The organism is Micromonospora sp. LOL_021 (genome assembly GCF_048060215.1).
In the GTDB taxonomy this organism is placed as follows: domain Bacteria; phylum Actinomycetota; class Actinomycetes; order Mycobacteriales; family Micromonosporaceae; genus Micromonospora_E.
The window spans coordinates 1-108,106 of record NZ_JBHMIN010000019.1; the positions used below are offsets into that span (position 1 = coordinate 1).

General features: G+C 69.7%; 95 protein-coding genes, 1 tRNA gene and 2 pseudogenes. 42 read left to right on the forward strand and 56 right to left on the reverse strand.

The window, feature by feature from the left end; all coding sequences use genetic code 11:
• Positions 1 to 136 precede the first annotated feature (136 nt).
• From ACFHWT_RS14600 to ACFHWT_RS14620, 5 genes are all read right to left on the reverse strand, one after another.
• Positions 137 to 1,666, reverse strand: coding sequence for an ABC transporter ATP-binding protein (locus ACFHWT_RS14600; RefSeq protein WP_416595223.1), 1,530 nt, complete (start codon positions 1,664 to 1,666; stop codon positions 137 to 139).
• Positions 1,667 to 1,821: 155 nt separating this feature from the next.
• Positions 1,822 to 2,898, reverse strand: a complete 1,077-nt coding sequence (locus ACFHWT_RS14605) for a BMP family lipoprotein (RefSeq protein ID WP_416595224.1) — start codon at positions 2,896 to 2,898, stop codon at positions 1,822 to 1,824.
• A gap of 320 nt (positions 2,899 to 3,218) precedes the next feature.
• Entirely contained in the window at positions 3,219 to 3,560 is a 342-nt protein-coding gene (locus ACFHWT_RS14610) for a hypothetical protein (RefSeq protein ID WP_416595141.1), read from the reverse strand.
• Complete coding sequence (locus tag ACFHWT_RS14615; RefSeq protein WP_416595142.1) at positions 3,521 to 4,783, reverse strand: phosphatase PAP2 family protein; 1,263 nt, start codon at positions 4,781 to 4,783, stop codon at positions 3,521 to 3,523. Before ACFHWT_RS14615 ends, ACFHWT_RS14610 begins: the two co-directional genes overlap by 40 nt.
• A gap of 62 nt (positions 4,784 to 4,845) precedes the next feature.
• On the reverse strand, positions 4,846 to 6,435 hold the full coding sequence (locus ACFHWT_RS14620; RefSeq protein WP_416595143.1) for a phospholipase D family protein: 1,590 nt from the start codon (positions 6,433 to 6,435) through the stop codon (positions 4,846 to 4,848).
• Between the two features lie 158 nt (positions 6,436 to 6,593).
• Here ACFHWT_RS14620 and ACFHWT_RS14625 point away from each other — a divergent pair, with 158 nt between their 5' ends.
• Positions 6,594 to 7,580: an NAD(P)-dependent alcohol dehydrogenase gene (locus tag ACFHWT_RS14625; RefSeq protein WP_416595144.1), complete on the forward strand. Its 987-nt coding sequence runs from the start codon at positions 6,594 to 6,596 to the stop codon at positions 7,578 to 7,580.
• 106 nt (positions 7,581 to 7,686) lie between these two features.
• On the opposite strand, the gene ACFHWT_RS14630 is transcribed toward ACFHWT_RS14625, so the two are convergent.
• The 4 genes from ACFHWT_RS14630 to ACFHWT_RS14645 form a co-directional block, all read right to left on the reverse strand.
• Positions 7,687 to 9,861, reverse strand: coding sequence for a hypothetical protein (locus tag ACFHWT_RS14630; RefSeq protein ID WP_416595145.1), 2,175 nt, complete (start codon positions 9,859 to 9,861; stop codon positions 7,687 to 7,689).
• A gap of 5 nt (positions 9,862 to 9,866) precedes the next feature.
• Positions 9,867 to 10,223, reverse strand: a complete 357-nt coding sequence (locus ACFHWT_RS14635; protein ID WP_416595146.1) for a PadR family transcriptional regulator — start codon at positions 10,221 to 10,223, stop codon at positions 9,867 to 9,869.
• An 84-nt stretch (positions 10,224 to 10,307) separates the two neighbouring features.
• Positions 10,308 to 11,615 (reverse strand): CehA/McbA family metallohydrolase, encoded by a 1,308-nt coding sequence (locus ACFHWT_RS14640; RefSeq protein WP_416595147.1) that lies wholly within the window; start codon positions 11,613 to 11,615, stop codon positions 10,308 to 10,310.
• Positions 11,616 to 11,857: 242 nt separating this feature from the next.
• The gene (locus ACFHWT_RS14645; protein ID WP_416595148.1) at positions 11,858 to 12,535 is read right to left on the reverse strand and encodes a class I SAM-dependent methyltransferase; all 678 of its coding nucleotides are present in this window, start codon (positions 12,533 to 12,535) and stop codon (positions 11,858 to 11,860) included.
• Between the two features lie 87 nt (positions 12,536 to 12,622).
• Here ACFHWT_RS14645 and ACFHWT_RS14650 point away from each other — a divergent pair, with 87 nt between their 5' ends.
• Positions 12,623 to 13,645 (forward strand): AraC family transcriptional regulator, encoded by a 1,023-nt coding sequence (locus ACFHWT_RS14650; RefSeq protein ID WP_416595149.1) that lies wholly within the window; start codon positions 12,623 to 12,625, stop codon positions 13,643 to 13,645.
• Here ACFHWT_RS14650 and ACFHWT_RS14655 read toward each other — a convergent pair.
• Positions 13,590 to 14,678 (reverse strand): CU044_5270 family protein, encoded by a 1,089-nt coding sequence (locus ACFHWT_RS14655; RefSeq protein ID WP_416595150.1) that lies wholly within the window; start codon positions 14,676 to 14,678, stop codon positions 13,590 to 13,592. The two genes, ACFHWT_RS14650 and ACFHWT_RS14655, sit on opposite strands and share 56 nt — an antisense overlap.
• A complete protein-coding gene (locus ACFHWT_RS14660; protein ID WP_416595151.1) occupies positions 14,675 to 15,334 on the reverse strand; it encodes an RNA polymerase sigma factor in 660 nt (219 codons plus the stop codon). Before ACFHWT_RS14660 ends, ACFHWT_RS14655 begins: the two co-directional genes overlap by 4 nt.
• 128 nt (positions 15,335 to 15,462) lie before the next feature.
• Between ACFHWT_RS14660 and ACFHWT_RS14665 the strand changes: the two genes are divergently transcribed.
• Both ACFHWT_RS14665 and ACFHWT_RS14670 read left to right on the forward strand, forming a co-directional pair.
• The gene (locus tag ACFHWT_RS14665) at positions 15,463 to 16,077 is read left to right on the forward strand and encodes an SIMPL domain-containing protein (RefSeq protein ID WP_416595152.1); all 615 of its coding nucleotides are present in this window, start codon (positions 15,463 to 15,465) and stop codon (positions 16,075 to 16,077) included.
• 43 nt (positions 16,078 to 16,120) lie between these two features.
• On the forward strand, positions 16,121 to 16,627 hold the full coding sequence (locus ACFHWT_RS14670; protein ID WP_416595153.1) for an O-acetyl-ADP-ribose deacetylase: 507 nt from the start codon (positions 16,121 to 16,123) through the stop codon (positions 16,625 to 16,627).
• A 56-nt stretch (positions 16,628 to 16,683) separates the two neighbouring features.
• On the opposite strand, the gene ACFHWT_RS14675 is transcribed toward ACFHWT_RS14670, so the two are convergent.
• Both ACFHWT_RS14675 and ACFHWT_RS14680 read right to left on the reverse strand, forming a co-directional pair.
• Complete coding sequence (locus tag ACFHWT_RS14675; RefSeq protein ID WP_416595155.1) at positions 16,684 to 17,133, reverse strand: GyrI-like domain-containing protein; 450 nt, start codon at positions 17,131 to 17,133, stop codon at positions 16,684 to 16,686.
• Positions 17,134 to 17,202: 69 nt separating this feature from the next.
• On the reverse strand, positions 17,203 to 17,844 hold the full coding sequence (locus ACFHWT_RS14680) for a hypothetical protein (RefSeq protein WP_416595156.1): 642 nt from the start codon (positions 17,842 to 17,844) through the stop codon (positions 17,203 to 17,205).
• A 228-nt stretch (positions 17,845 to 18,072) separates the two neighbouring features.
• Here ACFHWT_RS14680 and ACFHWT_RS14685 point away from each other — a divergent pair, with 228 nt between their 5' ends.
• A complete protein-coding gene (locus ACFHWT_RS14685) occupies positions 18,073 to 18,507 on the forward strand; it encodes a VOC family protein (RefSeq protein WP_416595157.1) in 435 nt (144 codons plus the stop codon).
• Positions 18,508 to 18,597: 90 nt separating this feature from the next.
• Positions 18,598 to 19,197, forward strand: coding sequence for an NADAR family protein (locus ACFHWT_RS14690; RefSeq protein WP_416595158.1), 600 nt, complete (start codon positions 18,598 to 18,600; stop codon positions 19,195 to 19,197).
• Here ACFHWT_RS14690 and ACFHWT_RS14695 read toward each other — a convergent pair.
• Both ACFHWT_RS14695 and ACFHWT_RS14700 read right to left on the reverse strand, forming a co-directional pair.
• A complete protein-coding gene (locus ACFHWT_RS14695) occupies positions 19,178 to 19,456 on the reverse strand; it encodes a hypothetical protein (RefSeq protein ID WP_416595159.1) in 279 nt (92 codons plus the stop codon). The two genes, ACFHWT_RS14690 and ACFHWT_RS14695, sit on opposite strands and share 20 nt — an antisense overlap.
• A gap of 98 nt (positions 19,457 to 19,554) precedes the next feature.
• A pseudogene (locus ACFHWT_RS14700) lies at positions 19,555 to 19,671 on the reverse strand (TetR family transcriptional regulator); the annotation flags it as partial.
• 8 nt (positions 19,672 to 19,679) lie between these two features.
• Between ACFHWT_RS14700 and ACFHWT_RS14705 the strand changes: the two are divergent.
• Both ACFHWT_RS14705 and ACFHWT_RS14710 read left to right on the forward strand, forming a co-directional pair.
• On the forward strand, positions 19,680 to 19,892 hold the full coding sequence (locus ACFHWT_RS14705) for an NmrA family NAD(P)-binding protein (protein WP_416595160.1): 213 nt from the start codon (positions 19,680 to 19,682) through the stop codon (positions 19,890 to 19,892).
• Between the two features lie 49 nt (positions 19,893 to 19,941).
• Positions 19,942 to 20,439, forward strand: a complete 498-nt coding sequence (locus ACFHWT_RS14710) for a YcxB family protein (RefSeq protein ID WP_416595161.1) — start codon at positions 19,942 to 19,944, stop codon at positions 20,437 to 20,439.
• On the opposite strand, the gene ACFHWT_RS14715 is transcribed toward ACFHWT_RS14710, so the two are convergent.
• Complete coding sequence (locus ACFHWT_RS14715) at positions 20,411 to 21,394, reverse strand: helix-turn-helix transcriptional regulator (protein WP_416595162.1); 984 nt, start codon at positions 21,392 to 21,394, stop codon at positions 20,411 to 20,413. The genes ACFHWT_RS14710 and ACFHWT_RS14715 overlap by 29 nt on opposite strands.
• 63 nt (positions 21,395 to 21,457) lie before the next feature.
• Between ACFHWT_RS14715 and ACFHWT_RS14720 the strand changes: the two genes are divergently transcribed.
• Both ACFHWT_RS14720 and ACFHWT_RS14725 read left to right on the forward strand, forming a co-directional pair.
• Complete coding sequence (locus ACFHWT_RS14720) at positions 21,458 to 22,417, forward strand: alpha/beta fold hydrolase (protein WP_416595163.1); 960 nt, start codon at positions 21,458 to 21,460, stop codon at positions 22,415 to 22,417.
• Between the two features lie 47 nt (positions 22,418 to 22,464).
• Positions 22,465 to 23,616: a hypothetical protein gene (locus ACFHWT_RS14725; RefSeq protein ID WP_416595164.1), complete on the forward strand. Its 1,152-nt coding sequence runs from the start codon at positions 22,465 to 22,467 to the stop codon at positions 23,614 to 23,616.
• A gap of 66 nt (positions 23,617 to 23,682) precedes the next feature.
• On the opposite strand, the gene ACFHWT_RS14730 is transcribed toward ACFHWT_RS14725, so the two are convergent.
• Positions 23,683 to 24,684, reverse strand: coding sequence for an NAD-dependent epimerase/dehydratase family protein (locus ACFHWT_RS14730; RefSeq protein WP_416595225.1), 1,002 nt, complete (start codon positions 24,682 to 24,684; stop codon positions 23,683 to 23,685).
• A 3-nt stretch (positions 24,685 to 24,687) separates the two neighbouring features.
• On the opposite strand from ACFHWT_RS14730, the gene ACFHWT_RS14735 reads away from it, so the two are divergent.
• Positions 24,688 to 25,134 (forward strand): MarR family winged helix-turn-helix transcriptional regulator, encoded by a 447-nt coding sequence (locus tag ACFHWT_RS14735; protein WP_416595165.1) that lies wholly within the window; start codon positions 24,688 to 24,690, stop codon positions 25,132 to 25,134.
• Here ACFHWT_RS14735 and coaD read toward each other — a convergent pair.
• The 3 genes from coaD to ACFHWT_RS14750 form a co-directional block, all read right to left on the reverse strand.
• Positions 25,076 to 25,585, reverse strand: a complete 510-nt coding sequence (coaD, locus tag ACFHWT_RS14740) for a pantetheine-phosphate adenylyltransferase (RefSeq protein WP_416595166.1) — start codon at positions 25,583 to 25,585, stop codon at positions 25,076 to 25,078. The genes ACFHWT_RS14735 and coaD overlap by 59 nt on opposite strands.
• 5 nt (positions 25,586 to 25,590) lie before the next feature.
• Positions 25,591 to 26,175 (reverse strand): phosphohydrolase, encoded by a 585-nt coding sequence (locus ACFHWT_RS14745; protein ID WP_416595167.1) that lies wholly within the window; start codon positions 26,173 to 26,175, stop codon positions 25,591 to 25,593.
• Between the two features lie 93 nt (positions 26,176 to 26,268).
• Positions 26,269 to 26,793, reverse strand: coding sequence for a hypothetical protein (locus ACFHWT_RS14750; protein WP_416595168.1), 525 nt, complete (start codon positions 26,791 to 26,793; stop codon positions 26,269 to 26,271).
• An 84-nt stretch (positions 26,794 to 26,877) separates the two neighbouring features.
• On the opposite strand from ACFHWT_RS14750, the gene ACFHWT_RS14755 reads away from it, so the two are divergent.
• Positions 26,878 to 27,675, forward strand: a complete 798-nt coding sequence (locus ACFHWT_RS14755; RefSeq protein ID WP_416595169.1) for a hypothetical protein — start codon at positions 26,878 to 26,880, stop codon at positions 27,673 to 27,675.
• A 323-nt stretch (positions 27,676 to 27,998) separates the two neighbouring features.
• Here the strand turns inward: ACFHWT_RS14755 and ACFHWT_RS14760 are convergent, their stop codons facing one another.
• A complete protein-coding gene (locus tag ACFHWT_RS14760) occupies positions 27,999 to 28,397 on the reverse strand; it encodes a squamosa promoter-binding protein 15 (protein WP_416595170.1) in 399 nt (132 codons plus the stop codon).
• On the reverse strand, positions 28,372 to 28,641 hold the full coding sequence (locus ACFHWT_RS14765) for a hypothetical protein (RefSeq protein ID WP_416595171.1): 270 nt from the start codon (positions 28,639 to 28,641) through the stop codon (positions 28,372 to 28,374). Before ACFHWT_RS14765 ends, ACFHWT_RS14760 begins: the two co-directional genes overlap by 26 nt.
• Positions 28,642 to 28,740: 99 nt before the next feature.
• Between ACFHWT_RS14765 and ACFHWT_RS14770 the strand changes: the two genes are divergently transcribed.
• Positions 28,741 to 29,175: an NUDIX domain-containing protein gene (locus tag ACFHWT_RS14770; protein ID WP_416595226.1), complete on the forward strand. Its 435-nt coding sequence runs from the start codon at positions 28,741 to 28,743 to the stop codon at positions 29,173 to 29,175.
• Positions 29,176 to 29,300: 125 nt separating this feature from the next.
• On the opposite strand, the gene ACFHWT_RS14775 is transcribed toward ACFHWT_RS14770, so the two are convergent.
• From ACFHWT_RS14775 to ACFHWT_RS14795, 5 genes are all read right to left on the reverse strand, one after another.
• The gene (locus ACFHWT_RS14775; RefSeq protein WP_416595172.1) at positions 29,301 to 29,921 is read right to left on the reverse strand and encodes a DUF4352 domain-containing protein; all 621 of its coding nucleotides are present in this window, start codon (positions 29,919 to 29,921) and stop codon (positions 29,301 to 29,303) included.
• Between the two features lie 461 nt (positions 29,922 to 30,382).
• The gene (locus ACFHWT_RS14780) at positions 30,383 to 31,111 is read right to left on the reverse strand and encodes a GOLPH3/VPS74 family protein (RefSeq protein ID WP_416595173.1); all 729 of its coding nucleotides are present in this window, start codon (positions 31,109 to 31,111) and stop codon (positions 30,383 to 30,385) included.
• On the reverse strand, positions 31,108 to 31,398 hold the full coding sequence (locus tag ACFHWT_RS14785) for a flavin reductase (protein WP_416595174.1): 291 nt from the start codon (positions 31,396 to 31,398) through the stop codon (positions 31,108 to 31,110). The genes ACFHWT_RS14780 and ACFHWT_RS14785 overlap by 4 nt, the downstream gene beginning before the upstream one ends.
• Positions 31,362 to 31,619: a hypothetical protein gene (locus tag ACFHWT_RS14790; RefSeq protein ID WP_416595175.1), complete on the reverse strand. Its 258-nt coding sequence runs from the start codon at positions 31,617 to 31,619 to the stop codon at positions 31,362 to 31,364. Before ACFHWT_RS14790 ends, ACFHWT_RS14785 begins: the two co-directional genes overlap by 37 nt.
• A gap of 64 nt (positions 31,620 to 31,683) precedes the next feature.
• Positions 31,684 to 32,097, reverse strand: a complete 414-nt coding sequence (locus ACFHWT_RS14795) for a DivIVA domain-containing protein (RefSeq protein ID WP_416595176.1) — start codon at positions 32,095 to 32,097, stop codon at positions 31,684 to 31,686.
• A 938-nt stretch (positions 32,098 to 33,035) separates the two neighbouring features.
• Between ACFHWT_RS14795 and ACFHWT_RS14800 the strand changes: the two genes are divergently transcribed.
• The 6 genes from ACFHWT_RS14800 to ACFHWT_RS14825 all read left to right on the forward strand — a co-directional run bounded on the left by ACFHWT_RS14800 (position 33,036) and on the right by ACFHWT_RS14825 (position 42,997).
• Positions 33,036 to 34,358, forward strand: a complete 1,323-nt coding sequence (locus ACFHWT_RS14800) for a hypothetical protein (RefSeq protein ID WP_416595177.1) — start codon at positions 33,036 to 33,038, stop codon at positions 34,356 to 34,358.
• Complete coding sequence (locus tag ACFHWT_RS14805; protein WP_416595178.1) at positions 34,355 to 35,230, forward strand: phosphotransferase family protein; 876 nt, start codon at positions 34,355 to 34,357, stop codon at positions 35,228 to 35,230. The genes ACFHWT_RS14800 and ACFHWT_RS14805 overlap by 4 nt, the downstream gene beginning before the upstream one ends.
• A gap of 1,123 nt (positions 35,231 to 36,353) precedes the next feature.
• Complete coding sequence (locus ACFHWT_RS14810) at positions 36,354 to 37,430, forward strand: ATP-dependent nuclease (RefSeq protein WP_416595179.1); 1,077 nt, start codon at positions 36,354 to 36,356, stop codon at positions 37,428 to 37,430.
• A gap of 525 nt (positions 37,431 to 37,955) precedes the next feature.
• Positions 37,956 to 40,208 (forward strand): restriction endonuclease, encoded by a 2,253-nt coding sequence (locus tag ACFHWT_RS14815; RefSeq protein ID WP_416595180.1) that lies wholly within the window; start codon positions 37,956 to 37,958, stop codon positions 40,206 to 40,208.
• Positions 40,209 to 40,724: 516 nt separating this feature from the next.
• A complete protein-coding gene (locus tag ACFHWT_RS14820; protein ID WP_416595227.1) occupies positions 40,725 to 42,080 on the forward strand; it encodes a hypothetical protein in 1,356 nt (451 codons plus the stop codon).
• Complete coding sequence (locus tag ACFHWT_RS14825; protein WP_416595181.1) at positions 42,080 to 42,997, forward strand: phosphotransferase family protein; 918 nt, start codon at positions 42,080 to 42,082, stop codon at positions 42,995 to 42,997. The genes ACFHWT_RS14820 and ACFHWT_RS14825 overlap by 1 nt, the downstream gene beginning before the upstream one ends.
• A gap of 255 nt (positions 42,998 to 43,252) precedes the next feature.
• Here ACFHWT_RS14825 and ACFHWT_RS14830 read toward each other — a convergent pair whose 3' ends face one another.
• The 6 genes from ACFHWT_RS14830 to ACFHWT_RS14855 form a co-directional block, all read right to left on the reverse strand.
• Positions 43,253 to 46,627: an NB-ARC domain-containing protein gene (locus ACFHWT_RS14830; RefSeq protein WP_416595182.1), complete on the reverse strand. Its 3,375-nt coding sequence runs from the start codon at positions 46,625 to 46,627 to the stop codon at positions 43,253 to 43,255.
• On the reverse strand, positions 46,624 to 47,061 hold the full coding sequence (locus ACFHWT_RS14835; protein ID WP_416595183.1) for a hypothetical protein: 438 nt from the start codon (positions 47,059 to 47,061) through the stop codon (positions 46,624 to 46,626). The genes ACFHWT_RS14830 and ACFHWT_RS14835 overlap by 4 nt, the downstream gene beginning before the upstream one ends.
• Before the next feature lie 255 nt (positions 47,062 to 47,316).
• On the reverse strand, positions 47,317 to 49,242 hold the full coding sequence (locus ACFHWT_RS14840) for a glycoside hydrolase family 13 protein (RefSeq protein WP_416595184.1): 1,926 nt from the start codon (positions 49,240 to 49,242) through the stop codon (positions 47,317 to 47,319).
• A 4-nt stretch (positions 49,243 to 49,246) separates the two neighbouring features.
• On the reverse strand, positions 49,247 to 50,107 hold the full coding sequence (locus ACFHWT_RS14845) for a sugar ABC transporter permease (RefSeq protein ID WP_282225489.1): 861 nt from the start codon (positions 50,105 to 50,107) through the stop codon (positions 49,247 to 49,249).
• Positions 50,104 to 51,645 (reverse strand): ABC transporter permease subunit, encoded by a 1,542-nt coding sequence (locus tag ACFHWT_RS14850; RefSeq protein WP_416595185.1) that lies wholly within the window; start codon positions 51,643 to 51,645, stop codon positions 50,104 to 50,106. The genes ACFHWT_RS14845 and ACFHWT_RS14850 overlap by 4 nt, the downstream gene beginning before the upstream one ends.
• Positions 51,645 to 52,901, reverse strand: a complete 1,257-nt coding sequence (locus ACFHWT_RS14855; protein ID WP_416595186.1) for a sugar ABC transporter substrate-binding protein — start codon at positions 52,899 to 52,901, stop codon at positions 51,645 to 51,647. Before ACFHWT_RS14855 ends, ACFHWT_RS14850 begins: the two co-directional genes overlap by 1 nt.
• A gap of 154 nt (positions 52,902 to 53,055) precedes the next feature.
• Here ACFHWT_RS14855 and ACFHWT_RS14860 point away from each other — a divergent pair, with 154 nt between their 5' ends.
• From ACFHWT_RS14860 to ACFHWT_RS14870, 3 genes are all read left to right on the forward strand, one after another.
• Positions 53,056 to 54,111 carry a LacI family DNA-binding transcriptional regulator gene (locus ACFHWT_RS14860; protein ID WP_416595187.1) on the forward strand — a complete coding sequence of 352 codons (1,056 nt, stop codon included), beginning with the start codon at positions 53,056 to 53,058 and terminating at the stop codon, positions 54,109 to 54,111.
• Positions 54,112 to 54,206: 95 nt separating this feature from the next.
• Positions 54,207 to 55,850: a glycoside hydrolase family 13 protein gene (locus ACFHWT_RS14865; RefSeq protein WP_416595228.1), complete on the forward strand. Its 1,644-nt coding sequence runs from the start codon at positions 54,207 to 54,209 to the stop codon at positions 55,848 to 55,850.
• A gap of 375 nt (positions 55,851 to 56,225) precedes the next feature.
• Positions 56,226 to 58,469, forward strand: a complete 2,244-nt coding sequence (locus ACFHWT_RS14870; protein ID WP_416595188.1) for a S8 family serine peptidase — start codon at positions 56,226 to 56,228, stop codon at positions 58,467 to 58,469.
• 29 nt (positions 58,470 to 58,498) lie between these two features.
• Here ACFHWT_RS14870 and ACFHWT_RS14875 read toward each other — a convergent pair whose 3' ends face one another.
• The 4 genes and pseudogenes from ACFHWT_RS14875 to trpS all read right to left on the reverse strand — a co-directional run bounded on the left by ACFHWT_RS14875 (position 58,499) and on the right by trpS (position 61,534).
• The gene (locus ACFHWT_RS14875) at positions 58,499 to 58,918 is read right to left on the reverse strand and encodes a hypothetical protein (protein ID WP_416595229.1); all 420 of its coding nucleotides are present in this window, start codon (positions 58,916 to 58,918) and stop codon (positions 58,499 to 58,501) included.
• A 114-nt stretch (positions 58,919 to 59,032) separates the two neighbouring features.
• A pseudogene (locus ACFHWT_RS14880) lies at positions 59,033 to 59,887 on the reverse strand (YihY/virulence factor BrkB family protein); the annotation flags it as partial.
• A gap of 70 nt (positions 59,888 to 59,957) precedes the next feature.
• Positions 59,958 to 60,506, reverse strand: coding sequence for a 2'-5' RNA ligase family protein (locus ACFHWT_RS14885; protein WP_282232257.1), 549 nt, complete (start codon positions 60,504 to 60,506; stop codon positions 59,958 to 59,960).
• Between the two features lie 2 nt (positions 60,507 to 60,508).
• A complete protein-coding gene (trpS, locus tag ACFHWT_RS14890; protein ID WP_416595189.1) occupies positions 60,509 to 61,534 on the reverse strand; it encodes a tryptophan--tRNA ligase in 1,026 nt (341 codons plus the stop codon).
• A 169-nt stretch (positions 61,535 to 61,703) separates the two neighbouring features.
• On the opposite strand from trpS, the gene galK reads away from it, so the two are divergent.
• Positions 61,704 to 62,936: a galactokinase gene (galK, locus tag ACFHWT_RS14895; RefSeq protein ID WP_416595190.1), complete on the forward strand. Its 1,233-nt coding sequence runs from the start codon at positions 61,704 to 61,706 to the stop codon at positions 62,934 to 62,936.
• Between the two features lie 23 nt (positions 62,937 to 62,959).
• Positions 62,960 to 63,529, forward strand: a complete 570-nt coding sequence (locus ACFHWT_RS14900) for a hypothetical protein (RefSeq protein WP_416595191.1) — start codon at positions 62,960 to 62,962, stop codon at positions 63,527 to 63,529.
• A 56-nt stretch (positions 63,530 to 63,585) separates the two neighbouring features.
• On the opposite strand, the gene ACFHWT_RS14905 is transcribed toward ACFHWT_RS14900, so the two are convergent.
• The 8 genes from ACFHWT_RS14905 to ACFHWT_RS14940 all read right to left on the reverse strand — a co-directional run bounded on the left by ACFHWT_RS14905 (position 63,586) and on the right by ACFHWT_RS14940 (position 71,195).
• The gene (locus ACFHWT_RS14905; protein WP_416595192.1) at positions 63,586 to 64,875 is read right to left on the reverse strand and encodes a sulfate adenylyltransferase subunit 1; all 1,290 of its coding nucleotides are present in this window, start codon (positions 64,873 to 64,875) and stop codon (positions 63,586 to 63,588) included.
• On the reverse strand, positions 64,875 to 65,786 hold the full coding sequence (cysD, locus tag ACFHWT_RS14910; RefSeq protein ID WP_416595193.1) for a sulfate adenylyltransferase subunit CysD: 912 nt from the start codon (positions 65,784 to 65,786) through the stop codon (positions 64,875 to 64,877). The genes ACFHWT_RS14905 and cysD overlap by 1 nt, the downstream gene beginning before the upstream one ends.
• A gap of 84 nt (positions 65,787 to 65,870) precedes the next feature.
• Positions 65,871 to 66,713: a 3'(2'),5'-bisphosphate nucleotidase CysQ gene (locus tag ACFHWT_RS14915; protein ID WP_416595194.1), complete on the reverse strand. Its 843-nt coding sequence runs from the start codon at positions 66,711 to 66,713 to the stop codon at positions 65,871 to 65,873.
• Between the two features lie 113 nt (positions 66,714 to 66,826).
• Positions 66,827 to 67,414 carry an aminoacyl-tRNA hydrolase gene (gene pth, locus ACFHWT_RS14920; protein ID WP_416595195.1) on the reverse strand — a complete coding sequence of 196 codons (588 nt, stop codon included), beginning with the start codon at positions 67,412 to 67,414 and terminating at the stop codon, positions 66,827 to 66,829.
• A 75-nt stretch (positions 67,415 to 67,489) separates the two neighbouring features.
• Positions 67,490 to 68,116, reverse strand: a complete 627-nt coding sequence (locus tag ACFHWT_RS14925) for a 50S ribosomal protein L25/general stress protein Ctc (RefSeq protein WP_416595196.1) — start codon at positions 68,114 to 68,116, stop codon at positions 67,490 to 67,492.
• Between the two features lie 325 nt (positions 68,117 to 68,441).
• The gene (locus ACFHWT_RS14930; protein ID WP_282232264.1) at positions 68,442 to 69,422 is read right to left on the reverse strand and encodes a ribose-phosphate diphosphokinase; all 981 of its coding nucleotides are present in this window, start codon (positions 69,420 to 69,422) and stop codon (positions 68,442 to 68,444) included.
• Positions 69,423 to 69,486: 64 nt separating this feature from the next.
• A complete protein-coding gene (gene glmU / locus ACFHWT_RS14935; RefSeq protein ID WP_416595230.1) occupies positions 69,487 to 70,977 on the reverse strand; it encodes a bifunctional UDP-N-acetylglucosamine diphosphorylase/glucosamine-1-phosphate N-acetyltransferase GlmU in 1,491 nt (496 codons plus the stop codon).
• Positions 70,978 to 71,123: 146 nt separating this feature from the next.
• A tRNA-Gln gene (locus ACFHWT_RS14940) sits at positions 71,124 to 71,195 on the reverse strand.
• 228 nt (positions 71,196 to 71,423) lie between these two features.
• Between ACFHWT_RS14940 and ACFHWT_RS14945 the strand changes: the two genes are divergently transcribed.
• Positions 71,424 to 72,389: an acyl-CoA desaturase gene (locus ACFHWT_RS14945; RefSeq protein ID WP_416595197.1), complete on the forward strand. Its 966-nt coding sequence runs from the start codon at positions 71,424 to 71,426 to the stop codon at positions 72,387 to 72,389.
• A gap of 183 nt (positions 72,390 to 72,572) precedes the next feature.
• A complete protein-coding gene (locus ACFHWT_RS14950) occupies positions 72,573 to 73,178 on the forward strand; it encodes a TetR/AcrR family transcriptional regulator (RefSeq protein WP_278174632.1) in 606 nt (201 codons plus the stop codon).
• A 50-nt stretch (positions 73,179 to 73,228) separates the two neighbouring features.
• On the opposite strand, the gene ACFHWT_RS14955 is transcribed toward ACFHWT_RS14950, so the two are convergent.
• The 6 genes from ACFHWT_RS14955 to ACFHWT_RS14980 all read right to left on the reverse strand — a co-directional run bounded on the left by ACFHWT_RS14955 (position 73,229) and on the right by ACFHWT_RS14980 (position 79,110).
• Positions 73,229 to 73,711 carry a DUF4383 domain-containing protein gene (locus ACFHWT_RS14955; RefSeq protein WP_416595198.1) on the reverse strand — a complete coding sequence of 161 codons (483 nt, stop codon included), beginning with the start codon at positions 73,709 to 73,711 and terminating at the stop codon, positions 73,229 to 73,231.
• Between the two features lie 175 nt (positions 73,712 to 73,886).
• The gene (locus ACFHWT_RS14960; protein WP_416595199.1) at positions 73,887 to 74,339 is read right to left on the reverse strand and encodes a DUF4383 domain-containing protein; all 453 of its coding nucleotides are present in this window, start codon (positions 74,337 to 74,339) and stop codon (positions 73,887 to 73,889) included.
• Between the two features lie 127 nt (positions 74,340 to 74,466).
• The gene (locus ACFHWT_RS14965) at positions 74,467 to 76,317 is read right to left on the reverse strand and encodes an ABC-F family ATP-binding cassette domain-containing protein (RefSeq protein WP_416595200.1); all 1,851 of its coding nucleotides are present in this window, start codon (positions 76,315 to 76,317) and stop codon (positions 74,467 to 74,469) included.
• Positions 76,317 to 77,273 (reverse strand): 4-(cytidine 5'-diphospho)-2-C-methyl-D-erythritol kinase, encoded by a 957-nt coding sequence (locus tag ACFHWT_RS14970; RefSeq protein ID WP_416595201.1) that lies wholly within the window; start codon positions 77,271 to 77,273, stop codon positions 76,317 to 76,319. Before ACFHWT_RS14970 ends, ACFHWT_RS14965 begins: the two co-directional genes overlap by 1 nt.
• 63 nt (positions 77,274 to 77,336) lie before the next feature.
• Positions 77,337 to 78,221: a 16S rRNA (adenine(1518)-N(6)/adenine(1519)-N(6))-dimethyltransferase RsmA gene (gene rsmA, locus ACFHWT_RS14975; protein WP_416595202.1), complete on the reverse strand. Its 885-nt coding sequence runs from the start codon at positions 78,219 to 78,221 to the stop codon at positions 77,337 to 77,339.
• 4 nt (positions 78,222 to 78,225) lie between these two features.
• A complete protein-coding gene (locus ACFHWT_RS14980; RefSeq protein ID WP_416595203.1) occupies positions 78,226 to 79,110 on the reverse strand; it encodes a TatD family hydrolase in 885 nt (294 codons plus the stop codon).
• Positions 79,111 to 79,237: 127 nt separating this feature from the next.
• Here ACFHWT_RS14980 and ACFHWT_RS14985 point away from each other — a divergent pair, with 127 nt between their 5' ends.
• Positions 79,238 to 80,503: a hypothetical protein gene (locus tag ACFHWT_RS14985; protein ID WP_416595204.1), complete on the forward strand. Its 1,266-nt coding sequence runs from the start codon at positions 79,238 to 79,240 to the stop codon at positions 80,501 to 80,503.
• 21 nt (positions 80,504 to 80,524) lie between these two features.
• Here the strand turns inward: ACFHWT_RS14985 and metG are convergent, their stop codons facing one another.
• Positions 80,525 to 82,327 (reverse strand): methionine--tRNA ligase, encoded by a 1,803-nt coding sequence (gene metG / locus ACFHWT_RS14990; RefSeq protein WP_416595205.1) that lies wholly within the window; start codon positions 82,325 to 82,327, stop codon positions 80,525 to 80,527.
• A 120-nt stretch (positions 82,328 to 82,447) separates the two neighbouring features.
• Between metG and ACFHWT_RS14995 the strand changes: the two genes are divergently transcribed.
• On the forward strand, positions 82,448 to 83,353 hold the full coding sequence (locus ACFHWT_RS14995; protein ID WP_416595206.1) for a hypothetical protein: 906 nt from the start codon (positions 82,448 to 82,450) through the stop codon (positions 83,351 to 83,353).
• A gap of 41 nt (positions 83,354 to 83,394) precedes the next feature.
• Complete coding sequence (locus tag ACFHWT_RS15000; protein WP_416595207.1) at positions 83,395 to 85,134, forward strand: dolichyl-phosphate-mannose--protein mannosyltransferase; 1,740 nt, start codon at positions 83,395 to 83,397, stop codon at positions 85,132 to 85,134.
• 330 nt (positions 85,135 to 85,464) lie between these two features.
• Here ACFHWT_RS15000 and ACFHWT_RS15005 read toward each other — a convergent pair whose 3' ends face one another.
• From ACFHWT_RS15005 to ACFHWT_RS15015, 3 genes are read right to left on the reverse strand one after another with little or no spacing between them, the layout of a single operon-like run.
• Complete coding sequence (locus ACFHWT_RS15005; protein ID WP_416595208.1) at positions 85,465 to 87,375, reverse strand: hypothetical protein; 1,911 nt, start codon at positions 87,373 to 87,375, stop codon at positions 85,465 to 85,467.
• Positions 87,376 to 87,432: 57 nt separating this feature from the next.
• On the reverse strand, positions 87,433 to 89,004 hold the full coding sequence (locus ACFHWT_RS15010) for a sensor histidine kinase (RefSeq protein WP_416595231.1): 1,572 nt from the start codon (positions 89,002 to 89,004) through the stop codon (positions 87,433 to 87,435).
• Positions 89,005 to 89,012: 8 nt separating this feature from the next.
• Positions 89,013 to 89,768 (reverse strand): response regulator transcription factor, encoded by a 756-nt coding sequence (locus ACFHWT_RS15015; RefSeq protein WP_416595209.1) that lies wholly within the window; start codon positions 89,766 to 89,768, stop codon positions 89,013 to 89,015.
• Between the two features lie 223 nt (positions 89,769 to 89,991).
• Between ACFHWT_RS15015 and ACFHWT_RS15020 the strand changes: the two genes are divergently transcribed.
• The 10 genes from ACFHWT_RS15020 (at position 89,992) to ACFHWT_RS15065 (ending at position 105,922) form a co-directional block, all read left to right on the forward strand.
• Positions 89,992 to 90,891 (forward strand): polyphosphate polymerase domain-containing protein, encoded by a 900-nt coding sequence (locus ACFHWT_RS15020; RefSeq protein WP_416595210.1) that lies wholly within the window; start codon positions 89,992 to 89,994, stop codon positions 90,889 to 90,891.
• Between the two features lie 6 nt (positions 90,892 to 90,897).
• Positions 90,898 to 91,575, forward strand: a complete 678-nt coding sequence (locus ACFHWT_RS15025) for a DUF4956 domain-containing protein (RefSeq protein ID WP_416595211.1) — start codon at positions 90,898 to 90,900, stop codon at positions 91,573 to 91,575.
• Positions 91,575 to 93,122, forward strand: a complete 1,548-nt coding sequence (locus ACFHWT_RS15030; RefSeq protein ID WP_416595212.1) for a CotH kinase family protein — start codon at positions 91,575 to 91,577, stop codon at positions 93,120 to 93,122. The genes ACFHWT_RS15025 and ACFHWT_RS15030 overlap by 1 nt, the downstream gene beginning before the upstream one ends.
• Positions 93,123 to 93,189: 67 nt before the next feature.
• Positions 93,190 to 93,588, forward strand: coding sequence for a TIGR03618 family F420-dependent PPOX class oxidoreductase (locus tag ACFHWT_RS15035; protein ID WP_416595213.1), 399 nt, complete (start codon positions 93,190 to 93,192; stop codon positions 93,586 to 93,588).
• Between the two features lie 181 nt (positions 93,589 to 93,769).
• Positions 93,770 to 96,748 (forward strand): glycine--tRNA ligase, encoded by a 2,979-nt coding sequence (locus ACFHWT_RS15040; protein ID WP_416595232.1) that lies wholly within the window; start codon positions 93,770 to 93,772, stop codon positions 96,746 to 96,748.
• A gap of 147 nt (positions 96,749 to 96,895) precedes the next feature.
• Positions 96,896 to 97,492 carry a CDP-alcohol phosphatidyltransferase family protein gene (locus ACFHWT_RS15045; protein ID WP_416595214.1) on the forward strand — a complete coding sequence of 199 codons (597 nt, stop codon included), beginning with the start codon at positions 96,896 to 96,898 and terminating at the stop codon, positions 97,490 to 97,492.
• Positions 97,489 to 98,121, forward strand: coding sequence for a hypothetical protein (locus ACFHWT_RS15050; RefSeq protein WP_416595215.1), 633 nt, complete (start codon positions 97,489 to 97,491; stop codon positions 98,119 to 98,121). Before ACFHWT_RS15045 ends, ACFHWT_RS15050 begins: the two co-directional genes overlap by 4 nt.
• Positions 98,122 to 98,368: 247 nt before the next feature.
• Positions 98,369 to 104,197 (forward strand): ThuA domain-containing protein, encoded by a 5,829-nt coding sequence (locus tag ACFHWT_RS15055; RefSeq protein ID WP_416595216.1) that lies wholly within the window; start codon positions 98,369 to 98,371, stop codon positions 104,195 to 104,197.
• A gap of 96 nt (positions 104,198 to 104,293) precedes the next feature.
• Entirely contained in the window at positions 104,294 to 104,827 is a 534-nt protein-coding gene (locus ACFHWT_RS15060) for a hypothetical protein (RefSeq protein ID WP_416595217.1), read from the forward strand.
• A gap of 198 nt (positions 104,828 to 105,025) precedes the next feature.
• The gene (locus ACFHWT_RS15065; RefSeq protein ID WP_416595218.1) at positions 105,026 to 105,922 is read left to right on the forward strand and encodes a sulfotransferase domain-containing protein; all 897 of its coding nucleotides are present in this window, start codon (positions 105,026 to 105,028) and stop codon (positions 105,920 to 105,922) included.
• On the opposite strand, the gene ACFHWT_RS15070 is transcribed toward ACFHWT_RS15065, so the two are convergent.
• A complete protein-coding gene (locus ACFHWT_RS15070; protein WP_416595219.1) occupies positions 105,894 to 106,544 on the reverse strand; it encodes a hypothetical protein in 651 nt (216 codons plus the stop codon). The genes ACFHWT_RS15065 and ACFHWT_RS15070 overlap by 29 nt on opposite strands.
• 351 nt (positions 106,545 to 106,895) lie before the next feature.
• Between ACFHWT_RS15070 and ACFHWT_RS15075 the strand changes: the two genes are divergently transcribed.
• The 3 genes from ACFHWT_RS15075 to ACFHWT_RS15085 all read left to right on the forward strand — a co-directional run.
• Entirely contained in the window at positions 106,896 to 107,360 is a 465-nt protein-coding gene (locus ACFHWT_RS15075) for a hypothetical protein (protein WP_416595220.1), read from the forward strand.
• Positions 107,350 to 107,514 (forward strand): LuxR C-terminal-related transcriptional regulator, encoded by a 165-nt coding sequence (locus ACFHWT_RS15080; RefSeq protein ID WP_416595221.1) that lies wholly within the window; start codon positions 107,350 to 107,352, stop codon positions 107,512 to 107,514. The genes ACFHWT_RS15075 and ACFHWT_RS15080 overlap by 11 nt, the downstream gene beginning before the upstream one ends.
• Positions 107,515 to 107,775: 261 nt before the next feature.
• Positions 107,776 to 108,106, forward strand: a 331-nt coding sequence (locus ACFHWT_RS15085) for an RICIN domain-containing protein (RefSeq protein ID WP_416595222.1), incomplete at its 3' end; no start/stop codon positions are given.

Consider the following 108,106-nt stretch of genomic DNA (forward strand, 5'->3'; position numbering starts at 1 on the left):
GGGAACTCCAGCACCCCGGCCGGATCGAACAGCTCCACCCACTCCCGGATGCGTCCTGCGGCCTGCGCGGCGGCCGCCGGCTCGGCTTCGGCGGGCGGCTTGTCCGGCGAACCGGCCGACGAGCCGTTGTCGCTGCTCATTGCGTCCCTTCTTGCTCGGCACTGCCGGTGACCCCGGCCATCAGCAGGCCGATCTGTTCCCGTGGGGTGTCCGGTCCGACCACGGCGATGATCCGGCCGCTGTACATCACCGCGATCCGGTCGGCCAGCCCGATCACCTCGTCCAGCTCGCTGGAGACGACCAGGACGCCGGTGCCGGCGTCGCGTTCGTCGATGATCCGGCCGTGGATGAACTCGATGGAGCCGACGTCGACGCCCCGGGTCGGCTGGGCGGCGATGAACAGCTTCAGCGGCCGGCTCAGCTCCCGGGCCACGATCACCTTCTGCTGGTTGCCGCCGGACAGGGTGCCGACCGCCGCCTGCCCCGACGACGTACGGATGTCGAACTGGGCGATCCGCTCGATCGCGGAGGCGGCGATGGCCGCCGGCCGCAGCGCCAGACCTGAGCCGAACGGCGGCTGGTCGTACAGGTCGAGCACCAGGTTCTCGGCGACGGTGAACTCCTTGACCACGCCGTCGACGCTGCGGTCCTCCGGCACGTAGCCGACCCCGGCGCGGAGCACCCGTTTGGTGCTCCAGCCGTCGATGCGCTCGCCGTTGAGGGTGACCGATCCGGCCGCCGCCGGCAGCAGACCCATGATCGCCTCGACCAGTTCGGTCTGGCCGTTGCCCTGCACTCCGGCGATGCCGAGCACCTCGCCGGCCCGTACGGTCAGATCGACCCCGTCGACCACCCGTACGCCGCGCTCGTCGTCGACAACCAGGCCGGCCACCTCGATCACCGGCTCCCCCGGCTGTGCCGGGGTCTTGTCCACGGTGAGGCTGACGCTGCGACCGACCATCAGCGCGGCCAGTTCGTCGCGGCTCGCGGTCGGCTCGGCGGTGGCGACCGTACGGCCCCGCCGGATCACCGTGATCCGGTCGGCGATCGCCTTCACCTCGCCGAGCTTGTGGGTGATGAAGACGATCGACTTGCCGGCCGCCTTCAGCGACCGCATGACGGTGAGCAGTTCCTCGGTCTCCTGTGGGGTGAGCACGGCGGTCGGCTCGTCGAGGATCAGCAGGTCGACGTCGCGGGTCAGCGCCTTGACGATCTCCACCCGCTGCTGGATGCCGACCGGCAGGTCCTCGATCACCGCGTCCGGCTCGACCGCCAGGCCGTACCGGTTGGAGACGTCGACCACCTCGGCGCGGGCCCGGCGCTGGTCGAGGAAGCCGAGCAGCCCGCCCCGGGTGCGTTCGGCCCCGAGCATGACGTTCTCCGCCACGGTGAGCACCGGCACCAGCATGAAATGCTGGTGCACCATGCCGATGCCGGCGGTGATGGCGTCCCGTGGATTGCGGATCTTGATCGGGGTGCCGTCCACCAGGATCTCACCCTCGTCCGGCTGCAGCAGCCCGTAGAGGACGTTCATCAGGGTCGACTTGCCGGCGCCGTTCTCGCCCAGCAGGGCGTGGATCTCGCCGGGTTCGACGGTCAGGTCGATGTGGTCGTTGGCGACGAGGTCGCCGAAGCGTTTGGTGATGCCGCGCAGTTCGAGTCTCAGCGGAGCCTCCCGGGGAGACTCCGGGCCACCGGCGGGTGCCCGGAGGAGTCGATGGCTGAGGCCGCCCCTGTCACCGGGGTCTACGGACCCCGGTGACAGGGGCGGGGTGTCGCTCGCGAGGCGCGCCGGGGCAGCCCCGGCGCGCCAGCCGCCGGTTACTCCGGCTGCGCGGCGGAGGTGACCTCGATGGTGCCGGCGATGATGTCCGCCTTGAGCTGCTCGACCTCGGCCTTCAGCTCGTCGGAGACGCGGTCGTCGAACTCGTTGTACGGGGCCAGCGAGACGCCGTTGTTCTCCAGGTTCCCCAGGTAGCCCGGGTCGGCGGCGAGCTCGTCGCCGTTCGCGCCGGCCAGCACGGCCTGCTTCACCGCGTCCGGGATGTTCTTGACCACGGTGGTCAGGAAGGTGTCGCAGTACTGCTCGGCGCTCTCGCAGCCGTCGACGTCGACCCAGATGACGCTGTACGCGCCACCGGCGGCCTGCGCGGCGGCGGCGGTGCCGAGCCCGGCGCCACCGGCGACCGGCATGATCACGTCGGCGCCCTGGGCGACCAGGCTGTCGCCGACCTTCTTGCCCTCGTCCTGCTTGACGAAGTCGTTGGTGAACGAGCCGTTCTGGGTCGCCTTGTCCCAGCCGAGCACCTGCACGTCGGCGCTCTTGACCTCGTTGTAGTGGGCGACGCCGTCGACGAAGCCGTCCATGAAGATGGTCACCGGCGGGATCGGCAGGCCGCCGTAGGTGCCGACGATGCCGCTCTCGGAGAAGCCGGCCGCCAGGTAGCCGGCGAGGAACGCGGCCTGGGCGGTGTCGAACTGCATCGGGTAGACGTTGGGCTGGCCGGTCGTGGCGTCGACGATGCCGAACTGCTGGTCCGGGTTGGCCTCGGCGACGGCGGTGGTGGCGTCGCCCATCAGGCCGCCGACGGCGAGGATGAAGTCGCAGTCCCCGTTGACGTAGCCGGTCAGGTTCGGCTCGTAGTCGGCCTCGGCGCTGGAGGCGACGTAGTCGCCGTCGACCGCGTCGTTCTCGCTCTGCGCCGCCTCGATCCCGGCCCAGGCCGAGGCGTTGAAGGACCGGTCGTCGATGCCGCCGACGTCGGTCACCATGCACGCCTTGTACGCCTCGGTGGGCTCGCCACCGGTGCCGTCCGTACCTTCGTTATCGGGTGCCTCGCCACACGCGGCAGCGGTGAGCGCCAGCCCACCCGCCGCGAACATCGAGACGATCCGCATCCCACGCGTAGAGCGCAAGACGGTCTCCTTCCATTGCACACCGCAGCCTGTCGCGGCATCGCGTCCCCACCCGGCCGGTCGGACCGGACGTACTTTGGACGGGAGCGTACGCGCGGTCCCGTCCACCGGCCGACAATCGTGCACGACTGTTGAGCCGCCGTTACCCTCGCGTAACTCTCCCGTGCGGGAGGTCACCGCGGATCCGCAGGGTCGCTCCCGCCGCCGACCCTATAAGGGACGGCAGCGGGTCGTCGGCGGTTCACCCGGTCGTGACCTGGGCAGGTGACGGCAACGGTCGGTCGCCGTACGGTGGCGTGATGTCAGCGCCAGAAGACGGCGACGGCGGCGTTGACCAACGTCAGCACGATGATCGCCAGGAAATGCCCCTTGTTGACCGATTCGCGCTTACGGGAGAAGAAGACCATCGCCAGGATGGCGAGCCCGAGCACCAGTTTGGTAACGAGTTTCGCCGGGGCCGGCTCGGCGCCGTCGCGCAGCGGCGCGGACAGCCCGATGCCGGTGACGACCTGGATCACCGCGCCCCAGAGCATGGCCGGGTTGACCCGGATGTGACCGCTGGACCACTGGACGGCGGCACCACCGAGCAGCAGCGCGAACCCGATCAGGTGGGCGTAGAGCAGTACGAGTCTGAGAGCTTCCACGACCTGCATCCTCCCGTACCGTGGCCGACCGGACCGCCCCCGGGGTCCGGCGGGGCCGGGCCGGGCCGGACCGTCCACCAGCAGGCACCCACCCAGCACCCGGCGAGCAGCAGACTGCCGGCCAGATCGAGCGGATGATGCACTCCCCAGTAGAGCCGGGACAGCCCGACGCCGGTCGGCGCGAGCACGGCGGCCACGACCGCCGCCCAGCGTGGCCAGCCTCGGGACCAGTGCCAGGCCAGCAGGGCGACGGCGAGGTACAGGCACGCCGGCGCGGCCAGGTGCCCGGACGGAAAACTCGCCGTCGGCGGGATCTCCTCCCCGAGCCGTGGCACAGCGGGCCGGTCGCGGGCGACCACGCCGGACGAGGCAAGGAACAGCGTGATCTCACCGACCATCACCGCCGCGAGGAAGATCACGGGTCGCAGCCGCCGACGTGACGCGACGATCACGACCCCGGCGCCGAGAGCCCCGGCCGTGGACCAGTTGGTGTCGCCGAACCGGTTGCCGGCCGCCGCGACCGGATCGAACGTGCTGTCGCGGTGCGCGACGAACCACTCCACCGCCGCCCGGTCGGCGGCGACCAGCGCGGAGCCGGCCAACGGTCCGGTGACAAGCAGGCCGGCACCGACCAGCAGGCCGAAGGTGAACGCCCAGGCCGCCGCCAGGCAGGCGGCGGTACGCCAGGGCCGGGGCAGGACGGTCTGCTCGTTCGACGCGGCCCGCAGACCCTGATCGACCCGGCTCCGACCCTCCGGCGTGGTCCCGACGGCCAACAGGTCTTCGCCGGTCAGCCGGCGGTAGCCGGCCACGGTCGCCGCCAGCCAGCCCAGGCCCAGCAGCCAGCCGACGGCGACGGCACCGAGCGGCGGCCCACCGAGCAGCCAACGGAGCACCTCCAACCCGATGGCCAGCGATGCGGCGGTGACGACAGCCGGTATCCGCCACCGAGGTGCCAACGCCGGGAGAAACACCAGCAACAGTACGCCGTACGCGACGACCGAGGCGACCGCCGGTCCGCTAGGGAAGCCCAGGTCGAGCCAGTGGTAGGTGACAGCGCCGCCGGCGGTGGCCACGACGTAGCCGGCGAGCCGGGGCCGCCGACGGATCAACAGGTACGCGGTAGCCAGCAGCAGTACCCGTACCGCCATGATGTAGCCGCCGAAGTCGGTGAACCCTCGGGCAACCTCGACCCCGACGGACCCTTCAGCAGCAAACGTCATGACCGGCTGCGCTACCCGCTGAGACGGTCACGCCAAACGGTCCGGTCGTCAGCGGCCCACGCTCACCAGGTCGCAATGCGGCGCAGCCGTCGCGGTCGACCGTCGGGGTCGTAGAACAGGCGGTACGGCGGGGTGGCCCACGCCCGGGTGAACGTGGACAGCTTTGCCGGGTCGTGCCGGCGCAGCCGTCCGGCCGGACGCGGCCCCCGGCGGCCGGCGCGGTACCAGGCGTCCAGCGTCTCTGCCGCCGCGCCGACGGCCCGGACCGTGTCGGCCGGGTCGAGCAGGTCGTGGTCCCGGCTGCCGTCCGGATCCCGGTCCAGATGCTCACGCAGCAGGGTGAGCCGCAGGTCCCGGGCGAAGGTACGGGCGTGGTCGCCCAGCCCGGCCGGGTCGTACGGGGCACGGGAGTCCCGGGTGTCGTCGAGGACCGCACAGGACAGCTCGCTGTCGTGGGTCCAGGACCGGCGGTTGAAGTTGTCGCTGCCGACACTGGCCCAGACGTCGTCGACGACGCACACCTTCGCGTGCACGTACACCGGGGTCCCGGCGTGGTTCTCCACGTCGAACACGTGCACCCGGCCCGGGTCGGCCCGGCGACAGACGTCGATGGCATGTTCCCGGCCGACCACGTTCGGTGGCAGCGCCAACCGGCCGTCCACGTCGGGGTGGCGGGGCACCACGACGATCAGGTGCAGGTCGGGGTTGGTCCGCAGGGCGTCGGCGAACAACTGCGCGACCTGCGACGACCACATGTACTGGTCCTCCAGGTAGATCAGCCGGCGGGCCCGGCGGATCGCCTTGGCGTAGCCGAGGGCCACCGTACGCTCGCCGTGCGGCGCGTACGGGTACGGTCGTGACTTCGCCGGATAGGTGCGCAGCACCTGCACGGCGTGCGGGCCGCAGGCCGCCGGCGGGTCCGGCGGTGCCGGCAGCGGCCCGCCGCCGGCAGGGCGGCCGGAGAGCCGGTCCCGCAGCATCGCGAGCGGGTTGCCCCGCCGCAGGGCGGTCGGGTCGGTCCACCGTTCCCGGAAGGTCAGGTCGAGCGCGGCGACGACCGGGCCGCGCAGTTCCAGCTGGACGTCGTGCCAGGGCGGCCGGTCGCCGTACCGCGGGGACATGCTCACCGGTTGCGGGTCGCCCAGGTGGGCGGCGTCGTCGCGCCGGCTGTGACACAGGTCGATCCCGCCGGCGAAGGCGACGTCCCGTTCCGGCCGGCCGGGGTGACGGGCCACCACCAGCTTCTGGTGATGCGAGCCGAACCGCCGTACCCGCTGGTCGAGCAGCACCTGGCCACCGTCGTCGTTGACCTCCTCGGCCAGGTTGCGGTTCTGCTCCGCGCTGTAGATCAGCACGTCGAGGTGGGACCGCCAGACCAGGCCACGGACCGCCACGCCCCGGCCAGCGGCGGCGGACAGCAGGTCGGCCACGGTCGGCCCGTCCGGGCGTAGCCGCTGGTCGGGGTCGCCCCGCCAGTCGGTGAAGAACAGCTGGTCGCCGTCGCCCATCGCGGCGACGACCTCGACCAGCCGGTCGAAGTACGCGGACCCGTGCACGTGTACGCGTACCTGGTTGCCCTCGGACCACACCGGCAGCCCGGAGGCCGGGTTACCGCGCTGCTCCCCGGTCAGGAACCAGTCGTCGATCGGCATCCGTACCCCCTTTCTCATCGTCGGCCGCGCGCAACGGTCGGCTGACAGCTACCCCACGACGCGGCCGGCGACACCTGGCCCGGCGATCCGGTTCTGTGTCGCAGCCGAGGTGCCCGTCCTCAGCGTGCTCACAGCGCGTCTGCAGCATCATCGCCCGCATGCGAGCGGTGATGTTCGACGCGTACGGCCCGCCCGACGTGCTCACCCAGGTCGATCTGCCGACACCCGTACCCTGCGGCGACCAGGTGCTGATCCGGGTGCACGCCACCACGGTGACCTCCGCCGAGTGCGGAATGCGCCGGGGTGAGCCCCGGTGGGGCCGGGCGATCATCGGTCTGCGTCGCCCGCGTAAGGGGATCCGGGTGCTCGGGCTGGAGTTCGCCGGCGAGATCACCGCGACCGGGCCGGCAGCCAGCCGGTTCCGGGTCGGCGACCGGGTCTTCGGCTTCACCGGCTTCGGCGTCGGGGCGAACGCCGAGTACAAGTGCCTGTCGGAGCGGGCGTCGATGACAACGATGCCGGCGAACGTGACGTACCCGCAGGCGGCTGCGGCCGTGGACGGCTTCACCACCGCCTGGCACTTCCTGCACGACCTGGCCGACCTGCGACCCGGCCACAAGGTGCTGGTCATCGGCGCCTCCGGCAGCATCGGCACGTACGCCGTCCAGCTCGCCAGGCAGCTCGGCGCCGAGGTGCACGGGGTGTGCAGCGGCCGCAACGCCGAACTGGTCGGCTCGCTCGGCGCACACCGGGTGTTCGACTACACCGCCGAGGATTTCACCGCCAGCGGCGAGCGCTACGACGTGGTCTTCGACACCGTCGGTCGCAGCTCGTTCGCCCGGTGCCGGCCGGTGCTCACCCGGCGCGGCTGCTACCTGCCGACGACCGGGCTGATGACGAACAACCTGCTGGCGGCCGGCACGGCCGTCGGCGGCGGCCGCCGGGTCCGCACCGGGATGTCGGTACGCAAGCACACCGCCCTGGCCGCGCTGCGGGACCTGCTCGGCGACGGCCGGCTCCGGGTCGTCATCGACCGCAGCTACCCGTTGGCCGAGATCGTCGAGGCCCACCGGTACGTCGACAGCGGACACAAGGTCGGCAACGTCGTGATCACCGTCACGGACGGCGACACGTCTACAACCTAGCGTGCGTCAACTACCCGGTGCACGTCGGCTGTCTCGTTACGGAGACCGGCGATGACGACCGGCGCGCGGAGCAGCAGCGGAATCGTCCGAACAGGACGGCTGCGGCTCAGCCCGACGGAAGGTGGGTAGGTGTCGGGGTGTCGTGCGTGGCTGGTGACGGCGCTGGCGCGACGCGGTCGAGGCGGGTTGCGGCAACGTAGCCGAGCAGCAGACCGGCAGCGATCGCACCCGGCAGGTAGGGCACACCGTCGTAGGTTTGCCCGTACTCCATCGGGAAGAGAACAAGCAGGGACAGGACCTTACCGACGATCGCGGTGCCGGGCGTGGCGAGGATCCCGACGATGAACAGCGGCAGGGCGAGGAGCAGCCGTTGCCAGCGGCGGCGCGGCAAGGCAGGTCGGCCGCGGATCGCGACGATCGTCCAGGCCGCTACGGGGACAGCCAGTCCCGGTGCCGCCGTCACGGACAGGAAGTCGACCATCAGCCATTCTGCAGAGATGGTGGGCTCGGGAGAGTACTGGTAGTAGAGGACACCACCGACGGCGATCAGTAGTGCGAAGGTGGCGGGTGGTCGCCAGAACGGCCCGCTCAACTGGCGACTGGACGTGGCCAGGACACCCATGGCGGCGACAATGGCGAGTACGGTCGGCAGGCCGACTGCGACCAGCAGCAGGACGGGCGGCGCCTGCCTGTCCCCCAGGTACAACCGGGCGAGGAAGCCGCCCGGGACGAGGAACGCGGCCAGCACGGTGATGGTGATGACGAGCCGGCGTGGTCGCCGGGGTGGCCGCCGGGTCACGGCCGGGTTGGTCGAGGCCGTCCAGACGGCGATGCCGAGGATGGTCCCGCCCGCGGCGAGCCAGGGCAGCAACCGGGGCGTCGTCCAGCCACCGCGCACCACCGCCATGTTCACCCCCAGCAGTACGGCCGAACCGGCCAACGTCGGCAGCAGGGGTCGGCCACGGTAGGCGGCGGCGAGGAGCATGCACAGGGCGGCACAGACGATGCCGGAGAGCTGAAGCTCATGCATCCACACCCGCTCCTCCTCACCCGACCACCCGGGCCAGCCGGCGGGCTGCGGGGGCAGCAGCGAGCCGTCCGGCATTATCCGGCTGGGCCAGGAGTTCTGCACCCCGATGTTGGGAGTCAGGTAGGTCAGCGTCACCGCCCAGGCCAGGACCGAGTAGATCGCGCCTGCCAATGCGACGCGGTGCCACCATGGGCCACGCGCAGCGGCCGGGACCTGGCTGGCCCTGACCTGATCGGGCTCGATCGCGGACAGCGGGGTAATCGCTGGAGTCACAGTCGCGGACGGCGCTGCGGACGCGGTCGGCACTGCGGACGCGGCAGAGCGGAGCGGTCTGGCCAGCCGTACCGTGTGGGCCAGCGCGAGCACCACCGCGATGAACACGAGCCCGGGCAGGACCGGCAGAACGGTCTCGATCGGCAGCGAGTCGCCCTGGTCGTGGTAGGAAAACAACAGTAAGGGCCCTCGGCCGAGGTATGCCAGCCACCACCAGGGCCGCCCTGCCGCCACGGCCGGTGTCTGAGGTGCCAGCAGCACCATGGCGTAGGCGGTAGCCAGCGTCAGGGCAGGAGCGGCGAGCCCGGCCAGGATGGTGGCCGACACCCGACGCGCCCCGCGGGACAGCGCGGCGACACCCGCCGCCACCGGCGGGAGCAGCACCGACAGGCACAGGGCTGCGACGACGGCGAACAAGGCGCCGTCCCAGACCTGGTTCACGGCACGCGCGAGCACATCGACGGCGAGCAGGCCGGCGATCACCGGTAGCGTCGCCCACCCGCAGCCCGCCACGCCGCGCGCCCGGCCGGCACGCCGCCGGAGCAGCCGCCGGGCCAGCAGCGTGCCGACCGTTGCCGCGAGGGCCACATGAACCACGTGGTTCAGGGCCAACAGGGAGATCGCCGTGGCAGGCGTGTACCGCAGCCAACTGGTCAACGGCCCCAGGGAGACCGTCGCCGCCATTGCCAGCACCAGGCTGAACAGGGGCGCGAGGAACAACCATCCCGCGTGTGCCCGTACCTGCGACGGTCCGCGCAGCCAGGGCACCGGCGCCGGGTCGGCACCTGGTGGGCGGGCGAGCGCGAGACTGGCCGCGAAGCGAAGCTGCCGCCACTTCCGTAGCGCAGCGACAACGCTTTCCTCATGGCCGAGTGCGTGTAGCTCGCCGGCCCACTCCCGGCTCATCTCCTCGCGCAGGTGTGCCGGCCAACGCCGTGCCGCCACGGCCAGCAGCCACTCGGCGATTCGCTGCGTCAAGGTGCTCACCACCCCGGCGCCGATGTGAAGGTGGCGGCGTCGGCGGCCCGAGTGCCACCGGCTGCGCGCGGGCGGAGTTTCGCCCGCAGGGCCGCTAGCTCTGCGCGGGCCGCCGCCACCCCCTCCGGCGTCAGGCGGTGGTAACGCCGGGCCGGCCGCCCCGTCGCACTGGGGTCGACGTCCTCCCAGTCGGCCCGTAGCCAGCCCGCCTCCTGCAGCCGGGCCAGAATCGGATACAAGGTGCCGCTGGGCTGGCCGGTGGCCTGCATGAGCTCCAAGCCGTACCGGCCAGCCTGCGGATCGTCGAGCAGCACCGCCAACACCTGAGCCACGCTGGCGGTGACCCGGACACGTTCGGTCATGGGTGGACCATACTTGGTTCGCTACATAGGGTCCATCCCCGATTCGGTCCGGCCGCGAACCGACGTGGCCCCGGCAGTCGCTGTTCAGGGTTGCAGCCACCATGGACTGCTGTACGCCACCCCGAAGTCGTTGCACGGGTGCCCGGCCGGGCCGGGCGTCGGGTTGGCCAGCTCCGGGTCGGAGACCCGCAGCACCACCCAGTCGCCGTCGGCGACGTCGAGCGGCACGGTGAACTCGGCGACCGACCCGGCGACGGTGTCGACGACGTCGACGACGGTCGGCACCGAGGTCCCGGGGCGCAGCACCTGGATGCGCAGCGGCTTGCCGTCCCAGACCGCACCCCGGTCCAGGTCCACCTGGAATCGGACGTCACCGGTGGCCAGGCCAAGGACCCCACCCATCCGTACGCCGTTGGCGGCCGCATCCAGCCGCAGGCCGGAGACCCGGGTGGCGAAACAGCGGCGGGCCGCCATCGCCTCGAACACCGCCGCGCGGGTGTTCTCGGCGACCCACAGACCGCTGCGGCCCTTGCCCTCGTGGAAGCCCCAGTTGGTGCCGTGCTCGTCGGTGACTCCGGTCAGACCGGGCCGCCAGCCGGCGTTGAGGCAGGCCACCAGCGGCGAGGTCGTCCGGGACGACCAGCCTTCGAACAGGTAGTCGTCGGTGCGGTTGAACATTTCCAGGCCGACGAGCTGCGGGCGGGCCGAGGCGTCGTACGAGAAGTTGTCGAACCGGCCGATCTCCCGGCCCGGGTGGTTGAAGCTGGCCAGGCCGCCCGGCCGACCGGCCAGCCACCGGTAGAGGCTGCCGGGGCTGCCGGCCCGCAGCAGGTCGGCGAAGTCCGAGGTGTTCCACACGTTGATGTGGCCCTGCAACGGGTGCGACCACTCGAAGCCGCGGATTGCGGTGAACTGGCCGGGGTCGTCGGCCGCGTTGGCGAGGTCTCCGGTGGCCCGCCACTCGGACTGGCTGAGCCCGCTGATGGCGAACATCGTCGCGTGGTCGGTGAGCGCGGCGACGTCGAGCCCGGCCTCGCGCATCGAGGCGAACGCGTCGTCGGCGCTGCCGTCCCCGTCGGACATGACGGTGTGGTTGTGCAGGTCAGCGTGGACCAGGGTGGTCCCCTGGCTGATCCGCGACGCCCGGGACGCGCCGGGCGCGGCCACGGCCGACGCACCGGCCGACGTCGCACCGGCTGTCATCGCGGTGGCGGCCCGCGCGGTGCCGGGGACGGCGGCGAGCATCAGCATGCCGCCGGCGGCGGCCAGCATTGATCTGCGTCCGAGGCCGCCGGCCGGGTGCGAGGCGGGGTCGATCTGGCCGTACGGCAGCTGGCCCGTCTGGTGGTCGTCGGGTGTGTGATGGCAATGGTGGGGGTGTGATCCACTCATGCCAATCATTAGATCGATATAAGTCTTTCCAGCACGCTGCACCGAGTTGTCCGGCAGACGAACACCACACGTCTCACCCGACGGGGCCCACCCGCCGACTGTGGTTCGGCATGATCACTTAACCTGCAGCTGGGAGAGCGTCGGCGTGTCGCCCAGCAAAACGTCAAGTGATCATGGGGGCAAGGTGTCTGACTGGCGCGACCCACTTGGCGCCAGAGCAGGGTGCTACCGCGCCGCCGACCCTATTCGCCGTGCTCTGCGGGGCCGGTGGCGCGGTAGAAGACGAAGCTGGCGATTCGACCGAGCCGACCACGACTGCGGCCGTTCTCCGTACCGCCGATCAGGCCGGCCTCGGCGAGCGCGGCCAGCACCCGCTCGGGCCGGCTGGCCACCACCCGGGGGTCGTTGTGCAGACGTCCCGACCCGTGGCCCGGGGCCGTACCGTCGATGTCGACGACGTGGAACTGGCCACCGGGGCGCAGCACCCGGCGGACCTCCCGCAGCGCGCGGCCCCGTTCCTCGTCGGCCAGGTGGTGCAGCATGAACGCGGACAGCACCCGGTCGACGCTGGCGTCGGGCAGCGGCAGGTCGCCAGCGAAGGCGACCTCGTAGCGGATCGGCAGCTTGGCGCGGGCGGCCTTGCGCCGGGCCAGCCGCAGCGCACCCTGGTCCGGGTCGATGCCGACAGCGTCGACGTCCGGCTGCCGGCGCAGCAGCGCCCGCAGCAAGTTGCCGGTGCCACAGCCGATCTCCAACACACGCTGGCCGGGCCGGATCTCGGCCCGGTCAAGCAACTGCTGGTGCACCCGCCCCGCGCCGACGAGCCGGCTGAACGGGTCGTACAGCGGCAGCAACCACTGCCGCCCCATCGCGGGCAGGTAGTGCTGGTGCGGACGACTGGCGCTGCCCTGTCTGGTCATGTCACCCTCCGGTATCAGACGAGATTCGGTCATGCTTCCAGCATCGGCCGCTGAGTGCAGCGTGGCATCGGTGAGGTTGTGGAAACGATGCGACAAAGTTTGGTGCCGGCCCGCCGCGTGGTCGGTGCCGCCGGGCGGGGCGTACCGATGGTCGGCTTCCCCCGGGTGCCCGGCGTCGCCCCGGTAGCGGTGGCCCGGGTCCAGGAGCGCATGCCGGCCATCGCCGCGATCCCCGCCGACGCGCACACCCACGATTTCGTCGCACTCTGCTACGCCGAGCGGGCGGACGCGACGGTGTGCATCGACGATCGGACCTGGCCGCTGACCGACGGGGACCTACTCGTCGTCGCCCCGGGCCAGGTCGTCTCGTTCGGCGAGCGGCCCGAGCAGCTCGCCATCGACGGCTGGGTGGTGTGGTTCCCCGCCGACGCGGTCCGCCCCGGGACCACCGGGGCGTACGCCTCCTGGCGGACCCACCCGCTGCTCTTCCCGTTCGCCCGGGGCACCGACCGGGCGCAGCGGCTCAACGTCCCACCACCGGACCGGGCCGCCTGGTCCGAACGTTTCGCCGCGCTCGACGAGGAGCTAGGGGCCCGCCGCGACGGCCATCAGGACGCCGCGCTAGCCCACCTGACCCTGCTGCTGGTGACCGCCGCCCGGTTGTCGACCAGCGTCGCCGACCAGCTACGGGCCTCGGACGAGCCGCTGCTCGCGGCCGTATTCAACTTCATCGAGCAGCGCTACCACGAGCCGATCTCGCTGGCCGACGTCGCCGCCGCCCTCTCACTCACCGCCGGTCACCTCACCACCGTGGTACGCCGCCGGACCGGCCGTACCGTCCAGCAGTGGATCGCCCAGCGGCGCATGCAGCAGGCCCGGGTGCTGCTCACCGAGACCTCGCTGACGGTGGCCACGATCAGCCACCGGGTCGGATACCCGGACGTCAGCTACTTCATCAAGCGGTTCCGGGCCGAACACGAGGTCACCCCGGCGCAGTGGCGGGCCGCCGGATCCCGACGGCAGGGCCCGCCACCCGGTCAGACTGACTTCTCCGCTACGGCAACTGCTTCAACTCGTCGACAACGGCCCGCCGCACCACCGCCTGGCTGAACGTCACCGTGCCGGCCGGGATGATGCTGTCCGGCACCGCTGTGGTGTACACCGACCGCGAACCGAGGAAGGTGTACTCCTCCCGGTCGAAGATCCATTCGTTGCGTACGCCGGTGCCTTCCTCGACCCGAGCCACCGCGATGCCGCTGCGGCCGGTCGCGTCGGTCGCGTCGTCGACCAGCAGTACGCCCGGAATCCTCGCCGCCGCCCGGTAGAGGGCGGCGCTCAGCTCGGCCGGCGGGTACTGCTCGCCGATCAGGTCACCGATGGTGGTGAACGCCTGGTGGTCCGGGTGGTTGCCCTGACCCCGGGTCTCGGCGTAGATCCACTCCAGCAGCGCGTCCGGATCGGTCGGCAACGTGGCCAGCCGGTCGTACGCGCCGAAGTGCCTGACGTCGCTGTCGAGGGTGATGCCGGCCGGCTCGTTCAGCTCGTCGATCAGCCAGCCACGATGGCCGTCCGGCGACAGCCACACCTGACGCAGGTGCAGCCCTTGGCGTACCAGTCGGGTTTCGCCGGTGTCCGCGTTGTGCGCTTCGTACGTGTTGGCCACCTGGCTTTCGACATAGATGAACTGGTCCGGCCGAACCGGGCCGGTGTCCCGGGTGGCGGCGACCAGCGCGATCTCGTCGAGCAGCGCGGTCGCGCCCTCGGCGGTGCCGGCGTCGGGGTCGGCGAACTGGGCCGGCCCTTCGGCCATCTGATCGGGGCCGGCGGTGGTGCCGGCCGGGCCGGCCGGATCGCCGGTCCGACCACCGCCGGGGTTCAACGCCAGGCCGACGACGATCAGGCCGGCCAGTGCGGTCGCGACGGTCGGCACCGCGACGGACAACCGGGGCAGCCGCCACCGGCGATCCGGCCCGGCCGCAGCACCCGGTGTCGGGATGCCTCGGCTCTCCTGCTCGATCATGGTCATCAGTCGCTCCCGGTGGAAGAGGTGACGTCCGGCCGGCAGGTCCCGGGCTGCCGGCGGCCCAAGCGAAGCGTCGGGCTGCCGGCCGGTCTCCCCGGGGCGGGTTCCGTTGGTCCTCATCGGATTCCCTCCGTGACGGTCCGTGCCGCAGGATTGCGGTCACCTCTTACCTGTCCGGGCAGCGGCGCGGGTTCCACCGGCCCGGTGCCCAGCTGAGGTGGTACGCCGAGCAGGTCGCGGAGTTTGCGGCGGGCACGCGACAGCCGGGACCGGACGGTGCCGACCGGTACGCCGAGCGCCGCCGCCGCGGTGGCGTAGTCCACCCCCTCCCACAGGCAGAGGGTGACCACCTCACGTTCCGGGCGGCGCAGCGACGCGAGCGCGGTCAGCACATGGCCGAGCCGGCGGTCGTCGTCGAGGCGGCGGCCGACGTCGTCGGCGTGGTCGGCGACGCTGCCGTCACCGGCGGCTTCCGCAGCGGCGAACGTGGCAACCGCCGCCCGGTAGCGCCGGTTGCCCCGCTGGGCGTTGCGGGCCACGTTGGTGGCGATGCCGAGCAGCCAGGCACGCAGCGAGCCACCGTCGGCGTCGATGCGCCCCCGCAGCCGCCAGGCCTGCAGGAACGTCGTCGACATCACGTCCTCGGCGCTCGACCAGTCGGCCGTCAACCGGAACGCGTGGTTGTACACCGTCTTCGCGTACCGGTCGAACAGCTCGCCGAAGGCGGCGGCGTCACCGGCCCGCGCCCGCGCGCGTAGGTCCGTCGTCATGCTCATTGTCTGTCCGCCACCACCACCCGGGTTCCCACCCGGCGGAAGATGATCGCCGACGTTGCACCGGCCGATGCCGTCGCCGAGCGTCCTCCTAGGATTGACAGATGCAATTGATTGAGCGGCCCTGGGGTGTGACCGCGTTCGGCGCGGCAAGCGTAAAGGCCATGCCCAGCCTGGTCCGGGCCAGGTTCCGGGTGGTACGGGTAGAGCAGACTCCCTCGGAGGCCTTCGCTACCGCAGCCGAAGCGGTAGGCGCGGTGCGTCAGGCACTGCGGGAGCACGGCGTCGGCGACAGCGCGGTGGAGCGTTCCCGCCTGGATCTGAAGAGTTCGTGGAGTGGCTACGGTCCGGAGCGGGTGTTTCTCGGCTACCAGTGTCAGGCGTCGTTCGCCATGGAGTCGGACCGTCTGGACCTCGTCCAGCAGTTGCTCGATGACGTCGTAGCCGCCGGCGCGAACGAGATCGAGGCGGTGGATTTCGACGTAACGACCAAAGGCGAGATGCGCGCGGAGGCTCGACGTCAAGCGGTTGCCGCCGCCCGGCGCAAGGCCGAGCTGTACGCCGAAGCGGCCGGTGTCCGACTCGGTGCGGTCGTGCACATCGATGACGTCGATCCAGAGAATGTGGGACACGAGCGCTACCGTGGGCACGGATCTGGCGGGCAGGCTTCCGCCCAAGACCTCGCACCCGGGCACGTGGTGGTCTCCGCTGCAGTGATCCTCGGCTTCTCGATCACCCACGACTGAGAAGCGGTCGGTAGGTTCCCGGCCGGTGTGCCAGGATCGCGTCGTGGCAGTCATCGAGGTCGTCGTCGGCGACATCACCCGTGCGGACGTCGACGCCATCGTCACCGCCGCCAACGAGTCACTGCTCGGCGGTGGCGGGGTCGACGGAGCCGTCCACCGTGCGGCCGGCCCCCGCCTGGCGCGGGCCGGCGGCACGATCGCCCCGTGCGAGCCGGGTGACGCCAAGGCGACTCCCGCCTTCGACCTCGACCCGCCGGTACGGCACGTCATCCACACCGTCGGGCCGATCTGGGAAGGCGGCGGCCACGGCGAAGCCGAGATCCTGGCCTCCTGCTACCGGCGCAGCCTGCGGGTCGCCGACGACCTCGGTGCCCGGACGGTCGCCTTCCCCGCGATCGCCACCGGCGTGTACGGCTTCCCCGCCGACCAAGCCGCCCGGATCGCCGTCGAGACCATTACCGCCACCCCGACAGCCGTCGAGCGGATCCGACTCGTCGCGTTCGACGAGGACACCGCAGCCCATCTCCAGTCGGCGCTCACCAACAGGTAGCTGAAGCGGCCACGGGCCTACCCGTACTCCTGGGCTACACCGGACCACCGTCCGGTCTACGCCGGGTCGGACCCTGGGACGTGTACGTAGAGTTCGTGCACCTGCGGCTCGGTGTCGGCGCGGTAGCCGAGGTCGAGCTTCATTCCGCCGACCGTTCGTCCCTGCTCGCGCAGCCACTGTTCGATGGCGCCGAAGGTCTCCCCGATCTGCTCCACCGGCCCGGTGTGCCGGCAGTACGCCCAGTCGCCCGCCGGAACGTGGGCGGCCGTCCACTGACCCGAGATCGACGTCTGCGGCGGCACCGCCACCCCGACGACCTCGTGGTACCGCCCCTCTCCGAGGTGGTAGCTCGCCTCAGCGAAGGTGCCGTCGGCGGACGGCGGCAGGTCCGCGCACCGGTCGAACAGCTGCCGCCAGGCGGCGGGGACCAGCGTGCTCAGATCCTGGAACGGCGCGACGACCGGCAGTCCGACCACGACGACCATCTCCCGGCTGACGATCCGCATGGCGCCTCCCTCATTACCCGCAGGTTCCGGATCATGATGCCGGATCGACGGCATTGACCCTTGGCTGGGTCACGGCACCGCGCCGGTGACCACGCCCTCCAACGCCGCTGTCAACTCCGCTGCGGTGATCACCGCTCCGACAGCACGGACCTCCTGGCCGAGGATGGCGGTCTCCGGGCAGTCGTCCCCCGCCGTCTCGAACTTGACCGTCTCCACCAACTCCCAGGTCCGCAGCTCCCACACCAGGATCGTGACCTCTCGGTGGTACAGCGGGACCCGCAGCGGGAACCGCGGCGGGTCCGTGCTGGTACCCAGGGTGTAATCACAGGTCCGAAGTTCAACGTCGCCCAAGGTCTCGTAGGCGCAGCCGACCAGGACCACCTCGGATGCCGTCTCCGGCGTCCACTCCGCCGGAAACGCCTCCTCGCTGAGCACCACGACTTGCACTGCGCCGCCGATCACGATCGGATGCGGCCCGGTGCCCGCGTATTCCGTCTGCGTGCGGTAGTCGAGGTCCCGGTCCTCGCACAGGTCGCCGAGATCAGCCGGGTCGTCGGGCAAATCCCAGCCGGGGAAGGAGGGTGCTGGCGGTGTTCGCTGCGGCTCTGCCCCGTCCGCAGCGCGGTCAGCACCCGGCCCCGTGCTCTCGCTGCTCTCGCTGCTCTCGCATCCTGACAGGAGCAACGACCCGGCCAGCAGCGCGACCGCCACCTTGAAGAGGCGATGCCAACGGTTCGCGAGGCCTGGGTAGCGGAGAGCCATCATCCTCCAGGATGGCCTGCATGGCGGCGGGCGCCGATCATCGTGACGATGCGTGCGTCTGGAGGGCGCGTCAACGACTGTCGGTCTTTCGATGAGTCTAGCAGCGCGGCGGACGACGGCAGGTTCGCGCGCCGGTCGGACAGCTGCCGCCACGCGGACCGCCTCTATAGTGGGGCGATGGCGTCGGTCAAGCAGTTCCAGGTCACCTTCGACTGCGTACAACCTGAGCGCGTCGCCCGGTTCTGGTGCGAGGTGCTGGGGTACGTCGTACCGCCGCCGCCGAAGGGGTTCGCCAGTTGGGGCGACTTCGACCGCGCGCTGCCGCCCGATCGGCAAGGTTCGGCGTTCGCCTGTGTCGACCCTACGGGGGTGGGGCCGCGACTGTTCTTCCAGCGCGTGCCCGAAGGCAAGACCGTCAAGAACCGGCTGCACCTCGACGTACGGGTCGGCACCGGTCTCGTCGGTGGCGAGCGGGTGGCCGCGCTCGAGGCCGAATGCGCCCGACTGGTCGCGCTCGGCGCGGTACGCGTACGGCTGCTGCGCGCCGACGGTGTCAGCGAGTCGTGTCTCGTCATGCAGGACGTCGAGGGCAACGAATTCTGCCTCGACTGAGCAGGAGGCGACAGGTGACCGCTGCCGTCGCTGGCCGTACGGCGGTCAAATCGACGGCGCCGTGAAGACCTCGGCGGCACACAGGCCGCCATGCTGGCTCAGGTTCGAGACGTCGCCGATTTGGTGGCCGCCGGCCACCCGGTGAAGTTTCTGTTCTTCTGGGGCCATCAGCCGGAGGCGGACGGCAGCGTCGGCGCGGGTTGCCTCAGCCAGTGGTCGCCAAATGAATTTACTGTGGACGGTGTCACGTTCGCCACCGCCGAGCACTACATGATGTGGCGAAAGGCGGTCCTGTTCGACGACCCGCTCATGGCCGAAAGGATCCTCGTCGCACCCCACCCTCGCGCCGCCAAGGTGCTCGGCGGCTGGGTCGCCGGGTTCGACCAGCGGACGTGGAACGCCCATCGCGTCCCGATCGTGGTCGCCGGGAACCTGGCCAAGTTCAGCCAGCACCCCGACCTGCGCGCGTACCTGCTCGCCACCGGGCAACGCGTGCTGGTCGAGGCCAGCCCGATGGACCGGATCTGGGGCATCGGCCTGACCCGCGACGACCCGGCCGCCACCGACCCCACCCGGTGGCGCGGCCTCAACCTGCTCGGCTTCGCCCTGATGCAGGTCCGGGACACGCTACGGGAGCAGATCGACAGTAGCCACGGCCGGATCGACGGATTCACCGCCGGGTCGGGCTGACTCCCTCCAGGGCGAGACGCATCAGCCGTTGCGCCTCGGTGGCGGTGGCCGACTCCGTGGCCAGCGCGATCGCGTTGACGAGGGTCACCAGGTCGGCCATGGCGACGTCCGGCCGTACCGCGCCCTCGTCGACGGCCCGGTGCCGCAGCGGTTCGCCGGCCGCCGCGAGCATCGCGCAGCAGGACTCGTCCTCCGGTGGCTCCTGCAGCAGCGAGGCGACCAGGCCACGGGTGGTCGCGTTGTAGCCGCCAGCTCGCACAGCCAGGTCGTCAGCGCCTGGCCGGCGTCCGGCCCGGCCGCCAACTCTGCGGCGCGGTCGCACAGCGCTTCGACCCGGTCGTGAAAGACCGCCTCCAGCAACGCCCACCGGGACGGGAAGTGCCGGTGCAGGGTAGCCGAACCCACACCAGCTTCACGGGCGATCTCCTCCAGGGAGGCGTACGCAGGAAACGGGGCACCACCCCACTTATCCAGGAGGAAGCATGACCGTCCTTGTCATCGGCGCGACCGGCAAGCAGGGCGGGGCCACCGCCCGGGCCCTGCTCGAGCGGGGGGTCGCGGTACGCGCCCTGGTCCGCGACGCCAGTTCCGACGCCGCGCGGGCGCTCCGGGAACGCGGAGCCGAACTGGTCCGGGGCGACCTGGACGACCCCGCCTCGCTGCTCGCCGCCGCCGACGCCCTCACCGCGACCTGATGACGGCCTGGGCCCGACCAATCGCGGAAGCGGGCACTATCGTGCTGGGGTGCGTATCCGTTTCGATGTCCCCGCCGATCCCGACTACCCCGGCAAAGCGGCCGCCGCGCTCAGCCGGGTGCGGCTGGCCAAGTACGGCTACATCGGCGCGGCGCTGGCGGCGACCGGGGTGGCCGCTTTCGTCGCCGCGCGGGAGTACGGCTGGGGCGAGCAGTTCTCGCTGCTGTGGATGTCGCTGGTCACCGCCGGTGTGCTGTCGATGCTGTACGGGCCGTGGGTGCGCTCGCGCGCCCGACGCCGGTCCGGCGAGTACGCGGTCGACGGCGGCTACGACATCACCGACGACACCATCACGATGCGCAGCGGTACGGAGTTCGGCGACATCGCCTGGGACCGGGTCAGCAAGGTGCTCGACACTCCCGGCTTCTGGATCGTGTACGTCGGCCGGATGCCGGCGACCGTGATCCCCCGTGAGTTGATGTCCGCCGACGACGTCGAGACGTTGCGGGACTTCATGGTCAACCGCGGCCTGCTCCAGACCGGGTGACGGCGCCTCGGCCGTACCGCTCGACGAGCCCGGTGCCGATCGCGGCCAGCTGGTCCCGCACACCGGCGGGGCCGGTTACCTCGAGCCATTCGACCAGCCAGGCGAGCTCGCCAGCGAGCGTGTACTCGCTGTAGCCGCGGATCACCACCTCGATGCGGCCGTCGGCCGTGGGGCCACCCACCTCGAGCCGGTCGCCGAGCGCCATCCGCAGGTTGCCGATCCCGTCGGGCGCGCAGACCGCATGGATCTCGACGGGCATCCGGCTGCGGTCGACCTCGTCGGCGATCTCCCGCCAGCTGCCGGCAAGGTCGAAGTCCGCAGGTCGGTGCACCGGATCGTCGGTGGGGTCGACGGACGACACCCGGTCGATCCGGAAGGTCCGGCGGCCGGTCCCGGTGGTGGCGACGAGGTACCACCACGGATCCTTGGCGACGATGCCCAGCGGGTGGAGCGTCCGCTCGGTCTCGCTGCCGGTGCTGTCGACGTAGCCGAGCCGCACCTGGACGCCACGGATCACCGCGTCCTGGAGGTCGTCGAGGAAGCGTGGCGGCGGGCGGTCGGCCCGGCTCGCCCCCCACCGTTGCGGGTCAACGACGATCGACGACGCCGCTGCCTGCGCCTGGGCCCGGAAGGGCTCCGGAAGGGCCTGGACGAGCTTGCGCAGCGCGGTTTTCACCTCCGGTGTCGCGGCCGAGGCCGGGCCGGCGACCAGAAACAGGGCGCGGGCCTCACCTGCGGTCAACCCGGACAGGTCGGTACGGGCACCGCCGACGAGGCGCCAGCCGCCGCCTCGGCCCTGCGTGGCGTAGACGGGCACCCCGGCCATGGCCAGGGCGTCGAGGTCGCGGCGGGCGGTGCGCTCGGAGACCTCCAGCTCGCGGGCGACCTCCGCCGCGGTCACCTGCTCGCGCTGCTGCAGCAGCAGGAGTACGGCCACCAGCCGGTCGGTGCGCATGCCGCCAAGATTGTCAGATAAACCGGTCATGAGGTGACCGGTTATGGTCGGCAGGATGGCGGCATGAACTTTCCCGAGCCAAGTCTTGTCCCCGTCAACGGCGTGCAGCTCGAAGTCTTCGAGGCTGGCCGGCGCAACGCCGGCAAGCCAATCGTGCTTTGTCACGGCTGGCCGGAGCATGCCTTCTCGTGGCGCCACCAGATGGCTGCCCTTGCCGAAGCGGGCTACCACGTCATCGTTCCGAACCAGCGGGGCTACGGCAATTCGTCGCGCCCGGCCGAGGTGACCGACTACGACATCGCCCACCTGTCGGGGGATCTCGTCGCACTGCTCGACCACTACGGGTACGACGATGCCACCTTCGTCGGCCACGACTGGGGTGCGATGGTCGTCTGGGGGCTGACCCTGCTGCACCCGGACCGGGTCAACAGGGTGATCAACCTGAGCCTGCCGTACCAGGAGCGTGGGGAGACGCCCTGGATCGAGCTGATGGAAGCCGTACTCGGTGGCGACTTCTACTTTGTCCACTTCAACCGACAGCCGGGTGTCGCGGACGCCGTGTTCGACGAGAACACCTTCCAGTTCCTGCGCAACCTGTACCGGAAGAACGTGCCGTTCAGACAGCCTCAGCCGGGTATGGCGTTCATCGACCTGGCCAGGGCTGATGCACCACTCGGCGAGCCGGTGATGAGCGACGACGAACTGGCCGTCTTCGTCTCGGCCTTCGAGTCGACCGGGTTCACCGGCAGCATCAACTGGTACCGCAACCTCGACCGCAACTGGCATCTACTGGCGGACGTCGACCCGATCATCAAGCAGCCCACCCTGATGATCTACGGCGACCGGGACACGATCGCCAAGTCCGGCAGGCTGGCGGAGTTCGTGCCCAACGTGGACGTGGTCACCCTGGACTGCGGTCACTGGATCCAGCAGGAGAAGCCGGAAGAGACGAACCGCGCGATCCTGACGTGGCTGGCACAGCAGGATGTCTCCCAGGGCGAACAGGTCCTGACGGAGTCCTGACGACCCAGGGTGGCCGTCGGTCCGATGAGTTGATCTATCCTTCATGGATGGAAAAATCCGAAAGCGGATACCGTTGGGAGACCGCCAGCGCAGGACAGATCCCGCCCGGTGCGGTTCCCCACGGCAACGAGGAGAACGGCGCGCTGCACGTCGGCAAGGTGCGGCCCGCTTTCGGCGCGGCCAACATCGGGTACGACAGGAACGAGTGCACGGTCGCGACGTACGAGGTGCTGCTGGACCCGCAGCCGGCTCCTGCCCCGCGTGTCAGCGACCGCGCCGGGGTCCAGATGGAGCCCACCTACGCCGACTTCGGCACCGACCCGGCACGCACCGGCAACGTCACCATCACCGACGTCGACGGGGTGGAGGACGCTGACGGTCACCTGGAGATCGATGCCGGCGGCTCGGTCGAGCTGGAGTTCGACGTACCCGACCCGGAGGTCGTCGGCGAGGCGTGCGTCGCAGTCGTGGCGCTTGCGTCGATGCTCTTCGACTCTCCCGGATACGCCCCGCTCACCGTTCGTCTCAACGGCAGGCCACTGGCGGACCGGCTGCGGATCCCGAACGGTGGCGGGCTGCCGCAGCGTCTGATCTTCGCGGTCCCGGCCGAGGATCTGCTGATCGGGCGCAACACGTTGCGGGTGGAGAGCGGTGGCGACGCCGAGAGCATGCTGTGGCTGTACCGGGTCACGATCGACCCGATGCACGCGCACGACCAGGCCAGGTCGGCGCTCGAGAGCCAGCTGACCGCGGAACCGGTGCTGAGGTACGCCACCAGTCGGGGTGAGGTCACTATCTTCATCGACCGGGGCGAGCATTGCCTTCTCGAGCACGTGGCCTGGGCCGACGATTCCGGCGCCGAGTACGCCGTCACCTTCGAGGCCCAGCAGGCTGCCTTCTACGGCTGGTGTCGCCGGCCGGGCAAGCGACCGAAGGAGTTCCGCGGCCAGCTCATCGAACGTAGTCCCGCCACCAGCGATGCCTCGCGATACGCGGCCCAGGAAGGCTGGGGTGGTGGCTGGTACCCCTCGCACGACCTCCTGCTCGCGGTGGGGGTGGGTGGTCGCCCGCTCACCCGGTTGGCCTGGCGCGACAACCGGGGCGGAAACGGCACGATCGCCTTTGACGACGGCACGTTCCTGGGGATCCGCCAGGGGGTCGGATCGGGCCCTGTCGGCTACCGGGGCCGAATGAGGTAGGAGCAACGCTGCCGGGCAGCCCGGCCAGGCCGGGCCACACCCCCTCACCCACACAGTCGGCCGAAGTTACCGCGGGTTTCCCGCGCGCAGCCAGGCGATGTAGTCAGCGGCAGCCGCGGCGGTGTCGTACTGGGGGTTGAATCCGGTGTCCTCGTGCAGGCGGGTGATGTCGAGCCAGCTCACCGGGCGGCCTCCGCTCGAGGGAAGTTCGCACTGGAAGCCGGGCTCGACGGAGGCGATCGCGGTGACGACGTCGGCGTTGCTCGTGGCGCGACCAGAGGCGACGTTGTACGTGGGGTTGTTCAGCTTCTCGGCGAGCTGTAGCAACGCGAGTGCGCGACCGGTGTCCTTGACGTAGAGCAGGTCGAGAGCATCTTCGGCGTGCGGAGGTGCGAGGAGTCCGGACAGGTCGGGTTCGCTGCGCCGGGCTGCGGCATGAGCCAGGGAGGGCGCGGCGAAGAACGGGTCGGGCAGGTGTCCGCCGGGACCCCAGGTGCCGCAGATGCGGGCGTTGATGATGTCCACGTCGGTCGTGTCCGAGAGGTGGCCGGCGAGGAGTTCGGTGATTTTCTTGAACGTCGGGATGGCGTGGACGTGCCCCAAGGGGATCGGCACGTCCTCGGTGAGTGCACCTTCAGAGGTGAAGCCGTAGACGCCGATAGTGCTGGCGGTGACGACGCGGCGCACACCCCAGGTCTGCGCGACGCGGACGATGTTGAGGAACGCCGCCAGGGCTCCTCCCGTCGCTCCGATCGGGTCGACGTCGGTCGCCGGCCAGGGCAGGGCGAGGGCGAGGTGCACGATTCCGGTGATCGGGTACCGCCGGCCGACGGCGAGCAGCGCATCGAGGTCGGCGACGTCGGCCTGGACGACGTGGATGGGCAGGTCCGCCAGATGTGGCGGAATTCGGGGGGTGCGGCGCTGGAGCAGGACGCACTCCTCGCCGGCCTCGGCGAGGGCGCGGACGGTGTGGGAGCCGATGAAACCGACCCCTCCGGTAACGATGATCATGACGAGCCTTTCGCAGTAAGTCTGATCGTCAGCAGTACTGACGATCAGACTATGCATAAGATGGGAGCCGTGTCCACTGAGCCGAGCGCCACCGCTGACCCGCACGAGGTCTTGGGGTACCTCCTCAAGCACGCGGCCCTGAAGCTCACCGCGTTGACCGACGCGGCGCTCGAGCCGCTGGGGATCGACAGCAAGGACTTCGGAGCGCTCCGGGTCCTGGCCCACCGGGAACCGACCTCGCAGCTGCAGGTGGCGCAGACCCTCGGCATCGACCGCACCACGATGGTCGCCTTGCTGGATGTACTTGAGCGCAAGGGCATCATCACGCGCCGACCGGACCCCACGGACCGGCGCAGGAACGTCGTTGAGCTCACCGAACAGGGGTTGCAGACCTACGACGCGGCACAGGTGGCGTACTGGAAGGCCGAAAGTGCGTTCCTGGCCGGGATCAGTCCGAGTGCGACAAGTCAGCTTCGCCGGACACTGCGGACCCTCGTGGAGAACTGACCCGACCCCCAGCGTCGTACGACGCACGGGCCGACTTCGCCGCATGCTGTGCTCGTGCGACAGTGGACGAGGTGGCGGCCAGCTGCGGACGGGTCGGCAACCATACGGTCCGGACACCGAGCCGCTCGTTCATCGCGGCGAGCTGGTGCTCGGAGTGGACGTCTACAGCCGTACGCACGCCACGGACGATGACCGTGGCGCCACGGCGCAGGCAGTAGGCAGCGGTCAGGCCGGTCCAGGTGTCGACCTCGACGTTGCCCCAGTCCGCTGGGAGTGCGTCGCGCACGCGTACCGCTCTGGCCGTGGCCTCGGCGGTCGGTTGCTTGTCGGCGTTCACCGCCAGCAGGACGATGACCCGGTCGAACATCGCCCGGGCACGGGCCACCATGTCACGGTGCCCCGGGGTGAACGGGTCGAACGTACCGGGATAGACCGCCAACGAACCGCGCACCGGCGTCAGCCGGCCGTGACGGGGTAGCTGTTCTGGAAGGCGAGCCGCTGGTCAGCGTCCGCCGCGATGCCGTCAAGGTGATCGTCGAGGTTGACGAAGGCCTGCCAGGGTTCCTGCCCGGAGGAGGCAGCGAGGCGGTTGACGACGAGTTGTTCGAGATCGACGACCCGTTTGGCTTTCCAGATCTTGTCGGCGAGGCTGACGAGCAGGTCTTCGCACTCGATGCCGGGCGACCGCCAACTGGCGTGTGTCGCGGCGAAGCGTGCGAGGTGCGGGCCGATGCCGGCGTCGAGCAGGAGCTGTTGACCGGCCGGCTCGTGCCGCGAACCCGGCCCGGACAACTCCGCCACGTAAACGGTCTTGCCGATGTCGTGGGTGGCGGCGCCGAAGAGTACGGCGTCGCGATCGACGACCAGGGCCGGGTAGTGGACGGCCAGCCAGCCCGTGAGCTGGGCGGCGACGTCGTGTACGGCGCGCAGATGCGCGGCCAGCCGTGGTGACGCGTCGAGCCGCAGCAGAAGGTCGGCGACCTGAGCTGGCAGCGGCCGCAGCGGCGGATCATCCAGGGCATGGCGCAGCGTCAAAGGCATGCATGCTCCGTGCAGCTCGGCGTGCTGGATCCCGGAAAACAATCTTAGTGCCCGATCGGCATCCGCTCCGTTGGCCAGCCTCGCTCATCCGCGTTACCTGCCCTCCTCCCACTGTGCAGCCGCCCACGCCCACTCGAACTCGTCGCGGGAAACCTCCTGGTCCCGCAGCTCGGGGTTGAAAAGGTCCACGACGGGCGGGTTGAAAGGCCAGGCCTCCGGGTCCGTCTTGATCGCGGACCCGCCCTCCCCCACCTCCACCTGCCGGCTCCAGCGGCCGTCCGGCCCGACCTCCATCAAGTATGTCGCCGGGTCGTCGCCGTCCCACGCCCGACGCAGATAGACGACCTCCCGGTTGGCGAGGGCGCCGAAGCCCGGCAGAAGGCGCTGCTGGTCGCGCTTGGCACGCAGATCGTCCAGGCCGGCAGGCATCGCCTGATCGTCGATGTCCAACTCTTCGAGCGTCCAATCCTCGGCCCGAGCGAGGTTGGCCGGCGAGTCGACGACCTCGACCTCGGCAAAGGTCTCGAGCACCTCGCGAGTCGACCTGGCCCAGACCCACCACCACAGGCCGCCCATGCCGTAGTCATGCAGGACGAGGTACCGCTGCTTGGTCGACATCACGTCAGCATCCCTGCTGCCGAAGCGGCGTCACAATCGGGGCCGCGACCGATGGCCCCGAGGCTGGCTGGATCATGGGGGATCATGACAACCTTCCGGCTCCGGCGGCAGACGAGCCGTTCCTCGCGGTTCGCCGAGGTCACCGTCGAGGTGTCGCCGTCGAGCACGCCCGAAGTCGAGGTGACCACGACCGTCGGCGTCAGCGCCGAGCATCGGAGAGAAGCCGACCTGGGTACGCGGTGGGCACTACGCCACAACTCCCCTGCGGTAAGGGTGACCGTGACCGACGTGGTGACCACCGAGGTCGACACCGGCACGGGCGACGTCTATGAGGCAACCGCCCACGCCGTGTGGCAGGCACTGGGCGTCGAGCATTCCGCGCCGTACGTCGGTTTCAGCGACCCGCTGATCGTCACGTCATGGCTGAACGACATTGCCGGCCGGCGGCTCGACGCCGTGGCCGAGGCCCGCTACTGGTACGAGGGCCGATGTGAACCCGACGCCGCAAGCCTGCTGCACGCGTGGCTGCACTTCGAACGCGCCGTACCGGTCGGTCTCCACGGTCGCGGCGACGAATTCCTGCTGGCCAGAAAGGACCCGTACCTCTCCTATGAGATGGGTGACGACGGAGAAGTCAGGGTCGGCCCGGCGCTCCCTCCGGACGTCCTGTCCAGGTTCGTCGAGGCCATTCTCACCGACGGCGCAGTGGTCACCGGCTCGAACGGCGAGCTGACCTGCACCGGCCTGGTCCTACGGCTCGACGCCGGTGACCTGGCCATCGGCACGCTCGGCGACGAATGGATCCTCGCCGTCGGCCCGATGCCAGCGGCCGTCGCCCCCGGCTGGACCGTGCACCCCTTCGCACGCGGCACAACTCGGTGACGGCCACCTGTGTGGAGGGCTACGAGACCAGCTCGGTGAGTTCTGCGGCGAGTCGGCGCTGTCCACCAGCCCACCGATCGTTGTCGTCACCGGACTACGCCGATCGATCATGATCAGGCTCGCGCCTACTGCCGGCGCGCGTGCCCACGTGCCGGCGGGTGGCCGGGCTGGTCTGGCATCCAAATGTGTCGTCGAGGTGAGGCTGACGCACGTCAGGATCGCGAGGTGAGGTATCTGAGCCTCACCTCGATGAAGTCCCCGCCGTCTCGACACCCGGATCCGCCGCCCGCAGTACGGGCGACGGCACCGGAACTCTCGACGGGTTACCAGGCATGCTGATCGTCCGCGTCGGGTGGCGGCGGCGGGGCGTACTGGCTCCAGGTGCCGTCGCGGAGCATGTACAGCCGGAAGTAGGACTCCTCCTGATCCATCAAGAGGACCTGCACCCGCTGCGGGTAGCGCCACGGCGTCGCGCGGATCCGATCCAGTAGCGCATCCAGGTCGGCGTGGTTCAGCGCACCGGCCCAGACCTCGCATTCCGGGTTCTTCCACCCACCCCAGTGGTTGACGCCTGGCTCAGTCAGCGTCCGAAGCGTGCCGACTCCCCGGGCCTGGCTATTGCAGGCGTCTGCCCTCCAAGGTGCTTCGCGTTCCAGCCAGCCACTCAACGACTCGACGTTGCCGTGATCCGCCACATCAGCCTGAATCATCAGGTTCGCCACCCAGCTCACCCGTACAGGCTTCACGACCGCGCGACGCCGGACCACCGATTTCGCTGCGCAGCAACTCCTCGGCGCGCTCGGAGATGTCGTCGTGCCCGCTCCGACCGGCCGCACGCGCAGCAAGCGTCCGCTGACCAAGCGGGCTGGGCTCTGCTGAGGAGCGTACCGCCTTACGGACGCCGGCCACGGTCAGGTCCGGCGAATCCTCCACGATGTCAGCCTCGCTCATCTCGTCAGCGACCATTCCACCGTCATGACAGCACCGTATCCAGCCGACCGGCAGCTCAACGGGATCGAGACCACCCTCGGCGGACGGCAGTAGGCTGCTCGGGTGGCCGTACGAGTGGATGCTCGGATCGCTGGCGTGATCCTGGTCGATCCGGCAGGTCGACTGCTGCTGCAACTCCGTGACGGCAACACCCGCGTCGACCCGTACCGCTGGTGCCTGCCGGGCGGGAACGTCGATCCGGGCGAGGATCCGCTGACGGCGGCTCACCGCGAGTTGCGCGAGGAGACCGGTCTCACGGTGCATGACCTGCGCCTGTTCTGGCAGGGCCTCGCCCCGTCGGCGAAGTTCCCTGGCGCCGTCGGCGAGTTCTCGATCTTCTACGCGCCAACCGACGCCACCGACGAGGACGTGGTCTGCGGGGAGGGTGCCGCGATGCGGTTCGTGGCCGGCACCGACGTGCGCACCCTGGAGTTCGGCCAGGCGTACGGCGAGATCGTCCCGCGGTTCCTGGACTCTCCGCTGTACCGCGAGCTGATCACCGCAGGTTGAGCCACGTCTCCCGTAGCGAACCGGGTAGGCGGGATCCCATACCGCTCGACCGCTGCAGGGTCCGACCGCCCGAGGATGGGACGCATGGTCGCCAACGCGCTGCCGGCGACCACACGTCGGGTGGACTAGAGCGTCCAGTAGCCGTACTCGTTGTCAGTCCAGAAGTTCTGCAACGTCAGCTGGATCTTTCCGCCATCGACGGTGTCCTTCGGCACGTCGAACACGATCCAGCCGTCGGTGTTCTGGCCGGCGGCAAGCTCGGCCGACTCGAACATCGGCTTGCCTTTGATCGAGGCGAAGGCTTCCTCGTGTACGCGGCCGCCGGCCTGGACGAACGCGGTCTCGCAGGAGCACACGAACGTCGATCCTTCGACGATCTCGACCTTCATGTGGGCGAGCAGGTAGGTGCCGTGCTCAGGGCGCAGACCGAACTCGTCACGGTCAACCTGCTCGACCTTGGTGATCGTGTAGCGGCCTTCGAATCCGGTCCCGGTGATGGTAAGTGTTTCCCCGACAGCGACTTCGGCCGGCGTGGCTGGCTGCTCTTCCTCCGTTGAGCCGCCTGGCGCATCGCTATCGCCAGCCGTATCGGTACCGGGCGCAGCGACGCTGACGCCAGGCTCGCTGGTGTCGAGGTTTGCCAGTACGGCGATACCAGCGATGCCGCAGACCAGCAGCACGGTGAACGCGGCGCCTCCGGCGAGAAGCCACAGCCAGAGACGGCGCTTGCGCGGCGGCGGGGCCATCTGTCCGAGGTGGAAGGGCTGCGGTGGAGGTGGCGGGACAGGGTTAGTCAAGATCGTCTCCTGGCTGGTCGGAACTGAGCCATGGCGTGCTCTTGTGGCCAGGATCGAAAGTGGGTGTTTGGTCGGTCTCGGTGGCGAATCGCTACTTGGAGGGTGGTGCTTTCGGGCGGGTTGTGGTCACAATTCCATCTCGGCTCTGGAGTGGTTCGGTCAGCGAATCTCTTGTTTCCGCTGGTAGATGGGGAGGTGTCGCAGGCAATCGTTCGCCCGGACCAAGCAGCCAGGAATCAAGATCAATTCCCGCCGGGCCGTTGATCATGTAGCGGCCCGATCCGTGAGTCTGACCAGTGCCGCTAACGACACGATCCCTCGCCTCAACCTTTGTCTGCAGCCGTAAAGCACCTTTTGATCAGGAAGAACCGCACGTGGCGAGCCTACTGCCGAAGACGGTCAAGGCATGGTCAGCGGCGGCGGTGGGCGGCGCCGTCGAGGCGGTGGCGGGCGATGGTGAACAGTTCGCCGATCTCGGCCGGCAACCGGGCGGCGGTCTCCCGGTGCAGATGGCGGCGGGCCGCCAGCGGCAGGCCGGTGAGCACGAAGTCGTCCAGCCCGGTCACCAGACACAACCCGCCCAGCCGCGCCTCAAAAGCCGGCAACGGCTCACCGCGCTGTAGGCGTACGGTCAGACGGGCCCAGGCCCAGGCGGCCCGGTTCATGTCCGTCGGCACATGGACCACGGCGGTGGTCAGCAGCCGGCGGCGTACCGTCCGGGGCCGGACCACGCCCGCCGCGGTCAGCCGCCGCGCGACCTGGCCGTGGGCCCGCGGTGCCAGCAACGCCAACCAGGTTCCCACCCGCCGGTGTCGCGGCTCCGCGTCCAGCCAGCGCAGGATCCAGCCGCCGAGCGCGTCCACCGGTACGTGCCGCGCGGCCAGCCACAACCGGCCATCGTGCACCCGCAACGCGCCCGCGTCGACCAGGTCGGCCAGCAGGGCGGCGGCCAGACCGTACCCGACCGGCCCGGCCGGCAGACGCGGCCGACCCGTCACATCATCATGCGCCAACAGGAAGAACTCGTCCGCCAGCAGCGGCGACCGGCCCCGTGCCGCCGCAGCCGGCACCGGCACCCCACCACCGGAAGCGACAGCGGCCGTGGCGGCGGCGGTGGCCTGGGTGCGGTAGACCGTCATGCCGGCTCCCGCCGCCGCGCCCACGCGATGAACCGCGCGTACGTCTGCGCCGGAGTCAGGCCGGGCAGGTCACGGGCGGCTTCGGCGGCGAGCTGGGCCACGTACATGCAGCGGCCGATCCGGTCGAAGCTCGCCAGCAGCTCGGCGCGGGCCGGCTCGCACGGCCACGGCCGGCGGCAGGCCCGGCACCGCCACGACGGACGCGCCGCCACATGCCCGACCCCGCCCACCACGGCCACCACCCGCGCGGTCACCGCCCGGCCCGCCGCCGCGCCCGGCCCGGCCACACCCAGGTCCGCCGCAGGGTCACGGTCCGCGCCGGCTGCGGCGCCCACCGACGCCCGGCCGCCTCGACCTGCGCGGGCAGCAGCCCGCCGGTCGGACACGCCGGGCAGGTCAGGGTACGGCCACAGCCGGGACACCAGCGGTGCCGATGCCGACACAAACTGAACCCGACGACCGCGCCGACCAGCAGCGCGATCGCGGCGGCGAGCACCACATCCAGCATCAAGCTACCCCTCTCCCTGCATCGTCCACTGTGTTCACCGGCTGGCGGGTCCGGGTCGACCGGATCAGGCCGGCATCCCGGCCTGGAACTGCCGCGACTGCCAGTCCCGCAACGCCTGCTTGATCCGCACGTTCTCGTCCCGGGTGGCCGCCAACTCGGCCCGCACCGCCGTCAACTCGTCGGCGACCAGGTGCAGGAAGGCGCGTACCTCGGTCGGGTCGCAACCGCGCCGGGTGCGGACCGCGAACCGCCGGTCGCGGACCAGCCCAGGGCTGATCGCCGGCCGCACCACACTGGCGCCGTAGTAGAGGTGGGTGGCGGCGTTGCCACCGTGCCGGGCCGGCGGACGCGACCCACCGGCAGCAGCAGCGGCAGGAGGCCGGGCGGCCGGCCAGGTCTGGTTGGCGAGGCTGGCGAGCAGCCGGGCCTGCCGCCGAGTACGCCGAGGGAACAGGACACGGTCGAGGAGTCTGCGCACGGGTGGGACCGCCCTTTCGAAGGTCACGGGATCGCCGCTACATCGCGGTTCGGTGGGGAAGGTGGGATGGGCGGCCCGACCCCGAACGGGGGCGCGGAGGTCGGGCCGCCCGCCCTGCGCACGCAGCCACAAACGGCGGTACGCCCACAGGGCCGCTGGTGCGGGCGTCCGACGGCTCACGTTCCGCCGAACGCCGGAGGTCGGGTTCCTCCTGGTTGCGTGCAGTGGCCGACGGTGCCGCGTGCACCGGCTCGGCCGGGGCGTCGATGGGGATCGCCGAGGTAGCGCCGACCGTCGAAGGAGCAGCTGAGCGCCGCTCCACGAGGTCGACGCCACCCCGGCGGGTCTCCCGCAAGGGCGAACTGGGGCACGATTTCGGCATGCCCGCACGTCAGTTCGAGCCGCACTACCGGCGCATCATGGCCGACATCCGGCAGCGCATCCTCCGGCACGACCGGGACTTCGTCGTCGGGCAACCGGGGCGGCACGCACCGCTTCCAGCATCACAACCCCTTTCCGGGTACGTCCACTGTGTTGGCCGGTGGACCTGGGCTTCTTCGCGGGGCCTGCCGCCGCCGGTCACGGGGGCTTCCGGCGGCGGCAGGCCGCGTCGGGGTCCGGCAACTTCAGCGGTACGGCGTCTGTGCCGAACCCCGCACACACCGTGGCCGATGACTGACCGCCTGCGGTAGGCGTCCCGCCCGGGACGGGGCGACGCTCCCCCACCACTGGAAGGGATGCTTCCCGTTGCGGGAACCATCCCCTGCCTCCCCTCTTGACAATTCTCCGTTGACGTATTCCCTGGCAGGGTCAGGAATTGCTCGACGCAGATGGTTGAAGGCGGCATTCACCAGGTGGGATACTGTCCAAAATCGATTACCGCCACAGGCAGTTCGCGCCACCACGCATCAGATCCTGCGCCATACTTCGGGGGTGTCATGCAGAACCATCCGCTCACCGCAGCACGCGAACGCCTGGGCCTGACCCGCCGGCAACTCGCCGACGCAGTCAACAAGATCCTCTACCCCGACCCCGGACAAGCAGCCCACAGCGCCTTCACCGCCAACTACCTCGGCAAACTCGAAAACGGCAAGATCCGCTACCCCGCCGAGGACTACCGCACCGCCCTCCGCATCGTCCTCAACGCCGACACCGACGACGAACTCGGATTCCGCCGGCGGGATATCAGCATGCGAACGAAAGGCATGCTCGCCGTTCGATCCAATCGTTACGAGTCCCCGGCAACCGGGCTGAGTCCCGCCGCCGCTGCCTCGTTGACATCCGACGCCATCCCGTTGATGTCGTTGCTCGGGCCGCCGGTCGTCGACGAGTTGCCGCGTCAGGTCAGCCAGGAACACATCGCTCAGGTTCTGGAAGCAGCGGAGATCCTCGAGCAGTGGGACAACGCGCACGGCGGCGCGCTGGTCCGGGAGATCGCCGACGACAAGCTGCACCGCATGTCCCGGCTGCTGGAGGTGAGCTGCCCGGCGCACCTGCGCCCCGCGCTACACAAGGCGCTGGCCCAGTTGGCGGGGGTCGTGGCGTTCATGCTCTTCGACGCCTACCACCACGACGCGGCTCGGCAACGCTTCACGTTCGCCCTGCGCTGCGCCAGCATCGGCGGCGACTGGCACCAGCGCGCGATGCTGCTGTCCAGCCTGGCCCGGCAGGCGGTCTGGTGCGGTCAGCCCGACGACGGGCTCACCCACATCGAAATGGCCCTGGTCCGCGCCGACTGGCTCACCGCGTCCGAGCGCGCCATGCTGCACACCGTCCGAGCACGGGCACTCGCCAAGCTCGGACCGGACAGAGCACAGGAGGCGCTGGCCGCCGTCGGCGCCGCCGACGAAGCCTTCGCGCACGCCTCGCCGGCGGAGGACCCGCCGTGGATGTGCTTCTACGACGGCGCGCAGCACCACGGCGACACCGCCCACGCACTGTTCGACGTGGCCCTGCACACCAGACTCGTTACGGAGTCGGCCGACCGGTTCGCCTACTCGGTGGAGCATCATCTCCCGGCGTACCTGCGGTCCAGGGCGATCTCCCGGATCAAGCTGGCCTCCCTCACGATGGTGCAGGGTGACCCGCTGGAGGCCGTCACGATCGGCAACCTGGCGCTCGACGACGCCGGGCCGGTCCGCTCGCTGCGCGCCGCCGACGACCTGCGGGAGCTGCACCGGATGGCCGGACGGCACGGCAAGCTCACGGAGGTGCAGGAGATGCGCGCCCGGATTCGGGAGACGGTCGGAGCTGTCGCATGATGGACCCGCAGGAAGCGCTGCTGCTCGCCTGCCAACAGGCCGGGGTCGACGTGACCGGCGCTGAGCTGATCCGGTCTGCGGAGAACGTCATCTACCGCCTGCCCGGCGGCGTGGTCGCCCGCGTCAGCCGCGACGGGCAGCTCGCCACCGCAGGCAAGGAAGTACGGGTGTCCCGCTGGCTCAACGAATCTGGGATACCGGCTGTCCGCGCGATCGAGCAGCTGCCCCAACCAGTCGCGGTCGACGGGCGAGCCGTCACCTTCTGGCACGAGCTGCCGCCACATCGGGAAGGCAGCATCGGCCAGCTGGCCCAGGTGCTGCAACAGCTGCACCGTCTGCGGCCCCCGGCAAGTCTCGACCTGCCTCCGCTGGCACCGTTCGTACGCCTGGAGCAGCGCATCGCCGAGGCGACCGTGTTCGCGGACGACGACCGCGCCTGGCTACTCGATCACCTCCACGGCCTGCAGGATTGCTACCGAGAGCTTCCCCCCGGGCTCCCCCACGGTGCCGTGCATGGCGACGCCTGGGCCGGCAACATCGTTGACACCGACGCCGGACCAGTCGTGCTCGACCTCGAACGATTCGCCTTCGGCCCACCCGAGTGGGACCTGGTCTCCGTCGCCGTCGACCACCTGACCTTCAGCGCCGAGTACTCCCCCGGCTGGACCGAGTTCTGCCGGCACTACGGCTACGACGTCACCGACTGGCCGGGGTACCCGGTCCTCCGCGACGCCCGAGAGCTGCGCAAAGTCACCTTCGCAGCCCAACTCGCGCAAGACAACCCAGCCCTACGCGACCAGGCCGACTACCGCCTCGCCTGCATCCGTGGCGAGCACGGCCACCGCCCCTGGAACTGGAAACCGGTCCCGTGAGGCCCTGAATAGGGAGGAGCGTACAGCCGCAGCAGTTGGGATACTCGACGGCAGGCAGCACGTCACCAACCAAGGGCGACATCGAAAGCGCTCTGCCGCTAGGCAGGTTGCAGGTCATGCAGCGCACGGGCAACGAGCCGGGCAAGCTTGTCGTACCCATATCAGGCAGAAGGCGCACAAGGTAGAAGTCCGGCGACGAAGGCTTAGTCCGCCGCTCGTCCCGGATCAGGTGACACGGCGTATCGAGAACAGGAGTAGCCTATCTGCCGCGCGGCCATCGGCGGCTGATAGCCGAGAAGGATGCTGCGCCTGCACGTACGGGCAGTTGGGCAGCGAAGGGATCTTCATGCAACTCGTCTCGATATCAGTACACGGGTTCCGTAGCCTGCAAGACGTCGGCCCTATCCCAATCAGACGCCCAACCATCCTAACTGGCCCTAATGACAGCGGAAAGTCAGCCACTATCGACGCGCTGTCCTTCCTGCTAGGCACCTCACCTTTGAGTGAAGAGGACCGAACTTTCGACCATTTGGCTCAGGCAGAAGATGCCGACACTTTCTCTAACGAAAAATCTCAGCCCTCGCGCCGAGTAGACGCTACATGGGTCGAAGGCGAGTTCCTCCTCTCCACTCACGAGCAAGCGGTTCTAACGTTGCCCAAGGCCATTCGACTGCGACGCATCAGCGGGTATGAACTTGGGTCACGCATTGAGATACTAGTAGACGCGCCCGTCGACGAAAACCTTCGCAATCTCGACGCGAAGCCCTTATCAGACTTGCGAGCCACAGCAGCCGGCCTTGGGGTCACGGTCACGTCCGACGCAAGGTCCAGAAGCAGCTGGATTACGGCACTCAATCAATTCGCTAGCTCACAACCGTCCACTCAAGCATGGGTATCCGCAGGCAAAGAGGTAGTCGCTAGACTACCAAAGTTTTTACGCTTTGGCGACGCAGAGTCAGCAGAAGCTGCAGTCCGGGTCGCTTTAAATAGCCGTTACAGATCCCACCTAGACGACGAAGACCTTAAACAGCAGGTTCGCAGCCTCGAGGACGAACTTGGACGACGAGTACGCGAGGACGCACAAGGATTAGTCGACCACATTAAGCAACGATGTCCAGACTTAGTGTTTGTCGAGGTTAAGCCAGACGTATCCTTCACCGCCGGCCTACGGTCTACCAAAATCCTCCTGGCACGCACGGGAGGCGAGACCGTCAGCCTCAGCGCAGTTGGAGCCGGCCGTTCCCGTCGCATCAGTCTTGCCATCTGGGAGTGGACAAGCGAACTTCTACAACGAGACGCCAGCGAAAGCACTGCCATGGACGAGCCACAAATCGTGCTCGCCTATGACGAGCCCGACACGCATCTCGACTATATCCAACAGCGTCGAGTGATGGCACTGATAAGAGAACAATGCACAATTCCCGGCGTGTCGATGATAATCGCAACCCACTCGATGAACCTGATCGACGGAGCCGCGATCGAAGACATCGTTCATTTGCAACTCGACAGGGAGCGCACCCGCGCGAATCTACTGCTATCTGATCTCGATGACAACACCAATTCTCGCTTCCTTTCGGACATCGCCACCGCCTTGGGGCTCCGCAATACGGTCCTGCTACATGAACGCTGCTTTGTGGGCGTCGAAGGCGCCACCGAGCAACAGTCATTCCCTATACTTTACCGCTTGTGCACTGGCCAGCCAATTCACGCCGCCGGAGTCGTGATAGTCGGCTGCCACAATAACGAGGGGGCATTGAAGTTCATCGGATACCTCGCCCGCACACAACGGCAGGTAATGCTTATCGTCGACGACGATAGCCGGAACACAAACAAGCTATTCAAGGATGCGAACCTAGCAAAGGAGGGCATCGACATTCTCAGGCAGGCTCGTTTTATTGGGGTCCCAGGAAAGGAATTGGAGTTCACTTTTACGAACGACCAGTGGTGCAGAGTGGCCAACGAGGCCTGGCCACGCATCGACGGCCAACCATGGGAACCTCTCGACATAGACGCTTTAAGACCAGGGAAATTCAGTTCCGCCTTGCTGCATCTTTTCCGAGAGGGAAGTAACAGCGGCCCCTCTTCAAAAGCAGAGATGATGTATGAGATGGCTCGAAGCCTCAAGACACCAGCCGAAGTTCCTTCAGAGCTACGCGATGCCTTCCTTGATTTGGAAAAACTAGCCATCCTTGACACGTGAGGCACGGCGACTAACCATTCGTGCCCGACGCTGCGCGGCGGTGGGGGTCTCCCATATGTGCCATCTTTTTGATGGTGCCCAACGCTGCCCGTGTTCCCTCTGGGGGACCCCGCACCAGCGACAAGAATTAGGTTCTGGTGTCTCGGGGTGGCGTACCCGGTGCTCGATGGCCGTCACGTCGTTGCCTCCCTCCGCCGACGTCACTAGGATCGCACGGCGGTACGACACTTCCTACCGTCTATCGGGCGAAACAGCTGGTCAAGTCTTTGGTCGCCGACATCTACACATCCTGCGAAAACAGATCTTTGGGCTACTAGGGATCCACATAATCAACAGGGTCGAATCTACGGCATTTCGACCGCCCGACGGGTGCCTTGCCTCGCGCAGGCCTCGGCCAGCCTTTACCCAGTGACAGCCAAGCGGCCATGGCAATGATCATTTCATGAAATGGGAAGGCTCGTGCGCCGCCGTCGATCGAACCAGCCCAGTACGTCAGGACTTGCTATACAGATAGGTGGAGAACAGGTGGATAGCTTCGATCTTGCCAGGTTGACCGACATGGACTTCGAGGCAGTCTGCAAAGATGTCTTTGAGGAACTACTTGATGTTCGCCTAGAGATTTTTGCGCAAGGAGCCGATCAAGGAATCGATCTCAGACATCTTGGTTCAGATCAGATTATCGTTCAGTGCAAGCACTGGACCAAAGCTGGCCGCACTGCGCTTATTCGAGAAATGGGGAAGAACGAGGCGCCAAAGTTGAAGATATTGAATCCAGCGAGATACATCTTGGCTACCTCTGTAGACCTTACTCCTCAGGCAAAAGCAAAAATAGTCCATGCCCTCAAGCCCTACAGCATGGACGTCGGCGACATATTCGGCTTGCGAGAAATAGAAAGCGAGTTGCGGAAGCGACCGCATTTAGCGCGCCGGCATCTGCGGCTATGGTTAAGTAGCGCCGCAGTTCTAGGAACACTAATCTCTCGGGGTATTGTCACCCGATCGGCGGCATTGAAGTCGGAAATTGAAGAGACCCTGCGCACATACGTGCCAAGTCCAAGCTACGGTCGAGCCAATGAGTTGCTGGATCGGTACCACGTCTGCATGATATCGGGAATACCTGGAATAGGGAAGACTACCCTCGCTCACGTCATCTTGGCCGCACACTACGAGGCCGGTTACGAGGTTGTGGAGATTTCGGAGGATGCCGAAGAGGCAAACCGTTTGTGGGACGATTCCGTACCTCAGATCTTCTACTATGACGATTTCTTGGGCCAAACAACACTGCAAGACAAACTCCACAAGAATGAGGACAGCAGAATAATTTCGCTCCTTCGCCGCTCACACAGGGCCAGCAATAAACGCTTCGTTCTTACCACGCGCGAGTACATACTTGCGCAGGCCAAAACTCGATACGAGAAGCTTGCCAGCCAAGATTTTGACGCTCTGAAGTGCGTTCTTGATCTAGGTGAATATACACCGCTAGTTCGGGCAGAGATTCTGTATAATCATGTCTACTTTTCACCACTAACCCGAGAGCAACGCGCCTTCTTTGCCAACCTAGATTCGTACTGGCCAATAATACGTCATTCCAACTTCAATCCTAGACTCGTCAGCGTTACCCTCAATTCTTTCGTCTCTGCAGATCAACCACCGGAAGATGTTGTCGAAGCACTCCTAGCGAATTTGTCTAATCCTTGGCGCATATGGGCGCATATCATAGAAGAGCAACTAGATGACTCTGATGTACACGTACTCCTCTGCCTCCTTCTTCTTGGCGGATCGGCACCAGTCCCTGACCTTCTAAACGCATGGACCGCCTATCGAGAAATTTTGAACCAGCCTTCCACCTCGGACCAGATGCGTCGGTCTATCCGAATACTCGATGGCACCATCACGCGAGGAGTAGGCAAGATCCTCGGGGCACCAACCGTAGTATTTCACAATCCATCCATTCGAGATTTCATGAAAGTTTTCGTTAAAAGTCACCCAGAATTGCTTCGAAATCTGGTCCATTCTGCCATCTATTTTGAACAGCTCATGGAATGCTGGCCTTTGCTGAATGATCTCGACACCGAGGACATCGGACAGGTCACGGATATCAAGGATCTTTTTGCCGAACGAGCTATCGAGTTACTGCATGACAATCGCTCGAGGATTGCAAGAAGTCAGAGCTACCTCGAGAGGCTAACGGCTCTTCTTCGGATGGCCGAGAAACTCGACATGATTATGCTATCCGATCACGTCGCCGACGAGGTCAACGAAGGGACAAACGTATTCTCTTTCGCGGACGACCCATCCGATATAGGCAGATTTATTCGAACTGTCAGCGACTCGCCTAACCCGCGCCTCCGACGACGGACTGACGAACTCGTGGAGCTTGCCGTAGACGACGCCCTCGGTGACCTCTGGACTTGGAACAATTGCGTATGGGCAGAGTCTGTAGTTGATGAGCTTAGAGAGCTTGCACCGAGCTCTGTGATCGCGGAGATTGAGGATGCAAAGCTCCGTCTGACCGTCCGGGAGTTTGACAGTTGGCCAGAAAAGGGTGGATCAATAGACTCGGAGATTTTTGATTATGCTACCTCGTTTGAAAATGCGGAGGAAGTATTTCCAAATTTTACACAAGTACGCCAACAGCAAGAGGCCTCGATGCGCGAGGTCTCGATGCGCGATTCTCCACACCTGGGACATCAGGCTCGTCTTACTCCGTCGCCCGAAGCGACAAGCAAGCATATCGACACGATCTTCTCGTCACTACGAAATATCCATGGCAACTAGTGTCTCTCTGTCGGCAGGCTGTCTCCCAACACTTGTGGTGGGAGGTGATGGCCGGTAGGCAGACGGCCAGAGGTGTTCGGCCGGCAGGTGTCGATGGCCGAGGGTCAGCGGTTGCAGAAGATCACCCCGAACGCACGCATCGTCGCCAACGCCGCCGGCCTCGACCGGGCCGGCGTGCTCCGTTGATCGGTGCGCAAGGCTTCGCTGAGCCTGCCACAGTCGCTCGTGCCGGCTTCCGGCGGTGGGTGGCTGTGCTCCTGCACTACTGGAAGGGATGCTTCCCGTTGCGGGAACCATCCCCTGCCTCCCCTCTTGACATCCGTCGTTGACGTATTCCCTGGCAGAGCCAGGAATTGCTCGACGCAGATGGTTGAAGGCGGCATTCACCAGGTGGGATACTGTCCAAAATCGATTACCGCCACAGGCAGTTCGCGCCACCACGCATCAGATCCTGCGCCATACTTCGGGGGTGTCATGCAGAACCATCCGCTCACCGCAGCACGCGAACGCCTGGGCCTGACCCGCCGGCAACTCGCCGACGCAGTCAACAAGATCCTCTACCCCGACCCCGGACAAGCAGCCCACAGCGCCTTCACCGCCAACTACCTCGGCAAACTCGAAAACGGCAAGATCCGCTACCCCGCCGAGGACTACCGCACCGCCCTCCGCATCGCCCTCAACGCCGACACCGACGACGAACTCGGATTCCGGCCCGCACGCGAGCTGAGGACCACAGTCGCCCTGGTCCGAAGGGTCTACTCCCGATCGTCGAGACATGAGAGTGAGCCAGCCGGCGTACTCCCAGGGAACGACGTGCGACCCGGGCAGATGCCAGAGCACGGCGAGGCTGGAGAACCGGACACGAACCGTCGCTCCCTGCTCCAGGGGATCGCGGCGGTCGCTGCCTCGGCCGGTCTACTCGGCGGCTCCGCCGATGGCGGCTCGCGTCGGGTGGGCCACAGCGACATCGACCGGCTCGACGCCGTGATCTCCCTCTACCGATCTATCGACTACGAACGCGGGGGTGGCGCGCTCTACCGCGACGTCGCACACCTGGCCGACTCCGCGTCAGCCATGCTGGATCAGCCCTACCCCTCATCGGTGGGCTCTCGGTTGCTGCGGTCGGTCGCGTCAGTCCGACAACTGGCGGGTTGGACCGCGTTCGACGCCTGCCGACATCTCGATGCACAGAGGCACTTCCTCCTGGCCGAGCGGATGGCGGTCGCCGCGAACGATGTTCTGCTCACAGCGCGGGTGCGCTACTGCCAGGCCCGCCAGTTCCAGCACCTGCGCCACAACAAGGACGCGCTGGAGACGCTTCGGCTGGCCCGCGACGAGGTAGGTCGACGGGTCACCCCGGCTGTCAGCGCAATGCTGCACGGAGCCGAGGCCGCCTCCATAGCCGCTCTCGGCGACGGGCCGTCGGCAACACGCGCCCTCGGGTCGGCCACAGACGAGTTCGACCGCATCAACCCGGACAACGAACCAGACTGGATGCGCTTCTACGACCGCGGTGAACTCCTCGCCCAGTACGGACGGGTCTACCGCGACCTCGCCCGGAAGGAGGAAAGCGACCGCTACGGCGAAGCCGCCACCCGCACCGTAACTGAAGCGATCGACACGCTGGGGTCGCAGAACGTACGGAGCAGCGTCCTCAGCGGCGTCAGCTTGTGCAGCTCACTGTTCCTGGCAGACGAACCCGACGAGGCAGTCACCATCGGCGCCCGCGTCATCGAACAAGCCCGGCAACTCAGCTCACCACGCATCCTGGACCGCATCCACAACCTGCGACGGGATCTCAAGCGCCACGAACGCCTGTCCACCGTCGCCGACTTCTCCCGGACGGTAGCTACGGTAGGCGTGGGCAGCTGATGACCGGATCGGCCGGACGGTTCACCGAGCAGGCGATGACAGCGGCGATGCACCAGATCGCCGCCCGACTCGGCGTCGCCGCCGGCGACGCCCAACTACTGCGGCTGACCAACAACGCCGTGTACTCGCTCCCCTCAGCCGGCCTCGTCATCCGCATCACCCGATCCCACGCCCTGCACGACCGGGCGCTGAAGGTCGCCCGCCTGGCAACCTGGTTCGCAGCGGTCAACGCCCCGACCATCCGCCTCGCCCCCGACATCAACCAGCCGGTACGGGTCGACGAACTCTCAGCAACACTGTGGCGGCTCGTCGCTCCCACGCCGCGACCGCCGACCGTCGAGGAACTTGGTCAGGTACTCCGCGAGTTCCACTCCCTCGGCTTGCCACAGCTCCCGCTGCCCGAGTGGGACCCGGTCGGCGACGTCCGTACCCGTCTCACCGACGCGGAGGCGCTGAACGGCGACGACCGAGACTTTCTGCTGGAGTGGTGCGACCGACTCGCCCCACGCATCGCGGATCTGAACGTCCAGGCTCGCGGGCTGGTCCACGCCGACGCACACATCGGCAACCTGCTCCGCGAAGCCGACGGCCGCGTGGTCCTCTGCGACTTCGACCCGACCTGCGTCGGCCCGTGGCAGGTCGACCTGGCCGCCGTCGCCGTCGGCGAGATCCACTTCGGCCGGGCCGGCGCACACCAGGCGCTCACTTCGGCGTACGGCTACGACGTCACCACCGACCCAGCCTGGCCGACCCTCCGCGAAGCCCGCGAACTCAAGATGATCGCCGCCGCCGTACCCCTACTCGCCAGCACCCCCGGCGTAGCCGACGAGTTCGCCGTCCGCCTAGCCTCCGTCCGCGACAAAGACGACACCGTACGCTGGACCCCCTTCGCGGACCTTGCCAGTGAATCCGCGTAAGGTTGCCGCGTCGACGCGACAACCGATTTATCAAAAAGGTACCTTTTGAAGCGGAGCTCATCGAAACCCGTGGCCCCATATAATTTAACCCACTAGGGCCTTCCAATGCGGGCGCCGATGAACCTCGTACATCCCGAGCACCTGTTCCGCGAAGCCCGAAGACTATCCGCAGACGAGGCTCCCTGCCGCCCTTCGAAACGCACCGAAACTCATGCTAACAAATTGTCACTCGCCACCTAACCCACGCATATCTGTTCACATGTCAACCAACCGGAAAAGGTGAACACCGGCGTCACCGACAACGCTGAATTTACGGAGTGGGCCACACCAAGCGACACCCAAGACTGGGCCGGCTACCCGCATTGAGGCAATATTGCTTAGGCCATCCCACCTCCAGACCCGCACAAAAGCATCGTCGCCGCCAGTGAGTAGGTAGCGACCATCGGGGCTGATTGCGCATGACCTGACGACACTCTCATGGGCCCGGAGCCCGCGCAGCAGCATTCCACTGGGGAGCGACCAGATTAAGAGCTTTCCGTCAGCACCACCAGTGACAAAATAGCCACCATGCGGCGTAATTGCACAGCAGTGGATCGCGCCATTATGGTCGCCGGAAATTCTACGTATCAACGCCCGGCTGGCTACCCGGTACAGGTGCACCGCGCGGTCCCACCCGGCCGAGATAAGCCAGAGGCCGTCGGGGCTGAAAGCACAGTCCGCCACCCAATCCTCGTGGACGCCGAATTCACAAGCGATGGTTCGTTCGGGCCACGCCCACACAACAATCTTGCCGTCCTGCGCCGCAGCCGCGATCCACTTGCCATCTGGCGAGAATCGGCAGCGTTCGAATCTCCTGTCGCTCGGAGAATGCAAGACAAACTCGGTTCTAGTTGCAATCTCCCACACGGCGAGACGCCCGGCTGAGTCTGCCGCGACCGCGTGCGTGCCATCGGGACTCAGATCTGCAGCCGCGATTGCGGTGCCCCGTCCAATGATCTGGTGTGCACCCTGCGCGACCGACCACAGTCGAAGATCGCCATCCCGGCCGCCAGTCAGCAACAAGTCGCCGCTCAGAGTTGACGCGCATGAAGTGGTGCGTGCTCGGGCGGCTGGTTCCGGCAGATCGGCTACCCGGTGGCTGGCGTCCCATAGCCGGGCCGACTTGTCCCACCCGGCCGAAAGAAGCCATCGACCGTCCGCGCTAAAGGTGCAATCCCTGACATACCAACTGTGTCCGAATAACACCATACGCGCCATACGACGGCCGGCATCCCAGATCCGGATGCTGCGATCATCGCCACAGCTGGCGATGAGATCACCGGAGGGGGAGATGGCCACTGCCGAGACCTTACCGCTATGGCCGGACAGTTCGTCGATGACGCGAAAAGCGGATCCACTCCAAACACGCACCATTTCGTCTTCTCCGCCGGTAACGAACCAAGACCCGTCCGGAGCGATAGCACACGAGGTTGCCAGGCCAAGATGTGCAGTCCAAGATGCAGCCTCCTCACCGGTTGCCGCGTCCCAGCGCCGGGCCTGTCCGTCAGCGCTGGTCGTGAGGACCCAACTGCCGTCCGGGGAGAACACACCGGAGAGCACCCGGTCCGAGTGCCGGTCAAAGGTCAGCAGTTCCACGCCGGTGCTGGTATTCCAGATTCGCGCGGTCCGGTCATCACTGACGGTGAGCAGCTTTGATCCGTCGACCGACAAAGCGCAGCCATTCACCTTCGCCGTGTGCCTGCTCAGGACCATACGCTGCCGACGGGTCAGCAGGTCCCAAACTCGGACGGTGTTGTCGCCGCTGGTGCTGTATAGGGTTAGCTGGTCGGACGAGAACACGCAACTAGTGACCGCATCTGTATGGCCAGAGAGAGTGTACAGGCGCTGCCCAGTGTCTCGACTCCAGATCGCAACCTCCGAGCCGGCTCCGACAGTAGCGATGTATTTTGTGTCCGAGGTTATCGCACATCCAGTCATCATTGTTTCACCATCGGTGATAACTCGCACCAACGCAGAACTCTGGTCGGGCAGCGACCAGTAGTTCTCAACGTGAGGCATCCCAGGTTCCAGATTTGCGCGGTACCGCGTGATGACGTCGGCAAGTTCCGGCTCGCCGGCTAGCCTGCTGATGATGACGGCAGCGTACGACTTGTCCTGTGTCGTTGGCTGTAGCACATGGGCGTCCCGCCCGAGTGCCACCCTCAGGGCCGCCGCCACCGGCGTGTCGATCCGGGCTAGGTCGGCTTCTACCGCCGCCACATCGTAGCGCCGGCTCTTTTCTGCCAGCCATCGCAGGTCAGTCAGCAGAAACTCGAGTTGTCCTGCGAGCTCGCTTTCGGCCAGGTGATATGCGAGGTGTTGCCAAAGATAGTCACGGTTGTCCGGCAACGTCCACCAGTGCACGTAGTCGCCGGCCTCGCCGGTCCCGGGGAGGCCCAGCTCGTACCGGTTGGCGTCGAGGAAAGCCGTGTTGAGTCTCCGGATCTCGTCGTCGCCGTTTAAATACCGCAGGTACAGCCGGAGTACGTCGTGTAGGCGCACAGAGCGGTCGGTGAACCGGTACGCGGCGAATAACGATAAGTCGACCATGTCCTCAATTACCCGAACGACATCGCGCTCCTCAAATCTGGCTGTGGCCCGCCACAGCGTCAACATCACGTCAAACGTAATATCGACGTCTTCGGCGAAGATCGCCAGCTCCATATATCGCGCACGACCTTCCGCGCCGAGCAAATCCATGCTGGCTCGCATGGTGGCGTCGACCGCACGGCTCCGGTCGGAGGAACGGGTGACATCGAGGATGGCTGGCCCATGCTCGGAGAGCCGCCGGGCCGCCTCGGCGGCGGCGGTGGACAAATTGTCCCCGCGCCGCACAGCGTGTCGCAGCTGGGCATTGACAAGGCCGAGCAGCAAGGGCCACCGTCCGGTCAGCTCGAGCAAACGCCGGCGCTCGGTAGACGGCATGCCCGACAGGCCGGAGGTCAGCACGGCTACGGACTCCCGCTGCTCCATCTGATCAACGTGCACGAAGCGAGCGCCATGCGGGATGACGTTCGGAATACGCGTCGTGATGAGCCGCGTACAGCCAGCACCACCGATCATAAATGGCCGCAACGCGGCCTCCTGCCAGACGTCGTCGAGGACCAGCAAGATTGGCGGATACTGGTCGAGCAGGTTACCCAGGCGACTACCGGCCTGTTCCAGGGTTCCGAGCGCGCCGCCACCGAGACGAATGCAGAGGTCATTAACGAGCGTGAGTAAATCGGCGGTGCTTTTATCCTGGCCAACTGTCACCCAGAGGAGCCCACCAGGAAAGGTCTCGCGCAGAAGAGAGCCTGAGCAGACGTAGGTGGCGAGGGTTGTCTTTCCGAAGCCGCCTGCACCGTGCAGGGCCGTCGTCACACCGACCGCAGTACCGGTGCCTTCCTTCAGGTATCCGACCAATTTCTCCGTGAGGTCGGGACGGTCGACCGGGCGGCGACCGCCGAGCCCTGGCACCTCCCAGCCGACGTCTCGCAGCCTGCTTTCGGGCGGCTTCGAATAGTAGTGGTGCACGACAAGGGAACCACCCGGCGCGTTGTACTGGCCAGAACCGTCCCGGGCTTCGTACGAACCGCCCGCCGTGGTCACTTCGCTGGCCTGGCACCCGGATGGTGCTGGTGGATAGTTATGGTCCCGTTCAGCGCGTTGTACTGCGTTGAGTCGTCCCGAGCGACGAACGTGTTTACTGTCGACTGATGAGCCACCGGTAGCTCCCTGCGCACCTGGTCGGCCCATTCCCGCAGTTCCTCAGCCGCTTCCGGGAACTCCTCCAGCAGGTCCGCGAAGCGCTGTTGCCAGGTCCGCGCCTCACGTTCTAGCACTGCAGGCCGGTCGTCAGCCGCCTCAATCGCCGCCGCAGTCTCGTCCGCCCACCGCCCGGCTAGCGCGGCACGGCGGTCACCGCCTCGTCCGAACAGCTTCGATAGTCCACCGCGCGCAACGTTCCATGCATCGGTAGCGACTGCTCCGGCTAGCGCCGACCCGCCGGCACCGGCAACTGCTATCAACCACTCCGCGACCACTATCGCCTCCCGGTCGGCTCACTCTCGGGCCAAGGGTCCACAGTAGTAGAGCGTGGGGTACTCTGCGTCATCCGAACGGCGACTAACGCTGTCCAGGCATCGCCTGAGGCAGCCCCGCATCGACAGAGTCGGAGCGGCCGGCGTACCAGTCACACCCGCGAGTCAACAGAGCTTGTACTCCCTCGCCGGGGTGTTGCCATATCGGACACAGGCGCTGCACAAGTAGCAAGTAGATACCGGGCGACTGGGGATGAGTCAGGGGAGGCGCCAGAGTTGGAAGGTGGGGCCGTCGGCGGGCAGGGTCAGGGTGCCGTCGGCGGCCGGGCGTAACGGTGGTGCGCCGCCGTACAGGTTGACCAGTGCCGGAGCAGCAGCGTCCGGCGGGGCCACCAGACCCGTCAACCGCACCGGAGCACCCGACGCCCGCCGGGCCAACGCCAACACCGACCCGGACGGCGACTCCCGCAGATAGACCAGGGCGTCGTCATCGGCGTACACCCAACGAAGCCCACCGTGCCGCAGCTCCGGCACCTCCCGACGCAACGCCACCAACGCCCGGTACACCCCGAACGTCGCATCGTCCCACGACTCTGGCCGGTCCCACGGCATCGGCGTCCGCGAACCCTCCCCGTTCTCCCCCCGCAACCCCAACTCATCCCCCGCGAACACCATCGGCGTCCCCGGCAACGTCAACTGCAACCCCGCCGCCACCTCCTGCCGACCCGCGTCCCCCACCACCGTCCGAATACGGGCCGAATCATGCGAACCGAGCAGCTGCCACGAATGCACCAACGACCGCCACGACACCAACGCCCCGAACGCCCGCATCGTCGCCAACGCCGCCGACCCCGACCGGGCCGGCACCCCACCCGGTACGCCGAGGAAGTCCGGCAACCCCAACGATGATGACCGCAGCCAGCTCCACACCGGCCGGGTGAACCCGGCATAGTTCATCGTCCCGTGCCAACCATCGGCGTCCAGGTCACGGGTGAAGTCGTGCCCGTGCTCGGCGACGATCAGCCCGTCCGACCGAGTCTCGGCGACCGCCCGGCGCAGCAACGCGGCCACCTCCAGGGTGAGCGCGTCGGCCCCGCGCCGGCCGGTCATGTTGGCCACGTCGATCCGCCAACCGTCCAACCCGTACGGCGGCAGCAGCCACCGCCGCGCCACCGACGATGGCCCATCGACGAAGCGTCGCCGCAGCTCAGCGCTGCCCCAGTTGAGTTTCGGCAGCGACTTCACGCCCAGCCACGACTCGTAGTCGCCGTCGTCGCCGAAGTAGTACAGCTCCCGCTCCGGCGACGATACGTCCGACACGGCGGCGCTGAACCACGGGTGGGCGTCGCCGGTGTGGTTGCTGGTGATGTCGCCGAGCAGCCGCCACCCGCGAGCGTGCACCGCCGCCGACAGCCGCGCCAAAGCCTCGTCCCCGCCGAGCAGCGGGTCGACGTGGTCGAACGCGGCGGCGTCGTACCGATGATTGGAGCGGGCCGGGAAGATCGGCGTCAGGTAGACGGTGTTGACGCCGAGCCGCTCCAGGTGGTCGAGCCGCTCCCGGATGCCGTCCAGGTCGCCGCCGTAGAACTGGTACGGCGTCTCCGGCCCGCGCCCGACGACCGGGGTGTCCCAGTCGCACCGGATCGCCCACTCCGGCAGCTCCCGCCCGTCAGCGGCACCCGACCGGGCGAACCGGTCCGGGAAGATCTGGTAGATCACCGCGTCGGCGGCCCAGGCCGGCGGCGCATCGTGGGTGACGAGCCGGAAGTCGGTGGCGTCCGGCACGTCGTGGTCGACCTCGCCGACCCCGGTCAACCAGCGCCGCCCACCCCCGCCACCAGCAAAGCCGCCGCCATCAGCAGACCCGCCGGCAGCAGCAGAGCCGGCCGGGCCGGCAGCGCCGTCGCCGCCGGCGAGCAGGAAACGGTACGGCGTGACCGGGTTACGGGCCTGCACCTCGCCCCGCCACCACACGTCCCCGTTCGGATCCTGCCGGTCGACCACCGCCTCGGAGAAGCGCGGCTCACCGTCGGCTGTGGAGCGTACCCACAGATTGTCGACCGGCCGCGCACCCGCCGGCACCCGGACGAAGACCGACACCCGATCACCCAGGTTCACCCCGGCGGCGGCACCCGGCGCATACAACGACGACCCGTCGTGGTGCGCCTCGAACAGCTGGCCCACAGTGCTAACCCTTCACAGACCCGGAGGTGAGACCGGAGACGATGTAGCGGCTGAGCAGCTGGAACACCAGCACCGTCGGGATCGCCGTCAGCAGGGTGCCGGCGGCGAAGATCCCGAAGTTGTTGTTCCGCTCCCCCGCCACCAGGCCGTACATGCCGACCGCCAGCGTCTTCGCCTCCGGGTTGGTCAGGAAGACGTTGGCGATCAGGAACTCGTTGATCGTGTTGATGAACGCCAGCAGCCCGGTGACCGCCAGGATCGGCGCCACCAGCGGCAGCATGATCCGGAAGAACACCTGGGCGTGCGACGCCCCGTCCATGGTGGCCGACTCGTCCAACTCCCTCGGCAGGGTGTCGAAGAAGCCTTTCATCAGCCAGGTGTTCACCCCGAGCGCGCCACCGAGGTAGAGCAGCATCAGCCCCCACGGGGTGTTGAAGCCGATCGTCGGCCACAGGTCGGTGATCGTCGAGAAGATCAGGAAGATCGCCACGATCGCCAGGAACTGCGGGAACATCTGGATCAGCAGCAGCGACAGCAGCCCGACCCGCCGGCCCCGGAACCGCATCCGGGAGAAGGCATACGCCGCCAGCGACGACAGGAACACCGACGCGAACGACGCTAGCCCGGCGATCAGCAGCGAGTTGCCGAACCAGCGGCCGAACGACGTGTCGGCGAACAGCCGGCGGAAGTTGTTGCCCGACGCCCCGGTCGGGAACAGGTCGGTCGACGACAGGGTGCCCAGCGGGTTCACCGCCGCCGACAGCACGAACACGATCGGGAACAGTGAGAACGCCACCGCCAGCAGCGCCACCAGGTGCCGCCAGCCGACCCGACCCAGCCAGCGGGTCAGCGAGCGCTGCTTCATCCGTACACCTCTTCCTGTTGCCGGGTGCGCCGGAAGCTGACCGCAGAGATCACCGCGACGAGCGTGAAGATGAAGATCGAGATGGCGGCGGCGAAGCCGTACTGGGCGCCGGCCGCGCCGAACGCCAACCGGTACGTGTAGGTGATCAGCAGGTCCGTCGCGCCGACGCTCGGGTTGTCCGCCGGGAACGGCCCACCCTCGGTCGTCAGATAGATGGCGTTGAAGTTGTTGAAGTTGAACGCGAACGAGGCGATCAGCAGCGGCGTCAACGCCACCAGCAGCAGCGGCAGCGTCACCCGGCGGAACGCCTGCCACGGGTTCGCGCCGTCGATCGAGCTGGCCTCGGTCAGCTCCTTCGGGATGGCCTGCAACGCGCCGGTGGCGACCAGGAACATGTACGGGTACCCGAGCCACAGCTGTACGCCGATCACCGCCAGCCGGGCCGACCAGTCCTGCCCGAACCAGTCCACAGTCAACCCGAAGAACTGGTTGATCAGCCCGAAGTCGGTGTTGAACATGTCCCGCCAGACCAGCAGCATCGCGAACGACGGCATCGCGTACGGCAGGATCAGCAGCACCCGGTAGAGGTTGCGCCCCCGCACCCGGTCGGAGTGCAGCGCCAGGGCGCAGAGCAGCCCGAGGACGAAGGTGCCGCCGGTGGAGCCGATCGCGAAGGCGAAGTTCCAGACCAGGGTGCCGAGGAACGGCCCGGAGATGTTGCGGTCGGTCAGCACGCGGGTGAAGTTGTCCAGGCCGACGCCGACCCGCCAGCCCTGCAGCAGCCGGTCGCCGTCGGCGGAGACGAACGAGCCGGCGTCGTCGTCGGCCGTCCACACCGTGCCCGTCACGGTGTCGGTGACACAGTCACAACCTTCGTCGTACGCCCGGACCGCGACCCCTTCGTACGCCCGGGACAGTCCGATGGAGCGGATCGCCCCGTCGTCGGTCGGCACGGCCAGGTCGGTGATCTCCTGGCTGCGGGCGCTGGCCTGGCCGGCGTTGAGCAGCGTGTAGCCGTCGGCCGCCGTGACTTTGCCGGCGTCGGTGACGGTGACGTCGCCGGCCGGCAGTTCGGTCAACCCGTCGGCGTCACCGGCGTAGACGACCCCGTCGGCCGGGTCGACGACCAGCAGCACCAGTTCACCGGTGGCAGCGTCGCCGGTGGTGGCGACCGTCATCGCATACTCGATGGATCCTGGCACCTGGACCACCGACGTGGCCTGGATGGCCGCGATCGACTCAGTCTTGCTGCCCCGGTGTCCGTCGCCGAAGTTGGTGAACGCGGTGGAGGCGGTGTAGAGCACCGGGAAGATCTGGAAGGCGATCAGGAACAGGGTGCCGGGGATCAGGTACTTCGCCGGCACGTGCCGCCGGCCCAGGTAGAGGTAACCGATGCCGGCGGTCGTGGCGACCAGGATGCCGAGCCCGACCCAGGCCTCGGCGTCGATCAGCGGGAACGCCGCCCAGATCGCGATCGCCGCGACCAAGCCGAGCAGCAGCGCCTTGGCCAGCAGACCGCCGGCTCCGGTGTCGCGCATTACTTGATCTGTTCGGCGATCGTCTTGCCGGCGGCGGTCATCGTGCTCGCCACGTCGGCACCGCCGACGATCGCGGCTTCGGCCTTGCCGAACGGGTCCCAGATGGCGGCCATCTCGGGGATCGCCGGCAGCACCGCGCCGCCCTGCCCGGCCTGCTGGAACTTCGCCAGATCCGGGTCGGCCCCGGCGACCTGGTCGAGGGCGGCGGTCAGCGCCGGCGGGCGCGGCTCGGCCTCGTAGAGGGCGACGGCCAGGTCGGTCCCGGTGGTGTAGTTGGCGACGAACTCCTGAGCGAGGGCCTTGTTCTTGCCCTTGGCGGCGACGTAGAAGGTCTGCACGCCGACGAACGGCTGCGCTTCGGCACCGCCGGCGAAGCCGGGGACCGGGCTGATGTCGTACGCGATGTCCGCACCCTTGGCGTCGGTGATCGCCCACGGCCCGGAGACCAGGAAGGCGCATTTGCCGCTGGTGAAGGTGGCGATCGAGTTCTCCGGGGTGATGGAGCGCTTCAGCGCACCGGAGCCCTTCTCGCCCAGCGTGGCGATCTTCTCGAACGCGGCGATCGACTCCGGCGTGCCGACGCCGAGCTGCGTCGGGTCGTAGTCGCCTTCGGCGGTGGTGCCGAAGAGGCTGCCGCCGGCCGAGGTGTAGAGCGGGTACAGGTGGTAGGCGTCGCCGTTCTGCCCGACCTGCAGGCAGAGGATCTCCGAGACTTTGCCGTCGGCCTTGAGCTGCTCGCCGGTGGCGACCAGCTCTTCGATCGTGGCGGGGGCGTCGGGGGCGAGCGCGGTGTTGCGGATCAGGGCGACGTTCTCCATGGCGTACGGGACGCCGTAGAGCTGGCCGTTGAAGGTGACAGCTTTGATGGCGACGTCGGCGAAGCCGGCGGTCTGGTCGGCGGTCAGCTGGACGGGCTCGATGGCGCCGTTGCGCACCAGGTTGCCGATCCAGTCGTGCGCGCCGACCATCACGTCCGGGCCGCTGCCCTGCTGGGATGCGGTGACGAAGGTAGTTTGCTGGTCCTTGGAGATCGCCTGGACCTCGACGGTGACGCCGTTGTCGGCGCCGAACTTCTCGGCGAACGGGGCGAGGGCGGCGCTGCGCTTGTCGTCGGCCCAGATGACCAGGGTGCCGCCGGCGGCGGCGTCGGGGCTGTCGGTGGTGGCGGGTTCGCCGTCGCTGCTGCCGCAGCCGGCGGCGGCCAGCGCGAGCGCGGCGGCCAGCCCGGCGGCCACCGACGTGGTACGGACGCGCATCGGGACTCCTGTCGTGGAAGCTATTGCAGTACGGTGCCGCGATCACGGCACTGGTTTCGTCGCGTGTTGCCGGGACGTTAGCAAGACGTTGCAAGCAATGGAAGACCTTGCAGGCATCGCCGCAAGAACTTGCCGGTGCGCTACCGTGAACGCCATGCGCGCACGACTGTCCGACATCGCCCGCCAGGCCGACGTCAGCGAGGCCACGGTGTCCCGGGTGCTCAACGACCGCCCCGGAGTGGCAGCCGAAACCCGCCAGGCGGTGCTGACCGCGCTCGACGTCCTCGGCTACGAACGCCCCGCCCGGCTGCGCAAACGCAGCGCCGGCCTGGTCGGCCTGGTGGTGCCGGAGCTGGACAACCCGATCTTCCCGGCGTTCGCGCAGACCATCGAGTCGGCCCTCGCCCAGTCCGGCTACACGCCGGTGCTCTGCACCCAGACCCCCGGCGGGGTCACCGAGGACGAGTACGTGGAGATGCTGCTGGACCGCCAGGTCGCCGGCATCGTCTTCGTCTCCGGCCTGCACGCCGACACCGCCGCCGACCACGAGCGCTACCGCACGCTGATCGCCCGGCCGCTGCCGATCGTGCTGATCAACGGGTACGCCGAAGGCATCGAAGCGCCGTTCGTCTCCTGCGACGACCGGGAAGCCGGCGAGCTGGCCGTCGAGCATCTGGTGGCCCTCGGCCACCGCCGGATCGGGCTGATCACCGGCCCGGACCGGTTCCTGCCGGTGCAGCGCAAACTGGCCGGGTTCCGGGCCGCGATGCGCCGGCTGGTCGGGGCCACCGACGCCGAGATCGACGAACTGACCGCCCTGTCACTGTTCGGAGTGGAGGGTGGCAAGGCAGCCGCGAACCGGTTGCTGGACAAGGGCGTCACCGGCATCACCTGCGGCTCCGACCTGATGGCGCTCGGCGCGGTCCGGGCCGCCCGCCAGCGCGGCCTGTCGGTGCCGGGTGACGTGTCGGTGGTCGGCTACGACGACTCGCCGCTGATGGCGTTCACCGATCCGCCGCTGACCACGCTGCGCCAGCCGGTGATCGCGATGGCGGTCGCGGCGGTCCGGGCGCTGGTGGACGAGATCAACGGGCACGCCGCCCCCAACTCCGAGTACGTGTTCCGCCCCGAACTGGTGGCCCGGGGCTCCACCGGCATCGCCCCCCAGGTCACCCACCTCGCCGCCGCAGCGGCCGCGCCCGCCAGCTGAGAGCTTGCGCAAGGGTTGCTTGACTCTTGCAAGAACCGGCAGGCATGCTCGGAGCAGAGCCAGCATCGCACCGACAGGACGGGGACCCCGTGACGATCGATCCTGCCCAGGCCAACCCGCGTACCGCCCGGGACGACTGGTGGCGCACCGCCGCCGTCTACCAGGTGTACGTGCGCAGCTTCGCCGACTCCGACGGCGACGGCATCGGTGACCTGCAGGGCATCCGCAGCCGCCTGCCGTACCTGCGGGACCTCGGCGTCGACGCGCTCTGGCTGACCCCGTTCTACCGCTCCCCGATGATCGACGGCGGCTACGACGTCGCCGACTACCGCGAAGTCGACCCGATGTTCGGCGACCTCACTGACTTCGACGAGATGATCACCGACGCGCACGCGCTCGGCCTGCGGATCATCGTCGACATCGTGCCGAACCACACCTCCGACGTACACCCGTGGTTCGTCGCGGCGCTCGCCGCCGCGCCCGGGTCGCCGGAGCGCGACCGGTACATGTTCCGCGACGGCCGCGGCGAAAACGGCGAAGAGCCGCCGAACGACTGGGAGTCGATCTTCGGCGGGCCGGCGTGGACCCGGCTGCCCGACGGCCAGTGGTACCTGCACCTGTTCGACCCGGCCCAGCCCGACCTCAACTGGCGCCACCCCGAGGTGCGCGCCGAGTTCGAGCAGATCCTGCGCTTCTGGCTGGACCGGGGCGTCGACGGGTTCCGCATCGACGTCGCCCACGGGATGATCAAGGCCGACGGGCTGCCGGACATCGGCTGGACCTCGGCCACCACCGGCCGCCGCCAGATCGAACTGCTCGGCAAGGGCCGGCTGCCCTACTTCGACCAGGACGAGGTGCACGACATCTACCGCGCCTGGCGGCCGGTCCTGGACAGCTACCCCGGCGGGCGGATGGCGGTCGCCGAGGCATGGGCGGAGACCCCGCAGCGGCTCGCCCGCTACATCGGCCCGGACGAGCTGCACCAGGCGTTCAACTTCGACTTCCTCGACGCCACCTGGTCGGCCGACTCGTTCCACAAGGTGATCGACACCGCGCTCGCCGAAGCGGCGATCGTCGGCGCGCCGACCACCTGGGTGCTGTCCAACCACGACAAGCAGCGGCACGTCACCCGGTACGGCGACGGCGAGGTCGGGCTGCGCCGGGCCCGCGCCGCCGCGCTGCTGATGTTCGCCCTGCCCGGCAGCACCTACCTCTACCAGGGTGAGGAGCTGGGCCTGCCGGAGGTCCTCGACCTGCCCGACCATCTGCGGCAGGACCCGGCGTTCAGCCGCACCGGGGCCAGCCGCGACGGCTGCCGGGTGCCGCTGCCGTGGAGCGGTGAGGACCCGCCGTACGGCTTCGGCCCGGCCGGGTCGACGGCGTCGTGGCTGCCGGCCCCGGCCGGCTGGGCGCCGCTGACCGCGCAGGCTCAGGCCGGCGACGAGTCCTCGACGCTGGAGCTGTACCGGCGGGCCCTCGCCATCCGGGCCGAGCATCCGGCGCTGCGCGACGCCCCGGCCGGCGACGGCACCGGGCTGACCTGGTTGGAGGCCGGGCCGGGCGTGCTGGCGTTCCGCCGTACCGGCGAGGCGGCGCTGGTCTGTGTGGTCAACCTCAGCGGTGCTCCGGTGCCGGTCGACGGGTACGGCGTACCGCTGATCACCAGCGCGCCGCTGGACGGACCGCCCGGTGGCCGGCTGCTGCCGGTCGACGCCGCCGCCTGGTTCCAGCCGGCCTGACGCCCGTTCCGCCCCCGGCCGGCGGGCAGGGTGGGGCCAGGTTTACGACAGCCTGCCGCCGGGTATGGCTCGAAGCAGGAAACACCGGTCGTTCGTCGAGCCGGAAGCGCCGCCGGATGGCTGGGCAAGAAGACCCCTTGTGGTGGGGGGCGAAGGTGGTGACGGTGCCCCGGGACCAGGATTGGTCCCGGGGCACCACCGCGTCTGGGTGCGACCGCCGCGTTTGGGTGCGACTTCTGGACATCCACCGGCCACTGGCCAGCAGTGCCAATCCGCTGGGCAACACCCTCAAGTGTGCGATCGGAAGGTTTCCAACCCGATTCATCGATGTTCCCCTATCAGGGAGATGTCCGGTGAGCCGGGAAGGAACAACCGATGGTATCGAAACGTACAGGTGTGCTGGTGGCGACGACGCTGCTGGCACTGGTGCCGGCCGCCCCGGCGGTGGCCGGCGCGCCCGAGGCGACGGTGCACGCCGTCGGCGGCCCGACCGCCGTCGCCGACTCCTACATCGTCGTGCTGGCCGGCTCAGCAGTCGCCACCGACGCCACCAACGCCACCAACGCGGTCGACCGCACCGCGCGATCGCTGGCCGGCCGGTACGGCGGCGACGTCGCCCGGGTCTACCGGCACGCGCTGCGCGGCTTCGAGGTCCACCTGTCGCCGCGCCAGGCCCGCCGGCTCGCCGCCGATCCGCGCGTCGCCTCGGTCACCCAGAACCACACCGTCACCGCCGCCGACGTCCAGACCCCGACACCGTCCTGGGGCCTGGACCGGATCGACCAGCGCACCCGGCCGCTCGACGACACGTACTTCTATCCGAGCGTCGCGCCGACCGTACGGGCCTACGTCATCGACACCGGGATCCGGATGTCGCACCATGAGTTCGCCGGCCGCGTACGCTCCGGCCGCGACACCATCGACAGCGACGACGACGCGTCCGACTGCCGCGGACACGGCACCCACGTCGCCGGCACGCTCGGTGGCACCACGTACGGCGTGGCCAAGAACGTCGAGCTGGTCGCCGTACGGGTGCTCGACTGCAACGGCAACGGCAACGTCGCCACCGTCATCGCCGGCATCGACTGGGTGACCGCCGACCACCGGCCGGGCGAGCCGGCGGTAGCCAACATGAGTCTCGGCGGGCTCAGCTACGCCCCGATGGACCAGGCGGTGGCCTACTCGATCGCCGACGGCATCACGTACGTCGTGGCGGCGGGCAACGACAACGGCGCCGACGCCTGCGGATCGTCCCCCGCCCGCGTCCCGGACGCGATCACCGTCGCCGCCACCGGCCCCGACGACGCCCGCGCCCCGTACTCCAACATCGGCGGCTGCGTCGACGTCTTCGCCCCCGGAACGGACATCGTCTCGGCCGGCATCGCCGGCGACACCGCGAGCCTGCCGGCCAGTGGCACCTCGATGGCCAGCCCGCACGTTGCCGGCGCGGCCGCGCTGGTCCTCGCCGCGCACCCCGACTACACCCCGGCGCAGGTCACCGCCGCGCTGCTCGCCGACGCCACCCCCGGTGTGGTGACCGACCCGGGCGCCGGTTCACCTAACCGGCTGCTGTACGTCGACGACACCGTCCCCGCCCACGACTTCGCCCTGGCCGCCGGCCCGACCAGCGGCACCGTGGCCCCTGGCGGCAGCGTCACCGCCACCGTCACCGCGACGGTCACCGCTGGCACCGTCCAGTCGGTGGACCTGAGCGTCGTCGGGCTGCCGCGCGGCGCGACCGCCACGTTCACCCCGGCCAGCATCGACTCGGCCGGCAGCACCTCCCTGACCATCACCACCGCGGCGGTCACCGCCGCCGGCACGTACCCGGTGCTGATCCTCGGCACCGGCTCGCACGTCACCCGGATCACCAGGTTCGCCCTCACCGTCGGGGCGCTGCCGGGTTGTGTCGGCGCCAACGACACCGACACGCCGCTGGCGTTCAGTGGAGCCGTCGACATCCCGATCACCATCACCGGCTGCGCGGGCAACGCCGCCGGCAACAGCACCATCGAGGTACGCATTCCACATACCGCCATCACCGACCTGCAGGTGGAGCTGTTCGCCCCCGACGGCACCCGCTACTTCCTGCTCGCCCGGACCGGCCACGGGGCCGCACCGGACGTCGACCACACGTTCACCTACGACCTGTCCGACAAGGCCGCCAACGGGACCTGGCGCCTGCAGGTGCGCGACGCCGGCCCGAATGGCACCGGATTCTTCGACTACTGGCGGCTGGACCTCGCCGGAACGGATCTGCCCATACCCGCCTGCGGCGGGCAGACGACCACCGACGTGCCGATCGGTGACCGGGCGACCGTCGAGAGCCCGATCACAGTGACCGGTTGTGCCCCGGCCCCGAGGTACAGCGCCTGGGTGGACGTACGGGTGATCCACCCGTGGTCGCGTGAACTCAGCTACCAGCTCGTCGCCCCGGACGGACAGGTGTTCACCCTGCAGGGCGTCAACGGCATGGGGCTGCCGAACATGTTCCGCACCTTCGTCGTCGGCTGGTCCGGCACACCCGACGGCGTGTGGAAGCTGCGGGTCCAGGATCACTACTGGGGCGATTCGGGCCCGGCGTACATCGACGGCTGGCGGCTGACGCTGCGCTCGTAGCGTCAGCACGAATGCGCCGGCCGTAACGGTCAGGCCCGGGTCGTCAGCATGCTGGCGATCCGGGCCATGCCGGCGCGCACCTCGTCCGGTGACGGCGGCGGTGACGGTTCGACGTGCCGCTCCTGCGGTTCGGCGTCGTTGCCGCCGACCAGGTCTTCGAAGTCGTCGTACTCGGCGACGTCCTCGTCGGCGGAGGCTTGAGCGGCGGCCAGCTCGCCGCGGATCTCCTCGACGGTGACCAGGGTCAGCAGCGGTTCGACCACCGCCATCAGCTCCTCGTCGGCGACCACCGTCTCGGCCAGGGCCAGCGCGTGCGCCCGTTCGTACGGCCCGCACACCACCGGTTCCCACTCGCCGTCCTGGTCGCCGAGCGGCCCGAAGGTGATGATCCACGGCATCGTGTGCGCCGGTGAGTCGTCCGGCAGCTCAAGCGTGACTAGTGCCCCCACCTGACCGATCATCGTCGTACGACCGAGACCGCCGACGGCTTTTGCGGCTTTTACTGCTTTTGGCGGTGCCGTCCCAGCCGTCCGCCGGGCTGTCCGCCCGGCTGTCCGCCGGACCGCCAGGTCGACCACCCGGCCGTACCGGCTGGTCGCCGCCAGCGCCGCACCGAACAGCAGCAGCTGGTTGAGCAGATAAAGGTAGATCAGCAGACCGACCGCGCCGGCCACCACGGTGTACGCCGGATTGCGCTCGAACCGGCCGACGTAGAACCGGCCGGCGGTGTTCAACACGGTCAGCCCGAGCGCCACCACGAGGATCGGGGCGACCAGCCGCCGGGCGGACATTCGCAGCCGGGGCACCGCGACCAGCAGCGCCGAGGCGAGCACCAGGTTGATCACGAAGGCGAGCAGCACACTGACGACGGTCGCGGCCGCCGAATCCTCGCCGAGCAGCCAGCCGAGCAGCGAGCGCAGCGCGTCGACCGCGCCGACCGAGACGCCGATCAGCAGGAACACCCCGACGAGTACGGCCAGGTCGACGACCTGCCGTACGCCGAAGTGGCCGGGCTGCTGCTCGAGCCGGTAGACGAACCGTTGCGACGAGCGGATCGCCTCCACCCAGCCGATGCCGGTCAACGCGAGCAGCACCAGGCCGACGACACCGACCTGGCCGCTGTTGCGCTGGATCTGGGCCAGGTCCAGAAGCGGCAGGTTCTGCAGCAGAAAGTCGGCGACCGCCGCGCTGACCTCGGCGTTGGCCTCTACCAGGGTGCCGAACACCCAGTACGCGACCAGGCCGAGGGCGAAGACGGCGAAAAACCCGTAGTACGCGATCGCCGCAGCCAGCCGCCCGCCCAGCACCTGGTTGTAGCGTTCCACCGCCCGCCAGAGGTGGTCCAGGCGCGGGTACCGCCGCCGGGACCGGTCCAGCGCCCGCTGGGTGCCGGACCAGGCCCGGCCGAAAAAGTTCACCCCGTCATCCTGGTGTACCGGTCATCCCGGTGTACCGGTCATCCTGGTGCGCCGGGACGCCGCCGGGTGGTCAGCCGCCGAGTGGAAAATCCCGGCGCGGACGCCACCGCCCCTCACCGCTGTGCGAGAAGAGCGTGAACGAGTCGACCTCGAACTGCGCCTCGAAGCCGGCGAGGTCGTCGTACACCTTGTCCATCGCGTCGGTCGGCACGTCCTGGGCGACGGTCACATGCGGGTGGTACGCGAACCGGCTCTCCCGGACGAGCTGGTCGGCGGTGCCGATCGCCGAGGCGAGCAGCTCGCACTCGCTGATCCCGGCCGCCACCGCGACGAAGACCACCTCGGTGATCGGCCGGAACGTCCCGGTCCCGCGCAGGTGCAACGGGTACGGCGGATGCGCGGCGGCCACCGCCGCCAGGTGCGCCTCCACCTCGGCCAGCTGATCTTCGACGATGTCGGTCGGGCCGAGCAGGGTGATGTGCGCGGGCACGTACTCGGCGGCCGGGTCGCCGGCCTCGGCCCGGCGGCGGGTCAGCTCCTCACCCCACGGCTGCGGGATGTCGATGGCGACGCCGATCCGCACCTGACCGGGAGCTGGTTGCGCGCCGATGACGGACACTGTCAGACAGTCCCCGCGGGTGCCAGGAAGCCGACCCGGTCGTACACGGCGGCTAGCGTCGCGGCTGCCACCGCCTCGGCCTTCCCGGCGCCGATCGCCAGGATCTTGTCCAGCTGGGCCGGGTCGTCGAGGTAGCCGCGGGTGCGCTCCTGGATCGGCCGGACGAACTCCACCACCACCTCCGCCAGGTCCTTCTTCAGGTCACCGTAGCCTTTGCCCTGGTACGCGGCGGTCAGCTCGTCGAGCGTCCGGCCGCTGAGCGCGGCGTAGATGGTGAGTAGGTTGCTGATGCCGGGCTTGCTCTCCGGATCGTAGATGATCTCGCGGCCGGTGTCGGTGACCGCCGAGCGGATCTTCTTGGCCGATTTTGCCGGGTCGTCCAGCAGGTCGATGATGCCGGCCGGGGAGGACGACGACTTGGACATCTTCGCGGTCGGGTCCTGCAGGTCGAGGATCTTGGCGGTGTCCCGGATGATGTACGGGGCCGGCACGGTGAAGGTGGCACCGAACCGGGTGTTGAACCGCTGCGCCAGGTCCCGGGTGAGCTCCAGGTGCTGCCGCTGGTCCTCGCCGACCGGAACCTCGTCGGCCTGGTAGAGCAGGATGTCGGCGGCCTGCAGCACCGGGTAGGTGAACAGCCCGACGCTGGCCCGCTCGGCGCCCTGCTTGGCGGACTTGTCCTTGAACTGGGTCATCCGGCTCGCTTCGCCGAACCCGGTGATGCAGCCCATCACCCAGCCGAGTTGGGCGTGCTGCGGCACCTGGGACTGGACGAACAGGGTGCACCGGCCCGGGTCGAGGCCGGCGGCCAGCAGCTGGGCGACGGCCACCCGGGTCCGCTGACGCAGCACCTGCGGGTCGTGTCCGGCGGTGATCGCGTGCAGGTCGACCACGCAGTAGAAGGTGTCGTGGGTGTCCTGCATCGCCACCCAGTTGCGCACCGCACCGAGGTAGTTGCCGAGGTGGAACGAGTCGGCGGTGGGCTGGATGCCGGAGAGCACCCGGGGGCGGGAGGCGGGCTCGGACATGTCGACAATTCTGACAGCACCGGTGGATCGATGTCTCGCCGGTATCCGAGCGGCGGCCGCCGGTCGGCAATGTTCGGCTCTGTTGGATTAACCCGCCGCCATTGTTGATTACTGGCCGGATGTGGTGGAATCTTCCCCGGACGACCGGCGGCGTGAAGGGACACCGATCGTGACACTCCCGCTAGCCGACGGCGGCGCACGCGACAGCGGCGCGGGGCCGGTCACCCGCCGCGCCCACGACGGCTTCCGGCAGCGGTACGGCGTACCGCCGGCCGGTGTGTGGGCGGCACCCGGGCGGGTCAACCTGATCGGCGAGCACACCGACTACAACGACGGCTTCGTGCTGCCGTTCGCCCTGCCGCACCGCACCGTCGTCGCGGCGAGCCTGGCGGAGCCGGCAGAGCAGGCCGCACCGGCAGAGCAGGGCTGGACCGTCTGGTCCGAGCAGTCCGGGGAGGAGATCGCGTTCAACACCGCCGACGCGGACCGGCCTGGCGCGGTCGACGGCTGGGGCGGCTACGTCGCCGGGGTGGTGTGGGCGCTGCGCGAGGCCGGGTACGCCGTACCGGCCGCCCGGTTGGCGATCGCCTCCGACGTACCGCTCGGTGCCGGCCTGTCGTCGTCGGCGGCGCTGGAGGCCGCGGTGCTGACCGCCCTGACCGACCTCGGCGGCCTCGGCCCCGACCGGCTGCCGGTGGACCGGCGTCCGGCGCTGGCCCAGCGGGCGGAGAACGGCTACGCCGGGGTGCCCTGCGGGATCATGGACCAGTCGGCGTCGATCCGCTGCCGGGCCGGGCACGCGCTGTTCCTGGACTGCCGGTCGCTCGACGTCGAGCACGTCCCGTTCGACCTGGCCGCCGCCGGGCTGGCCGTCCTGGTGGTCGACACCCGGGCCCCGCACCGGCACGTCTCCGGCGAGTACGCCGCCCGCCGGGCCGCCTGCGAGCGGGCAGCCGGGCTGCTCGGCGTGCCAGCGCTACGCGAGGTGCCGGTCGACGACCTACCGGCCGCGTTGGACCGGCTGCCGGACGACCCGACCCGACGCCGGGTCCGGCACGTGGTCACCGAGAACCACCGGGTCCGCGAGACGGTGACGCTGCTGCGGTCCGGCCGGATCCGCGAGATCGGTCCGCTGCTGACCGCCTCGCACGCGTCGATGCGCGACGATTTCGAGATCACCGTGCCGGAGGTGGACGTCGCGGTGACCGCAGCGCTGGCCGGCGGCGCGTACGGTGCCCGGATGACCGGCGGCGGCTTCGGCGGTTGTGTGTTGGCGCTGGTCGATGCGGATGCCGCCGACCGGGTGGCGGCCACAGTGGGCGCGGCGTACGCCGAGCACGGCTTCCCGCCGCCGACGTTCTTCACCGCCCTGCCCTGCACGGGAGCCGAACGGATCCACTAACCTCGCCGCGACACATTAGACCAGTGGCGGCGGAGGTGCCCGTGGTGCAGGAGATGACCGACCGGCCGGCGGAGGACATCCCGTTCCTGGTCCGGATCGACGGACGCCGGTTCCTGATCTGGGCCGGCGGGCTGGCCGCCGTCTGCTGGTTGCTGGCCGGTGGCCTGCTCGGCGGGGTGGCGTACCTGGTCGCGAGGGAGGCGGCGGTCGGCCGCTCGGCGACGATGGCGTTGGCCGGTCTGCCGGTGCTGCTGCTCGGCGGGTCGCTGGCCGCGACGGTTGTCATGTGGCACGGCCGGTTCACCGGCCGGGGCCCGGTGCTGGCCGCCGACCGGACCGGGGTCTGGGTGGCGAACGGCAGTTTCCGCGCCAACCCGGTCTGGCTGCCGTGGGAGGCGGTGTCGGCGGTACAGGTCCGGCGTACCGGGATCGAGGATCTGATTTTCATCGACGCGCAGACGCCGCACCCGGCGGTGCCGCCGGGCGCCCGGCTGATGGTGCCGACCATGCTGCTGGACTGCGGCAGCACCCAGATCGTGGCAGCGCTCGGCGCGCTGGCCGCCGGTCGGGCCCCGGTCTACGGACGCTGGTGAGCTCAGCCGGAAGGTCGGGCCCGCCGGTGACAGCGGACCCGACCCGTCGGCCCTGATCAGCCGGCTTCGATGATCATGCCGGCGGCGGCGGTCCGGTTCGTCGACTCGTCGATCAGGATGAAACCGCCGGTGGTCCGGTTCCGCCGGTACTCGTCGGTGAGCAGCGGGACCGTGGTCCGGAAGGTGACCCGACCGATGTCGTTGAGGCCGAGCTGGCTGGCCGACTCGTCGCGGTGCAACGTGTTGACGTCCAGCCGGTACTGCACGCCACGGACCACGGCGCGGGCGCTGCGGGTGGTGTGCTTGATGGCGTACTTGCCGCCCACCTGCAGCGGCCGCGTCTCGTCCATCCAGCAGATCATCGCCTCGACGTCCTGAGCCGGGGTGGGCGCGTTGTGCGGCCGGCAGATCAGGTCGCCCCGGGAGATGTCCAGCTCGTCGGTGAGCCGTACGGTCACCGACATCGGCGGGAACGCCTCGTCGACCGGGCCGTCGGCGGTCTCGATGCTGGCGATCGTGCTGGTCAGCCCGGACGGCAGCACCATCACCTCGTCGCCGGGCTTGAGCACCCCGGAGGCGACCTGGCCGGCGTAGCCGCGGTAGTCGGTGACGGTGGTCGACTGCGGCCGGATCACGTACTGCACCGGGAACCGCACGTCGACCAGGTTGCGGTCGGAGGCGATGTGCACGTGCTCCAGGTGGTGCAGCAGCGACGGGCCTTCGTACCAAGGGCTGTGCTCGGAGCGGGTGGCGATGTTGTCGCCGTTCAACGCCGAGATCGGGATGACCGACAGGTCGGGCACCTCAAGCTTGGCGGCGAAGGTGGTGAACTCGTCGGCGATCGCCTCGAAGGTCGACTGGTCCCAGTCGACCAGGTCCATCTTGTTGACGCAGAGCACCAGGTGCGGCACCCGCAGCAGTGAGCAGAGGAACGCGTGCCGGCGGGACTGCTCGACCAGGCCCTTGCGGGCGTCGACCAGGATCAGCGCCAGGTCGGCGGTGGAGGCACCGGTGACCATGTTGCGGGTGTACTGGGTGTGCCCGGGGGTGTCGGCGATGATGAACTTGCGCCGGGGGGTGGCGAAGTAGCGGTACGCCACGTCGATGGTGATGCCCTGCTCCCGCTCGGCGCGCAGGCCGTCGGTGAGCAGCGCCAGGTTGGTGTACTCGTCGCCCCGGGCCGCGCTGACCGCCTCGACCGCTTCCAGCTGGTCGGTGAAGAGCGACTTGGTGTCGTAGAGCAGCCGACCGATCAGGGTCGACTTGCCGTCGTCGACGCTGCCGGCGGTGGCGAACCGCAGCAGGTCCATGGCCCGGGTGGTGGGGGCGTCAGCCGTCACCGTCATCAGAAGTAGCCCTCCCGCTTGCGGTCCTCCATGGCGGCCTCACTGACCCGGTCGTCGCCCCGGGTGGCCCCGCGCTCGGTGATCCGGGTCGCCGCGACCTCGTCGATCACCTTCTCGACGGTGTCCGCCGGGGAGCGGACCGCTGCCGTGCAGGAGGCGTCACCGACGGTACGGTAACGAACCTGCTCGATGAACGGCGTCTCACCGGACCGGGGCTGGATGAACTCGTTGACGGCGTACAGCATGCCGTCGCGCTCGATCACCTCGCGCTCGTGGGCGAAGTAGATCGGCGGCAGCTCGATCCGCTCCCGGGCGATGTAGTGCCAGACGTCCAGCTCGGTCCAGTTGGACAGCGGGAAGACCCGGATCGACTCGCCCGGGTGGTGCCGGCCGTTGTACAGCGACCACAGCTCGGGGCGCTGGTTCTTCGGGTCCCACTGGCCGAACTCGTCGCGGAACGAGAAGACCCGCTCCTTGGCCCGGGCCTTCTCCTCGTCCCGGCGGGCCCCGCCGAACAGGGCGTCGAACCGGTACTTCTCGACCGCGGTCAGCAGCACCGGGGTCTGGATGCGGTTGCGCATCCCGTCCGGCGACTCGCGGACCAGCCCCGATTCCAGGGCTTCCGGCACGCTGGCGACGACCAGTTGCAGGCCGAGTTCGTCGACCCGGCGGTCCCGGTAGTCGAGCACCTCTTGGAAGTTGTGCCCGGTGTCGACGTGCATCACCGGGAACGGGATCCGGGCCGGGGCGAACGCCTTCTGCGCCAGCCGCAGCATGACGATCGAGTCCTTGCCGCCGGAGAAGAGCAGCACCGGCCGCTCCAGCTCGGCGACGACCTCGCGCATGACGAAGATGCTCTCCGCCTCCAGCGCGTCGAGGTGGGAGACGCGGTACGCGGTCGCGTTGGTCATCACACCCACCCCTGGTTGTGGGTCATCCGAAGCTTGGTCATCCGAATACCAGACCTTTCCGGTTGGCAAGCTGGAGATAGGGGGTCAGGATACCTGCAGATGCTGCCGCAACGCTGCGAGCAGTTTGCTGGCAAGATCTCGTCGGCAGACCACCAAATCTGGCAGCCGCGGGTTGGCCTCGTTGTATCGCAGCGCGGTTCCGTCGATCCGGGAAGCGTGCAGACCGGTGGCGGTCGCCACGGCGACCGGCGCGGCCGAGTCCCACTCGTACTGGCCGCCGGCGTGCACGTAGGCGTCGGCGTCGCCAGCGATCACCGCAGCGATCTTGGCGCCGGCCGAGCCCATCGGCACCAGCTCCGCACCGAGCTGCTCGGCGAGCGCGGTGACGAAGGCCGGTGGCCGGCTGCGGCTGGCGGCCAGCCGGATCGCGCCGCCGGCCGACGCCGCCGCCGGCATCGGCGGGTACGGCGGCGGGTGCTCGGTGCTGATCGTGCGGTGCTGGGCGGGCAGTCCCACCGCGCCGGCGACCAGCCGGTGCGGGGTGGAGCCGCTGCGTGACCAGAGCGCCACATGCACCGCCCAGTCGGCCCGGCCCTCCTCAGAGAACTCCCGGGTGCCGTCGAGCGGGTCGATGATCCACACCCGGTCGGCGGTGAGCCGGGACGGCCCGGCGTCCGTCGATGTCTCGGCGTCCGGGTCCGGCAGCGCCTGGCGGGCGCCGTCGTCCTCCTCCGACAGCACCGCGTCCGCCGGCCGCCAGCGGGCCAGTTCGGTACGGAGCAGGTCGTGGGAGACCTTGTCACCGGCCGCCTTGAGCGCGGTCGGGTCGGCGTACCCCAGCTCCTCACGGACCTGGAGCAGCGACTCGCCGGCGCGCCCGGCGAGCCATCGGGCGAATGCGGCGTCGGTTACCGGCGGCGTGCTCATCTGGCTCCTCTCCTACCTGCCCGGCGGGCACCGGGCCGTCACCCGGAATCCACGGGCGGTGTTCTGCCCGGTTCACGATCCAGCTGTCCCAGATGTAACGCCACAGCCGCCTTTCAGGTGCTGTGGTACGTGTTCTGGGCCCACTCGAGCCCTCGGACGACCACCGCTTCCACCAGGTCAGCGGCCCGATCGACGAGAAAGTCGAGTTCCTTGCGTTCAGTTGTCGAGAAATCTGACAAAACATAATCTGCTGGATCCTGTCGACCGGGCGGACGCCCGATCCCGAACCTGACCCGCAGGTACTCCCTGCTGCCGAGCGACCGGGACATGGAGCGCAGCCCGTTGTGGCCGCCCTCTCCACCGCCCTGCTTCACTCGCAGTCGACCGTAGTCGATGTCCAGCTCGTCGTGCACCGTGACGATCTGCTCGACCGGCACCTTGTAGAACTTCGCCAACGCGACCACCGGGCCACCGGAGAGGTTCATGAACGTCAGCGGCTTCGCCAGCACCAGCTTCGGCCCGCCCAGGCCGAGCCGTCCCTCGCCGGACTCGGCCGTCGCCCGCCGGTGCCGGCTCAACCGCACACCCAGCCGGACGGCGAGCAGGTCCGCGACCATGAACCCGACGTTGTGCCGGTTACGGGCGTACTCCCGGCCGGGGTTGCCCAGCCCCACAACCAGCCACGGCGCCGTCTCCACCACACCTCCTGAAACGGATCAAGGCGTCACCGCCGCGGCAGGGCCGGCAGCGGGACGCCCGGATCGTCGAACGGCAGGTCAGACCGGCTGCTCGGCGGCACCTTCGGCGACGGACTCCTCAGCCGTCTCCTCGCCGGTCTCCGTGTCGAGCTGAGCGGCGGTCGGCGCGGCGGAGACCACCACGAGCACGGTCGCCGGGTCGCCGGTCAGCTCGACCCCGCCCGGCAGCTGAACGTCGCCGGCGGTGACGTGCGAGCCGGCCTCCAGGCCCTCGATCGACACTTCCAGCGACTCCGGCACCCGGGTCGCCTCGGCGCTGACCGACAGCGAGTCGTGCTCGTGCATCACCAGGGTGCCCTTGGCCGGCTCACCGACCAACTGCACCGAGATGTCCACGGTGACCTTCTCGCCCCGGCGGACCAGCAGCAGGTCGACGTGCTCGAAGGTGTCCTTGACCGGGTCACGCTGGATCGCCTTGGTCAACGCCAGCGCCTGGGTGCCGTCGGTGATCTCGATGGCGAACAACTGGTTGGCACCGCCGTGCCGGATCGCGGCGGCGAACTCACGGGCGGGCAACGCGATGTGCTTGGGCTTCTCGCCGTGGCCGTACAGCACGGCGGGCACCTTACCGGCCCGGCGGGTACGGCGGGCACCACCCTTACCGAACTCGGTGCGGGGCTCGGCGCTGATCTTTACCTCGGACACGGGAGTACTCCTGGAGTTTCGGCAGTGCGTGCGGGGGAACCTGATCCGGCTCCGGAGAGACGGACGCGATGTCGGCGGTGCCGGGCGAAGGGGCACGCTGGGCGCTCGTCCAACTGGGCAGTGCCCGGAGCACCGCGTCGATCACGGTGCTTCCGGGCGGCAGCGCTTCGTCAGCAGCGGCCCGCAGGGCACCCTCGCCGTGGCAACCGCACCAGTCTACCCGAGGCCGGTGAACAGGTTCAGGCAGTACCCCTGTGCAGTCAGGCTCAGCCCGCGCGGGCGCGGGCCGTAGATCAGCTCAGCCCGCGCGGGCGCGGGCCGTAGATCAGCTCAGCCCGCCGAACAGCGTCGTCACCGAGCCGTCGTCGAAGACCTCGCGGATCGCCCGGGCCAGCAGCGGCGCGATGGACAGTACGGTGAGCTTGTCCAACTGCTTCTCCGCCGGCAGCGGCAGGGTGTTGGTCACCACCACCTCGCTGATCCGGCTGTTCTTCAACCGCTCGGTGGCCGGGTCGGACAGCAACGCGTGGGTGGCCGCGACCGCGATGTCCGACGCACCTGCGTCGTAGAGGATCTCCGCCGCCTTGGTGATCGTCCCACCGGTGTCGATCATGTCGTCGACGATCAGGCAGACCCGGCCCTCGACGTCGCCGACCACCCGGTTCGCCACTACCTGGTTCGGCTTGAGCGGGTCCCGGGTCTTGTGAATGAAGGCCAGCGGGCAGCCGCCGAGCCGGTCGGTCCAGCGCTCGGCCACCCGGACCCGGCCCGAGTCCGGGGCGACCACGGTCATCGGCCGCCCGGCGAACCGGCTCTCGACGTAGCCGGCCAGGATGTCCATCGCGAAGAGGTGGTCGACCGGGCCGTCGAAGAAGCCCTGGATCTGCGCGGTGTGCAGATCGACAGTGAGGATCCGGTCCGCGCCGGCGGTGCGCAGCAGGTCGGCGATCAGCCGGGCGGAGATCGGCTCCCGGCCGCGGTGCTTCTTGTCCTGACGTGAGTACGGGTAGAACGGCAGCACCACGGTGATCCGCTTGGCCGAACCACGCTTCAGCGCGTCGATCATGATCAGGGTCTCCATCACCCAGCGGTTGACGCCGTGGGTGACCGACTGGACGACGAACGCGTCCGAGCCGCGGACCGACTCCTTGAACCGGACGAAGATCTCACCGTTGGAGAACTCGTACGAGTCGGCCGGGGTGGGTGCGATGCCGAGCACTTCACCGATCTCCTCGGCGAGCTCGGGGAAACCCCGGCCGGTGAAAAGCATCAGGCTCTTGCGGTTCTCGGCGACGATGCTGCCCATCGAGACGTCTGCTCCCGTCAGGGTGGTTGCGGACGCCGACCTGGCTGGGCCGTACGCCGCTGGACTAGTCAGTCGCAGTATCTCCCGGAACCGGGTCAGTGACACCGTGATGGTGGGCCGCTTCACCGTTACCAGCCCCGACCTGCCCGTTCCCGGCATCGGCCGGGCTGTTCCCGGCACTGGCCGTACCGGCCGTGGCACGTTCGGCCGCCGCCGCGGCGGCGGTACCCGGCCGGCGGGACCGCACCCAGCCGTCGACCGTGCGCTGCTGGGCCCGGGTGACGGCGAGCGCGCCGGGCGGCACGTCCCGGTTCACCACGCTGCCCGCTCCGACGTACGCACCGGCGCCGATCTCGACCGGGGCGATCAGGCTGCTGTCGCAGCCGACGAAGGCGGACTCCCCGACCGTGGTGTGGCTCTTGTGCACCCCGTCGTAGTTGACGAAGATCGTCGCCGCGCCGATGTTGGCCCGGGCACCGATCGTGGCATCCCCGACGTAGCTCAGGTGTGGCACCTTGGCACCCGCGCCGATCTGCGACTTCTTCACCTCGACGAAGGTGCCGACCTTGGCCCGCTCGTCGAGCTGGGCGTCCGGGCGCAGATAGGCGTACGGCCCGACGCTCGCGCCGGCGCCGATCCGGGCCTGCACGGCGTGCGACCGCAGCACGGTCGCGCCCGCGCCGACGGCAGTGTCGATCAGCGTGACGTCCGGCCCGACGGTGGCCTCGGCACCGACCGTGCTGGTGCCGTACAGCTGGGTGTTCTGCTCGACGACGGCGTCACGTTCCAGGCGTACCGTCACGTCGATCCAGGTGGTGGCCGGGTCGAGGATGCTCACCCCGGCGCGCATCCAGCCCTCGTTGACCCGGTCGGCGAGCAGCCGGCGCAACCGGGCCAGCTCCACCCGGTCGTTGCAGCCCAGGGTCTCGGTCACGTCGGTCGCGACGTGCACGCCGACCGGCGCTCCGGCGGCGGCCAGCAGGCCGACGGCGTCGGTCAGGTACTCCTCGCCCTGGTCGTTGTCGGTGGTGAGTTTACCGAGCGCGTCGCGCAGCCCGGCCGCGTCGAAGGCGTAGATCCCGGCGTTGATCTCGCGGATCCGGCGCTGCTCCGGGCTGGCGTCGCGCTCCTCGACGATGCGTTCCAGGCCGCCGGCCGGGTCGCGGACGATCCGCCCCAGACCGGTCGGGTCGGCGACCTCGGCGGTCAGTACGGTGGCGGCCGCCCCGGCCGACTCGTGTGCCTCGATCAGCTCGGCGACCGTCTCCGGACGCAGCAGCGGTACGTCGCCGTTGAGCACCACGACGGTGCCGGTGGCGTCGGGGGCGGCCGCCATCGCCAGCCGGACCGCGTGCCCGGTGCCGTGCTGCTCGGCCTGCAGCACCGGCACGGCCGCCGGGGCGATCTCCGACAGGTGGGCGGTGACCTGCTCGGCGCGGTGGCCGACGACGACCAGGGTGCGCTCGGCGGCGGCGGCCGTGGCGGCGGTGAGGACGTGCCCGACCAGGGTCCGACCGAGCAGCGGGTGCAGCACCTTGGGTAGCGCCGATTTCATCCGCTTGCCTTCGCCGGCAGCGAGGACGACCACGGTACGGGACCGGGGCTGGATCACGAGAAATGCTCCCGTCAGGGCGGCGGCACACCTGCTTGACCTGGCACGACACCCAGCGTCACCGCCGGCGGTCTGGGTGTTGCGGGAAGCTCGGCCGCTAGGACTCGAACCTAGAATATCGGGACCAAAACCCGAGGTGTTGCCAATTACACCACGGCCGACCGTGCTACGGGCACAGCCTAGCGTGCCGGGCGGATTCCGGCGTACTCCCGTTCGCCCGACCGTGAAACCCGACCGTGGGACCCGACCCTGAAACTCGACCATAGAAAACTACGGCCCCGTAGGTTACGGTGACGTAGGCGTAAGTTCCCGTTCTTTCACCGCTGGCCGCCGCACCGGCTGGAACGCCCCGGCGCACCGCGGTCGAACCGTCACCGCTGCGAGGTGCCATGTCAACCGCCCTACTCGAGCCACCACCGACCAACCCCGGACCCGCCCCCAAGCCGCTGACCGTCGGCAAACAGTCGATCGGTGTGCTGATCGCCCTCGGCGCCTTCGTGACTGTCCCGTTCCTGGCGCTGATCGCCGCCGTACCGGTCGCCTGGGGCGGCTGGCTGGGCTGGACCGACGTCGCCATCGGGCTGGTCTTCTACGTGGTAGCCGGACTGGGCATCACCGTCGGGTTCCACCGGTACTTCACCCACGGCTCGTTCAAGGCGAAGCGGTGGCTGCGGATCACCCTGGCGCTCGCCGGCTCGCTGGCGATCGAGGGCAACGTGATCCAGTGGGTCGCCGACCACCGCCGGCACCACGCCTTCAGCGACATCGAGGGCGACCCGCACTCGCCGTGGCGCTTCGGCACCAGCGTCTGGGGGCTGACCAAGGGCCTGCTCTACGCCCACGTCGGCTGGTTGTTCCACCGCGACCTGACCAACCAGGAGCGGTTCACCCCGGACCTGCTCGCCGACAAGGACATCCGGCGCATCGACCAGCTCTTCCCGGCGCTGGTCGTGTTCACCATGCTCGCCCCGGCGGCGATCGGCGGCCTGGCCACCTGGTCCTGGCAGGGCGCGCTGACCGCGTTCTTCTGGGCCGGCCTGGTCCGGGTGGCGCTGCTGCACCACATCACCTGGTCGATCAACTCGGTCTGCCACGTCTACGGCGAACGGCCGTTCGAGGTGCGGCAGGGGGACAAGGCGTCGAACTTCTGGCCGCTGGCCATCCTGTCCTTCGGCGAGAGCTGGCACAACCTGCACCACGCCGACCCGACCTGCGCCCGGCACGGCGTACTGCGCGGGCAGATCGACATCTCCGCGCGGGTGATCTGGCTGCTGGAGAAGACCGGTGCGGTCTCCAACGTCCGCTGGCCGAAGCCCGATCGGATCGCAGCCAAGCTGGTCAAGCCGGCCGGCTGAGCCGGACTGCGGCCGGTACGGCTACCCACCGGGTCGGTGCGGGCACCGACCCGGTGGCCCGGCACTGGCAGGATGAGCCAAGTGACGGACAACCGAACCACCAACGGTGACGCTTCACCGGGCGGCACACCGGCACCGCCACCGCCACCGGCGGTGCCGGCCAAATCGAACTCCCGGGTCCGCATGTCGGCCGCGCAACGGCGGGAACAGCTGATCACCATCGGGCGGCAGCTCTTCGCCGAGCGGGGGTTCGACGCCACCTCCATCGAGGAGGTCGCCTCCCGGGCGAAGGTCTCCAAGCCGGTGGTGTACGAGCACTTCGGCGGCAAGGAAGGGCTGTACGCGGTCGTGGTGGACCGGGAGGTCCGCGCCCTGCTCGACCGGATCACCACCGCGCTGACCGCCGGGCACCCGCGTGAGCTGCTGGAGCAGGCCGCCCTGGCGTTGCTGGACTACATCGAGGCGGAGACGAACGGTTTCCGGGTGCTGGTCCGCGAATCGCCGCTGCTGTCGGCCGCCGGCAACTTTTCCAGCGTGATGAACGACGTGGCGCACCAGGTGGAACACATCCTCGGCGCCGAGTTCAAGAGCCGGGGGTACGACCCGAAGCTCGCCGAGCTGTACTCCCAGGCGCTGGTCGGGATGGTCGCGCTGACCGGGCGCTGGTGGCTGGAGGTACGCAAGCCGCGCAAGGAGACGGTCGCCGCGCACCTGGTCAACCTGGCCTGGAACGGTCTGTCCCACCTGGAAGCGAAACCCACCCTGCTGACCCGGCGCCGCAACCACTGACCGCCGGGCCGGGCAGGATCGGTCCGGACGGGGTCGGACCGGCGCGGCGCTCACCGCCGGGCCCGCTCGGCCGGGCGGTGCGCGCCGCGCCGGTAGCGTTCCTCATCGCCGGCCGCCTCGGCCGGCCCCACCTTGTCGTACAGGCCGGTAGCCAGGAAGACCAGGCCGAAGATCAGCGACACGATCACGGTCGACATCGAGAAGTTCAGAAAGTTCGCGTCGGTCTGCAGCAGAGCCATCATCAGCAGACCGGTGACCATGAAGACCACCGCGATGGTGAGGTTGGCGAGGTGCCCGGCCCGGCCACCGATGATCGCCCCGATCAGGATCAGCCCGCCGTAGACGATCGAGGAGATCGAGAACGCGAGGTTGGTGCGCAGCCCGAGCACCCAGACGTCGTCCCGGGCGAACAGCGAATCACCCCAGGTGGCGACCGTTCCGGCGATGCCGAAGATCAGCACGTACAGGCCGGTCAGCCCGGCGATCGTCCGATAGACCGGCCGCAGCGGGTGGTTGACCGGAATGTGCGCCATGGCTGCCGCTCCTGTCGCCGATCCAGGGCCCCGCGTCGCGGCGACGCGGGCCGTCTTTCCCCGGATTCTCCCGCCGTGAGCGGGTGGCGCGCAGCCGAACCGACCGGTAGGCGGCCGCGGATCAGCCGGATCGGCCGCCCGGATCAGCGACCCCGGACCAGAGCGCCGGACCAGGTCAGAGCACCAGCCGGCCGTCCCGCCACGCCTGGGCCTCCTGCTCGGTGCCGGTCCGGCCGTACATGGCGGCCATCAGCAGCACCAGGCCGATGATCATGACGACCAGGCAGGTGCTGACCGTGAAGTTGAGGAAGTTGGCGTCGGTGCGCAGCACCGCCAACTCGGCCAGGCTCAGCGCCATCAGACCGTACGCCAGCGCCTTGTTGATCGCCGTGTCGATGTTGCGGCCGAGCCCTACGCCGGCCAGCACAGCCACGCCCAGCACCAGGCACAGCCCGGAGAAGCCGAGGTTGGCGCCCTGACCGAGCACCCGGCTGTCGTTCTGCGCGAAGAGGTCGTCGCCGCTGGTGACGATGATCCCGACGACACCGAAGATCACCAGGTAGAGGCCGGTCAGCGCGGCGACCGCCCGGTAGATCGGCCGGGCGGGGTGGTTGACGGGGGTGTGCATGGGGTCTGCTCCAACGCCGACGGGGGGTGGTCGCCGACGATTGTCGCTCATCGCCCGCGACCAGCGGGGGGTGGCCCCGGCCGGCGCGGCCCAGCTCACCAACCGGCCCGGCCCGCTCACCTGACGCCTAGCTCACCTGCTCGGCCAGGGCGAGCCACTCCTCCTCGGTACGGCTGCGCTGCGCCTGCACCTCACGCAGTCGGGCGTCCAGCTCGGCGAGCCGGTTGAAGTCGGTGGCGTGCCGGGCAAGCTCCTCGTGCAGCGCCGCCTCCTGCTGCTCCAGCTTGCCGACCTGGCGCTCCAGCCGGGCCAGCTCCTTGCGGGCCGCCCGCAGGTCACCGGCGGACAGCCCGCCACCGGCGGCGTCACTCGCCGGCCGCTCGCCGGTCACCGCCGGGCCGGCCGCACCGGAACCCGCCGACCGGCCGGCCCCGGCGGCCCGCGCCGCACCCGAGCCGGCGGCACCGCCGGCCCGGGCCAGGTACTCGTCGACCCCGCCGGGCAGGTGCACCAGCCGGCCGTCGCCGAACATGCCGTACGCCTCGTCGGTGACCCGCTCGATCAGGTACCGGTCGTGGCTGGCCACGATCAGCGTGCCCGGCCACGAGTCGAGCAGGTCCTCCAGCGCCGCCAGGGTGTCGGTGTCCAGGTCGTTGGTGGGCTCGTCGAGCAGCAGCACGTTCGGCTCGCCGGCCAGCAGCCGCAGCAGCTGCAGCCGACGACGTTCGCCCCCGGACAGGTCACCGACCGGGGTCCACAGCCGCCGGTCGGTGAAGCCGAACATCTCGGCGAACTGGGTGGCGGCCAGTTCCCTGTCGCCGAACACCACCCGGCGGGCGACCTCCTCCACCGCCTCCAGCACCCGCAGCTCGCTGGGGAGTTCGGCCAGCTCCTGGGACAGAAACGCCGGCCGGACCGTCGCCCCGGTGACCACCCGACCCTGCTGCGGGGCGCGGACCCCGGCCAGCAGCCGCAGCAAGGTGGTCTTGCCGGCACCGTTGGCACCGACGATCGCGAACCGGTCCCCCGGGCCGATCTGCCAGGTCAGCCCGTCGAGGATCAGCTTGTCCCCGGCGTACGCGGTGACGTCGTCCAGCTCGTAGACCTGCTTGCCGAGCCGGGCGGTGGCCAGCCGGTGCAGCGACACGGTGTCGCGCGGCGGCGGCACGTCGGCGATCAGCGCGTTGGCCGCCTCGATCCGGAACCGCGGCTTGGAGGTACGGGCCGGTGGGCCTCGGCGCAGCCAGGCGATCTCCTTGCGGAGCAGGTTCTGCCGGCGGGCCTCGGTGGCCGCCGCGACCCGCTCCCGTTCGGCGCGGGCCAGCGTCCAGGCGGCGAACCCGCCCTCGTAGGCGCGGACCGTCTGGTCGGCGACCTCCCAGGTGTCGGTGCAGACCTCGTCGAGGAACCACCGGTCGTGCGTGACCACCACCAGCGCGCCCCGGCGACGCTGCACCAGGTACGCGGCGAGCCAGGCCACCCCGGCGACGTCCAGATGGTTGGTCGGCTCATCGAGGATGAGCAGCTCGGCCGGGCGGATCAGCAACGCGGCCAGGGCGATTCGGCGCCGCTCGCCGCCGGACATCGGCCCGACCGGCTGGTCCAGACCGAGGTGCGGCATGCCGAGACCGTCCAGGACGGTACGCACCCCGGCGTCGCCGGCCCACACGTGCTCGGCGCCGAACCCCTCGGCCAGCCACGCAGTGCCGAGCACCACGTCCCGTACGGTGGCGTCGCCGGCCAGCTCGAGCGTCTGGGGCAGCGCGGCGACCCGCAGGTCCCGGCGGTGGGTGACCCGTCCGGCGTCGGGTTCCTCGGCCTTGGTGAGCAGCCGCAGCAGGGTCGATTTCCCGGCGCCGTTGAGACCGACGACGCCGATCCGGTCGCTGTCGTCCAGGCCCAGCGAGACCTCGGTGAGCAGCTGCCCAGCGGCGCCGTAGCCCTTGGACACCCGGTCCAGATTGACGATGTTCACCATCAGACCAGCCTGGCACCGGCGACGGCGCCGTGCGCGAGGTGCACGTCGCGGCAGACGCCGGCGTCGTCGAGCGCGGCCGCGACGGTCGCCGCGCCGGCCGCGTCCGCCGCCAGGAAGACACAGGTCGGGCCGGACCCGGAAACCATACCGGCCAACGCCCCGGCGGCCACCCCAATGTCCAGCACCTGCTTGATCGCCGGACGCATGGACAGCGCGGCCGGCTCGAGATCGTTGCCGAGCGCGCCGGCCAGCACCTGCGGATCTCGCTGGCGCAGCGCGGCCAGCAGCTCGTCGGCGGCGCCGACCGGTGGCGGCGCCGCACCGGCCGCCCGCAGCCGGTCCAACTCGGCGTACACCTCGGGGGTGGACAGGCCGCCGTCGGCCACCGCGACGACCCAGTGCCAGGTGGTGGGTCGGGCCAGCACCGGGCTGATCGCCTCGCCCCGGCCGGTGCCCAGCGCGGTGCCGCCGTGCAGCAGGAACGGTACGTCCGAGCCGAGGCCGGCGGCCAGCCCGGCCAGGTCGTCACGGGACAGCCCGGTCCCCCACAGTTCGTCGCAGGCGACCAGCGCGGCGGCGGCGTCCGCGCTGCCGCCGGCCAGGCCGGCCGCGAGCGGGATCGGCTTGCGCAGGTGCAGTCGGGCGTGCGCGGGGACCCGGGCGTGCGCGGCCAGCGCCCGTGCGGCGCGCAGCACCAGGTTGGAGTCGTCCAGTGCCAACTCGCCGGTGCCCTCACCGTCCATGGTCAGGATCAGGGTGTCGGCCCGCCGGGCGGTCAGCTCGTCGTAGAGCGCGATCGCGTGGTAGACAGTGCTCACCTCGTGGTAACCGTCGGGCCGGAGCGGGCCGACGGCCAACCGCAGGTTGATCTTGGCTGGCACCCGCACCTTGACCGAATTGCGCGCACCGCGACGGAAACCGTCGTCCTCGTCGCCCGGCCGCCACGCCTCGGTCACCGGGAAATACCCCGGCTGAGGTGGGCCGCGCGGGTACCTCTCGTCACGATCACGGCCGCCAGCCTACTCGGCCACCGTTTCGGCCAGCGGCGCCGCCGCAGCGATCGCCGCGAACTGGGCCACGGTCAACGCCTCGCCCCGCGCACCCGGGTCGACCCCGGCCGTGGCCAGCACCGCCGCCGCCCGGTCCGCGCCGCCGGCCCAGCCGGCCAGCGCCGCCCGCAGCGTCTTGCGGCGCTGCGCGAACGCGGCGTCCACCACGGCGAAGACCTGCCGCCGGAACCGGTCCACCGGCTGACCCGCCGGCACCGCCGGTGGCTCGCGGCGGGTGAACGCGACCAGCCCGGAGTCGACGTTGGGCACCGGCCAGAACACGCTCGGCGGCACCCGACCGACGGTGCGGGCGGCAGCGTACCAGGCCAGCTTCACCGACGGTACGCCGTACGTGCGCGAGCCCGGACCGGCGACCAGCCGGTCGGCCACCTCCTTCTGCACCATCACCAGCCCCTGCCGGAGGCCGGGCAGCTCGGCGAGCAGGTGCAGCACCACCGGCACCGCCACGTTGTACGGCAGGTTGGCCACCAGCGCGGTCGGTTCCGGCCCGCCGAGCCCGGCGGCGGTGATCCGCAGGGCGTCGGCGGTGTGCACGGTCAGCCGGGCGAGGTCACCTCCGCAGCCGGCGACGGTCGACGGCAGCGCGCCGGCCAGCACCGAATCGATCTCCACGGCGTGCAGGTGGCGTACCTGGTCGAGCAGGCCCAGGGTCAGCGAGCCGAGCCCGGGGCCGATCTCCAGCACCACCGCGTCCGGCGGCAGGTCGGCGGCGGAGGCGATCCGCCGGACCGTGTTCGGGTCGTGCACGAAGTTCTGCCCGAGCCGTTTGGTGGGCGCCACCGCCAGCCGGCCGGCCAGCTCCCGGATCTGCGCCGGGCCGAGCAGCTCCGTCACCGGCTCACCATGGCCCGAACACCCGGTCGCCGGTGGCCGAGATCGCGGCGCACAGCTCTGCCAGGTCGCTGCCGGTGACCTCGGCCAGCAGCCGGACGGTGTGCGGGATCAGATAGGAAGCGTTCGGCCGGCCCCGGTGCGGCATCGGCGTCAGGTACGGCGCGTCGGTCTCCACCAGCATCTGCTCGACCGGCGTCACGGCGGCCGCGGCGCGCAGGCCGGCGGCGTTGCCGAAGGTCACCGTACCGGCGAAGCTGAGCACGAAGCCGCGCCGCACGCAGTCGGCGGCGAAAGCCGCGTCGCCGGAGAAGCAGTGCATCACCACGGTCTGCGGGGCGCCTTCGGAGTCGAGCACCCGCAGCACGTCGGCGTGCGCGTCCCGGTCGTGGATCACCAGCGGCTTGCCGTACCGTTTGGCGATCGCGATGTGCGCCCGGAAGCTGGCCTGCTGCGCGGCGAGGCCGTCCGGCCCGGTCCGGAAGTGGTCCAGCCCGGTCTCGCCGATGCCCCGCACCCGGTCGGCGGCGGCCAGCGCCTCGATCTCCCGCAGCGCCTCGTCCAGGTCGGCCAGTCGGGGTGCCTCGTTGGGGTGCAGGGCGACCGTGGCGACCACCGCCGGGGTGCCGGCCGCCAGCTCGGCGCCCCAGCGCGACGACTCCAGGTCGACACCGACCTGGACCAGCCGGTCGACGCCGACCGCCGCGGCCCGGGCGATCAGGGTGGCCACCGGATCGCCGGTGTCCCGGCCGGGCACCGCCGGTTCGGCGACGGTCAGGTCCAGGTGGGTGTGGCTGTCGATCACCGGTACGGGCAGCGGGTCGGGTGGCGGTGGGAACTCCCCGGCCCGGCGGGCGGCCCGTTGGCGGCGGGTCTCGGCTGGCTGCGTCATCATCGGACAGCATCACACGCCCCGCTCCGGCCGGTTCACCGGCCCACCCGGGCGGCACCGTCAATGGACATCCGGCGGCAACCGCGCGTTCACCCGAAGCAGTGACCCGGCAACTACCTTCGGCGACGTGACTCTGAGCTCTGCGCGTGGCGGCGTCGCCGATGCCCCGGCCGGTCTGCACGTCCGCTTCGAGGGAGCGGTCTACCCGGCTGAGGAGATCGCCCGGGGTGCCGCGTACCGGCTGGTCAGTTTGGACCCGGTGGCCGGCTTCCAGCGCGACGGCCGGGGCCGCTGGTTCCGCCACGTGCACGCCAGCGAGGTCGGCCCGGTCTCCGGCGCGGGTGCCTCCGGTGGCGGCGCGGCGGCGGACGACCGCGTCGACGATCCGGGCGACAGTCCGCTGATGGCCCCGTTGACCCGGGCCGCCAGCTGGGCGGATCTGCACCAGATGAGCCAGACCCCGGCCTTCGCCGGCAATCCGGCGATCACCGTGGTCCGGCGTACCGCGACGGTCCGGCGCGGCACCCGGATGATGAAGGTCCTCTCCGGCCGGCAGGTGGCCGGATTCCTGCGTGGCTGGTCGCCGGCCGGTTTCTGCTACCGGGAGTACGACATCGCGCATCTACGCACTCCGGCCGACCTGGCCCTGCTGCGCACCGACGACGGAGGCGGGCGGGACAGCCTGGAGGTGGCGTACGCGCTGCGCTGGCGGGCCATCGGCGCCGACGACTACGAGATCCCGGCCGGGCCGGCGCACCAGGGGCTGGTGGCCATGCCGCCGCGGGACCGGATCGGCCCGCCGGTGCTCGGCACCGGGTTCACCCCGAGCGAGCGTCACCTGATCCCCGAATTCGTCACCGCCGGCTGCACCGACCTGCCGATGCCGGCCAACGCCGCCCTGCTGGCGTACACCCCGGACGGCGCGGAGGTGGTGCTGTACACCTACCAGCCGGAGCAGCGCGGCTGGATCCGGATGGCCGGGCCGCAGCGACGGCACCTGCTCGACGGCATCCCCGACGTCCCGTCGGACCAGGAGTACCTGCGCACCGGCGACCTGCCGCAGTCGACCCAACTCGTCGGCACCCACGCCGGCCAGACCTACGAGGCGGTCGCCGACCCGCCGCACGAGTTCCGGGTGCTGGCGATGACCCGGGCCGCCCGCTACCCGGTCGATTCGCTGGCCCGCCGGGTGCGGCTCGCCACCTGGCGCGACGCCCGCTGCCAGGTGCTGCGGCAGGACTCCGGGTGGAGCCGGCTGCGGCTGTGCCGGCCCACCCCGGAGGCGGTCGCGTCGCTCGGCGCGCAGTGCTACGAACGCGGGGTGTACGAGGTGTGGGCACCGAGTGTGGAGATCTCCGACGAAGGCCCGACCGACCTGCCGTACCAGCTGTGAACCAGCCGCGCCGTCGCGCGGTCAGCCGGTGAGCCGGGCCAGCTCCTCGTCGACGATGGACTCGTCGAGCTTGCGGAACACCGGCTTCGGCGCGGCCAGCGGTCGGCCGACCTCGACCGGGGTGGACTCCCACCGGGCACCGTCGCGGTAGTCACCGGTGAGGATCGGGTACGCCGGACCGGCGTCGAGGTCGTCGACCTCGACGATCCGGGGCATCGGCGCGTGTACGCCGGTGCCGCCGAGCAGCTCGTGGATCTTCTGCGCCGAGTGTGGCAGGAACGGGGTGAGCAGGGTGTTCGCGTCCGTCACGACCTGCAGGGCGACGTGCAGAACGGTGCCCATCCGGGGCTTGTCCGCCTCTCCCTTGAGCTTCCACGGGGCCTGGTCGGACAGGTAGCGGTTGGCCTCGGCGACCACCCGCATCGCCTCCCCGATCGCCTGCTTCTGCCGGTGCCGTTCGATCAGGGCACCGACCGTACCGAACGCGGCCCGGCTGGTCGCCAGCAGCGCCTCGTCGGCGGCGGTCAGCCCGGCCGGGTCGACCGGCGGGATGGCGCCGAAGTTCTTCGCGGCCATCGAGATCGACCGGTTGACCAGGTTGCCCCAGTCGTTGACCAGTTCGTCGTTGTTGCGGCGCCGGAACTCGGCCCAGGTGAAGTCGGTGTCCTGGCTCTCCGGGCCGGCCACGGCGATGAAGTAGCGCAGCGCGTCGGCGTCGTAGCGGGCCAGGAAGTCCCGCACGTAGATGACCACCTGGCGGGAGGAGGAGAACTTACGCCCCTCCATGGTCAGGAACTCGCTGGAGACCACCTCAGTGGGCAGGTTGAGCCGGCCGAGCCGACCGGAGTCGCCGCCGTGGTCGCCCTCGCCGGAGTAGCCGAGCAGCAGCGATGGCCAGATCACCGAGTGGAAGACGATGTTGTCCTTGCCCATGAAGTAGTACGCGCGAGCGTCCTTGCCCTGTGCGTCCGCTGTCCACCAGCGGCGCCAGGCGTCCGGGTCACCGGACCGCCGGGCCCACTCGATCGAGGCCGACAGGTAGCCGATCACCGCGTCGAACCAGACGTAGATCCGCTTGTCGCCGCGCTCGCGCCAGCCGTCCAGCGGGATCGGCACGCCCCACTCCAGGTCCCGGGTGATCGCCCGGGGCTGCAGGTCGTCGAGCAGGTTACGGGAGAACCGCAGCACGTTGGGCCGCCAGCCGTCGCGGGTGTCCAGCCACTTGCCGAGTGCCTCGGCGAACGCCGGCAGGTCGAGGAAGAAATGCTCGGTCTCGACGAAGTTCGGCGTCTCCCCGTTGATCTTGGAGCGCGGGTCGAGCAGCTGGACCGGGTCGAGCTGGTTGCCGCAGTTGTCGCACTGGTCGCCCCGGGCGGCGTCGTAGCCGCAGATCGGGCAGGTGCCCTCGATGTAGCGGTCCGGCAGGGTGCGACCGGTCGACGGGGAGATCGCGCCGAGGGTGGTCTTCGCAACGATGTAGCCGTTGCGGTGCAACGTCTCGAACAGCTCCTGGACCACCTGATAGTGGTTGCCGGTGGTGGTCCGGGTGAACAGGTCGTAGGACAGGCCGAGCCCGTGCAGGTCCTCGACGATCACCCGGTTGTACCGGTCGGCCAGCTCACGCGGCTTGAGCCCTTCGCTGTCGGCCTGCACCTGGATCGGGGTGCCGTGCTCGTCGGTGCCGGAGATCATGAGCACGTCGTGGCCGGCCATCCGCATGTACCGGCTGAACACGTCGGAGGGCACCCCGAAACCGGAGACGTGGCCGATGTGGCGGGGCCCGTTGGCGTAGGGCCAGGCGACCGCCGCGAGAACGTGACTCATGCGACCAGCCTAGTTAGTGTCACCAGGCGTACGCGAACGGGTTGCCGAGCCGCCCGGCGGAGCGCGACACGCCTGGGGGGCTTCGCCCCGGCTCCGCGTAGCGGGGTGTCAAATGGCGGGGTGACCGGGGAACCCAGCATGCCGGAGTCCGACGGGCCGCCTACCGCCCCACCCGCCCGGGAACCGACCGCCTCACCCGCCCGGGAACCGGCGAGCGCTCCCGGGCAGCGTCGGCGGCGGCCGAGCCCCTGGGCGACGGCCGGGCCGGAGGGCACCTGGTGGCACGGCGGCGCACCCGCTGCCGGCGCACCGGCCACACCGGTCATCCCGGATGCCGGCGAGCCAGCCGACAGCGTCACACCAGCCGACAGCGTCACACCAGCCGACAGCGGACCTGGCGACACCGGTAGCGCAGCCGGCAACGGCAGACCGGCGGGCAACGGCCGGCCGACACCGGTGGCGGAGCGGCCGCCGAGCCGTTCGGCCCGTCGCCCGGTCGCCCGTCAGCGGCGGACGAGGGTCCGGCGTACCCGCCGACCGGCGACCGGCATCGCCTGGATCGTGGTCGTCGCGGCGGCGGCGGCGTTCCTCGGTTGGGTCAGCGCCGAACCGCTGTGGCTGGCCGTCGGCCGGGGCGTCACCGGCACCGCGACGGTCACCGACTGCACCGGCGACGGGTACGGCCGACGGTGCCTCGGCGAGTTCGCCGCGCAGACCGGCTTCACCGTCGACCGGGTACGGCTGTTCGGCGTACCGCCGGTTGACCAGGCCGCCGGCGCCGAGCTGACCGCCCGGATGTTGCACCGCGAACGGGACACCGCGTACGTCGTTGCCGACCTGGTCGTGCTGCACCTGCGGTGGTCGGTCGGCTGGGGGCTGACCGTGCTGCTCGGCGTACTGCTGATCTGGGGCAGCGGTGCTCGCCGGCTGGCCACTGCGACGGCCCGCCGGGGTGCCACCGTCGCCGCGTTGCTGGCACCGGTCCTGCTGGCCGCCGGGTTCCTGGCCGCCGCCTGGACCGGCTGACATCGACCGACCGGAGCAGGGCTGCGACCGCTCAGGGGCGCATGGCATCGACGACCCGAAATATATTCTTCGGCGGGGAGGTCCCGCGACGTCGGGCGGCGGCCTACGATCACGGGGTGATCTCGGCGGCAGCTTCGGACGCGGCAAGCGGTGAACCAGCGGTGACGGCGACAGCGGACCGGCCGGTCCGTCCACCGGACGCCGGACCGGCGGGGACTCACCCGGCCGACACCGGCCCGACCGGGCCGTCGGAACCGACCGGCGGGAACGGGCTGCCGTCCGTGGTCCGCCGCCGGCTGGCGCCGCTGGACAACTGGCTGGAGCCGTGGTCCTGGCTGGCCACCGCCGTGGTGGTGACGATCGCCGGCGTACTGCGGCTGGTCAACCTGAGTCACCCGCCGGGCCTGATCTTCGACGAGCTCTACTACGCCAACGAGGCCAACGAGCTGCGCCAGTACGGCTTCGAGTGGGACGAGACCAACAACACCCCGGCGTACGTGGTGCATCCGCCACTCGGCAAGTGGATCATCTCGTTGGGCGTCCGCTGGTTCGGCTTCACCGAGTTCGGCTGGCGGATCGCGGCGGCGGTCGCCGGCATCCTGATGGTGCTGATCATCACCCGGACGGCCCGGCGGTTGTTCCGCTCCACCACCCTCGGTTGCACGGCCGGGCTGCTGCTCGCTTTGGACGGCTTCCACCTAGTGCTGTCCCGGACCGCCCTGCTCGACATCTTCCTCGCGTTCTTCGTGCTCGCCGCCTTCGCCGCGCTGGTCGTCGACCGGGACTGGAGTCGGCGACGATGGCTGCGGGCGGTCGACGACGGGCTCGATCCGACTCTTCCGGGCCGCGCCGGCCGACCGCCGTTCGCCGTACCGTGGTGGCGGCTGATCGCGGCGCTGCTGCTCGGCTGCGGTCTCGCCGTCAAGTGGAGCGCGCTGTGGTTCATCCCGGTGTTCGGCCTGCTGGTGATCTGGTGGGAGGCCGGTGCCCGTCGGTCCGCCGGGGTCCGCCGGCCGTGGCGGGACGCGGCGCTCGGCGAGATCGGCTGGCTGGTCCTCGGCGGGGTGCTGATCCTCGGCACCTACCTCGCCAGCTGGTCGGGCTGGCTGCTGACCGACGGCGGCTACCTACGGCACTACCGGGCGGACAACGGCATGTCCGAGGCACCGGTCATCGGCGCCCTGCAGAACCTCTGGCACTACCACACCCAGGCGTACGGCTTCCACAGCACCTTGGAGACGGAGCACCGCTACCAGTCGTGGCCGTGGCAGTGGCTGCTGCTGGGCCGCCCGGTCGCCTTCCACTGGACCGACCAGACCGCCTGCGGAGCACCCAGCTGCGCCGAGGAGGTGCTGCTGCTGGGCACTCCGCTGCTGTGGTGGTCGTTCCTGCCGGCCCTGGCGGCGCTGGTCTGGCTCGGTATCGCCCGGCGGGACTGGCGGGCCGGGGCGATCCTCGCCGGGGTGGCCGCCGGGCTGCTGCCGTGGTTCTACTATGCCGCCGAGGGCCGGACGATGTTCTCCTTCTACACCGCGCCAGCGCTGCCGTTCCTGGTCCTCGCGGTGACCTATGTGCTCGGTGCGATCGTCACACCGTCCGGCGCGACGGCGGTCGCCGATCCGGCCGGCAACGACCGGCGGTTGATCGGCGCGGTGGTCGCCGGTACCTACGTCCTGCTGGTCGCCGTCTGCTTCGCGTACTTCTACCCGATCTTCGTCGGTGAGCCGCTGCCGTACGACGACTGGTCGGCGCGGATGTGGCTCGGCGGACGCTGGATCTGACCAGCACGGCCGGCCCGCTCCCGGCCCGCTGCCCGTCCGGTGGCCGACGGCCGCCGGACGGCTGCCGTCAGCCGATCGTGGACTCACCTGACCCATATCTCCACTGTGATCAGCAACGTCGACTGAAACAGCAGGTGGGCGAGGATGCCGGAGAGCATTGGAAGATAAAAGAAGCGCGCCCCGATCGCCTGCCACGGGGGAAGCGGGCGATAGGGGCGCGCATGAAAAGCTTAACCAGGTCGACCCCTGCCGCACAACGGGCCAGGCAAGGCTAGTTTGCGGTTCAGCACGGAACGGAACAACCACCAAAAGCGACATCCACTGTCATAGTCAGCGAAAGCGGCGGCGAAGGCTGCGCCGGTTCTGCCCCGGTGCGCTGCGGTCGATCCGGCGAAGCGCCAGCTCCGAGTCACGGCGACGCTGATCGGCCAGGTCGCTGAAGGTCAGCACCAGGCCGCGTACCCCCGGCACCCGCCGCAGGTCCCGGCACCGCACCTCGAGCAGCACGTGGCTGCCGTCCGGCCGGCGCAGCACCCACTGGTCACCCACCGCCGAACCGTCGTCCCGGTCGCCGGCCGCGCCGAGGGTCCGGGACACCTGTGCCTGATCGGCGGGGTGCACCAGGTCCCGCCAGTCGGCGAGGACCGCCGGCTCGATGCCGAACAACCGGCCGCACGGCGGACTCGCGTACCGGATCCGGTCGTCCGCTCCGACGATCACCACCGCGTCGCCGGCGGTGCCCGCGACCAGGTTGAGGTACCGATCCCGGTCCCGGCGGGCGGCGTCCTCGGTCGCGGCGATCCGGTGCAGGGCCAGCGCCGCCTGAGCGACGACCACCTCGATCGCGTCCCGGCTCGCGGACAGCACCCCGTCCGCCGCCCCGACCAGCAGCGCGGTACCGGTCCCGGCGGACGGGGCCGGCGCGGCCAGGTCGCTCTGGTGGCAGTCCTGGCCGGCCAGGGCTGCCACCAGGGCGGCCGGTGCCGGGGCGAGCCGGTCGGCCAGGTCGGGATGCAACAGCCGGGTCGGCATGATCCGGGTACGCCGCCGCGCCGCGTCCACCGGCAACGGATCGTCGACGACGACCTGTGGCTGCCAGTCGGCCACCGACTCCGGGTCGGGCGGCTCGCCGTCGGCCCCCGCCACCGGGTGACGCACGGCGAACAGGATCCGGTGATCGGTCCCGGCCGGCAGCAGTTCGCCGACCGACCGGCGGACCATCTCGGCCACCTGCGCGGTCGTGGTGGCCGACAGCAGCCGCATCCCGGCCCTGCGCAGCGACCGTTCCCGGTGCACCGCGGCCCGCTGCCCGGTCACCGAATCGACCACCCGGGTCACCGCGAGCAACGTGGTGAGACCGGCCGCCGCGGCGGTGACCAGCCCGTCGGGCAGCTCGGCCGGATCTCCGGCGAACGCCTGGATCACCAGCAGGAACGGCACGGTCAGGCAGGTGATCGTCAACAGACCGACCCGCATCGCGGCGATGTCGTCCGGGCCCGGGTCGGACGGCGTGGCCAGCCGGGCCATGTTCGGATGCAGGGCGGCGACCCCCCAGCTGACGTAGAAGACGTACCAGCCGAGCTCGGCCGGGTGCCCCGGCTGCCATCCGGCGTTGAGTTCGGCCGCCGCGTACCAGACGTCGGCGGCCAGCATGCCGGCCGCGCCGACGGCCAGCCCGATCACCGTCGGATCCCGCCAGGCGGCGGCCGCCAGGCGCAGCATCACCACGACGACCAGCACCCCACCGAGGCCGTGCACGGCCAGCAGCGCCTTCTCCATCGCTGACAGATCCACATCGGTCAACGCCGGGCCGACCACCAGGGTCCAGGTGACCAGGCCGGTCACCACGACCAGCACCAGGGTGTCCGGCAGAGCGGACCGGTCCCACAACGCCACCACCGTGGTCCGGGTCAGGCTGAGCACCCCGGCCGCGAGCAGGCCGAACGTCGCCAGGTAGGCGGCGTCGGCGATCAGCGACAGGGCGTCGCCGGCCGCACCCGCCGTACGCCGCGACAGCTCGTAGTGGACGCCGCCGACCGCCAACGCCCCGGCGCCGCCGGCCAGCAGCAGCCAGGGAAGCCGGCGGGGCGGCCGGTGCCGGTGAATTCCCCACCCGACCGCGGTCACGCTGACCACGCCGCTCGCTCCCCACCAGACGGCGGCGGCGCCTGGTGCCCAGAAGACCGCCACACCCAGGACAGTCTGCACCGCGAGGTAACCGGTCAGGACGCGCCGTGGCACCGGGGACTCCTTCAACCATTGGCCGGCCGCCGGACCGCGGACCGCACCGACCCCCGGCTACAGCATGAGGGCCGGCGCGGGCCGGCACAACATCGGCTCGGGCAGCAGTACGCGGAACACGGCACCACCGCCCGGCCGGTCGTACAGTTCGATCCGGCCGGCGTGACCATCCACGATGGCCGCGACGATCGCCAGCCCGAGCCCGGATCCGCCGCCCCGCGCCCGGGTACGGCTGGGATCCACCCGGTACAGCCGCTCGAAGACCCGCCCGGCGTGCGCCACCGGCACGCCGGGACCGGTGTCGGCCACCTCGATCACCGCCAACGGCGCGTCCGCCGGCAGGTCCTGCCCGACCGCTGCGAGCGGCCGGTCCGGCCGGGCACCGCCGGCGCCGGCCGGCAGATACCCCACCCGCACGGTGATCTCGGCCGTCGGCGGGGTGTGCTGCAGCGCGTTCGCCACCAGGTTCGCGGCCACCTGGCGCAGCGCCGGCTCGTCCCCGGGCACCGAGACCGGCTGCAGGTCGGGTACGGCGGCGCCGACCGGGCCGGCCGGTGCCATCCGAACGCGGCGGTCGGGGGCCCGCGCGTACGCGTCGCGGATCGTGTCGGCGGCGACCGCGAGCAGATCCACCGGTCGGCGCACCGGCTGCCGACGCTGGTCGAGCCGGGCCAGCAGCAGCAGGTCCTCCACCAGCAGCCCCATCCGGGCCGCCTCCGCCTCGATCCGGCGCATCGCCTCGTCGAGCTCCGGGCCGGGCGTCGCCCCGCCCCGCCGGTACAGTTCGGCGAACCCCCGGATCGAGGTGAGCGGGGTGCGCAGTTCGTGCGACGCGTCCGCGACGAACTGCCGGAGTCGCTGCTCCGAGGCGGTCCGGGCGGCGACCTCGGCCCCGATCCGGTCCAGCATCGAGTTCAGCGCGCCGCCGAGCCGGCCGACCTCGGTGTGCGGGTCGGCGTCGAGGACCCGCCGGGACAGGTTGCCGCCGGTGATCTCGGCGGAGATGCGTTCCATCCGGGTCAGCGGCCGCAGCCCGAGCCGGACCGTCGCGGCCGCGACCAGACCGAGCAGGACCAGGATCAGCAGCACCACCGCGACGTCGATCATGAGTAGCGTGTCGGCGGTCGCGTCGACCTGACGCAGCGAGACGCCGACCACCGCCAGCCCGCCGTCGGCGCGGGTCACCGCGAGCACCCGCCAGGATCCGTCACCGTCAGCGGCGGGCACGGTGTACGGGCGGCGGACATCGGCCCGCTCGACCAGCGCCGGATAGTCGTCCAACGCCGGCAGGGCGGCATCCGGGTCCGAGGAGAACTGCTGGGTGATGGTCCCGTCGGCGTCGTACAGCAGGACCGACTGGGCCGGTTGCAGGGAGGCACCGGGGAACGGCCGGGGTCGGGGACCGTCCGGGTCGAGGGTGGGCGGCACAGATCCGGCGTACGGTCGGCTCATCAGCCGCAGCTGCTCGTCGAGCCGGTCGGTCAGGCTCTGCCGCAGCAGGACCAGACCGGCCGTGTTGGCCAGCAGCAGGGCGACGGCGGTAAGGACGGCGGTAGCCAGCACCAGCCGGGACCGCAGCGTCCAGTGCGACCACCGCCGTACCGTGACCCGGGAGCGGAACCGTTTCAGGTGCCGCATCAGCCACCGCCCGACCGGGGCAGCCGCAGCGTGTAGCCGACCCCTCGGACGGTGTGGATCAGCGCCGGCTCGTGCTGGTCGATCTTCTTTCGCAGGTAGTAGACGTACGATTCGACGATCCGGCCGTCGCCGTCGAAGTCGTAGCTCCACACCCGGTCCAGGATCTGGCTCTTGCTGACCACCCGGCCGGCGTTGACCAGCAGATACCGCAGCAGGTTGAACTCGGTCGGCGACAGGTCGACGCGCTGGCCGGCCCGGCGTACCTCGTGGGCGTCCTCGTCGAGCTCCAGGTCGGCGTAGCGCAGCACCCGGTCGGTCGGCTCGGGCTCGTCGACGACACCGCTGCGCCGCAGGATCGCCCGGATCCGCAGCACCACCTCCTCCAGGCTGAACGGCTTGGCGACGTAGTCGTCGGCTCCGACGGTCAGCCCGGCGATCCGGTCCTGCACCGCGTCCCGCGCGGTCAGGAACAGCACGGGTACGTGCCGACGGCCGCCCCGGCGCATCGTCCGGGCCACCTCGAAGCCGTCCAGATCCGGCATCATCACGTCGAGGACCACCAGATCCGGCTCGAACTCCTCGATCGCCACCAGGGCGGCGCGGCCGCCGTCGACCACCCGGACGTCGAACCGGATCAGCCGCAACGTGGCGGCGAGCAGGGCGCAGATGTTCGGCTCGTCGTCGACGACCAGGATCCGGGGAGCCCGGTCCGGTCCGGCGTCGGCTGCCCGGCCGATCTCGGCGGATGAGGTCATTCACCATGCATACCGGCGGAGTCTCGGAGCCGACTGGGAGCCAGCTGTGGGTACGCGGTCAGTCGCCCGCCGCTGCCCGGACCAGCCAGCCACCTCGCATACCTCCAGTCGGGCACCTGCCGTACACCTGGAGTTCGCAGTTCGTTCCGAGGTTGTTTTGATCTGCGTGGTGTTTCCTCACCTTCGCACCGAATCCGCCCTACTTGAAGGTGAGGACTTGCCTATGCGCCCCGAATCGGCGGCACCGACGGCGAAAATTTCCGCAGCCGGATCCGGCGCTGAACAGTCCGGACACGCCCTGCGCGGCGCCACCCGGTTGCACGCCTTCAACCGGTACGAGATCAAGTACCTCGTCGACAACGCGGCGGTGCCCGCGCTGCGCGAGCGGCTCGCCCGACGGCTCGACCGGGACAGCCACGCCGGGACCACCGGGTACGGGGTGTGGAGCGTCTACTACGACACCGACGACCTGCGCTTCTACTGGGAGAAGATCGAAGGTCTGCGGTTCCGGCGGAAGATCCGGGTCCGGCACTACGGCGACCGGACCGGCATCGACGACGACACGACCGTGTACGTGGAGATCAAGCAGCGGATCAACCGGGTGACTCAGAAACGGCGGATCGCCGTGCCGTACCGGCTCGCACGCCAGCTCTGCGACGCCCGCGCCATGATCGAACACTCCGAGCCGCAGCGGGCCTTCGTGCAGGAGGTGCTCGGACTGGTCAGCCGGCTGGATCTGCGTCCGATGGCGATCACCGGCTACCAGCGGCAGGCGTTCGTCGGGTCCGGCGCCGACCTGGGGCTGCGGGTCACTCTGGACACCCGGGTACGCGGCCGCGACCGGGACTTCCACCTGGGTGCCGACGCCGAGAACCGGTTCATCGTGCCGCCGTCGCGTTCGATCATGGAGGTGAAGGCGAACGAGCGGGTCCCGTACTGGCTGACCGACCTCGCCGCCGAGGCCAACCTGTCGGTGGTCCGGGTCAGCAAGTACTGCCAGAGCGTGGAGGCGTTCGGCCGGGCACCCCGGTCGGTGTTCCACGTCCCGGACGACGAACCCGCACCGGTCGTGGACCGGTCGGATCACGAACTGCTCACCATCGGTGCATCGGCGAAAGACTGAATCGACGTGGAAATCACCTTCCAGGACCTGTCCAGCACGTTCAGCCTGGGCGACATCGCCGCGTCCCTCGCGCTGTCGTTCGTGCTCAGCGCGATCATCGGCTGGGTCTACCGGGCCACCCACCGCAACGTCTCGTACAGCCAGTCGTACGTACAGACCTTGATCATCCTCGGCATGCTGATCTCGTTGATCATGCTGGTCGTCGGCTCCAACATCGCCCGCGCGTTCGCGCTGGTCGGCGCGCTGTCGGTGGTCCGCTTCCGCAACGCGATCAAGGAAACCCGCGACGTCGGCTTCATCTTCCTGGTGATGGGCATCGGGATGGCCTGCGGCACCCGGTTCTACCTGCTCGCGGTGATCGCGACGGTCGCCATCTGCCTGATCATCGTGGTGATGTACCGCTTCAACTGGTTCGCGCTGAACGTGCAACGGCAGGTGGTCAAGGTGCAGATGCCGCCGGACGGCGACCACACCCAGGCGATCCAGGACGTGCTGCTGCGGCTGACCTCCGAGTTCGAGCTGGTGAGCATGGAATCGATCCGGGGCGGAGCGTTGACCGAGTTGATGTACACGGTCCGGCTGAAGAAGGGTTCCGAACCAGGTGAGCTGATCGCGGCGTTGAGCGAGCTGACCGCCGGGCAGCGGGTCACCGTACTCACCGGCTACGACCAGACGGACCTGTGATGGCCCGCCGACGACTACGGCATCGGATACCGGTCCGGATCCGGCACAACTACCGGCTGCTGGCCGCCTGCGCGACCTTCCTGCTGGTGATCACGGTCGTGCTGGGCAGCACCCGGATTCGGCCCTACGTCACCAGCGCGGCCGACAGCGCGACGGATCCGGTCACGATCGACATCGCCGGCGCCGTCGACCTGTTCGACTCGACGGTGGCACACGAGTTCTCGTTGGTCTTCCGCGACGACGACTACCAACGGCTGCTCGACGCCTACTTCGACGACGGCGAGAAGGAGTACCTGGAGGCCGACCTCGTCGTCGACGGGACCACGATTCCGAGCGTGGGCATCCGGCTCAAGGGCAACTCCACGCTGGGCGGGCTGACCCGCGACGGGGAGACCGCCCAGCGTGCCGGCGGCCAGTTCGGCGGGGGCGAAGGCCAGCCCGGCGGCGGCCGGCAGGGCGGCAACGGGCCCGGTGGTGGCATGGGCATGGCCGGGCTCGCGGCCGAGGAGCCGGAGACCCTGCCCTGGTTGATCAGCTTCGACGAGTTCGTTGACGGCCGGCGCTACCAGGGGCTGCAGGAGGTCGCGGTGCGCGTCGGCGGGATGGGCGGCGGTGCCGCCGTCGCCAACGAGGCGTTGGCGCTGTCCCTGCTGGCCACCGCCGGAATGACCACCCAGCGGTACGCGTACACCTCGTTCACCGTCAACGACCGGCCGACCACCGCTCGGCTCGTCGTCGAGCACCCGGACGAGCAGTACGCCGCCGGGGTCGGCACAAGCGGGGTGCTCTACAAGTCGCTGGCTTCCGGGTCGTTCGACTACCAGGGCGAGGATCTGGTCGAGTACCAGGACGACTTCAAGCAGATCAACCTGACCGGCAGTCAGGATCTGCAGCCGGTGATCAACCTGATCCGCTGGTTGTCCGAGGCCTCGGACGAGGAGTTCGACGCCGAACTGCCCGACCATGTCGACGTCGAGTCATTCGCCCGCTACGTCGCCGCGCAGAACCTGCTGCTCAACTTCGACGACATGGCCGGCCCGGGGCGCAACTACTACCTGTACTACGACCTGGACACCCGCAAGTTCACGGTGATCAGCTGGGACCACAACCTGACGTTCAGCGGTGACGCCAGTTCCGGGCCGCACGACGCCATCGGCATGGGCGACTTCGGCCGGCCGGGCACCGCACAGGAGGGCGGCCAGCCCGGCACCGGGTTCCAACCACCGGAGGGTTTCCAACCACCCGAAGGCTTCCAACCACCGGGCGGCGGGGAGCAGGAAGGCGGCGGGCCGGGGGGTCGGATGATGGGGCACCCGCTCAAGGAGCGTTTCCTGGCCAGCGAGGCGTTCACCGAGGTGTACGAGGCCGCGTACCGCGACCTCTACCAGCAGATGTACGCCAGCGGCGCGGCGACCGCCACGCTGGACGGCCTGGCCGCCGTGCTGACCACCGTCGACGGCCAGGACGCCCAGGCAGCGACCGACGAGCTCGACCAACTGCGGGCCCTGGTCACCGAGCGCACCGAAAGCCTGCGTGACCAGGTCTGAGTGCGGGTTCCGACCGTAGAGTGGCCGTAGTACCCGCAACCGCCGCGTCAGCAGAGAGGATCCGCCGATGGCGAAGCCCCCGCTACCGCAACATCTGATCGAGATGTTGGAACGGCCGAATCCAGCGGTGATGGGCACGGTGAATCCAGCCGGGGCACCAGTGACCGTGGCGACCTGGTATCGGTGGATCGACGGCCGGGTGCTGCTGAATCTCGACGCCAGCCGCAAACGGTTGGCGCATCTGCGGACGGATCCACGGGTGTCGCTGACCGTGCTGGACGACGAGTCCTGGTATCGGCACGTCAGTCTGCACGGCAGCGTCACCCTGGTCGACGACCCCGACCTGACCGACATCGACCTGCTGGCGCGGCACTACACCGGGGACCCCTACCCGAGCCGGGAGAGCCCACGGGTCTCGGCCTGGCTCGCCGTGGACAGCTACCACGCCTGGGGCCTGAAAGGCTGACCGGCCGTCGGTGAGACCGGCGTGTCCGGCCGGCGCGGGCCGGGGCAGGATACCGGCCGTTCGGCCGGCCTGGGTGGGGCAAATAGAATGGCCCGGAATCATCCGCCGCCGGTCCGGGCCGCTCGACCCGCCGGCCGTCTCCGACCTGGGGACTCCGATCTGGGGAGTAATCGTGCTGACGATGCAGGACGCGCTGGCCCGCCTCGCGGCGTACTGGGCCGAGCAGGGTTGCCTGACGGTCCAGCCGATGAACACCGAGGTCGGCGCCGGCACGCTGAACCCGGCCACGTTCCTGCGGGTGCTCGGACCGGAGCCGTGGCGGGTCGCCTACGTCGAGCCGTCGGTGCGCCCGGACGACGCCCGGTACGGCGAGAACCCGAACCGGATCCAGACCCACACCCAGTTCCAGGTGATCCTCAAGCCGGAGCCGGGCGACGCGCAGGAGCTCTACCTGGGCAGCCTGGCCGCGCTCGGTATCGACGTGGCCGCGCACGACGTGCGCTTCGTCGAGGACAACTGGGCCTCGCCGGCGCTGGGCGCCTGGGGTCTGGGCTGGGAGGTCTGGCTGGACGGGCTGGAGATCACCCAGTTCACCTACTTTCAACAGGCCGGTGGGATCAACCTCGAGGTGCCGTCGGTGGAGATCACCTACGGCATCGAGCGGATCATGATGGCGTTGCAGGGGGTCCGCCACTTCAAGGAGATCGGGTACGCGCCGGGCATCTCCTACGGCGAGATCTTCGGCCCCGGCGAGTACGAGATGTCCCGCTACTACCTCGACGACGCCGATGTCGCCACCAACCGGCAACTGCTCGACCTGTACGCCGCCGAGGCGCAACGGATGATCGACGCCGGGCTGCCGGTGCCGGCGCACAGCTTCGTGCTCAAGTGCTCGCAGGCGTTCAACGTGCTGGATGCGCGGGGCGCGGTCTCCACCGCCGAGCGGGCCACCGAGTTCGCCCGGATGCGCCGGCTGGCCGGCGAGGTGGCGCAGCTGTGGGTGCGCCGCCGCGACGAGCTGGGCCACCCACTCGGCGTGGTGCCGCCGGCACCAGCCGGGCAGGCCGACGGACCGGCCGCGCAGCCCGGTGAGTCGGACCCGGTCCGGCAGCTGGTGTTCGAGATCGGCACCGAGGAGATGCCGCCGTCGGAGGTCCGCTCGGCCCGCCAGCAGGTCGCGAAGCTGGTCGCCAACCGGTTGGCGGCCACCCGGCTGGCGCACGGCGACGTCCGGGTGCTGGCCACCCCGCGCCGGCTGGTCGCGATCGTCGACGCGGTCGCCGCCCGCGAGCCCGACCACACCCGCACGGTACGCGGACCGAAGGTCGCCGCCGGGTTCCGCCCGGACGGCACGCCCACCCCGGCGGCGGCGGGCTTCGCCCGTTCCCAGGGGATCGAGGTGGCCGACCTGGCCCGGGTGGAGATCGGCGGCGTACCGCATCTGGCGGTGCTGCGCGACGAGCCGGGCCGCACCGCGACGCAGGTCCTCACCGAGGTGCTCGCCGGGGTGGTGACCGGACTGCGGTCGGCGAAGAACATGCGGTGGCGGGATCCGCAGCTGGCGTTCACCCGTCCGGTCCGCTGGCTGCTGGCGCTCTGGGGTGACGTGGTGGTGCCGGTCGAGGTGTCCACGCTGGCCGCCGGCCGGACCACCCGGGTGCACCGGACCGCCGCGACGGCGACCGTCGAGGTGGCCGACGCCGAGAGCTACCTGGCGACGGTCCGTGACGCCGGCATCGTGGTGGACCCGGCCGAACGCCGGACGATCGTCACCGCCGCCGCCGGTGAGCTGGCCGCCGGCGTCGGCGGTCGGGTCGACCTGGCCGCCGAGGCCGGTCTGCTCACCCAGGTGGTGGACCTGATCGAGCAGCCCACGCCGCTGCTCGGCGGGTTCGAGGAACGCTACCTGGAGCTGCCCGAGGCGGTGCTGGCCACGGTGATGCGCAAACATCAGCGGTACCTGCCGGTGCGGGGCGCGGACGGTGCCCTGTTGCCGCACTTCGTGGCGGTCGCCAACGGCGCTATCGACACCGATCTGGTACGGGCCGGCAACGAGGCGGTGCTGCGGGCCCGGTACGAGGACGCGGCGTTCTTCTACCGCGCCGACCGGGCCACCCCGCTAGCCGAGCTGCGGTCCCGGCTGAACCGGTTGACCTTCACCGACAAGCTGGGGTCGATGGCGGACCGGGCCGACCGGATCGCCGGGCTGGCCGGTGACCTGGCCGAGATGATCGCGTTGTCCGATGCGGACCGGTCGACCTTGGGCCGCGCGGCCGAGCTGGTCAAGTTCGACCTCGGTTCGCAGATGGTCACCGAGATGACCAGTCTCGCCGGGGTGATGGCCCGCGACTACGCCGAACACTCCGGGGAGCCGGCGGCGGTCGCTCAGGCGGTGTTCGAGGCCGAGCTGCCGCGCAGCACCGGCGACCAGTTGCCGCAGTCGCTGCCGGGGGCGCTGCTCTCGCTGGCCGACCGGCTGGATCTGGTGACCGGGCTGGCCGCCACGGTCGGCATGCCGACCGGCAGCAGCGATCCGTTCGCGATCCGGCGGGCGGTACTGGGGCTGCTGGCGGTGCACCGCAGCCAGCCTGGGCTGGCCGGGGTCTCGCTGGCCGCCGGGCTGGCGGCTGCCGCCCGGCGGCAGCCGGTGCCGGTCGACGACGCGGTGCTGGCCGAGATCGTCGAGTTCCTGACCCGCCGGGTGGAGCAGCTGCTGACCGAGGAGGGCCAGCCGGTGGACCGGGTCCGCGCGGTGCTGGCGCACGCCGACCGGCCGCAGCTGGTCGACCGGCTGCTGACCCAGCTGGACCGGCTGCTGGCCGACGAGCAGTTCCGGGCGCTTGCCGAGGCGCTGCAGCGGGCCCGGCGAATCGTCCCGGCCGACGTGCCCGCCGAGTACGACCCGGCACTGCTCACCGAGCCGGCCGAGGTACGGCTGCACGAGGTGGTCAAGCAGGTACGGGCCGACCTGGACCACAGCGCGGACCTCGACCGGTTCACCGGGATCGCCGGGCTGCTGACCGCGCCGGTGAACGCCTTCTTCGACGACGTCTTCGTGATGGCCGAGGATCCGCAGCTGCGTCAGGCCCGGCTGGGTCTGCTCGCCACGGTCGCGACGCTCGCCGCCGACGTGCTGGACTGGCCTCAGCTACGGATGTGACTCGGAGGCGCGGTTCGCCAGCCGTGCTACCGTCTGTCAGTCCACACTCGGTGTCGACGAGGAAGGCGGGGGCCGGCCATCACGTCTCCGGGAGCCTGCGACACGCACCCGTCCGCCGGTGCCGCCACGGCCGCGCCGCACGGTTGGGTGGACGGGCCTGCCGGGCCGGTCCGTAACGTACCGAATCTGATCACCACGGTCCGGACCGTGCTCGCCGTCGGCTTGGCCGTGCTGGCCGTCGTCGGCGACAGCGCGGTACTCACCGGCGTCGCGATCGCCTGCTACTGGATCGGTGACATGGCGGACGGTCTGGCCGCCCGGCTGCTGCGGCAGGAGACCCGGTTCGGTGCCGTCTACGACATCGTCTGCGACCGGGTCTGTTGCCTGGCGGTCGCCGCCGCGTTGATCCCGCTGCTGCCGTCGATGGGCGTGCCGCTGGTCATCTTCGTCGTGCAGTTCGTCGTGGTGGATCTGGTGCTGAGCCTGAGTTTCCTGCGGTGGCCGCTGCTGAGCCCGAACTACTTCCATCTCGTGCACACCCAGGTGTACCGGTTCAACTGGTCGCCGGTGGCGAAGGCGTTGAACACCGGCGGTCTGGTGCTGCTGGTGGTGCTGGCACCGTCGCCGGTGCTCCCGGTGGCGTTCACCTTGGCCATCGCCGCGGTGAAGCTCGCTTCGCTCGTCGTGGTGGCCCGGATCCCGCTCGCTGTCGACCTTCCGGGTCTGCGCGCCGCCTCCTCGTGATCGCGGTTCTGCTGGCCACCGTCGCGGTGGGTGCGTTGTCGGCGGTGTCGCCGGTGACTCCGATCGAGCCGTACCTGATCGCGTTGACCGCCACCACGTCCTATCAGCCGGTCGCGTTGGGTGTCGCCGCGGCGCTCGGTCAGACCGCCGCCAAGCTCGCCATGTTCCTGGCGTCGCGGGGGGTGATCCGGTCGCCGTGGCTGCGCCGGTGGCTGGACAAGCGGACCGCTCGGAAGGCGACGGCCACGACCAGCGTGGCAGCGGCCGACGGCACGACGATGGCGGATACGACACCGGCGGACGGCAGGACGACGGACGGCAGGTCGCGGGCCGGATGGTTCCGCCGGATCGGTCCGGCGGTCGGTGGCCGGCTACCGCAAGGGCTGCGCAGCAGGTTGTCCGGTTGGGCGGCCTGGGTGGCCAGGGAGCACCGCCGACTGTACGAGCCGGCGTTCGTCGTACCGACCCTGTTCGCCAGCAGCGTGATCGGCGTGCCTCCGCTGCTGGTCACGACGGTGGTGGCCGGTGGTACCCGGATGCCGGCCAGCGTGTTCACAGTGGTCTGCTTCGTCGGCAGATCGATCCGATTCGTCGCCCTTGCGATGGTTCCGAGCTGGTTCACGGGCTGAGCGTTTATCAAACCGTTACATGCATAGCCCTTGCCGGAAACAGAGCCGACAGTCCCTAATTTGTCCAACGGCTTAACAAAACCTCGGTGATCGCGTCGTGGCAGCGCGTTCACCGGGCCAGACGGGACGGCCATCGGCGGGTCGGCCCACCAGACAGTGTTCACCAGGACGAGGAGACCACGTGTCCCGAACCCGCCGACGCCACGTTCAACGTGGCCCGCTAACCGCTGCGATACTTTCGCTCTCCATGTTGTCTACTGCCCTGCTCGGCGCCCCCGCCGCGCAGGCCGCCCCGGGCAACCCGGGCAACCCGGTCGATCCGGGCCCGGCCGCTGCCGTCCAACCCGGTTCGGGCGACTTCGACGACCCAGCCGACTTCGACCTGGCCGCCGACGACGAGCCGTACTCGGTGCTGGTCTTCTCCAAGACCGCCGGCTTCCGGCACGGCTCCATCCCGGCGGGCATCGCCGCGATCGAGCAGCTCGGCGCCGACAACGGCTTCACCGTCGACGCCACCGAGGACGGAGCCGACTTCACCGACGCCAACCTGGCCAACTACCGGGCCGTCATCTGGCTGTCCACCACCGGCGACGTCCTCGACGCCGACCAGCAGGCCGCCTTCGAACGCTACGTCCAGGCCGGTGGCGGGTACGTCGGCATCCACGCCGCCTCCGACACCGAGTACAGCTGGCCCTGGTACGGCGAACTGGTCGGTGCCTACTTCTCCGGCCACCCGGCCAACCAGAACGCCGTGGTCAAGGTCGAGGACCCGGCCCACCCGTCCACCGACGGACTGCCCGCCGAGTGGACCCGCTACGACGAGTGGTACAACTTCCAGACCAACCCGCGCGGCGACGTGCACGTGCTGGCCAGCCTGGACGAGACCAGCTACACCCCGGGTGCCGGCGCGATGGGTGCCGACCACCCGATCGCCTGGTGCAGCGACTACGACGGCGGTCGGGCCTGGTACACCGGCGGCGGCCACACCAACGAGTCGTTCGCCGAACCGGAGTTCCTCGACCACCTGCTCGGCGGCATCCAGTCCGCCGCCGGGGTCGTCGACTCCGACTGCGGCGCCTCGCTGACCGAGAGCTTCGAGAAGATCACGCTGGACAACAACACCAGCAACCCGATGGAGCTGGACATCGCCCCGGACGGGCGGGTCTTCTACATCGAGCGTGACGGCCGGGTGCAGATCATCAAGCCGGACACCGGCAACACGGTCACCGCGCTCGAGCTGGACGTGTTCACCGGCAACGAGGACGGCCTGATCGGGATCCGGCTCGACCCGGACTTCGCCGACAACGGCTGGGTGTACCTCTACTACGCACCCGATGACGGCGTGGCCCGCAACCTGCTGTCCCGGTTCACCGTCGTCGGCGACAGCATCGACCCGGCCACCGAGCAGGCCGTGCTGCAGGTCGACACCCAGCGCAACACCTGCTGCCACGCTGGCGGCACCATGACCTTCGACAGCCAGGGCAACCTCTACCTGGCCACCGGGGACAACACCAACCCGTTCGAGTCGAGCGCCTACAGCCCGCTCGACGAGCGGCCCGGGCGCCAGGACTATGACGCGCAGCGTACCTCCGGCAACACCAACGACCTGCGCGGCAAGGTGATCCGGATCCACCCGGAGGACGACGGGACGTACACCATCCCGGAGGGCAACCTGTTCGCGCCGGGCACCGCGCAGACCCGCCCGGAAATCTACGCGATGGGCTTCCGCAACCCGTTCCGGATCGGCATGGACCTGGCCACCGACACGCTCTACGTAGCGGACTACGGCCCGGACGCCAACTCGGACAACCCCGACCGGGGGCCCCGGGGCCTGGTCGAGTGGAACATCGTCGACACCCCCGGCAACTACGGCTGGCCGTACTGCACCGGGACGAACGAGGCCTACAACGACTACCAGTTCCCGTCCGGCCCCAGCGGCGCGAAGTTCGACTGCTCGGCGCCGGTGAACGACTCCCCCAACAACACCGGCCTGACCGAGTTGCCGCCGGCGATCGCCGCCACCGTCGACTACGGCTACAGCGGTGACCCGCGCTACCCCGAAATCGGTGGCGGTGGCGCGCCGATGGGCGGGCCGGTCTACCGCTACGACGCCGAGCTGGCCTCCGACCGCAAGTGGCCGGCGTACTACGACGGCAAGGCGCTGCTCGGCGAGTGGAACCAGTCGAAGATGTACACCATGCAGGTCAGTGCCGACGGCACCGAGCTGGTGGACATCAACGAACTGCTCGCCGGCATGGAGATGATCCGGCCGATGGACTTCGAGTTCGGCCCGGACGGCGCCATGTACCTGATCGAGTGGGGCAGCGGCTTCGGCGGCAACAACGACGACTCGGGCATCTACCGGATCGACTACATCGCCGGCAGCCGGGCACCGATCGCGCAGGCCAGCGCCACCCCGACCTCCGGGCAGGCACCGCTGACCGTGCAGTTCTCCAGCGCGGGCTCGCGCGACCCGGACGGCGGCACGCTGACCTACGCCTGGGCGTTCGGCGACGGCGGGACCTCCACCGAGGTCAACCCGACCCACACCTACACCGAGGCCGGCAACTACACCGCGCAGCTGACGGTGACCAACCCCAACGAGCGTACGGCGGTGGCCAACGTACCGGTGACGGTCGGTAACACCGCCCCGACGGTGACCATCGACTTCCCGCCGGCCGGCGGCTTCTTCGACTGGGGCGACCAGGTCGAGTACACGATCACCGTGACCGACCCGGAGGATGGCGAGATCGACTGTGACCGGGTGGAGCTGCAGGTGCTGCTCGGCCACGACGAGCACGCCCACCCGTTGGAGCAGCACACCGGCTGCTCCGGCACGGTGCAGACCCAGCTCGCCGCCGGCCACGGCGCCGAGGCGAACGTCTTCGGCGTGTTCGAGGCCACCTACACCGACGACGGCGGTGTCGGCGGTGCCGCGCCGCTGACCGGCCGGGCGATCGAACTGCTGCAGCCCAAGCGCAAGCAGGCCGAGTACTTCAGCTCGACCGGACGGGTGGACGGCGCCACCGGCGGCGGCGACCCGGGCGTGCAGATTGAGACCACCAGCGACCCGGCCGGTGGCGGCGAGAACATCGGCTTCATCGAGGACGGCGACTGGTGGTCGGTCGACCCGGCCAACCTGACCAACGTCGACTCGATCCGGTTCCGGGTCGCCTCGGCGACGGCCGGCGGCCGGATCGAGGTCCGCGCCGACGCCGTCGACGGTCCGGTCGTCGCCTCCGCCGACATCGCGGGTACCGGCGACTGGCAGACCTGGACCGACGTGACCGCGCCGGTCACCGGCGGTGCCGACGCGGCGATGCTGTACTTCGTCGCCCGGGACCCGGGTGGCGGCGCCGATTCGCTGTTCAACGTCAACTGGATGGACTTCCTCGGCCGAGGCGTCACCGAGAACGCGCCGCCGCAGGTCAGCGTCACCGCGACGCCGACGTCCGGCACCGCGCCGCTCACCGTGGCGTTCGACGGCACGGCCACCGACGCCGAGGACGACACCCCGTTGACGTACGCCTGGGACTTCGGTGACGGCGGTACCGCCGACACCCTGGACGCCAGCCACACGTACACCGCACCGGGCACCTTCGTCGCCACCCTGGTGGTGACCGACGCCCGGGGCGCGACGGCATCGGCGTACGTGTCGGTGCGGGTCGAGGCGCCGAACACGTCCTGCTTCGGGGCGAGGTCGGACGACTTCCTCGGCAACGAACTGGACCGCGACCGGTGGACGGTGGTCCGGGAGAGCCAGGTGTACTCGGTGGCCGACGGCACGCTGCTGCTGCCCACCGGCGTCGGTGACCTGTACGGCGACCGCAACGACGCCACCAACCTGGTCCTGCAGCCAGCGCCGGACGGCGCCTGGCAGGCCACCACCAAGGTCACGTTGCCGGTGACCGCCAACTACCAGCAGGCTGGTCTGCTGGTCTACGGCGACGACGACAACTACGCCAAGGTGGATCTGCTGTACAACGGCAGTCGCCGGGTGGAGTTCATCCGGGAGACCGCCGGCACCCCGCGCAACGAGGGTGCCGACGCCACCGACGCACCCACAGGTGACACCATCTACCTGCGGGTGACCAGCGACGGGACGAACCTGACCGCGGCCATGTCGGCCGACGGGCAGACCTTCACCCCGGTCGGCCGCGAGGCCGCGCTGGACGGCATCGAGAACCCGCAGTTCGGCGTGTTCGCGCTCAACGGTGGGACCGAGGCTCCGGTGGTCGACGCGGCCTTCGACTGGTTCCAGGTGACGCCGGATGAGCCCGCCGGGCCGGTCGAGCCGTCCGACGAGTTCGACGGCGACGCGCTGGACAAGTGCCGGTGGGACGCCATCGTGCGGGAGGACGCGGCTGCCTACCGGGTCGTCGACGGGTCGTTGTACATCGACGTGCCCAACGGCGACATCTACACCGGTGACAACACCGGGCCGACGAACTTCATCCTGCAGACCGCGCCCGAGGGCGACTGGACGATCGAGACGAAGATCGACGGCAGCCTGCTGAACGAGCAGTACCAGCAGGCCGGTCTGCTCGTCTACGCCGACGACGACAACTACCTCAAGTTGGACTTCGTCACCGACAACTCACCCGGTTCGGCGGTCAGTCGGCGGATCGAGTTCCGTAGCGAGATCGACGCGGTGATCCAGAACCCGCAGCCGGGGGCCACCGGTTTGACCTCGGGTGTGTGGTACCTGCGGGTGTCCCGTGCCGGTGACGTCTTCACCGCCGCGTACTCGGCGGACGGCACCGACTGGACCGAGTTCGAGTCGCTGACCAGCGCAGTCGTCGGGGCCACTCCGAAGATCGGCGTGTTCACCCTCAGCGGCAACCAGACGGAGTCGAAGACCGCGTCGTTCGACTACTTCCGGTTGACCACGGAGGTTTCGGAGGAGGACACCACCGCGCCGGTGACCGAGGCCGAGGTGGTCGGGACCGGCGAGCCTGCTGGTCCGGTCGAGGGCTGGTACCCCGGGCCGGTCGCGGTCACCCTGACCGCCACCGACGAAGACGGCGGCAGCGGGGTGGCGGGTACCGAGTACTCGCTCGACGACGAGACCGAGTGGACGGCGTACACCGAGCCGGTAGCGGTGAGCGGGGACGGCAGCCACGAGCTGCGGTTCCGGTCCACCGACGCCGCCGGCAACGTGGAGCAGACCCAGTCGGTCACCTTCCAGATCGACGCCACGGCGCCGGTCAGCTCGGCGGAGTTCGCCCCGGCGAACGACAACGGCTGGCACGACGGCACCATCCCGGTGGTGCTCTCGTCCACCGACGACGGATCCGGTGTCGAGCTGCTGGAATGGTCGCTCGACGGCGGTGACTGGACGCCGTACGACGAGCCAATCGAGGTGACTGGCGACGGTGACCACGAGCTGCTCTACCGGGCCACCGACCTCGCCGGCAACGTCGAGGCGCTCAAGTCGGCGGTGGTGAAGATCGACGGCAGCAAGCCGACCCTGCTGATCTCCGGGCTGGCCGACGGCCAGCTGTACGGCGACAGCCAGGACGTACGGGTGTCGTGGCAGGCGGTCGACCCGACCTCCGGCATCGACACCGTCGTCGGCACGCTGGACGGGCAGCCGTACGCGAACGACACCCTGCAGGTGATGTACGACCTGCCGCTCGGCCTGCACGAGCTGACCGTGACCGCGACCGACAAGGCGGGTAACGACACCACCTCGACGGTCCGGTTCTTCGTCACCACGTCGTTCCGGGACATGCAGAACCTGATCGACAGGTTCAAGTCGACCGGACGGTTGTCCAACAAGGCGGACCGCAAGCTGTCCAACAAGCTGGACGCGGTTCGGCTGTCGGAGGCGGCCGGCAAGGACAAGCGGGCAATTCAGCAGCTGACCGCGTTCAAGGCCCTGGCCGCCGACCCGGAGCTGGTCACCGACACCGACGTACGCGACACCCTGATCCGTGACGCCGACGCCATGATCGAACGGCTCGGTGGTACGGCGAGTGCTGCCGGGGTGCAAGCGAACGGCGGCAAGCCGGTCACCGGTGCCGGACGGCTGGCGGAGGACCCCACCCGGATCGACCCCGACCAGCAACTCTGATCCGCGGTGGCCCCGTCCGGTCCTCGGTGCCGGGCGGGGCCACCGTCCTAGCGGCGGGTCACCGACCCGGTCGACGAGACAGGAAAGGAAGACACCATGCGTCGTACGCGTGGATCGGCTGCCGTTCTGTTCGGCCTGTTGCTGGCGGTGCTGCCGGCGGCCGGTCCCGCGCAGGCGCACAATGGCAAACTCGATCTGGAGGTGGCCGGCGACGGCGCCACCGGGGTGACCGTGCAGGCCTTCCATGAGGACGGGCACCGGCTGGACCTGCCGGTCCGGCTGGTGCTGACCGCTACCGCCGACGGTGGGCGGTCGGTCGGCCCGCTGCAGCTCGAACCGGCCGGTGAAGGGCAGGGTTTCTATGCCAGCGGGCCAGTGCTCAGCCCGGGTGACTGGCAGGTGACGGTGAGCGCTCCGGCGCCGTACGACAGTGCGGCGACGGCCGAGGTACGGGCGGTGGAGGGCCAGGCGCCGCCGGTCGCCGATCTGGCCGCCGCGGCGGCCGAGGACGAGCCCGGCGGTACGGCCAGGGCCGGTTGGTGGCGTTGGGCATGGCCGGTCGGTCTCGCCGTACTGGCGTTGGCCGCCCTGGCGGTGGCCGTACGCCGACCACGATCCAGACAACACTGACAGCGACGAACAAGAGCACGGACAGCGACGGGGCCAGCCGGATCGGCTGGCCCCGTCGCTGTCTGGTCAGGTGCCGGGTTCTTCACTCGACTCTGGACATTGCTTCACTGTGGAGATTACGGTCTGGATTGGACGACTCGATCAACTCAGGCTGGAGGGCCGGTGCGCCAACCCACGGTTCGGTACCACAATGCGATCATGGACAGCGCCCGATGGGAGGGGTTCCCCTTCCGCGACGGCGACATCGTGATCTCGACACCCGCCAAGTGCGGCACGACGTGGACCCAGACGATCTGCGCTCTGTTGATCTTTCAAACGCCGGAGCTGCCCCGCCCGCTGGACGACATCACCGTCTGGCCCGACATGAAGACGCGCAGCCAGGCCGATGTGTTCGCGTTCTACGAGGCGCAGCAGCACCGGCGCATCATCAAGACCCACACCCCGTTCGACGGTCTGCCGATCCACGACGGGGTCACCTACATCGCGGTCGGCCGGGACCCGCGTGACGTCGCCCTGTCCTGGGACGCGCACTTCCAGAACACCGACTACAACGTGGTCCTGAAGCTGCGCGACGCGGCGGTCGGCAACGACGACCTGACCGGCGAGCTCACCGACGACGCGCCACCGCAGCTGGACTCCGCGTACGACCGGTTCTGGGCTTGGATGGAACACCCCGACGTACAGATCGGCCTGCCGTCGATGCTGCACCACATGTCGGGGTTCTGGGCGGAACGGCAACGGTCCAACGTCCTGCTGCTGCACTACGACGAGCTGAAGGCAGACCTGGCGGGCCAGATGCGGGCGATCGCCAAGCAGCTCGACATCGAGGTGCCCGAACAACGCTGGCCGGAGCTGGTGCAGGCAGCCACCTTCGATTCCATGCGGAACCGCGCCAAGGAGTTCGCCCCCGTCCTGGCGATGTGGCGCGACCCGAAGCAGTTCTTCAACCGGGGCGTCACCGGCCAGTGGCGTGACCTGCTCGACGACGACGACCTGCGGCGGTACGAGGAGCAGGTGGCCAAGCTCGCCGTACCGGAGCTGGTCGACTGGCTGCACCGCGGCCCGATCACCACCGCGACGCCGACGGGCCACTGAGCGTCCCGGCACCTGGTGCCTCGGCCGGGCAGCTGCTCACGACGTCGCTTCGGCGGCGGTGAGGGCTGCCCGGCCGAGCGCGGTGAGCTGCGCGTCGGTCGGTGTGACGGTGCCGGCGATCGCCACGTCGACCGCCCAGCCGCTGTCGAAAGCCCTCACCGGGCACTGCCACCACGTCGGTGATGCCCAACGCGGCCACCGCGTCGATCGCCGGACCGAGCGGAGGGCGACCTCGCCTGGGTCCGTCGACATCGGCCGGCGGGTCGCACAGCTGGACCCGGTCCGCCTGCTCACCGGGGCCGAGCACGCCGGCAAGGTCGAACACGGTAGGGCCATCGCCGGAGCCGACCCACCGCCACCGGTCGGTGTCGGCGGCGGCCACCCACACCTGGTGGCGGGCGTCGTCCGCGCCGATCTGCACCACGCCGAGATCCGGGGCCGGGCCGTCCACCAACGGCGTCGCCGACAGCCGCAGCTGCATCGGGAACTCACACTCCGTGTCGCCTTCGCCGAGCTGCACGTTGCGTACGTCGCGCGGACCGAGCGCGTCCGCCGGGTCCTTGCCGACCACGCCGGCTTCGACAGCGGCTGCCCGGTCGGTCCCGTCCGCCCAGCCGCGCACCGGGTAGCGGGTAGCGGCGGTCCCCGACCTCCAGCAGGTGGTCGTCGTCGGTACGCCCGACGGCCCGTTGCGTCCCGGCGGCGTTGGCGGTGAACGCCGGCTCGCCGGTGGCGGCGACGTCCAACACACAGCCGGCGAGCAGCGCCGGATCGGTGACGCCGACGTGGCGGCAGAGCGCCGTCGCCGCTGCCCGCTGGCGGGCCGGTAGCGCGGCAAGCGTCGTCGGCTGAGCGGGAAAGTCCCGATCGGTGAAATCGTCGGTCCCGGTCCCGGCTGGGTGCGGCAGCACCGACGTCGCGTCGGTGAGCCGCCAACTGTCGGCGTACCCGCTGTAGATGTCGCCTGCGGACGGTGCAGCCGGGTCAACGACCTGCCCGACGGCGGTCCGCAGGTCTTGCTGCGGTCGCCGTCGGCGTCGCCGAGCAGGCCGGTCACCGGCCGCCCGCCCGATACCACGGTGACGTCGAGCAACGCCGGGCGTACCACCACGAACACCCGGCCGCCGCCGGGCAGCCCGACCTGTACGGTGCGGCCGGAGCGGATCACCTGCTGGTCGCCGACGGGACGTTACTGCCGGCGGGGCCGCTGGCCGGGGTCCGGGCGGTGCTCGCCGGCTACGATCCGGCGACACCGGCGACCAGGTCCGCGCCGCATCCGGTCGCCGGGGCGGCCGGCACCCTGGAGGCGGTGGTGGTGCCAAGCGCGGTCGGCCCGCATGTGGTCCTGCTGCGACCCTGCCCGGGTGACCCGCAGCGATTGGCCGCGCTCGGTCTGACTCCCCGGCAGTGCCAGGTGACCGCCGAGTTTGGCCGTTGAAGCCACCGCCGAGCAGATCGCCCGACAGCTCGGCATCGCCCCGGCGACGGTGCGCAAGCACCTGGAAGCGGTGTTCGCCCGGCTGGGCGTCACGCACCGGGCGGCGGCCGTCGCCCGGATTCGGTCCCTCCTCGACGGCGGGCCGACCGGCTGAGTAGTCGGCGTTCGCGGGAAGCCGGGTCGCGGCATGTTACGGCTTGACGAACGGCATGTTATCGCTCACAGTCTATATCCAAGGACGACGACGCCTGCGGCTCACCGGGCAAGCCCGCCTCGTCGGACCTTGAACCAGGCGTACCGCCAGGGCAAGCGGTAGCTCTGTTAACGCTGACATCCTCCGGCAGCGGCCGGTGGATGCGGTTCGGTGCGCCTGCTTCCAGCTGAACCAGTCAGCTTCGGCCCCTGAAGGAGGATCATGTTTGCCTTTGGCAGATCAGCATCGACCGCGTCGCCGGTCCGGCGGCGCGGTTGGCTCCCGCGCGTCGCGATGGCCAGCGCGACCGCCCTGGTGGTCGGCGGCGCCGCCGTCGCGCTGACGACGACCGCGGCATCGGCAGCGACGGTCGACACCAGCGCGTGGTACGTGCTGCTCAACCGCAACAGCGGCAAAGCCCTCGACGTGTACAACCTCGCCACCAACGACGGCGCCCGGATCACCCAGTGGTCCCGCAACGACGGCAACCAGCAGCAGTGGCAGTTCGTCGACTCCGGCGGCGGCTACTACCGGCTCAAGTCCCGCCTGTCCG

Excerpts from the sequence above, each read along its gene's own strand:
- ACFHWT_RS14605 (WP_416595224.1), bottom strand. The coding sequence starts at position 2,898 with ATGCGGATCGTCTCGATGTTCGCGGCGGGTGGGCTGGCGCTCACCGCT.
- ACFHWT_RS14615 (WP_416595142.1), bottom strand. The coding sequence starts at position 4,783 with ATGACGTTTGCTGCTGAAGGGTCCGTCGGGGTCGAGGTTGCCCGAGGG.
- ACFHWT_RS14620 (WP_416595143.1), bottom strand. The coding sequence starts at position 6,435 with ATGCCGATCGACGACTGGTTCCTGACCGGGGAGCAGCGCGGTAACCCG.
- ACFHWT_RS14625 (WP_416595144.1), top strand. The coding sequence starts at position 6,594 with ATGCGAGCGGTGATGTTCGACGCGTACGGCCCGCCCGACGTGCTCACC.
- ACFHWT_RS14635 (WP_416595146.1), bottom strand. The coding sequence starts at position 10,223 with ATGACCGAACGTGTCCGGGTCACCGCCAGCGTGGCTCAGGTGTTGGCG.
- ACFHWT_RS14640 (WP_416595147.1), bottom strand. The coding sequence starts at position 11,615 with ATGAGTGGATCACACCCCCACCATTGCCATCACACACCCGACGACCAC.
- ACFHWT_RS14645 (WP_416595148.1), bottom strand. The coding sequence starts at position 12,535 with ATGACCAGACAGGGCAGCGCCAGTCGTCCGCACCAGCACTACCTGCCC.
- ACFHWT_RS14650 (WP_416595149.1), top strand. The coding sequence starts at position 12,623 with ATGCGACAAAGTTTGGTGCCGGCCCGCCGCGTGGTCGGTGCCGCCGGG.
- ACFHWT_RS14655 (WP_416595150.1), bottom strand. The coding sequence starts at position 14,678 with ATGAGGACCAACGGAACCCGCCCCGGGGAGACCGGCCGGCAGCCCGAC.
- ACFHWT_RS14660 (WP_416595151.1), bottom strand. The coding sequence starts at position 15,334 with ATGAGCATGACGACGGACCTACGCGCGCGGGCGCGGGCCGGTGACGCC.
- ACFHWT_RS14675 (WP_416595155.1), bottom strand. The coding sequence starts at position 17,133 with ATGCGGATCGTCAGCCGGGAGATGGTCGTCGTGGTCGGACTGCCGGTC.
- ACFHWT_RS14685 (WP_416595157.1), top strand. The coding sequence starts at position 18,073 with ATGGCGTCGGTCAAGCAGTTCCAGGTCACCTTCGACTGCGTACAACCT.
- ACFHWT_RS14690 (WP_416595158.1), top strand. The coding sequence starts at position 18,598 with ATGCTGGCTCAGGTTCGAGACGTCGCCGATTTGGTGGCCGCCGGCCAC.
- ACFHWT_RS14705 (WP_416595160.1), top strand. The coding sequence starts at position 19,680 with ATGACCGTCCTTGTCATCGGCGCGACCGGCAAGCAGGGCGGGGCCACC.
- ACFHWT_RS14715 (WP_416595162.1), bottom strand. The coding sequence starts at position 21,394 with ATGCGCACCGACCGGCTGGTGGCCGTACTCCTGCTGCTGCAGCAGCGC.
- ACFHWT_RS14720 (WP_416595163.1), top strand. The coding sequence starts at position 21,458 with ATGAACTTTCCCGAGCCAAGTCTTGTCCCCGTCAACGGCGTGCAGCTC.
- ACFHWT_RS14725 (WP_416595164.1), top strand. The coding sequence starts at position 22,465 with ATGGAAAAATCCGAAAGCGGATACCGTTGGGAGACCGCCAGCGCAGGA.
- ACFHWT_RS14730 (WP_416595225.1), bottom strand. The coding sequence starts at position 24,684 with ATGCATAGTCTGATCGTCAGTACTGCTGACGATCAGACTTACTGCGAA.
- ACFHWT_RS14735 (WP_416595165.1), top strand. The coding sequence starts at position 24,688 with ATGGGAGCCGTGTCCACTGAGCCGAGCGCCACCGCTGACCCGCACGAG.
- ACFHWT_RS14745 (WP_416595167.1), bottom strand. The coding sequence starts at position 26,175 with ATGCCTTTGACGCTGCGCCATGCCCTGGATGATCCGCCGCTGCGGCCG.
- ACFHWT_RS14750 (WP_416595168.1), bottom strand. The coding sequence starts at position 26,793 with ATGTCGACCAAGCAGCGGTACCTCGTCCTGCATGACTACGGCATGGGC.
- ACFHWT_RS14755 (WP_416595169.1), top strand. The coding sequence starts at position 26,878 with ATGACAACCTTCCGGCTCCGGCGGCAGACGAGCCGTTCCTCGCGGTTC.
- ACFHWT_RS14765 (WP_416595171.1), bottom strand. The coding sequence starts at position 28,641 with ATGGTCGCTGACGAGATGAGCGAGGCTGACATCGTGGAGGATTCGCCG.
- ACFHWT_RS14775 (WP_416595172.1), bottom strand. The coding sequence starts at position 29,921 with ATGGCCCCGCCGCCGCGCAAGCGCCGTCTCTGGCTGTGGCTTCTCGCC.
- ACFHWT_RS14780 (WP_416595173.1), bottom strand. The coding sequence starts at position 31,111 with ATGACGGTCTACCGCACCCAGGCCACCGCCGCCGCCACGGCCGCTGTC.
- ACFHWT_RS14790 (WP_416595175.1), bottom strand. The coding sequence starts at position 31,619 with ATGCTGGATGTGGTGCTCGCCGCCGCGATCGCGCTGCTGGTCGGCGCG.
- ACFHWT_RS14800 (WP_416595177.1), top strand. The coding sequence starts at position 33,036 with ATGCAGAACCATCCGCTCACCGCAGCACGCGAACGCCTGGGCCTGACC.
- ACFHWT_RS14805 (WP_416595178.1), top strand. The coding sequence starts at position 34,355 with ATGATGGACCCGCAGGAAGCGCTGCTGCTCGCCTGCCAACAGGCCGGG.
- ACFHWT_RS14825 (WP_416595181.1), top strand. The coding sequence starts at position 42,080 with ATGACCGGATCGGCCGGACGGTTCACCGAGCAGGCGATGACAGCGGCG.
- ACFHWT_RS14845 (WP_282225489.1), bottom strand. The coding sequence starts at position 50,107 with ATGAAGCAGCGCTCGCTGACCCGCTGGCTGGGTCGGGTCGGCTGGCGG.
- ACFHWT_RS14850 (WP_416595185.1), bottom strand. The coding sequence starts at position 51,645 with ATGCGCGACACCGGAGCCGGCGGTCTGCTGGCCAAGGCGCTGCTGCTC.
- ACFHWT_RS14855 (WP_416595186.1), bottom strand. The coding sequence starts at position 52,901 with ATGCGCGTCCGTACCACGTCGGTGGCCGCCGGGCTGGCCGCCGCGCTC.
- ACFHWT_RS14860 (WP_416595187.1), top strand. The coding sequence starts at position 53,056 with ATGCGCGCACGACTGTCCGACATCGCCCGCCAGGCCGACGTCAGCGAG.
- ACFHWT_RS14870 (WP_416595188.1), top strand. The coding sequence starts at position 56,226 with ATGGTATCGAAACGTACAGGTGTGCTGGTGGCGACGACGCTGCTGGCA.
- trpS (WP_416595189.1), bottom strand. The coding sequence starts at position 61,534 with ATGTCCGAGCCCGCCTCCCGCCCCCGGGTGCTCTCCGGCATCCAGCCC.
- ACFHWT_RS14905 (WP_416595192.1), bottom strand. The coding sequence starts at position 64,875 with ATGACGGTGACGGCTGACGCCCCCACCACCCGGGCCATGGACCTGCTG.
- cysD (WP_416595193.1), bottom strand. The coding sequence starts at position 65,786 with ATGACCAACGCGACCGCGTACCGCGTCTCCCACCTCGACGCGCTGGAG.
- ACFHWT_RS14915 (WP_416595194.1), bottom strand. The coding sequence starts at position 66,713 with ATGAGCACGCCGCCGGTAACCGACGCCGCATTCGCCCGATGGCTCGCC.
- ACFHWT_RS14930 (WP_282232264.1), bottom strand. The coding sequence starts at position 69,422 with ATGGGCAGCATCGTCGCCGAGAACCGCAAGAGCCTGATGCTTTTCACC.
- glmU (WP_416595230.1), bottom strand. The coding sequence starts at position 70,977 with ATGAAATCGGCGCTACCCAAGGTGCTGCACCCGCTGCTCGGTCGGACC.
- ACFHWT_RS14945 (WP_416595197.1), top strand. The coding sequence starts at position 71,424 with ATGTCAACCGCCCTACTCGAGCCACCACCGACCAACCCCGGACCCGCC.
- ACFHWT_RS14950 (WP_278174632.1), top strand. The coding sequence starts at position 72,573 with ATGTCGGCCGCGCAACGGCGGGAACAGCTGATCACCATCGGGCGGCAG.
- ACFHWT_RS14955 (WP_416595198.1), bottom strand. The coding sequence starts at position 73,711 with ATGGCGCACATTCCGGTCAACCACCCGCTGCGGCCGGTCTATCGGACG.
- ACFHWT_RS14960 (WP_416595199.1), bottom strand. The coding sequence starts at position 74,339 with ATGCACACCCCCGTCAACCACCCCGCCCGGCCGATCTACCGGGCGGTC.
- ACFHWT_RS14965 (WP_416595200.1), bottom strand. The coding sequence starts at position 76,317 with ATGGTGAACATCGTCAATCTGGACCGGGTGTCCAAGGGCTACGGCGCC.
- ACFHWT_RS14980 (WP_416595203.1), bottom strand. The coding sequence starts at position 79,110 with ATGACGCAGCCAGCCGAGACCCGCCGCCAACGGGCCGCCCGCCGGGCC.
- metG (WP_416595205.1), bottom strand. The coding sequence starts at position 82,327 with ATGAGTCACGTTCTCGCGGCGGTCGCCTGGCCCTACGCCAACGGGCCC.
- ACFHWT_RS15000 (WP_416595207.1), top strand. The coding sequence starts at position 83,395 with ATGGCATCGACGACCCGAAATATATTCTTCGGCGGGGAGGTCCCGCGA.
- ACFHWT_RS15015 (WP_416595209.1), bottom strand. The coding sequence starts at position 89,768 with ATGACCTCATCCGCCGAGATCGGCCGGGCAGCCGACGCCGGACCGGAC.
- ACFHWT_RS15020 (WP_416595210.1), top strand. The coding sequence starts at position 89,992 with ATGCGCCCCGAATCGGCGGCACCGACGGCGAAAATTTCCGCAGCCGGA.
- ACFHWT_RS15030 (WP_416595212.1), top strand. The coding sequence starts at position 91,575 with ATGGCCCGCCGACGACTACGGCATCGGATACCGGTCCGGATCCGGCAC.
- ACFHWT_RS15035 (WP_416595213.1), top strand. The coding sequence starts at position 93,190 with ATGGCGAAGCCCCCGCTACCGCAACATCTGATCGAGATGTTGGAACGG.
- ACFHWT_RS15040 (WP_416595232.1), top strand. The coding sequence starts at position 93,770 with ATGCAGGACGCGCTGGCCCGCCTCGCGGCGTACTGGGCCGAGCAGGGT.
- ACFHWT_RS15055 (WP_416595216.1), top strand. The coding sequence starts at position 98,369 with ATGTTGTCTACTGCCCTGCTCGGCGCCCCCGCCGCGCAGGCCGCCCCG.
- ACFHWT_RS15060 (WP_416595217.1), top strand. The coding sequence starts at position 104,294 with ATGCGTCGTACGCGTGGATCGGCTGCCGTTCTGTTCGGCCTGTTGCTG.
- ACFHWT_RS15065 (WP_416595218.1), top strand. The coding sequence starts at position 105,026 with ATGGACAGCGCCCGATGGGAGGGGTTCCCCTTCCGCGACGGCGACATC.